Raw genomic sequence first — 102476 nt, 5'->3', positions numbered from 1 at the left:
CCCGGGACAGCGCGCGGTGCATGATGCCATGCACAAGGACGCTTGCAAGCATCCCCTCCGCGGATCAGGTGCGGATCAGGTGCTGTCAAGTTGCCGATGAAACGGCCTCGGGCACTTGGCCACGCTGTCGGTGCGCGGGGATGGCGGCTACGCACTGGCCTGTTCGCGCTGCTCGGCCGCGGACCGACATGCGAGGTCTCCGCATCCCGTACAGGCTGCGTGCAAGGCGAACCAAACCGGCAGTCTTGCAAGTAGAAACCGAGGACGCTACAGCGGGCGACGCACCGGCCGGCACCGGATCACGCAGAGGCGGACGGAAACCGGATCAACCACGCACGCAGTTGCGATCGTCGGCCTTGGCCCGGTACAGCGCCTCGTCGGCCGCCCCGCTCCAGTCCTCGATCGTGTCCATGCCCGGTTGCAGCTCGGCGACGCCGATGCTCAGGGTGACCGGGACGCCGCCGACGGCGACCCGGTCGGCCACGGCCTGGCGCAGGCGCTCGGCCATCTCCAGCGCGGCCTGGTGGTCGGTGCCGGGCAGCAGCACGCCGAACTCGTCGCCACCATAGCGGCCGGCCGAGTCCACCCCGCGCAGGCTGGCATGCAGCAGCGCGGAGACCTCGCGGATCACCTGGTCGCCGGCCAGGTGGCCATGGGTGTCGTTGATCCGCTTGAACTCGTCGATGTCGATCATCAGCAGCGAGGACACCGCGCCGTAGCGGCGGAAGCGCTGCAGTTGCGAGGCCACCTGCGCCAGCCACTGCGGGCGCGTGGCCAGGCCGGTCTCCGCGTCGATCCGCGAGACGTGCTCGAGCGTGCGCTTTTGCGCGCGCACCTTCTCGGCGAACGTCCGCGCGGCCACGCCGATGGCCAGCAGGTACAGCACCAGGAACGGCAGGCACCACAGCATCGTGGCGAAGCGGGTATGCGGCTGGAAGGCGAAGCCGTTGAGCGCCGACGTCGCAACGGCCACGCCCGCCATCGCCCCCATCGAACGCCGCGCCAGCTTCCAGCCGCCGGCGACGGTGCGGTCCATCGCCATCACCGCGACCAGCAGCGCGGTGGGCAGCAGGTCGAACTGCGCCATCGCCACCCAGAAGCCGGCCAGCGCGGTGTCGACGGTGAGGTTGCGGAATTCGGCCCGCAACGGATCGGCCGATGCGGCCGACAGCCGCCACGCCAGCAGCGGCCATGTCAGGCAACTGAGCACGAGCAGCAACAGCCAGACCGCAGAGGCGCCCTGGCCGTGCATCGCCGAGGCCACGCCCAGCAGGCCGGTGCAGAATCCCAGCGCGCGCATGGCGCAGGTGTAGCGCACGAAGAGCGCGACCCCTGAGTGGTGCATGCTGGGATGATCGGACATGATCGGCAGTCGCGGGATCGAAGACGGTCCGGATGCAGGAATCATGCCACGGCGCAGCACGCGGATACGAAAAAGCCCGGCGCGCGGCCGGGCTTTTTCGTGGAGATGGCAGCCCCGGATGGATTCGAACCACCGAATGCCTGAGTCAGAGTCAGGTGCCTTACCGCTTGGCGACGGGGCTGTAGGGTGCGGATTATAGGCTCGCACGCCGGCGAATGCACGCCGACGGCAGCGGCAGAAGCGGACCTGCCGGCCCGCCTCGCGCAGGCCACCCCCGCGCAGGGGGGCGGCCCATCCAGCGCATCAGCGCTTGGAGAACTGCGTGGCGCGGCGAGCCTTGTGCAGGCCGACCTTCTTGCGCTCGACCTCGCGGGCGTCGCGGGTGACGAAGCCGGCCTTGCGCAGGTCGCTCTTGAGCGTCTCGTCGTACTCGACTAGGGCGCGGGCGATGCCCAGGCGGATCGCACCGGCCTGGCCGGTGGTGCCGCCGCCGATGGCGGTGACGACGACGTCGAACTTGTCGGTGCTCTGGGTCAGTTCCAGCGGCTGGCGCACGATCATGCGCGCGGTCTCGCGGCCGAAGAACTCGTCCAGCGGACGACCGTTGACGGTGATGTTGCCGCTGCCCTTGCGCAGGAACACGCGGGCGGTGGCGGACTTGCGACGGCCAGTGCCGTAGTTTTGCGTGGTAGCCATCGTATGTGCCTTAGATGTCCAGCGGCTTCGGCTGCTGCGCCGCGTGCGGGTGTTCGGAACCGGAATAGACCTTGAGCTTGCGATACATCGCGCGGCCCAGCGGCCCCTTGGGCAGCATGCCCTTGACCGCGGTCTCGATGACGCGCTCCGGGTGGCGCTCCAGCGCCTGGGCCAGGGTCTCGCTCTTCAGGTTGCCGATGTAGCCGGTGAAGCGGTGGTACATCTTGTCCTGCAGCTTGTTGCCGGTCACCGTGATCTTCTCGGCATTGACCACGACGAGGTAGTCGCCGGTATCCACGTGCGGGGTGTAGACGGGCTTGTGCTTGCCGCGGAGGCGGTGGGCAAGCTCGGCGGCCAGGCGGCCGAGGGTCTTGCCGGAGGCGTCGACGAGATACCAGTCGCGCTGGACGGTCTCGGACTTGGCGGTAAAGGTCTTCATGTGAACTCGGGTCGTTGGTCGGGCGGATTCCGCAGCCGGGTTGCCCGGGCGGAACTTTGCCTCGCGTTGTGAAAGATGCAGCAAAGAGGCGGAATGATAGCCGTGCCGCCCAGGCACTGCAAGCCGGCCCGTTCCCTCCGGGACCTGCCCTTGGCAGGGCGCCGGCCGTGGGCGGAGAATCGATGCGGGCCGCCGGACCCGGCCGATACCAGGAGCCGCCATGTCCGCCGTCCGCCACCTGTCCCTGCTCGACCGTGCCCTGGTCGAGGCCCAGCGCGCCCTGGAAACCACCCTGGGCGACCCGCCGGCCCTGCGCCCCTGTCCCGCGCGGGCGGCCGACCCGGTACTGCCGAAGCCGGCGCGGCGCCACGCCGCCGGGCTGATGCGGATCAACCACGTCGGCGAGGTCTGCGCCCAGGGCCTGTATTTCGGCCAGGCCGCGGTCGCCCGCGACCCGGCCACCCGCGCGCACCTGCTGGATGCCGCGCAGGAGGAAACCGACCACCTGGCCTGGTGCGCCCAGCGCCTGCGCGAACTGGACAGCCGCCCCAGCGTGTTCAACCCGCTGTGGTACGCCGGCAGCTACGCCATCGGCACCCTGGCCGGGCTGCGCGGCGACGGCTGGAACCTGGGCTTCGTGGTGGAGACCGAGCGCCAGGTCGAGGCGCACCTGGACGAACACCTCCAGTCGCTGCCGGCCCAGGACCTGCGCAGCCGCGAGATCATCCGGGTGATGAAGGAAGACGAGGCCCGCCATGCCGACCACGCCGAGCAGGCCGGCGCCCGGGCGCTGCCGCCACCGATCCCGCAGGCGATGGCGCTGGCCTCGAAGCTGATGAAGCTGGTGGCCTACCGGCTCTGAGGGCCGCGCCGGGACGCACGACGGGCTCTGCGCGCCATGCGCCTCTGCAGGGGCCGTCCCGCCGGCCCTGCGGGCGCACGGCCATGAACCGGCCCGCTCAACCCGGCGAGGCCAGCTTCAGCCCCACCACGCCGGCCACGATCAGGCCGACGCAGGCCAGCCGCACCGGCGAGGCGCTCTCCCCCAGCAGCACGACCCCTATCAGGGCCACGCCGCAGGCGCCGATGCCGGTCCACACGGCATACGCGGTGCCCACCGGGATCGTGCGCAGGGCCTGGGTCAGCAGGTACAGGCTGACCGCGGCCGCGGCGGCCGTGCCCAGGCTGGGCCACAGCCGGGTGAAGCCGTCGGTGTGTTTCAAGCCCAGGGCAAAGCCGATCTCGAACAGGCCGGCCAGCATCAGGTAGATCCAGGACATCGTCTTCCTCCTTTGGCTCCCGCCCGGTGCGTCCGCACCGGACACGGATAAAAAAAAAACGGTCCGGAGCCAATGCTCCGGACCGCCGTCGGTCTTCGTCTGCGGCCGGGGGCCGCACGCGGGTCGTCCCGCGCATTCGTGGACCATCCTGCCGCTGCCGGGCTGAATCCCGGCGCACCAGGCGGAAGGGAGCCCCCCTCACTCCACCAGGTTGCGCCCGTGGAACAGCTCCTCGATCTCGCGCTTGAGCAGCGCCTCGATGCGCATGCGCTCCTTGAACGAGAGGTTGCGCGCCTTCTCCTCGAACAGGTAGGTGTCCAGGTCGAACTCCTTCAGGTGCATCTTGGTGTGGAAGATGTTCTCCTGGTACACATTGACGTCGATCATCTCGTAGCGCGAGCGGATGTTCTTGGCCAGGTAGTCCTGGATCGAGTTGATCTTGTGGTCGATGTAGTGCTTCTTGCCCTTGATGTCGCGGGTGAAGCCGCGCACCCGGTAGTCCATCACCACGATGTCCGACTCGAAGCTCTCGATCAGGTAGTTCAGCGCCTTCAGCGGCGAGATCACCCCGCAGGTGGCCACGTCGATGTCCGCGCGGAAGGTGGCGATGCCGTTCTGCGGGTGCGTCTCCGGGTAGGTGTGCACCGTGATGTGGCTCTTGTCCAGGTGCGCGACCACCGCGTCGGAGATCACCTCCTTGCCGGCCTGCTTCTTGTCGATCACCGGCTCCTCGGAAATGAGGATGGTCACCGACGCACCCTGCGGGTCGTAGTCCTGGCGGGCCACGTTGAGGATGTTGGCGCCGATGATCTGGGCCACGTCGGTCAGGATCTGGGTCAGGCGGTCGGCGTTGTACGCCTCATCGATGTACTCGATGTAGCGCTGGCGCTCGTCCTCGGAGACCGCGTAGCAGACGTCGTAGATGTTGAAGCTCAGCGCCTTGGTGAGGTTGTTGAAACCTTGCAGCCTCAGGCGCGGCAGGGGTTTGACCACGGCGGTCATGTCTCTGGGCGGGTGGGAAACGCGGCATTATGGGGCAAACCGGATGACGGGGGTATGCCCCCGCCCGGCGGCCGTTTGCCCGGCGGGCCGCATGCGGATACCCTTCGCCATCGCATCTAGATATTCATGAACGCCAGGAAACCCGCCATCGTGTCCCCCGTGCGTTTCGCCAGTAGTCCGCTATCGCTGGACCAGGCCGCCACTGAGCGTTTCCTGGCCCATTGCCAGCGTCGGCGCTATCCCAACCGCACCGACGTGTTCCGCCCGGGCGATCCGGCCGGCACGCTCTATTACGTCGTCAACGGCTCGGTCAGCATCATCGCCGAGGAGGAGGACGGCCGCGAACTGGTGCTTGGCTACTACGGCGCCGGCGAGTTCGTGGGCGAGATGGGCCTGTTCATCGAGTCCGACAGCCGCGAGGTCATCCTGCGCACGCGCACCGCCTGCGAACTGGCCGAGATCAGCTACGAGCGGCTGCAGCAGTTGATGCTGGGCCCGCTGGCCGCGGATGCGCCGCGCCTGCTGTATTCCATCGGCGTGCAGCTCTCGCGCCGCCTGCTGACCACCAGCCGCAAGGCCAGCCGCCTGGCCTTCCTGGACGTCACCGACCGGATCGTGCGCACCCTGCACGACCTGTCCCACGAACCCGAGGCCCTGAGCCACCCGCAGGGCACCCAGTTGCGCGTCTCGCGCCAGGAGCTGGCGCGCCTGGTCGGCTGCTCGCGCGAGATGGCCGGCCGGGTGCTGAAGAAGCTGCAGGCCGACGGCCAGTTGCACGCGCGCGGCAAGACCGTGGTCGTCTACGGCACCCGATGAACGTCGCGGGCTGATGCATCCCCGCTTTTCTGTCCACGTCCGTCGTCCGCCGGGCGGCATGACCCTGCCCCGGATATTCGGCTGATGGATTTTGGTGAAACCTTTTTCTGGTTCGTGCTGATCGGCCTGTGCGCCCAGCTCGTCGATGGTGCGCTGGGCATGGCCTACGGCCTGGTCTCCTCCTCGGTATTGCTGGGCATGGGCCTGCCGCCGGCCCAGGTCAGCGCCAGCATCCACGCTGCCGAGGTCTTCACCACCGGCGCCTCCGGCGTGTCCCACCTGGCGCTGGGCAACGTCGACAAGCGCCTGTTCCTGCGCCTGGCCATCCCCGGGATGATCGGCGGCATCATCGGCGCCTACGTGCTGACCCGGATACCCGGCGATGTGATCCGGCCGTTCGTCTACGCCTACCTGCTGGTGCTGGCGGTGCTGATCCTGGTCCGCGCCAGCGGGCGGATGGTGCCGCGGCGCGAGGTGCGCCGGGTGCCGGTCCTGGGCTTCTTCGCCGGCATGCTGGACGCCAGCGGCGGCGGCGGCTGGGGCCCGCTGGCCACCTCGACCCTGCTGGCCGGCGGCGGCCAGGCCCGCACCGTGATCGGCTCGGTCAACGCCGCCGAGTTCGTGGTCACCCTGGCGGTGTCGGTCACCTTCTTCCTGTCCATCGGCCTGCAGCACCTGCAGATCGTGCTGGGCCTGCTGGTGGGCGGCATGATCGCCGCGCCGGTGGCCGCGGTGCTGGTCAAGCGCGTGCGCGAGCAGTGGGTGCTGGTGGCCGTGGGCTCGCTGGTGCTGTGCATCAGCCTCTACCAGATCGGCCACGCCCTGCTGAGCCTGTAGGCGCCGGGCCGCGCCGGCGCGCCGGTGCCTAGAGGAGCGCATCCCCGTCGGGATCGCCGCCGCGGTCGCGGCAGCCCCAGTTGAGGATCGGGGTGCCGGGCGGCAACGCCTGGCGGAAGAACGCCACCCGCCCGCGCTTGGGGTTGACCACCACCGGCCGTCGCGCGGCGCGCAGCAGCGGCAGGTCGGCGGTGCTGTCGGAGTAGGCCACGTCGATGTCGCCATGCCCGCGTTCGCGCAGCATGCGCATCTTCTCCTCGCTGTGGCAGTGGCGGGTGGCCACCACCGCGCCCAGGCGCACGCCCACCGCGGTGCCGATCACCGTCACGTCCTCGTGGGCGACGAAGCCCAGGATGGCGCGCGCCAGTTCCGGCGGCGCCCCGGTGGCCACCACCACCCGGTCGCCACGTGCCCGGTGCCGCGCCAGCACGTCCAGCGCGACCGGCAGCAGGCGTTGCGCGATCTCCTCACGGTGGGTGGCCACGTAGCGGTCGATCACCCGGTCGAACTCGCGCACCCTGTGCAGCCCGAAGCTGCCGATCCACGCATAGCCGGAGATGCCCCAGCGCCGCGTCGGCAGCAGCGCGACCATCGGCCCGAGCACCGGCGTGGCCAGCAGCGCGGCCAGCACCCGCAGCGGGTTGCGCCGGATCAGCCAGGCGAACAGATGGCTGCCGGAATCGCCGTCGTAAAGCGTATGGTCGAAGTCGAACACCACCAGCGGCGCATCGGCGCGCGGCTGCGGGTACGGCCCGGCGTTCATGCCTCGAAGAACAACTGCCGCAGCGACTCGCCCGGTTCCGGCGCGCGCATGAAGGTCTCGCCCACCAGGAACGCGTGCACGCCGGCCTGGCGCATCCGCGCCACGTCCTCCTGGCCGAGGATGCCGCTCTCGGTCACCAGCAGGCGGTCGCGCGGCACCGCGTCCTTCATGCCCAGGGTGGTCTCCAGCGAGACCTCGAAGGTGCGCAGGTTGCGGTTGTTGATGCCCACCAGCGGCACCGGCACCTGGATGGCGCGCTCCAGCTCGTCGATGTCGTGGACCTCCACCAGCACGTCCATGCCCAGCTCCAGCGCCCGTCCGGACAGCTCGGCCAGTTGCACGTCGTCCAGCGCGGCCACGATCAGCAGGATGCAGTCGGCACCCAGCACGCGCGCCTCGTACACCTGGTAGGGGTCGATGGTGAAGTCCTTGCGCAACACCGGCAGGGTGCAGGCGGCGCGCGCCTGGCGCAGGAAGTCGTCGCTGCCCTGGAAGAAATCCACGTCGGTCAGCACCGACAGGCACGAGGCGCCACCGAACTCGTAGCTCACCGCGATCTCGGCCGGACGGAAGTCCGGGCGGATCACGCCCTTGGAAGGGCTGGCCTTCTTCACCTCGGCGATCACCGCCGGGTCGCCGCTGGCGATGGCCGCCTGCAGCGCGGCGGCGAACCCGCGTACCGGACCGGCATCGCGCGCGCGCGCGCGCATCTCTGCCAGCGGGATGCGCGCGCTGCGCTCGGCGATCTCTTCGGCCTTGCGGGCCAGGATGGTCTGCAGGATGTCGCTCATGGCAATCAAGGGCTGACGCGGCGGACCGGCATTCTCGCATGAGCCGGCCGGGGGCCGGGCACGCGCACCGGGGTACCTCTTCTCTCTACAGGAACCGGCTTGCCGGCGACGGCCATGGGAAACCTCCTGCGAGCGATCCGCCGGCCATCGCGGCGTCGGCAGGCAGACTCCTATGGGGCGGTGGCAGAGCCGGCGGCGACATGGCCGTTGCACCTGGAACCGGGGCTCGCCGCGTGGTACGGCGGTTCCGGCAGCGCGGTAAAGCCTTCGGCACTCATGCCGCGCCGGCCCCGGCCAGCTCCCGGGTAAGCGCCACGAACGCCTGCATCCGTTCGCGCGCCGCGCCACTGTCGATCGCCGCGCGCGCACGCACGATGCCCTCGTCGATGGCCTCGACCACACCGGCCACGTACAGCGCCGCGGCCGCGTTGAGCACGACGATCTCGCGCGCCGGGCCGGGCGCACCGTCCAGCACGCCCAGCAGCATGCCGCGCGATTGCGCCGCGTCGGCCACCTTGAGGTTGCGGCTGGCGGCCATGGCGATGCCGAAGTCCTCCGGGTGGATCTCGTACTCGCGCACCCGTCCGTCGCGCAGCTCGCCGACCAGGGTGGCCGCGCCCAGCGACACCTCGTCCATGCCGTCGCGGCCCCAGACCACCAGCGCGCGCTGCGCGCCCAGCTCCTGCAGCACGCGCGCCTGGATGCCCACCAGGTCGGGGTGGAACACGCCCATCAGGATGTTCGGCGCGCCGGCGGGATTGGTCAGCGGCCCGAGGATGTTGAAGATGGTGCGCACGCCCATCTCCCGCCGCACCGGCGCCACTGCTTTCATCGCCGGGTGGTGGATGGGCGCGAACATGAAGCCGATGCCGGTGCATGCGATCGACTGCGCCACCTGCTCGGGCTGCAGCTCGATGGACGCGCCCAGCGCCTCCAGCACGTCGGCGCTGCCGGACTTGGACGAGACGCTGCGGTTGCCGTGCTTGGCCACCCGCGCGCCGGCCGCGGCGGCCACGAACATCGAGCAGGTGGAGATGTTGAAGGTGTGCGAGCCATCGCCACCGGTGCCGACGATGTCGACCAGGCCGGCGCGGTCAGCCACCTCCACGGTGCGCGAGAACTCGCGCATCACCCTGGCCGCGCCGGCGATCTCGCCGACCGTTTCCTTCTTCACCCGCAGGCCGGTCAGGATCGCGGCGCTCATCACCGGCGACACCTCGCCACGCATGATCTGGCGCATCAGCCCGACCATCTCGTCGTGGAAGATCTCGCGGTGCTCGATCGTGCGCTGGAGGGCTTCCTGGGGAGTGATGGTCATCTCGGCGGCTCGCGGGAAACCCGGTGAGTCTAGCGAATGCCGGCTTGCTCTGGATCGCCGCTTCCGATCCGTGGCCCGCGTCCGTGGTCCCGGTGCAGGCCGGAAGCCGGCGAGTCGGGACGCCTGACTGCGGGCGTCCCGCTTCGGGCATGGCCGGCCTTTCGGTGAAAGCCACGGCGCTACGACGGATGTTCCCGCACAAACGCAAACGCCGGCCCTGAGGCCGGCGTTCGGGGAAGCACGCTCCGGCCGCGGCCGGAGCGACTCAGTGCTTGAGGTTGCGGCGCAGGCGCTCCAGCGCCTGCAACTGGGCGGTGACCTCGGCCAGGCGCTGCTGCGCCTCGGCCACTTCCATCGCCTCGCTGCGGTTGGCCAGCACCCGCTCGGCCTCTTCCTTGGCCTTGCGCACCGCCGCCTCGTCGATGTCCTCGGCGCGGATGGCGGTGTCGGCCAGCACGGTGACCACCTGCGGCTGCACTTCCAGGATGCCGCCGGAGATGGCGAAGTCCAGGCGCGTGCCGTCGGGCAGGGTCACCACCACCTTGCCGGGCCGGAGGCGGGTGATCAGCGGCGCGTGGCGCGGCGCGATGCCCAGCTCGCCCAGCTCGCCGGTGGCCACGACCAGGGTAGCTTCGCCGTGGAAGATCTCCTGCTCGGCGCTGACGATGTCGCAACGGATGGTGCTCATGGTGCCTCGCTGTGCTCGTTCCCGGAGACCGCCGTCAGGCGATCTTCTTCGCCTTCTCGACCGCTTCCTCGATGGTGCCGACCATGTAGAAGGCCTGCTCCGGAAGGTGGTCGTACTCGCCGTCGCAGATGCCCTTGAAGCCGCGGATGGTGTCCTTCAGGGACACGTACTTGCCGGGCGAGCCGGTGAACACCTCGGCCACGTGGAACGGCTGGCTGAAGAAGCGCTCGATCTTGCGCGCGCGCGACACGGCCTGCTTGTCCTCTTCGGACAGCTCGTCCATGCCCAGGATCGCGATGATGTCCTTCAGCTCCTTGTACTTCTGCAAGGTGGCCTGGACGCGGCGTGCGGTGTCGTAGTGCTCGTGGCCGATGACGTTCGGGTCGAGCTGGCGGCTGGTCGAATCCAGCGGGTCCACGGCCGGGTAGATGCCCAGCGCGGCGATGTTTCGCGACAGCACCACGGTGGCGTCCAGGTGGGCGAAGGTGGTCGCCGGCGACGGGTCGGTCAGGTCGTCCGCGGGCACGTACACGGCCTGGATCGAGGTGATCGAGCCGGTCTTGGTCGAGGTGATGCGCTCCTGCAGCACGCCCATTTCCTCGGCCAGGGTCGGCTGGTAGCCCACCGCCGACGGCATGCGGCCCAGCAGCGCCGAGACCTCGGTGCCGGCCAGGGTGTAGCGATAGATGTTGTCCACGAACAGCAGCACATCCTTGCCCTTGCCGCTGGCGTCCTTCTCGTCGCGGAAGTACTCGGCCATGGTCAGGCCGGTCAGCGCGACGCGCAGGCGGTTGCCCGGCGGCTCGTTCATCTGGCCGTAGACCATCGCCACCTTGTCCAGAACGTTGGAGTCCTTCATCTCGTGGTAGAAGTCGTTGCCCTCGCGGGTACGCTCGCCCACGCCGGCGAACACCGACAGACCCGAGTGCGCCTTGGCGATGTTGTTGATCAGCTCCATCATGTTGACGGTCTTGCCGACGCCGGCGCCGCCGAACAGGCCGACCTTGCCGCCCTTGGCGAACGGGCACATCAGGTCGATGACCTTGATGCCGGTCTCCAGCAGCTCGTTGGTCGAGGACTGGTCCTCGTACGAGGGGGCGGCGCGGTGGATCTCCCAGTGGTCGGTGGCCTGCACTTCGCCGGCCTCGTCGATCGGGCGGCCCAGCACGTCCATGATCCGGCCCAGGGTGCCCGCGCCGACCGGCACCGAGATGGCACGGCCGGTGTTGCTGGCCACCAGGTTGCGGCGCAGGCCGTCGGTGGAGCCCAGGGCGATGGTGCGCACGACGCCGTCGCCGAGCTGCTGCTGGACTTCCAGGGTGATGGCGGTGTTGTCGACCTTCAGGGCGTCGTACACCTTCGGCACTTCCGCGCGCGGAAACTCGACGTCGACCACGGCGCCGATGATCTGGACGATCTTGCCTTGAGCTTGAGTATGGGTGGCATTCATGTCGCTACTCGCTTGTCCCGAAGTTCGGATGTTATGGAAAACCGCCGGGCTTTCCGCAACACCCGCGGATGTCCTGCGGGCCCGAAGGCCCGCGGGACCGATTCAACCGCTTACTCGCACTTGAGCATGGCGGCGGTCTGCGCGAACTGGTCGTTCGCGGCGGTGCACGCGGTCGCCAGCCCGGACTTGTCGGCCAGCGCATCCCACTGCGCCCTGGCCTGGTCCACGCCCTGCTGGAACGCAGCGGCCGTGGCGCCGCCGCCGGTCTTGGCGAAGCAGGCCTGGGCGCGGGCCAGGTAGTCCTCGCACGCCTGCGGCAGGCCCGAGACCACCGGCGCCTCGACGGCCGCATCGGCGGCGTCTACGGCATCCGCAGCGTCGGCGTCGACAGCGGCGGCGGCTTCGACGGCAGCGGCATCGGCCGGGGCGGCGGCATCGGCCGGCGCATCGGCCTGCTTGGCGCAGGCGGTCATCAACACTGCGAGCAGCGCGACAGTCATCAGCTTGTTCATCGTCATTCCTTGGCTCCAGTTGAAAACGGATACTTCGCACGCAGTGATGTTCGTCCCCAAGAAGCACCGACCGCGCGGCGACGCCTCCCCCCTTTCCCGCGATCACACGGCGGCGGCACCGCCCACGATCTCGGAGATTTCCTGGGTGATGGCCGCCTGGCGGGCCTTGTTGTAGACCAGGTTCAGGGTGCCGATCAGCTTGGTCGCGTTGTCGCTGGCCGCCTTCATCGCCACCATGCGCGCGGCGTGCTCGGACGCCACGTTCTCCAGCACGGCCTGGTACACCAGCGATTCGACGTAGCGGGTCAGCACGTGCTCCAGCACGGAGCCGGCGTCGGGCTCGTAGAGATAGTCCCAGTCGTGGCTGGGCACGCCCTCGCCCACCGCCGGCAGCGGCAGCAACTGGTCGAAGGTGGCCTGCTGGCTCATGGTGTTGACGAAATGGTTGTAGACCACGAACACGCGGTCCACCTTGCCCTCGGTATAGGCGTCGAGCATGACCTTGATCACGCCGACCAACTGGTCCAGGCGCGGCACGTCGCCCAGGTGGGAGACGGTACCGACCATGTTCACCTTGATCCGGCGGAAGAAGGCCTGCGCCTTCTGGCCGATGGTGACCATGTCCACTTCCACGCCCTGCTCGTTCCACTGCCGGATCTCGCCGAGCAGCTTGCGGAACAGGTTGTTGTTCAGGCCGCCGGCCAGGCCGCGGTCGGAGGAGACCACCACGTAGCCGACCCGCTTGACCTGCTCGCGCTCGACCAGGAACGGGTGCGGGTAGTCGGTATTGGCCTGGGCCAGGTGGCCGATCACCTGCTTCATCGCGCTCGCATAGGGGCGCGAGGTGCGCATGCGCTCCTGCGCCTTGCGGATCTTGGAGGCCGACACCATCTCCAGCGCGCGGGTCACCTTGCGGGTGTTCTGCACGCTCTTGATCTTGGTTTTGATTTCCCTGCCGCCTGCCATTGCTCGCTCCGCTGGCCGGGGTTCGAAACGGGGACCCGAGGAATCGCAAAAGCCGATCCTGTCCCGCCCGAAGCCCTTCTTCTACGAATTCCTAGTTCCGGGTATCAATCGCGCGGGCTCAGAACGAGCCCGTCGCCTTGAAATCCTCGATGCCCTTCTTGAAAGCGGCCTCGATCTCGTCGTTCCAGCCGCCGGTCTTGTTGACCTGCTCGACCAGCGCGCCGTTGGTGTTGGCGAAGTGGGCGTGCAGGCCCTCCTCGAAGGCGCCGATCTTGGCCACCGGCACGTCGTCCAGGTAGCCCTCGTTGACCGCGTAGATGGACAGCGCCTGGTCGGCGATGGACATCGGCTGGTACTGCTTCTGCTTCATCAGCTCGGTGACGCGCTGGCCGCGCTCGAGCTGCTTGCGGGTGGCCTCGTCCAGGTCGGAGGCGAACTGCGCGAACGCGGCCAGCTCGCGGTACTGGGCAAGCGCGATGCGGATGCCGCCGGACAGCTTCTTGATGATCTTGGTCTGGGCGGCGCCGCCCACGCGCGACACCGAGATGCCGGCGTTCACGGCCGGGCGGATGCCGGCGTTGAACAGGTCGGTCTCCAGGAAGATCTGGCCGTCGGTGATCGAGATCACGTTGGTGGGCACGAACGCGGACACGTCGCCGGCCTGGGTCTCGATGATCGGCAGCGCGGTCAGCGAGCCGGTCCTGCCCTTCACCTCGCCGTGGGTGAACTTCTCCACGTACTCCTCGGACACGCGCGCGGCGCGCTCGAGCAGGCGGCTGTGCAGGTAGAACACGTCGCCCGGGTAGGCTTCGCGGCCCGGCGGGCGGCGCAGCAGCAGCGAGATCTGGCGGTAGGCCACGGCCTGCTTGGACAGGTCGTCGTAGACGATCAGCGCGTCTTCGCCGCGGTCCATGAAGTACTCGCCCATGGTGCAGCCGGAGTAGGCGCTGATGTACTGCATCGCGGCCGACTCCGACGCCGTGGCGGCCACGACGATGGTGTGGGCCAGCGCGCCGTTCTCTTCCAGCTTGCGCACGATGTTGGCCACCGTCGACGCCTTCTGGCCGATGGCCACGTACACGCACTTGATGCCGGTGTCCTTCTGGTTGATCACCGCGTCGATGGCCAGCGCGGTCTTGCCGGTCTGGCGGTCGCCGATGACCAGCTCTCGCTGGCCGCGGCCGATCGGGATCATCGCGTCGACGGTCTTGTAGCCGGTCTGCACCGGCTGGTCGACCGACTTGCGCCAGATCACGCCCGGGGCCACGCGCTCCACCGGCGCGGTCTGCGCCGCGGCGATCGGGCCCTTGCCGTCGATCGGCTCGCCCAGCGCGTTGACGACGCGACCCATCAGCTCGGGGCCGACCGGCACTTCGAGGATGCGGCCGGTGGTCTTGGCCACGTCGCCCTCGCGCAGGTGCTCGTAGTCGCCCAGGACCACGGCGCCGACCGAGTCGCGCTCCAGGTTCAGCGCCAGGGCGTACGTGGACTGTCCGTCGGCGGCCGTCGGCAGCTCGATCATTTCGCCCTGCATCACGTCGGCCAGGCCGAAGATGCGCACGATGCCGTCGGACACGCTGGTCACGGTGCCCTCGTTGCGGGCCTCGGCGGACAGCTTCACCTGTTCGATGCGGGTCTTGATCAGGTCGCTGATTTCGGAAGGGTTGAGCGTGGTAGCCATGTTGGTTTTCCTTGGAGTCGCGCGCCCGGCGGGCTGGCAACCTGAAAAGTGAACTGTCGGGTGGCGGCGTCCGGTCAGCCGGCCAGCACGGTCTGCAGGCGCGCCAGCTTGCCCTTGAGCGAGCCATCGATCACCACGTCGCCGGCGTCGATCACCGCGCCGCCAATCAGGCTGGCATCCACCGCCGTGCCCAGCTCGACCTCGCGGCCGAAGCGGCGCTTGAGCGCGTCGCGCAGCGTGTCCAGTTCCTGCGGCGACAGCATGGCGGCGGAGGTGACGGTGGCCCGCACCACGCGCTGGTCCTCGGCGCGCAGTTGCTCGAACAACCCGGCGATCGCCACCAGCAGCGGCAGGCGCCCCGCCTGCGCCAGCAGGCCGAGGAAACGGAGGAACGAAGCCTCCGCGTCCGGCGGCGCCAGCAACGCGACCGCATCGCCGTCGGCCAGTTCGGGGTTGAGCAGCAATCCGGACACGCGCGGGTCGGCGGCGACCTGGGCGGCGAAGCCCAGCGCCTGGGACCACGCATCCACGCGGCCTTCGTCGCGGGCGACCGCGTGGGCGGCCCGGGCGTAGGGACGGGCGAGGGTGAGGGCCTGGCTCATTCTGTTACCTCGGCGGCAACCGATGCGCGCACCGATGCCGGCCCTCGACCACAGGGGCGGCGCAGCGCGGTGATGGCGGACATGACGGTCATGGTCAGAGTTGCGCGGCCAGTTCGTCGAGCAGCGACTTGTGCGTGCCGGCGTCGATCTCGCGGTGCAGCAGCTTCTCCGCGCCGCTCACTGCCAGCGCGGACACCTGCCTGCGCAATTCCTCGCGCGCGCGGTTGGCCGAGACGTCGATCTCGGCCAGGGCCGAGGCCTTCTGCCGGCCGGCCTCGGCGACGGCTTCCTCGCGTGCGGCATCGACGATCTGGTTGGCGCGGGCGTGGGCCTGGTCGATGATCTCGTTGGCCTTTGCGCGCGCTTCCTTCAGCAGTTCGTTGACCTTGTCCTGCGCCTGGGCCAGATCCTTCTGGCTGCGGTCGGCCGCGGCAAGGCCCTCGGCGATCTTCTGCTGGCGCTCCTCGAGCGCCTTGAGCAACGGCGGCCAGATCTTGCTGGCGATCAGCCAGATCAGGCTGGCGAAGGCCAGCGCCTGGGCGATTAGGGTCAGATTGAGATTCATGGGTGCGCTCTGCCTGTACTCGGGGAGCCCGCGGCGCGGGCCGCGGGCTTCCTACGTGCCGCCGCCGGCACCCGCGTCGCGGACCGGCGGCAGACCTGCGGGGTCTTCGGCCCGGCAGTTACGGGGCCAGGCCGCCGACCAGGAACGGGCTGGCGAAGGCGAACAGCAGGCCCACGGCGACACTGATGATGAACGCGGCGTCGATCAGGCCGGCGGTGATGAACATGCGCACCTGCAGCACCGGGATCAGCTCCGGCTGGCGCGCGGCCGACTCCAGGAACTTGCCGGACATGATGGCCAGGCCCAGGCCTGCGCCCAGCGCGGCCAGGCCGATCATGATGCCGACGGCCAGAACGGTCGAGGCCTGGACGGAAGCGAGGGCGGTCAGTGCGGTTTCCATGGTTTTCTCCGGGACGGATGGCTTAAGGGTGAAGGGGGATGAAGGGTGAAGCGAATCTTGGATTCGAGAACCGTGATCAGTGGCTATCTTCGGCCAGGCTGAGATAGACGATCGACAGCATCATGAAGATGAACGCCTGCAGCGGGATGACCAGCAGGTGGAAGACCATCCAGCCGAAGCCGAACACCGCGCCGCCGAGCAGGCCCAGCAGGCCGGCGCCGCCGAGCACCCAGATCAGCAGGAACACGATTTCGCCGCCGAACATGTTGCCGAACAGTCGCATCGCCAGCGAGATGGGCTTGCTCAGCCATTCGACGGTGTTGAGGACGAGGTTGAACGGCATCATCCACTTGCCGAACGGCGCGGTCAGGAACTCCAGGGTGAAGTGGCCCAGGCCCTTGGCGCGCAGTGCGAAGAACAGGGTCAGGAAGAACACGCTGATCGACAGGCCCAGAGTGGCGTTGACGTCGGCGGTGGGCACCGGCTTCCAGTAATGGACGCCCACCCACTCCAGCGGCTTGGCGATGAAGTCGGCCGGGATCATCTTCATCGTGTTCATCAGCAGGATCCAGAAGAACAGGGTGATCGCGATCGGCGTCACCAGCTTGCTGGTCCCCTGGTAGGTGTCGCGCGCCTGGCGGTCGACGAACTCCAGGCAGATCTCGACGAAGGCCTGCCACTTGCCCGGCACCCCGGCGGTGGCCTTGCGCGTGGCCAGCCAGAACAGGAACACCATCAGCGCGCCCGTCAGCACCGAGGTGATCAGCGTGTCCAGGTGCAGCGTCATGAACCCGCCGCCTTCGCCGACCTGTGCGGTCAGGTTGTGCAGGTGATGCTGGATGTAGCTGGTAGGGGTCAGTTCCGCCTCGCCCGCCATAGGTCCGATTTCCTGTTCTCAACGCACCGATGTTGTTCTGTTGCCGGCCCGCGGGCGCCGTTAGCGGCCCAGTGCCAGGGCCGATACCTGCGCCACCAGCGCGGCCACGGCCGCGGCCAGCATCGGCGGCGGCGGCAGCCCGAAACCGATCATGCCCAGCGCCAGCGCCGCGACCACGACCAGCCACTTGGCCAGCACTCCCGCCAGCAGCCGCGCCACCGCCGGTCCGGCGCCGCCGACCCCGCCTCCCAGCGCGATCCACGCCGCCAGTCCGCCCGCCAGCATCACCGCCGCACCGCCGGCCAGCGCCGCCACCGGCCAGAGGCCGCCTCGCCAGAGGCATGGCAGCACGACCAGCAGCGTCGCCGCTGCCTGCCAGGCAATCGCACGCCGGGCCTGTCGCCGGCCTGCGGCAACGGAATTCAGCACGTGACGGATACCTGCGGAGGAAGCGAAGGCCGGCTGCATGGAGATGCGCCTCGCCGAGCCGCCGAAGTATAGCAGCGGGGCATTTTAGGGGACAACCGCCACAGGTTGCCCGCAGGCGCCGGAACTTTGCCCCGCTGCGTCGGTCGCATTCCCTGCCGGAACGGAAAACCTCGTCGGCCCAGCCCGGCATCACGGCCCCGGTTCCCACCGGGGCCTTTTTCTTGCGGGGGGTCGCGGTGGCGCAGGCCGTCCGGCACGTAAAGCGTTCACGCCCGCCACGAAAAAGGATGGCCCGGTCGCCCGGGCCATCCTCGTCGCACGCCATGCCGCGAAAGCGGCGCCGGCCAGCCTAGGCGGCCAGCAGCGCCCGCATCTTCTTCATGGCGTTGGCCTCGATCTGGCGGATGCGCTCGGCCGATACGCCGTATTCGTCCGCCAGCTCCTGCAGGGTGACCTTGCTGTCGGCGTCCAGCCAGCGCCGGGCGACGATGTCGCGCGAGCGCGCATCCAGGCTGGCCAGGCTGGCGCGCAGGGACTGCAACTGGTGGTCCTCGCTGTCGGCCCGCTCGTAGGCCTGCGACGGGTCCTCGTCGTGCGCGACCAGATAGGCGGCCGGCGCCGGCGGGGCGTGGTCGTCGTCCTCGTCGGCCGGAGCGTCGAAGCCGATGTCGCGGCCGGACAGGCGCGACTCCATCTCCAGCACCTCGCGCTCGGAGACGTTGAGGTCGCGGGCCACGGCGCTGACCTCGGCCGCGTTCATCCAGCCCAGGCGGGTCTTGGCCTTGCGCAGGTTGAAGAACAGCTTGCGCTGGGCCTTGGTCGTGGCGACCTTGACGATGCGCCAGTTCTTGAGGATGAACTCGTGCATCTCGGCGCGGATCCAGTGCACCGCGAAGCTGACCAGGCGCACGCCCAGTTCCGGGTCGAAGCGCTTGACCGCCTTCATCAGGCCGATGTTGCCTTCCTGGATCAGGTCGCCCAACTGCAGGCCATAGCCGCTGTAGCCGCGGGCCACGTGCACGACGAAGCGCAGGTGCGAATGCACCAGCTCGCGGGCGGCATCCAGGTCCTCCTGGTCGCGGAAGCGGCGGGCCAGCGCCTGCTCCTCTTCCACGCTCAGCACCGGGATCCGGTGCACCGCGCCGATATAGGCCTCCAGCGAACCCAGCGGGCTGGGGATCGGGAGGTTGTTGGCGACGAGTTGGGTCGAACGGATGGTCTGGGTCATGGCGGTCATCTTAGCAATCGGGGGATTGGACTGCTAACGCACCGATAGGTTCCCGGCATTGCAGCAGTGGAACGATCCTTGCCCTCGGGTTCCTTCGCGAATCAAGGGTTTGCGCGCGGGCGCACGAAGCGGAACGGCTTGGCTCGGGCAGTATGCCCGCCGCGGCGCAACACGATGTGAGCCTCCCTGCCGGGACGCGGCGCGCGGCGGCCTCCATCAATCGCCGGCCGGCGGCAGGTCGAACACCAGCACCTCGGCGGCCTGGCCGGCTTCCACCTCCACCTGCGGCTCGTCGCGGTACAGCAACGCGTCGCCCGCGGCCAGCGGGTGGCCGTTGACCGTGGCCCGGCCGCGCACCAGGTGCAGGTAGGCCAGCCGGCCCGGGGCGATGGCCAGCGCCGCCGATTCGGCTCCGTCGAACAAGCCGGCGTACATCCGCGCGTCCTGGTGGATGCGCAGCGAACCCTCGGCGCCTTCCGGGCTCACCACCAGCCGCAGCCGGCCGCGCTTGTCGGCGGCGTCGAAGCGCTTCTGCTCGTATCCGGGGGCGATGCCGGTGCGATCGGGCAGGATCCATATCTGCAGGAAATGGGTGGTGCCGGCGCTGTCGTAGTTGAACTCGGAGTGGGTCACGCCGGTACCGGCGCTCATCCGCTGCACCTCGCCGGGGACGATGGTCGCCACGTTGCCCATCGAGTCCTTGTGCGCCAGCGCGCCTTCCAGCACGTAGCTGATGATCTCCATGTCGCGGTGGCCATGGGTGCCGAAGCCCTGGCCGGCGGCCACCCGGTCCTCGTTGATCACCCGCAGCGGACCCCATTGCACGTGCGCGGGGTCCACGTAGTCGGCGAAGGAGAAGCTGTGCCGGGAATCCAGCCAGCCATGGTTGGCGTGGCCGCGCTCGGCGGCCGGGCGCAGGGTGATCACGAGGCACCTCCAGCAGGGTGGGGCCGGGACGTTCCCGGCGGATGGCGCCCATCATGATCGCCCCTCCCCCTGGGATAAACCCATGAATAGAGCCCTTATTGTTCTATTTTTGTTGAATTAATACAGGGTAACGAGGCCTCGCCGCGGCCAGCCGCCGGCAATCAACCCCCTGCAAGCATCGCCTCGACCTCGGCCCGCGGCGGCAGCGACCAATCCACCGGCGCCTGGCCGTGACGGGACAGGTACTCGTTGGCCGCGGCGAAATGGCCGCAGCCCATGAAGCCGCGGTGCGCCGACAGCGGGGACGGGTGCGGCGCCTTGAGCACCCGGTGCCGGCGCGGGTCGATCACCTTGCCCTTGGCCTGGGCGTAGCTGCCCCACAGCATGAAGACCAAGTTCTCGCGCTCGCGCGCCAGGACCTCGATGGCGTGGTCGGTGAAGCCCTCCCAGCCCTTGCCCTGGTGGGCGCCGGCCCGGCCCTGCTCCACCGTCAGCACCGCGTTGAGCAGCAGCACGCCGCGCCTGGCCCAGGGCAGCAGACAGCCGTGGTCCGGCCGCGGCAGGCCCAGTTCGGCGCCGATCTCCTTGAAGATGTTGTCCAGCGACGGCGGCACCGGCACGCCCGGCAGTACCGAGAAGCACAGCCCGTGCGCCTGGCCCGGGCCGTGGTAGGGGTCCTGGCCGAGGATCACCACCTTGACCGCATCGAACGGGGTGGCGTCGAAGGCGGCGAAGATGCGCGGCCCGGGCGGATACACCCGCGCGCCGGCGGCCTTGCGCTGGCGCAGGAACGCGGCCAGCTCGCGCATCCGCGGGCTCAGCAGCCAGTCGCCGATGCGCGCCTTCCACGATGGCTCCAGGCGGATGCGTTCCTCGTCTTCGCTCATGCGTGTTCGCTCATGGCCGGCACTGGGTCACTCCGGCCTGGCGCCACCGCCGTCCAGCCGCGCCAGGCGCAGTTGGAACAGCACCTTGGTCACCAGCAGCCGCTCCTCGATGGGCTTCTGCACCAGGTCGTTGGCGCCGGCGTGCAGCAGTTCGGACTGGTTGCGGCGGTTGGCGTCGCCGGTCATCACCAGCACCGGCAGGTGGCGCTTGCCGTAGCCGAAGTCGATGCGGATGCGCTCGACCACGTCGCGCCCGCTCAGCTCGCCCTTCAAGGTCACGTCGGTGAGCACCAGGTCGATCCGGCGCTCGGTGCGGCCCAGCGACTCGGCGGTGAGCAGGCCGAAGGCCTCCTCGGCGGTGAGCACGTGGATCACGTCGAGCTGCTGGCGTTCGAGCATGCGCTTGGTCGCCTCGGCGACCACCCGGCTGTCCTCGATGTAGAGCACGACCGCGCCGGGGATCGCCTGCGGCTGCACGTAGCCGCGGATGAACTCGGCCAGGGCCTCGTGGCCCAGCGACTTGTCGAAGTAGTCGGTGACGTACTCGGTGAAGCGGCGCTCCACCAGGTGCTGCTGGGCGTCGCCGGACACCACGATCACCGGCACGTAGGCCTGGCCGGCGGCCTCGCGCACGCTGCGCGCCAGCTCCAGGCCATCGCCGTCGGGCAGCGACAGCGCGGTGGTGACCAGGTCCACCGCTCCGGCCTCCAGCGCCGCGCGCGCCTCGGCGATGCTGGAGCAGCCGACCACCTGCACGCCCGGCAGCTCGCGCTTGAGCACGTCGACGATCAGCTTGCGCACCAGCTTGGAACCGTCGGCCACCATCACCCGCGGCGCATCGCTGATCAGGTGCTTGAGCTCGTGCGAGGCCATCAGGTCTCCGTGGGGCGGGTCTGGCGCAGGAAGTGGCCGGTGACCGCCCAGGCGCCCAGCCATCCCAGCAGAATGGTCCCCACCAATACCATTCCCGAGTGCAGGGCATCCAGTCCCTTCAACGCGAACTGGCTGCCGTAGCTGGCGCTGAGCGCGGCCAGCGGCTCGCGCAGGGCCAGGCCGGCGGCGGCGATCAGGCCCAGCGCCAGCAGCCCGGCCCCGAGCCCGTACCACACGCCCAGGTAGAGGAACGGACGGCGGATGAAGCCGTCGCTGGCGCCCAGCAACTGCAGCACGCCGATCTCCTCGCGCCGCGACTGGATGTCCAGGCGCACCGTGTTGCCGACCACCAGCAGCGCGCCCAGGCCCAGCAGTACCGACAGCACCTGGACCGCGCGCTGGCCGAAGCCCAGCCAGGCATCCAGGCGCCTGCGCCAGACCGCATCGTGCTGGACCAGGTCGGCCTGCGGCAGCGCCGCCAGCGCCCGGGCTAGGCCCGCGTCGTCGTCGCCCCGCGGCGCGACCACCAGCAGCGTCGGCAGCGGGTTCTGGCCCAGCGCGTCGATCGCCTCGCCCAGGCCGCTGCCGTCGCGGAACTCATCCAGCGCCTGTTCCGGCGTACGCACTTCCACCGCGGCCACGTCCGCGCGCGCGCCCAGGGAGCGGGCCAGTTCCGCTGCCGCCCGCGCGTCCACGTCCATCTTCAGGAACACGCCGATCTCGCGCGATTGCTGCACGCTGCCGGTGAAGTGATGCAGGTTGTCCATCACGATCGACAGGCCCAGCGGCAGCGCCAGGGCCAGCCCCATCACCGCCACCGTCAGCAGCGTGGCCCATGGCTTGCGCGCCGCCCGGCCCAGGCTGAAGGCCAGGCTGTGCAGGTGCTGGTCCAGCCACACGCGCGGCCGCGACGGCGCCCGCGCGGCGGGTGCGGCCTTGGCGTTGGCCTTGCCCGTCCTCATTCCGCCAGGTCCTGCGGGCTGATGTCGTCGACCAGGCGGCCGTGGTCCAGCACCAGCACGCGCCGGCGCATGCGCCGCAGCAGGGGCAGGTCGTGGCTGACCACCAGCACGCTGGTGCCGCGCTCGGGCAGGCCGGCGAACAGCTCCATGATCTCGGCGGCCAGCGCCGGGTCGAGGTTGCCGGTGGGCTCGTCGGCCACCAGCAGCGGCGGCTCGGCGACGATCGCCCGGGCGATGCCCACGCGCTGCTGCTCGCCGGCCGACAACTGCCAGGGCAGCGCCTTCTCGCGATGGCCCAGGCCCATGCGCTCGAGCACCGAGCGCACCCGCTTGCCGATCTCCGCGCGCCGGGTGCCGCGCAGGATCAGCGGCAGGGCCACGTTCTCGCCGATGCTGCGGTCGGTCAGCAGGCGATGGTCCTGGTAGACCACGCCGACCGCACGCCGGTGCAGGGCGACCTTGCCGCCGCGCACGCGCTGCAGGTTGCGCTCGCCGAACAGCACGGTGCCGCGGGTGGGCCGCTCGGACAGGTGGATCAGGCGCAGCAGGGTGCTCTTGCCGGCGCCCGAGTGGCCGGTGACGAACAGCATCTCGCCCTGGGCGACCTCGAAGCTCACGTCCACCAGCGCCGGATGGCCGCCGGGATACTGCTTGCTGACGCTCTCGAATCGCAGGACGCTCATGCGCCGATTATGCAGGGGCGTCCCGCGCGGTGCGACCGCCTCCACGCGCATCCGCCGCCTCCTGGCGCCGGATGCGCATGGCCGGGCCGCGGCCGCGGATCAGCCTCCGGGGATCAGCGAACGCAGCCTGCGGCCGATGCGGGTGATCAAGGAGTCGCCACCGCCGGCCGGCGACGGTTGCGCCGAGGCCGAACGCGCCGGCGACGGCTTCGCCGACCCCGACGCGCCCTGGCTGTTCTCGGCCGCCAGGCCCTCCACCGGCTTGCCGCGACGCCGGCGCCGGCGCTTGCGCGGGGCGCGCTCGCCCTCGCCCGCCGCATCGGCCGGCGCGGGCCGGCCTTCCGCCGGCACCGGCGGGACCGGCTGCGGGGCGCGTTCCGGCGCGGCGGCCTCGCCGGCGGCGACCGGGGCGGCCTCGCCTTCGGCCCTGGGCTTGCGCCGCGGCCGGCGCTCGCCGTCGCGACGCTCGCCGCTACCGCTGCTGCTTCGCCCGCCGCCGCGCCCATCGCGCGCGCGGCCGCCGCCGCGGCGTTCCTCGTCTGCGGCGCGCTGCTCGCGGGCCTCGCGGAATATCTCGCCGATGCTCTCGTTCTCCTCGCCCTCGTCCTGCCCGCCCTCCGGCCGCGGGCGCGGCGTACGCGGCAGCGCGGTCAGCAGGTCGGCGGTCACCGGCTCGGCGGGGATCTTCTGCTCGATATAGGCCTCGATGTCCGGCAGGCCCATGGCGTAGCGCTCGCAGGCGAAGCTGATCGCGTCGCCCTCCGCGCCCAGGCGGGCGGTGCGGCCGATGCGGTGGACGTAGTCCTCCGCGTCGAACGGCAGGTCGTAGTTGTAGACGTAGCTGACGCCGTCGATGTGCAGCCCGCGCGCGGCCACGTCGGTGGCCACCAGGATCTCGAGCTGGCCCTTCTGGAAGCGGTTGAGCAGGCTCTCGCGCTTCTTCTGCGGCACGTCGCCGGAGAGCACGCCGACCCGGTAGCCGGCCCGCTCCAGCGCGCGCGCCACGCGCTCGACGAAGGCCTTGGTGTTGACGAACACCATGGTGCGCGCGCCCTCGCTGCGCGAGAGCAGGCCCAGCAGCAGCGGCAGCTTCTCCTCGTCGGAGGGGAAGTACATGCGCTGGCGCACGCGCGCGGCGGTGATGGACTCGGTCTCCGCGACGAGCTTCTCGGGCTCGTTCATGTGCTCGTAGGCCAGCTCCAGCACCCGGTGGCTCAGGGTGGCCGAGAACAGCAGGGTCTGGCGCTCGGTGCGGATCGGCATGCGCCGCAGCAGGAACCGGATGTCCTTGATGAAGCCCAGGTCGAACATGCGGTCGGCCTCGTCCAGCACGCAGACCTCGCAGGCGTGCAGGGAGACCACCTTGTGCTGCTTGACGTAGTCGATCAGCCGGCCCGGGGTGGCGATGATCACGTCCACGCCCTTCTGCAGCAGCTCGCGCTGCTTGTCGTAGTCCACCCCGCCGTAGACCAGGGCGAAGCGCAGGCCCAGCTCGGAGCCGAACTTGACCGCGTCCTTGTGGATCTGGATCGCCAGCTCGCGGGTGGGCGCCAGGATCAGCGCGCGCGGGTCCTCCGGCTTGCGCTCGGCCAGCGCCGGGCGGGTCAGCAGGCGGTTCATCACCGTCACCAGGAAGGCCAGGGTCTTGCCGGTGCCGGTCTGGGCCTGGCCGGCGACATCGCGGCCCGGCAGGGCGATCGGCAGGGTCAGCGCCTGGATCGGGGTGCAGCGGGTGAAGCCAGCCGACTCGAGCCCGGCAAGCAGCGCCGGGTGCAGGTCGAACGAGGAAAAAGCTACGTCGGTCAGCGGTTTGTCGCTCATCATCCATTCTTCGTGAGGCCCGCTGCGGCATGGCGCGGGCGGCGGTCTTGCATCGGATTCCCGGTCGCCGCACACTGCGCGCGGCCCCGGGTTGCGCGGCCGTCGTGGGGACGACGGCCCCTTGACAACTCTACGGAACGCCCCAGTTTAACCCAATGCGCCGGGCCCGCCCGCTGGCCCGTCCGCAGGCAATCCCCACGGAGACCCCCCAAGTGAACGATAAGGTGATGCATATCGGCGACGCCGATTTCGACAGCGCCGTGCTGCAGTCCCAGGAACCGGTCCTGGTCGATTTCTGGGCCGAATGGTGCGGTCCGTGCAAGATGATCTCGCCGATCGTCGACGAACTGGCGCAGGCCTACGACGGCCGGATGAAGGTGGCCAAGGTCAACATCGACCAGAACCGCGCCACCGCGATCAAGTACCACGTGCGCTCGATCCCGATGCTGCTGCTGTTCAAGGGCGGCCAGGTCCAGGCCACCCAGGTCGGCGCGGTCGGCAAGGGCCAGCTCACCCAGATGATCGACAAGACCCTGGGCGCGGCAGCCTGACTCTGCCGCCCGGCGCGGCGGGACGGCCCGGGGAACGCCGTCCTGCCCGCGCCTGAACCGGGGCCTCGACCCGCTTGCCGCGGCCCCGGGAGCAGTGCTAGTGTCGTTTCATCCGGCCGGTTTCCGCGGCCGCACCTCCGACGGGAAACGGAAATCCGTACGCCCCGGCGCACCCCACCCACGAGTCCATCCGCCCGCCCAGGGCGCTCGCACCTTCCAGCGAGGAATCGCAGTCTTGTCCGACAACACCCTGCCTGAAGCGCCCGGGAGCGATGACGCACCCGCCGAGAAGCGCGCGCGCAAGCGCACCCCCAAGCCGGTGAGCGCCGGCGCGGGCGAACCTTCGCCTTCGCCCGCCGCCGAGGCGCCTGCCGCCCCTGCCCCCACCCCGCCTGTCCAGCCGGCGCTCCCGATCCAGCCGCCGGCCGCATCCTCCGGCTCCGAGGCCGCGCCCGCCCAGAACGCCGGCAGCGGCGACGACGACGGCGGCGGCAACCCGCCGCAAGACGGCGAGGCGCGCGGCGGCGACGGCCGCCACAACAACAACCGCCGCGAGCGCTTCCGCAACCGCCGCGACCGCCAGCGCGACCGCTTCCGCGACGACGGCGGCATGCAGGACGACAACGGCAACAACCAGGCGCCGCCCTCGCGGCCGCACCCGAGCGTGCCGGAAGGCTTCCCGCAGTATTCGCTCAGCGACCTCAAGCGCATGCCCGCGCACAAGCTGCTGGAGATCGCCGAGCAGTTGCAGATCCAGGAGGGCGTGGCCCGCGCCCGCAAGCAGGACGTGATCTTCGCCCTGCTCAAGGTGCTGACCCGCCATGGCGAGGGCGTGGCCGCCGACGGCGTGCTGGAGATCCTGCCGGACGGCTTCGGCTTCCTGCGCGCGGCCGAGGCCAGCTACCTGGCCGGCCCGGACGACACCTACATCTCGCCCAGCCAGATCCGCCGCTTCAACCTGCGCACCGGCGACCACCTGTCCGGCCGTATCCGCTGGCCCAAGGACGGCGAGCGCTACTTCGCCCTGGCCGTGGTCGACACGATCAACGGCGAGCCGCTGGAAGCCAGCCGCGGCAAGGTCCTGTTCGAGAACCTGACCCCGCTGTTCCCGCGCAAGCGCTTCCGCCTGGAGCGCGGCGACGGCTCCACCGAGGACATCACCGGCCGCATCCTCGACCTGATGGCGCCGCAGGGCAAGGGCCAGCGCGCATTGATCGTCTCCCAGCCCAAGGCGGGCAAGACGATGATGATGCAGCAGGTCGCCACCGCCATCACCACCAACCACCCGGACGTGCACCTGATCGTGCTGCTGATCGACGAGCGCCCGGAGGAAGTGACCGAGATGCAGCGCACCGTGCGCGGCGAGGTCATCAGTTCCACCTTCGACGAGCCGGCCGCGCGCCACGTGCAGGTCGCCGAGATGGTGATCGAGCGGGCCAAGCGCCTGGTCGAGCACAAGAAGGACGTGGTGATCCTGCTCGACTCGATCACCCGCCTGGCGCGCGCCTACAACAACGTCGTGCCCAGCTCCGGCAAGGTCCTGACCGGCGGCGTGGACGCCAACGCCCTGCACCGGCCCAAGCGCTTCTTCGGCGCCGCGCGCAACGTCGAGGAAGGCGGTTCGCTGACCATCATCGCCACCGCGCTGATCGACACCGGCAGCAAGATGGACGAGGTGATCTACGAAGAGTTCAAGGGCACCGGCAACTCCGAGGTGCACCTGTCCCGCCGCATCTCCGAGAAGCGCGTGTTCCCGGCCATCGACATCAACCGCTCCGGCACCCGCCGCGAGGACCTGCTGATCGAGCCGGAGCTGCTGCAGAAGATCTGGATCCTGCGCAAGCTGCTGCACCCGATGGACGAGATCGGGGCGATGGAGTTCATGCTCGACAAGATGAAGAACACCAAGTCCAACGACGAGTTCTTCAGCTCGATGAAGCGCTGAGCGCACCCTCCGCTTCACGCGAAAAGCCCCGCCTTGGCGGGGTTTTTCGTTGGTCCCGATGTCCCGGCCGGAGGTCGGCTGCGGGGCGCCCGGCTTCAGGCCCTGGGCACCCCGGCACCCCCTATTGTTCCATGCCCATGCCTTCCGGTCCGCCCGCTGCCGCCTCCAGCTCCGGAAGCACCGGAGGAGACAGGGCGACGGCGGGCGTCATGGCGTCCGCTGGCGGCATTTCCGGGGCCTCCGGTGCCTCCTGCGTCGCCAGCCACGCTTCCAACTGGCCGGCCGCCAGTTCCGTGCACTGGCGTGCGTAGTCGGCCGCCACCTCATGCACCCTGGCGTAACCGTCGTCCTGCCATTTGGCCAGGGTCATGGTCTGCGGCTCGGGCCGGCACTCCAGCCTCGGCACCAGCGACGGCGGCGGGGCACTGGCGACGGTTGCGTCCCGAGCCACGATGACCGCCTGGTAGCGCAGTTCATAGGGCGTGTCGGAGCGCCCCAGTTCCTGGTAGATCAATGTCCAGACACCAGGCCTGGCCTCGATGCGCAGCGGCGGCGGCGATACCGGTCCGGACCGGGACAGCACCAGTTCCTCGATGCGCTGTTGCAGCATCGGCACCATCAGCGGGCCGGTGGGATCGGGGAGCGAATCGACCCATTTGCCCTTCAGTTGTTCCTTGCTGAACGTACCGGTGGTGGTGCCTCCGGCGAACGCACTCAGCAATGCGCCCGCCACCTTGGCCGTGGTCGCCTTGGCGGTATCCCCGCGGGTCACCAGGCGCAGTACCGGCTCCTGCTCGGAGCGGAGCTGCCAGGAATTATCGAGCACCACGGTCACCGCCGGCGGGGATGGAACCGGCTCGGCTTCGCCGGCTTCCTGCCCGGAAGCGGCGGCGGGGATCGGGTCCGGCATCGCTTCCGGCGCGGCTTCGGCCGATACCGCGCCACTGCCGTCATCGGCGCGCGCATCGATGCCAGCCAGGGCCAAGCATAGCACCAACAGGGCCAAGCGCTGGGAATTCCATTTCATACAGCCTCCTCGGTTGTCGTCGAATCAGGGCACGGGACGCAAGCCCGGCGGAACGCCCTGCCGCTGCCCGTTCCCGGGATAGGTCAGTCTGTGGATCCGCAGGCCTTTGCACCCTGCAACGGTTGATGGACGCGATGCCAGGCCTGCGTCCCGGGCATCCTGACCAGACGCGCACCTTCGATCTGGCAGGTGTCGGAGCCCCACGCCGCCTCCATCTCGTAAGACTCCCCCGCAACCGGCACCAGCGTCGCCATCGATTGGCAGACACTGGACTGGCGATGGCCCGGGGCACCGGTCCCGGCGATGCCGACGGAATGGGACTCGCGGTAATAGTTGAAACTCACCGTGATCGGCTGCCCCGCACGCACTGCGATCTCGACATAGTGTTCGGGCAGGCCGGGACGCTTGGGCATTCCGATATCGCGCGTGCGCTGCCCCCCCATCTGCGGGCCGGCCGGATAGCCGCCACCCGGGACGGATACGCCGGCACAGACGCTGTCCGGATATACCTTGACGTTGCGGGAACCGATGAGCCGCAGGTGGGCCACGTCCCCTTCCGTCGGCTCCGCGTAGGCCGACAACTCGCTCTTGAGGGTCTGCCCCACCCACCCGCATGCGGTGAGATGCAGGGCCAATACCGATGCGATCGCCAGGCGCCACGGCGCCTTCCTTCCCCATTCCATTGCTTGACGCTCCCTGAAAAATCCCTTGCCGTCCCACGCTTCCGGATCCGTCCGGTACCACCTCCCCCGATGGAGCGGAAACGCATCTCTTGTTTCGATCATGCCATGGAAGCGACGGGCGGGCGCAATCCGGTTTCCCCCTTGAATCCCCCCCCCTGAAATCGGACGCGCCTGGGTGACGCCGTGCCGGCCGAAGGCGGGCGAATGCGTGAAAAGGCCATGAACGCCCTGGCAACCGCCGCAAGCCCGCCGCAACGGCACAGGACGGCAAGCGCATAATCCGGGGGAACGGATGGACGCCACGCTCCCCGCCAGCCTCAGCCTCGAACTCGCCCTGGTGCTGCTGGCGGCGACCATCGTCGCCGTGCCGCTGTTCCGCCGTTTCGGCCTGGTCGCGGTAATGGCCTACCTGGCCACCGGCGTGGCGCTGGGGCCGGACGGAATGGGCGTGGTCCGCGACCCGGACCGGATCCTGTCCGCGTCGGAAATCGGCGTGGTGATGCTGCTGTTCGTGATCGGCCTGGAGCTGTCGCCGGCGCGGCTGGCGCTGATGCGGCGGCCGGTGTTCGGGGCCGGCGGGGCGCAGGTGACCGCCTCGGCGCTGCTGCTGGGCGGCGCACTGCTGTTGTACGGCATGCACTGGAAGAGCGCGCTGGTGGCCGGCCTGGGGCTGGCCCTGTCCTCGACCGCGGTGGGCCTGCAACTGCTGGCCGAACGCCGGCAACTGGGCAGCGACTACGGACGGCTGGCGTTCTCGATCCTGCTGTTCCAGGACCTGATCGCGATCCCGCTGCTGGCGGCGATCCCGCTGCTGGGCGGAGCCAAGAACCAGACCCTGACCTGGGCGGTGGCCGCCCACGCGCTGGGTGCGCTGGCCCTGGTGTATTTCGGCGGGCGCCTGCTGATGCGCCGCACCTTGCGCGTGGTGGCGCGGCAGACCCGCACGCCGGAAGTGTTCACCGCCACCGCGCTGCTGGCGGTGCTGGGCAGCGCCTGGATCATGCAGCAGGCCGGCCTGAGCCCGGGCCTGGGCGCGTTCATCGCCGGCGTGCTACTGGCCGACTCGGAGTACCGGCACGAACTGGAATCGCGGATCGAACCGTTCAAAGGCCTGCTGCTGGGCCTGTTCTTCATCGCCGTGGGCATGACCATCGACCTGGACCGCATCGCCGCCGAGCCGTGGCTGGTGGCCGGCGGCGTGGGCCTGCTGCTGGTAGCCAAGTTCGCCGTGCTCTGCGGCGTGGGACGGCTGGCGCGGCTGGCGCCCGGGCATGCGCTGATGCTGGGCGGCACCCTGTGGCTGGGCGGCGAATTCGCCTTCGTGGTGTTCCACGAGGCGCTGCGCGTGCGCCTGCTGTCCTCGGCCGACCACGACCGGCTGGTGGCCATCGTCGGCGTATCCATGGCACTGATGCCGCTGCTGATGCTGGCGTTGGAGCGCCTGCTGCGCGAGCGCGAGGCGCGGCGCGTCCCGTCGGCGCCGCCACCGTCCGAACACCCGCCCGAACCGGCGCTGCGCAAGCCGCAGGTGCTGGTGGCCGGCGTCGGCCGCTTCGGCCAGATCGTGGCCCGGCTGCTGGCCGCCCAAGGCATTCCCTACGTGGCCCTGGACAGCAGCGCCGAGCGGGTGGAGGGCCTGCGCCGCAGCGGCAGCCGCGTCTTCTACGGCGACCCGACCCGCTCGGACCTGCTGCGCGCGGCCGGTGCCGAGCACGTGAAGGTGTTCGTGATCTGCACCGACGACCCCGACAGCAACCTGCACGCGGTGCGCCTGATCCGGCGCCTGTACCCGCAGGCGAAGATCCTGGCCCGCGCACGCGACCGCCAGCACGCCTGGCGGCTGATGGACCTGGGCACCGAACCGTTCCGCGAGCTGCTGGGCAGCAGCCTGGAAGCCGGCGAACGCGTGCTGCTGGAGCTGGGCGTGCCGGCCGAGGTGGCCGCCGACCACGTCCACCGCTTCCGCCGCCACGACGAGGCCTTGCTGTACGAGCAGTACCTGATCCACGACGACGACGCGGCGGTGGCGCTGCGATCGCGACAGGCGCGCGCGGACCTGGTGCGGCTGTTCGAGGCCGATGCGGACGACGCGCAGGCACGGGACGCGGCGACCCGGCCCATCCAGCCGCCACAGTGAGCCACAACCCGCGCCGGCGCCCATGCCTGCGGCCCATCCCGTCATCCGCGGCGGCGCCGCGGGCGCGGACGCGATTGCTCAGCCGCGCGGTTCGCGCAGGAAGCGGGCCATCGACACGCCCGGCTGCGCCGGGGCGAACTCGGCGGCCACGTCGACGAAGCCACGCATCACCGCGATCTCGCGCGGGGGGCGGTTGAGGGTATCGCGCAGGTCGGGGTCGGCGCCGGCGCGCAGCAGGCGCTGGACCACGCCGCCCAGGCCGTGCAGCGCGGCCAGGTGCAGCGGGCCGAAGCCGCGCGGCTCCTGCGCCTCCAGCGACACGCCTTCCTCCAGCAACCGCTCCATGCCGGCCAGGACCACGCCCTCGTCGCAGGCGCTGCCCGGTTCGGCGCGTGCGCCCAGCAGCAGCAGCAGCGGGGTGACGCCGCCGGCGGCCGGCTGGTCGGGCTCGGCGCCGGCCAGCAGCAGGGTATCGAGCAGGGCCAGCAGGCGCGGCCGGTCGCGGCCGGTGAAGCCGTACAGCGCGGCGCAGTGCAGCGGTGCCAGGCCCTGGCTGTCGCTGGCCTGGATGTCGGCGCCGGCGGTGAGCAGGCGCGCGGCGATGTCGGCCAGGCCCAGCGCCGAGGCCAGCATCAGCACGGTGACGCCGCCGGGCAGGCGGTATTCGATGTCGGCACCCGCGTCGAGCAGCGCGGCGACGATGGCGGTCTGGCGCATGCTCACCGCCGCCGACAGCGGGGTGGCGCCGCTGTGCGCCGGATGCTGCGGGTCCGCGCCGCGCGCCAGCAGCAGGTCCACCGCCGCGGCATGGCCGCCGCCGGCGGCGCGCAGCAGGCCGGTGCAGCCCTGCGCATCGGTGGCGTCGACCGGGAAGCCCAGTTCGAGCAGGCGATGCACCGCGTCGGCGTCGCCGGCCATGGCCGCCGCGACCACGTCGGAGGCGCGCAGCGGCCGCCTGGGCAGCGCCCAGCCGCGCCAGTCCAGCCAGTCGGCGAGGTCGCGGCGGCCGCTGGCCAGGGCCACGCCCAGGGGGGTCTGGCCATCGGCGGCGCGGGCCTCGGGCGAGGCGCCCTGCGCCACCAGCCGGCGCAGCGCGGACTCGCGGCCCAGCGCCGCGGCCAGGTGCAGCGCGGTCATGCCATGACTGTCGCGGGCCTCGCGATCCGCGCCCGATTCGAGCAGCGCATCGAGCAACTGCAGCCAGCCCAGGCGCACCGCCAGGGACAGCGGGGGATCACCGGCCGGCGACGGCGCGAAGAGGTCCGCGCCTTGCCCCAGCAGCTCCAGCGCCAGCGGCTCGTGCGCGCGTCCCGCCTCGGCCTGGTCGCGCTGCGCGCAAGCGGCCAGGAAGCGCGCCAGCCCCCCGGCGCCGGCGGGCGAGACGCCGCGCGACAGCAGCAGTTGCAGGGATGCGGCGGCCTCGCCGCCCTGGTCCAGCAGCGCGGTCAGGGCGGTTTCGCCCTCCACCGACAGTTCCGCGTCGGCACCTTGGTCCAGCAGCCAGGCCAGCATCGACGGCTGCGTGCGCAGCACCGGATCGTGCAGCAGCGTGCCCAGTTCCCCCGGGGTACACAGCCGGGCCAGCGCCGGCAGGCCTTCCAGTTGGCCCGATTGCAGGCCATCGCGCAGCAGCGCCAGCGGCGGGCGCTCGTCGACCTGCGCCGGCGCGGCGGCCACCGCCTCGGCCACCGCCGCCGGCAACGGGTAGTCCGGATCGAGCGCGGCGGCCACGGCCCAGCGCCCGGCCTCGGCGGCCACGTCCACCGGACGGCGCCCGGCATGGTCGGCCTGCGCCGGGTCGACCCCGGCTTCGAGCAGGCGCCGGACCAGCGCCGGCGAGGCGCGTTCGGCAGCGGCCGCCAGCGCCAGCGCGTTGCGGCCTTCCTCGTCCACGGCGGCCACGTCGACGCCGGCGGCCAGCAGGTGCTCCAGCACGCCGCCGCGCAGCGCGCGCGCCGCTTCCAGCCACGGCGTGCGCCCGGCCACGTCGCGCACGTGCGGGTCGGCGCCGGCGGCCAGCAGCGCGGCCACGATGTCGGCGTGGCCCGCCAGGGCCGCCTCGTGCAAGGCGGTGCGGCCGTCGCGGCCGGCCGTGCCGACCTTGGCCTTGAACTTGAGCAGCAACTGCACGCCGGCCGCGTCGTCCTCCTCGGCGGCGGCGGCGGCCAGCAGCGCGGGCTGCCCGTCCGCCGGTTCGGGCCGCGCGCCGCGCTCCAGCAGGAACCGGGCCAGGCGCCAGTTGCCGGCGGCACAGGCCACGCCCAGCGGCGAGAAGCCCTCGTGGTTGAGCGCGTCGATCTCGGCGGCCGCGTCGCGCAGCAGCGCCGCCACGCCGGGATCGGTGCTGCGTGCGGCGTGGTGCAGCGGGGTGTTGCCCTCGGCATCGGCCGCGCGCGGGTCGGCGCCATTGGCCAGCAAGGTCATCACCGCCTCGGGGCGGCCATGCCAACTGTCGCGGGTGGCGGCCAGCAGCGGGCTCATCGCGCCGATGCCGGGATTGAGCTCGATGCCGCGCCCGATCAGCGCGCGCAACAGGCGCAGGTCGGGCAGGACCGCGGCCAGCGCCGCCAGACTGCGCCGGTCGCGCCCGTCCGGCGGCGACGACGCCAGCGGATCGGCCCCCGCCTCCAGCAACTGCAGCGCGAGATCGACCCGGCCGCTGCGCGCGGCGGCGTACAACTCGGTGGACAACGCCTTGGCGTCGACCGGGAGGGCGGCCGGCCGCAATGGCGCGGCCGATGCCGCATCGATCAGGAAGTCCAGCGGCGAGGCGACCGCGGCGGCCGGCGCGGTCCGCTGCAGCCACAGGTGCAGCGCCGGCAGCACCGCGGCATACAGCACGGCCAGCGGCCAGTGCGCCAGTGCGGGCAGCAGTGCCGGCCAGCCCGCCAGGAGCACCCCGGCCAGCGCCACCGCCACCGCGAAGGCCGCACCCAGCCCGGACCAGTTGCCGGCCTCCTGCTGCGGCAGGCGCCGCCACAGCGCAGGCAGCGCGCCGCCTTCCGATTCCAGCGCGCGCCATAGCGGCCAGGTCCGCCACAGCGCCAGCAGCACCGTCGCGGCCATCGCACTCACGCCCAATGCCGCGCCCAGGCTGCCGCTCTGGCGCAGCGCGCCCAGCGGCCAGGCCAGCAGCATTCCCGCCAGCAACAGGCCGCCGCCCCACAGCGCCAGCAGCGCCAGCAGCGCCTGCGCCAGCACGCGCCAGGCCACCGGCATGGGGCGCGTCCGCCGTGCCCAGGAAACGGCCAGCGCCAGCGCCGGCTGCGCCAGCAGTCCGGCCGCCAGCGCCACCGCGCCGCCAAAGCCGACGCACAGCGCCAGGGCGGAACCGGCAATGCCCGCGCCCCACGCCGCGCGCGGCCATCCGCGGATGCCGGCCTCAGGCATCGGCATGCACCCCCGTGTCCGGCAGCGGCGGGAACTGCACGTGGAAGCCCTGGGCGGCCAGGTTGGCGCGGACCACCGCCGCATCGGCCCGGGCCAGGCGCCGGTCTGGCGTCAACGCCACTTCCAGCACGAAGGCCAGCCCGCCCAACTGCACGCGCAGCGGTTCGGGCACGCACGCGAAATCGTCGCGCGCGGCGAGGAAGACGTAGGTGTCGGCCTTGCGATGGCTCTTGTAGACGTAGGCTTGCATGCGCGCGCGCCGCGCCCACCCTCGGGGGAAAGGGGAATCCAAGGATTGTGTCGGAAATGCGGCAGGCACGGAAGCGCATCGCCGGGCACGTTCAGCTTGCCCGGCGCCGGCATCGAAGAACCGTGCTGCCGCTGTGGCTATACTCGCGCGCCAGCCGACGCCCGCCTCGCACTTGACCGCCGCCATCGACATTCCGCACATCGCGCCCTTGGCGGTCACCGCCTGCACCGCGACCACCGCGCTGGGCGCCGGGCTGGCGGCACAGCGCGATGCCCTGCACGAACGCCGCGGCGGATTGCGCCGCAACGACCTGCCGGGCCTGTCGCTGGAGTGCTGGATAGGCCGCGTCGAAGGGCTGGAAGAGGCCGTGCTGCCCCCGGCCTTGGGCGCCTGGGAATCGCGCAACCATCGCCTGGCCTGGAAGGCGCTGCACCAGGACGGCTTCGCCGAGGCCGCCGCCGAGGCGGTGGCGCGCCACGGCGCCGACCGCGTGGCCGTGGTCGTCGGCACGTCCACGTCCAGCATCGGCGAGACCGAGCACGCCTATGCGCGGATGGACGACGGCCGCTTCCCGCCGGCGATGGCGGCGCTGCGCGTGCACAACCCGCACGCACTGAGCGACTTCGTGCGCCTGGCCTCCGGCGCGCGGGGTCCATGCATGACCATCGCCACGGCCTGTTCGTCCAGCGCCAAGGTGTTCGCGCACGCCGCGCGGCTGCTGCAGGCGGGCGCCGCCGAGGCGGCGATCGTCGGCGGCGTGGACACGCTGTGCGGAAGCGTGCTGTTCGGCTTCAACGCGCTGCAACTCGTCTCGGCGACGCCGTGCCGGCCATTCGATGCACGGCGCGATGGCCTGTCCTTGGGCGAGGGCGGTGGCTTCGCCCTGCTCGAGCGCGAGGACGCCGCGCCGCGTGCGCTGGCGTGGCTGGCCGGCTACGGCGAGTCCAGCGATGCACACCACATGTCCACGCCGCATCCGCAGGGCCTGGGCGCGCGCCTGGCGATGCAGGCCGCGCTGGCGCGCGCGGGCCTGGCACCGTCGCGGATCGGCTACCTCAACATGCACGGCACCGCCACGCCGGCCAACGACGCGGTCGAGGCACAGGCGGTGGCGGCGCTGTTCCCGCGCGAGTTGCACGCCGGCTCCACCAAGGGTTGGACCGGGCATACGCTCGGCGCCGCCGGCATCGTCGAATCGGCGTTCGCGCTGCTGGCGCTGCGCGAGGGTGAGCTGCCGGGCATCCTCAACAGCCAGGTGCCCGACCCGGCCTGCGGGCCGCAGGTGAACTTCGACAATGCACGGCGCAGCATCGACTACGCGATGAACAACGCCTTCGGCTTCGGCGGCAACAACTGCTCGCTGGTGTTCGGCCGCGCATGAACACCCGGATGCTGACCGCCGCCATCGAAGGCATCGGCCTGTGGGCACCGGGCCTTCCCTCGTGGGACGCCTTCCTCGCCCATCGGCGCGGGCGGGTGGCCGCCGCCGGCGCCGCCACGCGGCCGGCCCCGACGCTGCTGCCGCCGAACGAACGCCGGCGCGCACCGGATACGGTGCTGGTCGCGCTGCACGCCGCACAGGCCGCGTGCGAGGCCGCCGGCCGCGACCCGACCACGCTGCCCTCGATATTCGCCTCGACCTACGGCGACCTGGCCATCAGCGATCACCTTTGCCAGACCCTGGCTCGCGCACCGGCGGAAGTCTCGCCGACCCGCTTCCACAACTCGGTGCACAACGCCGCCGCCGGCTACTGGACCATCGGCACCGGCGCGATGCAGCCGGCCACCGCGCTCAGCGCCGGCCAGGGCAGCTTCGCCATGGGCCTGCTGGAGGCGCTGGCGCAACTGGCCACCGGCACCGAGGCGGTGCTGCTGGTCGGCTACGACGGCGCGTCCACCGGGCCGCTGCGCCAGGTGCTGCACAGCGACGGCCTGCTCGGCGGCGCCCTGGTGCTGGCTCGCGACGGCATCTGCGCGAGCCGGCGCCTGTCGGTGGAGTGGGCGGGCGGCGTCCCGGCCACGCCGCCGCCCGCGGACGCGGCCCCGGGCAACGCGATGGCGCCGATGCTGGCGTTGCTGGCCGCGCTGGCCGACGGCGGGCCCGAGGCGGTGCTGCCGGCCGGCGGGGATCGCGTGCTGCGGGTGAGGCTGGAACATGCTTGAGCCGCACGCCGTGGTGATCCCGGCGCTCAACGAAGCGCTGCGGATCCGCGAGGTGGTCGAGCAGACCCTGCGCCACTGCCCGTGGGTGATCGTGGTCGACGATGGCTCCGAGGACGGCACCGCGCAGTGCCTGCAGGACCTGCCGGTCACGGTGCTGCGCCATCCGTACCGGCGCGGCAAGGGCGCGGCGCTGCGCACCGGCTTCGCCGAGGCGCATGCGCGCGGCGCGTACGGCGTGATCACCCTGGACGGCGATGGCCAGCACGACCCGTCCGACCTGCCGCGCCTGCTTGCCGCCGCCGCGCGCCACCCGGACCGGATCGTGATCGGCGCGCGCCTGCGCCATCGCGCCGCCGCGCCGACCCACCGGCGCCTGGCCAATGCCTTCGGCGACTGGGGCGTGGCCTGGGCGGCCGGCCATCGCATCGCCGATACCCAGAGCGGGCAGCGCTACTACCCGGCCGCGGTTCTGGCGCTGGAGGACGTGCCCGGCGAGGATTTCGTGTTCGAGGCGCAACTGCTGATCTCCGCCGCGCGCCGACTGGGCGTGCGCTGCGTGTCGATCCCGGTGGAGACGCGCTATCGCGGCGCCGACTATCCGATGCGGCGCAGCCACTTCCGGCCGCTGCACGACCTGTACCGGATCACCTCGCACGTGGTGCGTCAGGTGGTGGCCCACGGGGACGTGTGGAACGAATACCGGCGCGTGCGCGCGCAGGCGCCGGTCATCGACGCCGAGGCCTGATCGCGGGCGGGGCGCAGGTGCCGATGCGGGCCGGCGACGATGACTGCGCTGTCACCGGCTATCCGGGGCTGGTATAAAAGTACGGTTTTCCTGGGGGAGGAAGCCGCGTCATGGCGGGGCTGTTGCTGTTTCAGATCGCGGTGATCCTGGTCGCCGCACGGCTGTGCGGCCTGTTGCTGGCGCGCTTCGGGCAGCCGCGGGTGATCGGCGAAATGGCCGCGGGCATCCTGCTGGGGCCGATCGTCTTCGGCGCCGCCCTGCCCGATCTGCATGCAGCCCTGTTCCCGGCCGAATCGCTGCCGGGGCTGTCGGCGCTGTCGACCCTGGGGCTGGTGTTGTTCATGTTCGTGATCGGCGCCGAGTTGCGTGCGCCCGAAGGCGCGCGCGCGCAGGTGCTGGCGGCGGCGCGGGTGGCCGGCCTGTCGGCCTTGCTGCCGTTCGGCCTGGCCTTGGCGGTGGCGCCGCTGCTGCACGGGGCGTTGGTGCCGGAGGGCGTGGGTTTCTGGCCGTTCGCCATGTACCTGGCGGTCGCGCTGTCGGTCACCGCGTTTCCGGTGCTGGCGCGGATCCTCAAGGACCGCGAGCTGCAGCAGACCCGGATCGGCCGCCTGTCGCTGTCGGCCGCGGCGCTGCTCGACGTGGCCGCCTGGGTGGCGCTGGCGCTGCTGGTGGCGCTGACCGGCGACGGCGGCTACGCCGGCCTGATGCGGACCCTGGTCGGGCTGGCGCTGCTGCTGGTGGTGATATTCGCCGGCCTCAAGCCGCTGTTCGCCTGGCTACTGCACCGCCATGCCGCCGACGGCAAGCCATCGGGCACCGTGCTGGCCGCGCTGCTGGTGGGGCTGTTCGCCTGCGCGGCGGCCACCGAGTGGCTGCACGTGCATGCGGTGTTCGGTGCGTTCCTGTTCGGGGCCTGCCTGCCGCGCGACGCGCGCCTGATGCAGAGCCTGGTGGAACGCATCGAGCACCTGGCGCTGGTGCTGCTGATGCCGGTGTTCTTCGCCCTGGCCGGGCTGGACACCACCGCCGACGCCTTCACCGGCGCCGGCGTGGGCGCATTGCTGCTGATCCTGGCGGTGGCGGTGGTGGGCAAGCTCGCCGGCGGCGGGCTCGGCGCCCGGCTGTCGGGCTACAGCGCCCGCGACAGCGTGGCGGTGGGCTCGCTGATGAATGCGCGCGGCATGATCGAATTGATCGTGATGAAGGTCGGGCTGGACGCCGGGTTGATCGGCCCGGAGATGTTCACCCTGCTGCTGCTGGTGGCCCTGACGACCACGTTGATGACCGGGCCGCTGTTGACGTTGAGCGGCTGGCGCACCGACGGACGGGCCACCGCTCCGGATGGCACGCGTACGGTCGAGTAATCAAGACGGCATTGCCGCCGGGAGCGACGAATCCCGGCGGTGCGAGAACCGATGGCCATGCCTCGCGACGCGCGATGGCGCGCATCCCTTGCCCGGATGGTGGGTGGCCGCTATCGCCACCCGCGCGGCCGTCGGCAAGACGTTCAGGCCATTCCGCCGTTGATGCCGATCACCTGGCCGTTGACGTAACCGGCCGCCTCCGAGCACAGGAACGCCACCAGCGCGGCCACCTCCTCGGGGCGGCCCGGCCGGGCCGCCGGAACCATCTGCTTCAGCGCCTCGGGCGGAAAGCGCCCGGCCGTCATCGCGCCTTCGATTACCCCCGGCGCGACGACATTGACGGTGATCCCGCGGCTGGCCATCTCCCGCGCCAGCGACCGGGAAGCACCATGCAGCCCTGCCTTGGCCGCGGCGTAGTTGGCCTGGCCGCGGTTGCCCAGCACCGCGGCCACCGAGGACAGGCTGACGATGCGGCCCCAGCGCGCGCGCGCCATCGGCAGCAACAGCGGGCGGGTGACATGGAAGAAGCCATGCAGCGATACGTCGACCACACGCTGCCACTGCGCGTCGCTCATCCCGGCCATCGGTGCGTCGTCGTGGACGCCGGCATTGTTGACCAGGACGTCGATGCGGCCCTGCTCCAGCAACACGGCGACCGCCGCCGCGACGGCGCCGCCGTCGGCCACGTCGAAAGCCGTCGCCTGCGCGCGCCCGCCGCGCGCGCGGATCGACCCGGCCACTTCCTCGGCGCGGGCCAGGTTGCCATGCGCATGCACGATCACCTCCAGGCCGGCATCGGCCAGGGCGCCGCAGATCGCGCCGCCGATGTCGCCGCTGCCGCCGGTGACCAGGGCGCGTCGGGTAGGAATACGGGTCTGGCTCATCGGCCCATTGTGCCAGCGTGCCGGCGCTTCGCCGGCATGCGTGCGGCCAGGCGTCCTTTGCGATGCCGGTGGACCGGACGCCATCGCATCCGCCGATGCGCCTTACCCGCCAGTATCGAGGCCGGTGGCATCGAGCATCGCCGCGGCGCGGCCGCTCGCCAGCAGGCGGCCACGGTGGCGAATGCGGAACGCGTACTGCTGGCTGCCTGGCCCGGCCGCGAGCAGTTCGGCCTCGCCCTCCAGCGCGCCCGCCAGGTCGTCGATGCGGGCCACCGCCAGGTCCACTTCGCGCAGCGCCACCAGCACTCCCGCGGCGGCGCGGCCGCCGTGTTCCCGCGTCAGCAGGCCGCCATGCACCGCCATCGCCTGGGCTCCGTATTCGCACAGCGCCAGTGCCGGCAGCCGGCCTCGCGCGCGCAGCGGATGGGTGGGCGCGACGTGGTTCCGGGCACGCAGGCCAATGCGCTGCGCGTCCCACTCGACGACTTCGTCCCACAGGCACATCGCGCCCTGGTGCGGCACCAGGGCGAGGATGCCGGCGCGGTCCAGGAGCACCGTGCTCATGCCATGCGCTCCGCCGCGGGCGCGCGCGCCACCAGCAGGGCCAGGACGAAGTTGAAGAACACGCCCAGCGCCACGGTGCTGCCGATGGCGCGCAGCACCGGGATCGAGGACAGCGCCAGCAGGCTGAACACCAGCAGCGTGGTGAGGCTGCACACGATCACCGCGTGCAGCGTGCGCAACTGCGCGGCCCGGTCGTCGCCGGCGTGGTCGAAGAACAGCGCGTAGTCCAGGCCCAGGCCGGCGGCCAGGATCAGCGAGACCAGGTGGAACAGGTTCAGCTCCGCGCCGCAGCCGCGCAGCACCGCCAGGATCAGCAGCGTGCTCAGCACCATCGGCGCCAGCACCCGCAGCACCCGCCGCGGCGCGCGCAGCGCCAGCCACACGATGCCGGCCAGCAGCAGCGCCGCCACCGCCAGCGCACCGAGCAGGCGCGATCGCCACTCCTCGACCAGCGATTCGGACGCCTGCTTCAGGTCCAGCAATTGCGCGCCGTACGGCGCGATGGCCGCCGCCAGCGCCTCCGGGTCGCGCAGCCCGGACAGCGAGACCAGCGCGGTGGCGTGGTCCGGGCCGCGCAGCAGCAGGCCGGCCACGGCCAGTTCCAGCGGGGTGCCCGCCAGATCGTCCATGCCCAGCGGCGGCGCGGCGCGCGCGGTGGCGACGTCCTCCAGGAAAGGAGCGAAGGCATCGCCGCGGAACGGCGCGTCCGCCAGCGCCGCGTCCAGCGCATACCGCAGCGATACCGCGTCAGGCAGCCGCGCCTGGCGCGCGCGCTGGGTGGTCGCGCTGGGCAGGTAGCGCGCGGCCAGGTCGTAGCCGTCGAGCACGCCCTGGCCCTGCAGCCGACGCAGCACCGGCAGCAGACGCTCGGATGCCTGCAGCGCGGCCTCGGCGTCGGCCGCGGTCAGGGCGGCCATGTAGCGTACGTCCGGCGCACCCAGTTCGGCGCGCAGTTGCGCATCGCGCTGCAGGTCCGCCGGCGGCACCGGGGTCAGCCGCGCCAGGTCGTTCTGCCAGAACGCGCCCGGGGCGAACGCGACCACGCCACCGGCCGCGATCGCCAGCCCGGCCAACGCTGCGCGCGGGCGCGGCAATCGCTCGATCGCTCGCCACGCCCGTTCCAGGCGTGGCGAGCGCGCCGGGTCGTGGCGCGCGGGCGTGACCAGTACCGGAAGCAGCCAGCGGGTGGAAGCGGCGGCCACGACCAGGCCGGCGATGGTGAGCACCGCCAACTGCTTCAGCCCGTCCACGCCGGAAAGCAGGAAGGTGGCATAGGCGATGCAGGTGGCGGCCACGCCCGTCACCAGCGTGGGCCACAGCGCGCGCGCGCTGGCGTGCGGTTCCACGCCCGGGCGCAGGTGGCTGAAGAAGTGGATCGGGTAGTCCTGGGCCACGCCTATCAAGGTGAAGCCAAACGCCAGGGTGATGCCATGCACGCCGTCGAACAGGAGCGCCACCGCCCCCAGCCCGGCCAGCCCGCCGCTGGCCAGCGGCAGCGCGCCGAACAGCGGCATGCTCCAGCGCCGGTAGGCCACGGCCAACAGCAGCAGCAGGCCCAGCGTGTCGGCGGTGCCGATCCAGCGCATCTCCGCTTCGGTGCGCTCGCGGATGGCCACGGCGAAGGCGCCGGGGCCGGAGATCTCCAGCCGCGCGGCCTCGGCCTCCGGAGGCATGCCGCCCTCGCCCCCGGAAACCTCATGCGCCCCTTGTGCGAAGGCCTCCTCGATGGCCGCGACGGCCTCTTGCTGCGCGGCGCCGTCGAAGCCGGCGGCCCGGGTCTGCGCCAGCAGCAGCGCCTGTTCCCCGGCACGGTCGAACCACACGCCATACCGGCGCTGCGGTGCCTGCGAGGGTTGCCAGGCCTCGGCCAGGCGCAGCGTCTCCAGGGTGGGATCGGACGGCAGCAATGGCTCGACCAGGTCGGCCGCCGGGGAACCCAGGTCCTGCAGCCGCTGTTGCAGTTCGCCGTGCAGGTAGGCCGAATCCAGTGGCTGCGAATCCAGAGTGGGCGACAGCAGGTAGCGGTAGGGGCGCAGGCGTTCGGGCACCGCCTCCAGGCCGCCATCGTCGCCGTTGCCGGCCAGGGCGATCTCCGGCCGCGCGGCCAAGGCCGCGCGCAGCGCCTGCGAGCGCGCCGCCAGCGCCTGCGGCGGCGCCCCGGAGAGGGCCAGCAGCAGCAGGCGCGACCCCGGCCCTTCGCCCAGTTCGTCCACCAGCAGGACCTGCGCCGGGGTGCGCGGCGTGGGCAGGAAGCTGCGCAGGTCCTCTTCCATGCGCAGGCCGCCGCTCAACAGCATGCCGCCCACCGCCAGCACCGCCAGCCAGCCCAGCAGCAGCGCGATGCGCACGCCGGCGCGCGGGGCGGCGGTGGCGCCAGCCCCCATCAAGGCGCTTCTTCGCCGTCGTGGCATAGCGCCGCCAGCGCGGAGGCGTCGTCCACGCCGGTCGCGGCAGCCGCGGCGCCGGCCATCAACGTGCGCTGCGGCTCGCCCTTGGCCGGGTGGCTCTCCACGCAACGCAGCTCCACGCCGCGCCCACGCAGGTCGATGCGCGCCAGCGAGGCGGCCAGGCGCGGGTCGCGCGGCACCAGCCGCAGCGTCCAGCGCTCGCGCACCCCCTGCGCCTGCACCGCATAGGTCTCCTGCAGCAACTCCCGGTCGCCGGCCAGCAAGGCACCGAAACCGGCCTGCACCGCGGCCAGTTCCGGCGCCTGACGCAGGGCGATGCGCCGTGGCGCGCGCCCGGCGCGCTCGATCACCGCTTCGCCGGCGGTCAGCGTGGTGGTCTCCAGGTAGGGCGACTCCACTCGCCGTACCAGGCGTCCGTCCTGCTCGCGCCGGTACTCGCCCTGCAGGCGCAGGGGCTGCTTCAACAAGGGCGAGTCGCGCAGCTCGACGAACGGGGTCCGGCTGGGCGCCGGGCGCGCCACCGCCTCCAGCACCCAGTCGACATCGAGGTCCGGCGCCTTCTCAGCCACGGCGCACGGCAGCGCCAGCACGCATGCCAGCAGCGGTGCGATCGTGCGGAGGGGCCGCCATGGGGTCTTGGCCATCGTCGTTCCAGAAGTCGTAGAAGTTGAACCAGTTGCAGGGGGCCTGGCGCGCATGGTGTTCCAGCCGCGCGGCGTAGCCGGCCACGCGATCGCGCATCCATTGCGCGCGCGCGCCGCGCGCAGGCGGCCCACCTTCGACCGCCGGATCGCAGAACGGTTCGAAGTGCAGGTCGTAGCGCTTGCCGCCGCGGTACAGGCCGAAGCACAGCAGCACCGGCGCGCGCAGGGCCGCCGCCAGCCCCCAGGGCGTGAGCGGGAACCGGGCCGGCCGTCCCAGGAAGGGCACCGCGGCCGTGGCTTCGTGCGGCAGCGCGCGATCGACCAGCAGCGCCACCAGCGACCCCGCCTCCAGCGCATCCCTGATCTCCAGGGCGATGGCCGCGCCGGGCTGGCCACCGTCGATCACGCCCGCGGCCAGGGAGGGGTCGAGCGATTCGAAGATTTCCGTCAGCACCGGATTGTGGGCGCGATCGAGCACCACACGCACCGTCAGCCCCGGCCGCTGCCGCGCCAGCACCCGCAGGGCGTCGAAGCTGCCCAGGTGCGAGCCGAACAGCAACGCGCCGCGGCCCGCGTCCACCAGCGCGTGCAGCGGCGACAGCCCATGCACGCGGATGTCGAAGCGGTCCGCACTGCCGCCGATGAGGTACACCCGGTCGAGGATGGTCGCGGCGAAGGTATGGATGTGCCGCGCCGCCGCCCACACGCCCGCGCGCCGCCCGCGCACCTGCGACAGCCATGCGCGCGAGGCCCGCCGCTCCGGTCCGCGCATGACCAGGAAATACAGCGTGATCGGGTACAGGCACAGCCGCGCCAGCCATCGCCCGCCATGCCGGGCGATGGCCACGATCAACGCCAGCGAGCCACGGCTCCCGCCTTCGGGCCGGTGCTTCCAGGACGAGCGCGCATCCTCTTCCCGCTCAATCATGCCCACCGATCCGTATCTCCCCGCGCGCCAGCGGGCCCACGGCGCCGCGGACCTCGAAGCGCCAGCGCGGCGCGGTCCCGGCCAGCACCACCTCCGCTTCCTGGCCCGGCAGCAGCGGCCGCAGGAACTTCACCTGCGGCAGGCACAGCGCGCCCACCCGGCCGCATTCGGCCTCGATGGCCTCCAGCACGCGCTCCAGCACCACCACGCCGGGCACCAGTGGGCACCCGGGGAAGTGCCCGGCCAGGCAGGGATGGTCGTGGGGAACGGCGAAGCGCATGGCCCAAGCATAATCGCCCGATCACGGCGGCGCGCTCAGCGCAGCAGGTCGCGCCAGAACGCCGGGCCCAGGCCGGCCATCTGGCGTACGAACTGCGCCGCATTGCGGTAGGGCCGCTGCGGGAAGCGGCGCTTGCGATAGAGGAATTCGCCGGCCATGAAGCCGCCGACCACGCCGTAGTTGAGCAGGTTGGCGAACCACGACCAGGCCGTGTGCGATACCGCCACCCACGGCACGCGACCGAGCGCATGCAGCGCCCCGCCCGGCACGGCGCACAGGGCCAGCGCCGCATTGGCCAGGGTCAGGAAGGCCAGCAGCGCGGCCCAGGCCGCGGTCAGGCTGCGCGCATAGGCCAGCAGCGGCGGCGACGTCGCCCAGCCCGCGCGCGCGTACAGCGCGGCCACGATTCGGGATACCAGCGGCGTGCGCCCCTCGCGCAGGCTGCGCGCGAACCACCACGCCAGCCAGCCGGTGAACAGCACCGGCGGCGCGAGCAGCAGCAAGTCCGGCCAGGACGTGCCGACCAGCCATGCCAGCCCCGCCAGCAGCGCCACCAACAACGCCAGCGCCCACGCCCGCCGATGCAGCAGAGGTCCGGCCAGCACCAACAGCACCAGGTCGGCCAGCGCCAGCGCCGCCCAGCCGCTGCCCTGGATGGCGGCGGCGTGGGCGAGGAACGGGTAGGCCACGCCCAGCGCCGCCTGCGCAGGCAGCACCAGCGCCTCGGCCGGGTCGCGCAGCGACGGCGCGGGACCCACCGCCGCGGCCGGCGTTTCAGCCGGCGCGTTGCGACTGGACATGGGCCGACAACGCGCGCAGCGACCCGAAGATGCGGCGGTCGTCCTCGCCTTCCGAACGCAATTGCACGCCGTAGCGCTTGCCGATGGCCAGCGACAACTCCAGCGCATCGATCGAATCCAGGCCCAGGCCCTCGTTGAACAACGGCGCCTCCGGATCGATCCCGTGCGGGTCCATGCCCTCCAGGTTCAGGCTTTCCACCAGGAGTTCGGCCAGCTCGCGCTCGGCGTCGGTCTGCTGCGGCATTGCGGTTTCCCTTCCGAAGACATTGCAGGCCGGCAACGATCCGGCATCGGCCGCTGCCGCGCAAGCCCGAACGCGGCCGGCGTGGGGCCGAGTTATCATCCCGGACCCGCCCTCGCACCCCGGTTTCCGCCGAATGACCCGCACCGCATCGACGAATCCAGCGCCCGCATCGACGGCGGGCGCGGCAGTCGAGGGCGAGGGCCCGGGCGGGCGGGCACCGCCGTTGGCGGGAAACCGCAGCACCTCCCTGCCGCATCTGCAGGTCTTCTATGCGCCCGCGGACACGCTGCCGCGGCAACTGGCCGACGAACGCGTGCTGGCGGTGTTCGGCTTCGGCCAGGACGCACCAGACGCGGGCGACGACCCGCGCTGGCTGAGGGTGCCGCTGGAACCCCTGCCGGGGACGCCGCCCTGGATCGAGGTCTGGCGCACCCGGTCGCCGGTGGCCGCCGGCCGCCGCGACGGCGTGGCCTGGTCCAGCGACGGGGACCTGCTGTTCGCCGCGCTGGAGATCGAAGAGCCGGATGCCGGCATCGGCGCCGCGGCCAGCCAGGCCTATGCGCGCATGATCGCTTCGCTGGCCGAGTGCGGCATGCCGCACCTGCTGCGCGTGTGGAACTACATGGACGCCATCACCCTGGGCGAAAGCGACGAGGAACGCTACCGGCAATTCTGCGTGGGCCGCGCCGCCGGCCTGGGCGAGATGGATGCGGCGCGGTTGCCGGCGGCCACCGCCATCGGCCGTTGCGACGGCCGGCGTCGACTGCAGGTGTATTGGCTGGCATCGCGCACGCCGGGCACGCCGGTGGAGAATCCGCGCCAGGTCAGCGCCTACCGCTACCCGCGCCAGTACGGGCCGCAGCCGCCCAGCTTCGCCCGCGCGATGCTGCCGCCCGATGGCGCGGCCATGCCGCTGCTGCTGTCGGGTACGGCCGCCATCGTCGGCCATGCCTCGCTCCATTCCGGCTCGGCGGCGGCGCAGGCGGACGAGACGCTGGCCAATCTCCACAGCCTGATCGCCGCCGCCCGGCACCAATCGCCCGACCTGCCGGCCACCCTCGGCGCCGGCAGCCTGCTCAAGGTCTACGTCCGCGACCGCGGCGACGTCGGCGACGTCGCCGCGCGGCTGGAATCCCGCCTGGACCCGTCGGTGCAGCGCCTGCTGCTGCATGCCCAGGTATGCCGCAGCGAACTGCTGGTGGAGATCGACGGCGTGCACGGGCCGGCCCCCGGCGAGCCGTAGCCGGCCGGTCCGGCGACGGATCGCGCTGGCCCCGGGCCGGCTTGGCCATCGTACGATCGGATGCTCGCAACACGCGCCTCGTGGATGCCACAGGACAGGCCGACGCGGCGGCCAGGCGGACCCAGGCCCCAGGTCTCATCGGCAACCATTGCCGCCGGTCGCACCGCGCGCTGCCATACTGCGGCCAGCTCCCCGCCGCCACCGCGCCGCGATGCGCGCGCCCGGCCGCCGAGCACGAATCCGAGAGGGGAATACGATGATCCATCCGCGCCTGACCGCTTTGCTGTCCGTCCTGATCCTCGCCGCGGCGTCGTTGCCGGCCACGGCCCTCCCGCCGGATGGTTCCGGTGCCGCCGACGTGGCGCGCATCGAGCCACAACGCATCGACGAGGCCCTGGGCGGGCTGGTGGACGCCGGCAGCCTGGTCGGCGTTTCCGCACTGGTCTGGCAGGACGGGCGCGAGGCCTACTTCGGCAGCTTCGGCCTGGCCGACCGCGAGGCCGGCCGGCCGATAGCGCGCGACACCATCGTGCAGATCTTCTCCATGACCAAGCCGGTCACCGGCGTGGCGCTGATGCAGTTGTACGAGCAGGGCAAGTTCCAGCTCGACGACCCGCTGGCCAAGTACCTGCCGGAGTTCGCCGACGTGCGCGTCCACGCCGGCACCGACGTCAAGGGCCAGCCGCTGCTGGTGGCGCCGCCGCGGCCGATCCTGGTCCGCGACCTGCTGCGCCATACCGCCGGCTTCGTCGGCGGCAACGGCGATTCCGGCCCGGTGGGCCTGCTGTACCGCCAGGCCGACCCGGAGAACTTCGGCAACACCCTGGAGGAGATGAGCCGCCGCCTGGCCACCGTGCCGCTGCTGTACGCGCCGGGCACGCGCTGGCTCTATTCGCCGGCGGTGGACGTGCAGGCGCGGCTGGTGGAAGTGCTGTCCGGGCAGCCGTTCGACCGCTACCTGCAGCGCCGGGTGTTCGATCCGCTGAAGATGAAGGACACCCGCTACACCATCCGCGCCGGCGACTGGCCGCGCGTGGCCGCGCTGTACCTGCGCAGCGACGACGGGGTGATGACCCGCATCCCCGACGCGGAGGCCTACAAGCTCAACGCCCGCGAGACCGCGCTCAAGCCCGGAAGCTGGGGGCTGACCTCCACCCTCGACGACTACATGCGCTTCGCCCGGATGCTGGGCAACGGCGGCGAGCTGGACGGCGCTCGCCTGCTGAAGCCGGCCACCGTACGGCTGATGGCCAGCGATGCGCTGCCCGCCGCGGCCACCGACACCTCCTGGCTGCCGGGCAAGGGCCAGGTGGGCTTCGGCATCGACTTCGCGGTGCGCATCGCGCCGCCGAAGAACGCGGCCGAGGCATCCGGCGAGGTGGGCGAGTTCTTCTGGGACGGCGCGGCGAACACGCTGTTCTGGGTGGACCCGACCAACGACATCGCCGCGGTGCTGTTCGCGCAGTGGCTGCCATTCGGCAAGGTGCCGCTGCACAAGGCCTTCCGCGACGCGGTGTACTACCACGACACCTCGGCGGCCGCGCCGCGGGAGTGAGGCGCCGGCCACGCCGGCAGGGTGGCGGCCTCCTCGACCCGCAGGCCGTGATTGATCACCCGCTCGACAAGCAGGGCTCGACCGCGAGGCGTAAGACGGGCATGTTTATGCAGGTTCATCCGGGGCTCCTGGGGGGCTGGTTGGGTCGCACCTCCAGTCTTCCGGGATCACCCCGGATGAACAACCTACTGAGAGATCACAGCTAGCGCGACGCCGCGCAGGTACCGTCCTTGCGCCGGAACGGGTTCCAGCGCGAGCCGTCCTCGTCGCATGCCGGCGCCTCGGCGGCCGCGCGCTGCGCCGCCATGCGCGCCTGTTGTTCGCGCGCCTGCCGAAGGCGCTGCGCCTGCAGCGTTTCCAGCCCCGCGCGGATCTGCGGCAGCGCCGCCAGCGCGGCCTTCTCGCCTTCCAGGATCGCCTGGTTGCGGCGGCTGAAATCGGCCGAGCCGAACTCCAGCACCTTCGGCCGGATCACCGCGTCGGCGCGCGCCAGCTCCTGCTCGCCCAGGCGCTGGCCCATGATCGCGATGGACTGGTTGACGATGCCGAGCATGCCGTCCGGGCGGCGGCCGCCGGCCTTGTTGGAGATGTCCACGGCGATGACGAAGTCCGCGCCGAGCTGGCGCGCCGCGTCCACCGGCACCGGGCTGACCACGCCGCCGTCCACGTACTGGTAATCGCCGATGGTCACCGGCTCGAACACGCCCGGCACGCTGCTGGAGGCGCGCACCGCCTGGCCGGTGTTGCCGCGCACGAACACCGTGCGCTCGCCGGTCTCCAGGCGCGTGGCCACCGCCGCGAAGGGCTTGCGCAGGCGCTCGATCGGGCGCTTGCCGACCTGGTCGTTCACGTATTCCTGCAGCTTCAGGCCCTGCACCAGGCCGCCGGAGAACAGACGCACGTCGCGGATGCTGGCCTCGTCCAGCGCCACCGCGCGCTCCTGCAGCAGGAACGGGTCCATGCCGCCGGCGTACAGCGCGCCGACCACGCTGCCGGCGCTGGTCCCGGCCACCACGTCGGGGCGCAGGCCGTTGGCCTCCAGCATCTTGATCACGCCGACATGGGCGAAGCCCTTGGCCGCGCCGCCACCCAGCGCCAGGCCGATCTTCAGCGGCGGCAGCACCGGATCGGCTTGCGCGGCGGGCGGCGCCGCCGGTGCCGGCGGCGGCCCGGGCCGGGGACCGCCGCAGGCGGCCAGCATCAGGCCGGCGAGAAACGGCAGTGCGGCGCGGCGCACAAGGCGCACCGGCGGAGACGGCGGCTGGGAGACGTTCACGGGATCGGCGGGGCCTGGCGCCACGGGATGCGGCCCTGCGATTCTAGGCCGCGCCGCCGCCGCCATCCGCGATGGAGGATGAATGCGGTGCCGGCGCGTCGTTCAGCAGGTCCAGCAACGCATCGCGACGCAGCTTGCCGGTGGCGTTGCGCGGCAACGCCGGCAGCAGGCGCATCCGGCGCGGCAGGAACACCGGGTCGACCGAGCCGCGCAGGGCGGCGACGATGTCCGCGGCCGACAGCCCCGGCGCCACCGCCAGCGCGGCGATGCGGCCGACATCGCCGTCCCGCTCCGCGTCCAGTTGCACGACCACGCCGTCCTCCACCCCGGACACGGCCAGCAGGCGCCGGGTCAGGTCGCCGAGCGAGGCGCGCTTGCCGGCGATCTCCAGCAGGTCGGCCTGCCGCCCGCACAGGCGGAAGCGGCCGTCCTCGTGCATCTCGACCAGGTCGGCCAGGGCCACCGGCGCGGGCAGGTGCGGCGCCTGCACCTGGGTGCCATCGGGCTGCGGCCACAGGCGCACGCCGGGCATCGGCCTCCACAGCGATTCCAGCGCCGTGCGGCGGCAGGCGAAGACGCAGGTCTCGGTGGAACCGAACATTTCGCGCACCTGGCCGCCGTAGCGCGCCTCGGCCTGCGCGGCCAGTTCCGGCGACAGCGGTGCGGTGGCCGAGACGAGGCCGGCCAACGGCGGCAGTGCCACTCCGGAACGCAGCAGCGCAGACAAGTGCACCGGCGTGGTGACCAGCAGCCGCGGGCCGCGGGCCTCGCCCAGGGCGCGGGCCACGTCCGCCGGCAGCAGCGGCCGGCCGGCATGGACCGCCGCGCCTCCCAGCAGCGGCAGCAGCACCGACAGCTCCATGCCGTACATGTGCTGGGGCGGCACCGTGGCCACGATCTGCGGCTGCGCATCGCCCCACAGGTCGGCCAGCGCCAGCCGGTTCTGCGCGGTCCCGGTGGCGAAAGCGGCCCAGGTCTTGGCGTGCGCCTGCGGCCGCCCAGTGCTGCCGGAGGTGTAGCCGATCGCGGCCAGCGCGGCGGCCTCGACCTGCGGCACCCCATTACAGGGCGCAGCCTGCCCCAGGTCGGGCAAAGGGACGTGCCGGGCCGGCGGTTCCAGTGGCGTCCCGCCCAGGCCGTACGCGCCCGCGGCGGCATGGGTCCGCAGGATCTCGGCCACCGTGCCGGGCGCGCCCGAGGGCGGCAGCAGCAATGACTGCCCGCGCAGCGCAGCGGCGCAGAACGCCAGCAGGAAACGGTGGCGGTCCTCGACCAGGGGGACCATGTGGCGTCCCTCGGGCAGGCGCGCGGCCAGGGCGTGCGCCTGCGCCAGGAAGCCGCCCAGCCGTACCGGCGCGGCACCGCCGCCGAAGACCAGGACGCGGTCGGGATCGCCGCTGGCCAGCGGCAGGCGGCCGGTGGCCTGGGCGTGAATCTGGATGACGGCTGACATCGGCGGTTTGCCCGCTCCCCCTGCGGCAGGCGCGGCGCCTGCCTGTGTTGCCGGTTAGCTTGGCGGCACGGGGCGGCGCAGGCAAGCCGCCCGCCGGGATACCCGCTCCCGTGCCGGCCCGGCACAATGCCGCGCACGTCCCCATGCCCGTGCAGGATCGCCCATGACCGTCCCGCCTCCGCTGCCGCGCGCCGGCTTCGTCACCGTGATGGCCAAGATCTCGCTGCTGCTGGGCGCGCTGGGCGTGGCCGGCTCGGCGGCGCAGGCGTTGCTGGCGCTGCTGATGCCGGATGCGGCGGTGGCCACGCTGGCGCAGCGGCCGGAGGTGCCGGCCGGGGTGGTCTGGGTGCTGGAATGGCGCCTGGCGCTCTCTCTGCTGTGCCTGCTGCTGTCGGCGCTGTTCCTGGCCGCCTCCTGGGGCCTGCTGAGGCGCCGGGAATGGGCACGCTGGACCTTCATCGCCTTCCTGGTCGGCGGTGCGGTGCTCAATTTCGCCGGCCTGGCCGCCATCGGCCACGTGTTCGACACCCTGCAGGCGATGTTCCCCGCGGACATGATCGACACTCCGGAGGGCCGCGAATTCCTGGCCCAGATGCAGGCCAGCCGCTATCTCTCCTACGTCACCGGCCTGGTCGGCGCGGTGGCCTTCGCGGTGCTGCACGGCTGGATCGCCTGGAAGCTGTGCACGGCGCCGGCGCGCGACGAATTCCGCCGCCCGGCCGCTTGATCGCGATCAAGGGAGGCTGCGGGGGCCCGGCTAGAATGCCGGCATGAACCCGAACTTCGACGCCGTACGCGACTATCTGACCGGCCTGCAGGATCGCATCTGCGCGGCCATCGAGGCGGCCGACGGCCAGGCCCGCTTCGCCGAGGACGCCTGGACCCGCACCCCGGACGGCGGCGGCGGGCATGCCGGCGGCGGGCGCACCCGGGTGCTGCGCGAGGGCGCGGTGTTCGAGCAGGCCGGCATCGGGTTCTCCGACGTGTCCGGCAGCCGCCTGCCACCCTCGGCCAGCGCGGCACGGCCGGAGCTGGCCGGCGCGTCCTGGCGCGCGGCCGGGGTGTCGCTGGTGTTCCATCCGCGCAATCCCTACCTGCCCACCACCCATGCCAACGTCCGCCACTTCCGCGCCGAGCGCGAGGGGGAAACGGTGGCCTGGTGGTTCGGCGGCGGCTTCGACCTGACCCCGTTCTACCCCTTCGACGAGGACGTGGCCCACTGGCACCGCACCGCGTCCGGCCTGTGCGCGCCCTACGGCCCGCAGCGCTACGCCGAGCACAAGCGCTGGTGCGACGACTACTTCTTCCTCAGGCACCGCAACGAGACCCGCGGCGTGGGCGGGCTGTTCTTCGACGACCTGCACGAGGACTTCGGGCGCGACTTCGCCTACCTGCGCGCGGTCGGCGACGGCTTCCTCGATGCCTATCTGCCCATCGTCGAGCGACGCCGGGACACGCCCTACGGCGAGCGCGAGCGCGAGTTCCAGCTCTACCGGCGCGGCCGCTACGTCGAGTTCAACCTGGTCTACGACCGCGGCACCCTGTTCGGCCTGCAGAGCGGCGGGCGCGCCGAATCCATCCTGATGAGCCTGCCACCGCGGGTGCGCTGGGAATACGGCTACCAACCGGGAGCGGGCAGCGCCGAGGCGCGGCTGCAGGACTACCTGGTCCCGCGCGACTGGCTGGCCGAATAGCGGCCGGGGCGGTCTGCATCCGCTCCTTTCACGACCTGCGGGTCCGCAATCCCTTTTGTAGGGGCCGGCTTCAGCCGGGACACGGCGAGTAACGCGAGTAACGGATGGCCGGCATGCTGGCATGGCGGTCGTCGGCTGAAGCCGGCCCTACAAGTCCCGGCCCCGGCGCGGCGGACGGCCACGTGAGCTTCGGCGCCGGCGAGGCCGACCCTGCTTTCCAGGGCAGCCGGCGGCGGAGCACAAATAAAAAAGCCCCGCCGACCAGGGGGAGGTCGACGGGGCCAGGGAACGGCGACTTGGGGAGGAGCCCCCGTTCCATAGATCCACTCCAGGGGAAGGGAGAAGATCCACGACAGGCATTGCACCTGTCGCGAGCTATATGACCACTCGGAGCATTGATGGTTCGTGAAGAAACCGGTCGGAAAACGGGAAGATTTAGGATGGGTTCATTCGCCTGTCACCCTCACGATTTCCGTACTGTGACGGCCATCGCGAAAAAACGCGCAAACGCTTGATTCCAGGCTCAATGCGCCTCGTCCCAGTTGTCGCCCACACCGCTGTCCACCACCAGTGGGACAGTCAGTCTTGCGGCCGATACCATGCGTTCGCCCACTCCCTCCAGCAGGGCCGGCACGAAGGCCTCGTCGGCCTCGAACACCAGTTCGTCGTGCACCTGCAGGATCATCAGCGCCGGACTCCGGCCCGAGGCGTCGCGCTGGCCGGCCAGCCAGCCGTCCACCTCCACCATCGCCCGCTTGATGATGTCCGCCGCCGTGCCCTGCATCGGCGCGTTGATCGCCGCGCGCTCGGCGCCGGCGCGCTGGGCCTGGGTGCCGCCGCGGATGTACTCCAGGTACAGGCGCCGGCCGGATACCGTCTCCACGTAGCCGTGCTCGCGCGCCTGCTCGCGGGTGCGCTCCATGTAGTCGCGCACGCCCGGGTAGCGGCTGAAGTACAGGGCGATGTAGTCCTGAGCCTGGCCGCGGCCGATGCCCAGTTGCCGGGCCAGGCCGAAGGCGCCCATGCCGTACATCAGGCCGAAGTTGATCGCCTTGGCCGCGCGCCGCTCGTTGGCCGTCACCTCCTCCAGCGGCCGGCCGAACACCTCGGCGGCGGTGGCGCGGTGGATGTCGGCGCCGGATTCGAAGGCGCGCAGCAGGCCGGCATCCTGCGAGAGGTGGGCCATGATCCGCAGCTCGATCTGCGAATAGTCGCAGGCCACCAGCTTGCGCCCGGGCGGGGCGACGAAGGCGCGGCGGATGCGGCGGCCGTCCTCGGTGCGGATGGGGATGTTCTGCAGGTTCGGGTCGGACGAGGAAAGCCGCCCGGTGGCCGCGCCGGCCTGGTGGTAGCTGGTGTGGACCCGGCCGGTGTCCGGGTCGACCATCTCCGGCAGCTTGTCGGTGTAGGTGCCGCGCAGCTTGGCCAGGCCGCGGTATTCCAGGATCACCCGCGGCAGCTCGTGCTGGTCGGCGATGGCCTCCAGCGCCTCCTCGTTGGTCGAGGGCTGGCCCTTGGGGGTCTTCACCAGCGCCGGCAGCTTCAGCTCCTCGAACAGCAGCGCGCACAGTTGCTTGGGCGAATCCAGGTTGAAGGCGCGGCCGGCCAGCTCGGTGGCGCGCTGCTGGGCGGCGAGCATGCGCCGGGACAGGTCCGCGCTCTGCCGGCGCAGTTCGTCCACGTCCACCTTCACGCCGTTGGCCTCGATGCGCTCCAGCACCGGCACCAGCGGCATCTCGATGTCGCGGTACACCGCCTCCAGCGCCGGCTCGGCGGCCAGGCGCGGGGCCAGCACGCGGTGCAGGCGCAGGGTGATGTCCGCATCCTCGGCCGCGTAGAAGGTGGCGTCCTCGACCGACACCTGGGAGAACGGGATCTGCTTGGCGCCCTTGCCGGCCACCTCCTCGTACTTCTTGGTCTCGTAGCCCAGGTGGCGCCGGGCCAGGCTGTCCATGTCGTGGCGGGCATTGCCCGACTCCAGCACGAAGCTCTCCAGCAGGGTGTCGTCGGCGTAGCCGGCCAGGGCCACGCCGTGGCGGCGCATCACGTGCAGGTCGTACTTGCCGTGCTGGCCCAGCTTTGCCACCGAGGCGTCCTCCAGCAGCGGGCGCAGCAGGTCCAGCGCGCGGGCGCGGTCCAGTTGCGGCGGCGCGCCGGGGTAGTCGTGGCCCAGCGGCACGTAGGCGGCGCGGCCCGGTTCGGCGGCGAAGCTCAGGCCCACCAGGTTGGCGCGCATCGGGTCCAGGCTGTCGGTCTCGGTGTCGAAGGCGAAGCGGCCTGCATTGCGCAGCACGGCGATCCAGGCTTCCAGGTGCCCGGCCTCGGTCACCGCCTCGTACCGGCCGGGCGTGGCCAGGGCCGGATCGAGCCCTTCCGGCACGGCCACCTGGGCGGCGACGAACCCGCTGCTGCGCGCGCGTCCCGGTTCCTTCTCCGCCACCGCGGCGATCCCGGCGCCCGCGGCCACCGAGCCGGCCTCCAGTTCCTTCAGCGCCTGGTTGAAGCCGTAGCGCGTGTACAGCGCGCGCAGGTCGTCCACGTGCGGCTCGCGCAGGCGCAGCGATTGGGGCGTGCACTCCAGGGCCACGTCGGTCTTGATCGTCACCAGGGTGCGGTTGAGCGGCAGCCGTTCCAGCGCCGCGCGCAGGTTCTCGCCGATCTTGCCCTTGATCGCGGCGGCGTTGCCCATCACCCCGTCCAGCGAGCCGTACTGGCCCAGCCACTTGGCCGCGGTCTTGGGCCCGCACTTGTCCACGCCGGGCACGTTGTCCACGGCATCGCCCATCAGCGCCAGCAGGTCGACGATGCGCGCGGCCGGCACGCCGAACTTCTCCGCCACCGCCGCGTCCGAGTCCATCCGGCTGCCGCTCATGGTGTTGACCAGCGCCACCGAGCCACCGCCCACGCCGGGCTCGCGCACCAGTTGGGCGAAGTCCTTGTCGCTGGTGGAGATGGTCACCTCCATGCCGGCATCGGCCGCGCGCACCGCCAGGGTGCCGATCACGTCGTCGGCCTCCACGCCCTCCACCCGCAGGATGTCGATGCCCAGCGCGTGCACGATCTCGCACATCGGCTGCACCTGCGCGCGCAGCTCGTCGGGCATCGGCGGGCGGTTGGCCTTGTACTGCGGGTACAGGTCGTCGCGGAAGGTCTTGCCGGGCGCGTCGACGACGAAGGCGATGTGGTCGGGCCGCTCCTTCAGCGTGGCACGCAGCATGTTGACCACGCCGAACAGCGCGCCGGTCGGCTCGCCGGCCGAGTTGGTCAGCGGCGGCAAGGCGTGGAAGGCGCGGTAGAGGTAGCTGGAACCGTCGATCAGTACGAGGCGCGTCATCCCGGCATTCTAGCGGCGCGGGCCCGGGCCGCGGCGGAAGCGGCCGTGCACCGCCGCCGACCGCGGCGACGGCCGCCGACGCCGCCCGCCCGCCTCCGCATCCGCTGGCCTGCCCGGGCGGTGCCTGCCGCATAATGCCCGCATCCCCCACGGAGGCACCGCCATGCGCATGTCGATCCTGTCCACCGCGGCGCTGGCCGCGCTCCTGTCCCTGGGCGGCTGCGCCACGACCGGCGATGCGCCGGTGGACGTACGCGGGGCCGAGGTCGCCGCCCGCACCCTGGACAACGGCGACGTGCTGGAGGAATACCGCGTCGGCAGCCAGTTGCGCATGGTGAAGATCACCCCGCTGCGCGGCCCGGCCTACTACCTGTACGACCGCGACGGCGACGGCACGCTGGATGCCGACGACCGCGAGCGGTTGCCGCAGGTCTACTGGAAGCTGTTCCAGTGGTGAGCGATCCGGCCCATCGCCGCCGCCAGCGCGGCGCGGCCGCGCCAGGTAGCGCTCCGTCGCCGTGAAGACGGCCGGCCCCGCGGCCCCTCTGCCGAAGAAGCGCCGCGGCCCCCGCCGCTCCCGCCAGCGACACGGTTGCCCGGCCGCGCCGCCCGGTGCCCCGGCCGCAACCCCATCCCACCATGAACCGGCCCGAGCGGCCCCACGATCGACCCATGGACACGAACGCCTCCCCCGCGCCGCGCAATACCCGCCGCCGCGCCCTGTTCGGCTGGTTCGAGCGCCGCATCGACCCGTACCCGCCCGCGCCGGTGACCCAGCCGCCGCGCGCGCTGTACGCGTTCTGCCGCCACTACACCCGCGGCACCGAGCCGTGGCTGGCGCTGATGGCGGTGCTGACCACGGCCATCGCCATCACCGAAGTGTCGCTGTACGCGTTCACCGGCTCGATCGTCGACCGCCTCTCCAGCCACACCCCGGCCACCTTCCTGGCCGAGGAGGGCTGGAAGTTCGTGCTGATGGCGCTGGTGGTGCTGGTGGCGATGCCGGTGCTGAACCTGCTCAGCGCGCTGGTCATCCACCAGACCCTGCTGGGCAACTTCCCGATGCGGATCCGCTGGCGGGTGCATCGCTACCTGCTGCGGCAGTCGATGGGCTACTTCCAGGACGAGTTCGCCGGGCGCATCGCCACCAAGCTGATGCAGACCTCCCTCGCCGTGCGCGAGACGGTGATCAAGCTGCTGGACGTGGGCAACTACGTGGTCGTGTACTTCGGCGGCGCGCTGCTGGTGGCCGCCGCCGCCGACTGGCGCCTGATGCTGCCGTTCGCGGGCTGGCTGGTCGCCTACGCGGCGCTGCTGCGCTACGCGATCCCGCGCCTCAACCGCATCGCCCAGTCCCAGGCCGACGCGCGCTCGACCATGACCGGGCGCATCGTGGACAGCTACACCAACATCGCCACGGTCAAGCTGTTCTCGCATTCGCGCCGCGAGGAATCCTACGCGCGCGACTCGATGGAGCACTTCCTGGGCACGGTGCACCGGCAGATGCGCCTGGTCACCTTCGTCAACGTCAGCAACGACGCGCTGAACATGCTGCTGCTGTTCGCGGTGGCGGCCACCGGCATCGGCCTGTGGATGCAGGATGCGGCCAGCGTGGGCGCCATCGCCGTGGCCATCGCTTTCGTGCTGCGGCTGATGGGCATGTCGCAGTGGATCATGTGGGAGATGTCGGCGCTGTTCGAGAACATCGGCACGGTGCAGGACGGGATCAACTCCATCGCCCTGCCGGCCACGGTGGACGACGCGCCGGATGCCCGGCCGCTGGCGGCGCACGGCCCGGTGCGCGGCGACATCCGCTTCGACCGCGTGACCTTCCACTACGGCAAGCAGGGCGGGGTGATCGAGGGCCTGGACCTGCACGTGCGCCCGGGCGAGAAGGTCGGCCTGGTGGGCCGCTCCGGCGCGGGCAAGTCGACCCTGGTCAACCTGCTGCTGCGCTTCTACGACCGCGAGGGCGGCGCCATCCGGATCGACGGCACCGACATCGCCACGGTCACCCAGGACTCGCTGCGCGCGGCGATAGGCGTGGTCACCCAGGACACCTCGCTGCTGCACCGCTCGGTGCGCGAGAACATCCTCTACGGCCGCCCGGACGCCAGCGACGCGGAGATGGTCGAGGCCGCGCGCCAGGCCAACGCGCACGAGTTCGTCCAGGAACTGGCCGACGCCCACGGCCGGCGCGGCTACGACGCCCAGGTGGGCGAACGCGGGGTCAAGCTGTCCGGCGGCCAGCGCCAGCGCATCGCCATCGCCCGGGTATTGCTGAAGAACGCGCCGATCCTGGTGCTGGACGAGGCCACCTCGGCGCTGGACTCGGAAGTGGAGGCGGTGATCCAGGAGAACCTGTATCGGCTGATGCAGGGCAAGACCGTGATCGCCATCGCCCACCGCCTGTCGACCATCGCGGCGATGGACCGGCTGGTGGTGATGGACCAGGGCCGCATCGTCGAGCAGGGCACGCACGAGGAACTGCTGTCGCACGGCGGCCTGTACGCGCAGTTGTGGCAGCGCCAATCGGGCGGCTTCCTGAAGCTGGAGGCCGAGCCGCGGGAGGAATGACCGTTCGCCTGCGGGACCGGAGGGCGAACGGCCGGCACCCTCCGGCGACTGTCGCCGGCTGAAGCCGGCGCCTACGGGGTGGCGGGCGCGGGGGCCTCGCGGCGGCGCTGCGCGCCGAGCGCCAGGCCGGTGCCGGCCCAGGCCAAGGCGATGCCGGCGCCGATGACCCTCGCCACCACGAACACCGCGAACACCGGCGCGGCCGCCAGCCACAGGAAGCCGGCGGCCGCACCAGCACCGCGCTGAGCAGCGGCCCCGGCGAGCCCGCCGGCGCACGCGCGCATCGCCGGGCCGGGCGCGGTGGCGTTCATCGGCCGGCCTCAGCCGGCGAACCGCCGCATCAGTTCCTGCTGTTGGGCCTGGCTGAGCAGTGGCCCGGTGCCGGCCTTGAGCTGGTCGGTCTGGCGCTCGGGCTTGCCGGTGGCCGGGATCACCACGGTCACCGCCGGGTGGCTGATGGCGAACTTCAGGAACATCTGCGCCCACGAGCCCACCCCGGCCTCGGTGGCCCAGGCCGGCAGCGGCGCGTCCTTCACCTGGGCGAACAGGCGGCCGTCGTCGAATGCGCGGTTGACGATCACCGCCACGCCCTTGTCGCGGGCCAGCGGCAGCACCGTCTTCGCCGCGCCGGGCGAATTGACCGAATAGTGGATCTGGACGAAGTCCAGCTTCTCGCTGCGCAGCACGCGCTCCAGTTCCGGCAGGCCGGCATCGGTGTAGTGGGTCACGCCCACGTACTTCGTGCCGCCCTGTGCCTGCAGCTCGCGCGCATACGGCAGTTGCCGCCGCCAGTGGCGCAGGTTGTGGACCTGCAGCAGTTCCACCCGATCGGTGCGCAGCCGACGCAGGGACTGCGCCCATTGCGCCTGGGCGTCCTGCACGCTGTCGGCGGCAATCTTGGTGGCCAGGAAGCAGCGTTCGCGCCAGTCGCCATCGGCCAGCAGCCGGCCCAGCACCACGTCGGAACGGCCGTAGTTGGGCGCGGTGTCGATGAGCCTGCCGCCGCCGTCGAAGAACCGCTTCACCACTTCCTGCAGTTGCGCGTATTCGGGCGTGTCCCATTCCACGTCGTAGCTGCCGGAAGTGCCGGCGCCGATCACCGCCAGGCGTTGCCCACTGGACGGGATGGGCCGGGTGAGCAGCGGCGCGGCGGCGGGCGTGGCGGCGAACAGCAGGCGCGCCGGCCCCCCGGCCAGGCCGAGGCCGGCGGCGGAGGCGGCGAATGCGGAACCGAGAAGAAACCGGCGGCGCGGGTGCGAGTGCATGGTCTGACTCCCTGGGCTGGCGGCACGGAGCGGCCGGGACGATCCTAGCGCCCAGGGCCGGACAGGGAGCGTGCACGGCCGGCGGATTCCCGCCCGCGCCGGCCCGCGTCGCGTATTCAGGGACTGGAGGCACGTGCTATCCTGCGCAGCCCCTTGGGGAGTAGCCTGCCGCGCGCATCCACGCGCAGCGTCCGCGTCAACATGCTCGGCCCTGTGCGGCCGTGGTGCGGACACCCGCCGGGTTGGCGAGACCAACGGTCTGTCGGTGCGTCCTTGGCTGGGCGCCGGCAGACCGCGTCTATGCCCGGCCCGGTAGTCCCCATGACCCCGCTCTCCATTCTGCTCATCGGCCTGGCCATGTCCACGGATGCCTTCGCCGCCGCCGTGGGCAAGGGCGTGGCCATGCGCCGACCGCGCCTTTCCGAGGCCCTGCGCGCCGGCCTGATCTTCGGTGCGATCGAAGCGGTCACCCCCCTCATCGGCTGGCTGCTGGGCACGGCGGCCGCGCGCTACATCACCGCCTGGGACCATTGGATCGCCTTCACCGTGCTGGCCTTGCTCGGCCTGCACATGCTGTGGAACGGCCTGCGGCCCGACAGCGCGGACGACCGCGCTCCACGCCACCACGGCTTCTGGAGCCTGGCCGCCACCGGCCTGGGCACCAGCATCGATGCGATGGCGGTGGGCGTGAGCCTGGCCTTCCTCGATGCGCCCATCGTGCTGGTGGCCGCGGTCATCGGCCTGTGCACGCTGGCCATGGTCACCACCGGGGTGATGCTGGGCCGCGTGCTGGGCACCCTGGCGGGCAAGCGCGCCGAGATCGCCGGCGGCGCGATCATGATCGCGGTCGGCGCGGCGATCCTGTACGAGCACCTGTCCGGCGCGGCGTAGCGGGCGGTCGAACCCCGCCGCCGGATATGGCCTTGCAGGAGCCGGCTTCAGTCGGCGGCCCCGTCCCGCCACTCGGCGCTTCCGCCACGCTCAGCGCACCACCAGCACCGGCACGCTCGAATGCGACAGCACCGCCTGGGTCTGGCTGCCCAGCAGCGCCCGGCCCAGCCCGCGGCGGCCGTGCGAGGCCATCACCACCAGCCCGGCGCCGTGCTCGACCGCGGCCTCGACGATGACGTCGGACGGCCAGCCATCGGGGACGTGCACGGCCTCGCAGGCCACCCCCGCCGCCGCGGCCCGGGCCTGCGCATCGCCGAGGATGCGCTGCGCGGCGTCCGCGCAGCCGCGCCGGTATTCCTGCCTCAGCCCCGCATCGGCGGTCAGCGCCAGCGCGTCGTCGAAGGCGGGCATCCACGGCTCGGTCACGGTCAGCGCCACCACCGGCGCGCCCAACGCGGCGGCCAGGCGCAGGCCATGGGCCAGGCCCTTGCCGGCCAGCTCCGAACCATCGGTGGCGATCAGGATGCGGTCGTACATGGCGGGCTCCACGGCGGGCGTGGACCCATTGCACACCCGCCGGCGCCGGCAGGCAACGGCGGAACCTTTGGCTTGGAGAAGGCGGTGCCCGGTGCCCGGGCATGGCGGTCGCCGGCTGAAGCCGGCGTCTGGAAGGGGATGCGGGAGCCGGCCGCCATGCCGCGCATCGGCCGCACGTGGCTTCGGAACGGTACGCAGGGCGCAGCGCCCGCATTGGACCCGAACGCGCGGCGGCGGCGCTAACGCCGAACGCGCGCCATCACAGCGGCTGCAGCCTGGCGAAGGCCAGCACCAGCCACTTGCTGCCGGCCTCGTCGAAGTTCACCTGCACCCGCGCATGCGCGCCGCTGCCCTCGTAGTCGGTGACCACGCCGCGGCCGAAGCTGGCATGCATCACGCCCTGGCCCAGCTTCAGCACCGGCACCTCCAGCGCCGGATGGGACACGCGCGGCGGCGCGGCCATCGGCCGGGCCACCTGCACCCGCGGCCGCACCTCGTTGAGCAGGTGGCCGGGGATCTCGCGCAGGAAGCGCGAGGGCATGCCGTACATGTCCATGCCATGGATGCGCCGGCTCTCCGCATACGCCAGCACCAGCTTCTGCCGGGCGCGGGTGATGCCGACGTAGGCCAGGCGGCGCTCCTCCTCCAGGCGGCCGTCCTCCTCCAGCGACTTGGAGCTGGGGAACACGCCCTCTTCCACGCCCACCAGGAACACCAGCGGGAACTCCAGGCCCTTGGCCGAGTGCAGGGTCATCAACTGCACCCCGTCCTCGTCGGCCTGGGCCTGGCCCTCGCCGGCCTCCAGCGCCGCATAGGAAAGGAAGGCGACCAGCTCGCTCATGCTTTCCTGGTCGTCGTCCAGCTCGGCGCGGGAGAAGCGCGAGGCCACCGAGACCAGTTCGTCCAGGTTCTCCAGGCGCGACTCGGCGTCGAGCTGGCCGCGCGCCTCGCTGGACCAGTGCTCGCGCAGGCCGGAGCGGCCGAGCACGTGGTCCACGCGGTCCTTCAGGTCCAGGTCGGTGGTCTCCGCGTCCAGCGCCTCGATCAGGCCGAGGAAGCCGGCCACCGCGTTGCGCGCGCGCGCGGCCAAGGCGTTCTCGGACACCAGCGAGGCGGCGGCCTGCCACAGCGAGACTTCCGCCGCGCGCGCGCGCCGGCGCACCTCGTCCAGGGTGCGGTCGCCGATGCCGCGCGCCGGGGTGTTGACCGCGCGCTCGAACGCCGCGTCGTCGGCGCGGCTGGCGACCAGGCGCAGGTAGGCCAGGGTGTCCTTGACCTCGGCACGCTCGAAGAAGCGCATGCCGCCGTACACCCGGTACGGCACCTGCTCGGCCAGCAGCACCTCCTCCAGCGCGCGCGACTGCGCGTTGCTGCGGTAGAGCACCGCCGCCTCGCGCCAGCTCCCGCCGTCGCGCACCCACTGGCGGATGCGCTCGACCACGAAGCGGGCCTCGTCCATCTCGTTGTAGGCCGCGTACACGTCCACCGGCTCGCCCTCGCCGCTGTCGGTCCACAACTGCTTGCCGATGCGGCCGGGGTTGTGCGCGATCACCGCGTTGGCCGCGCCCAGGATGTTGGCGGAGGAGCGGTAGTTCTGCTCCAGGCGGATGGTCTTCGCGCCGGGGAAGTCCTTGAGGAACTGCTGCACGTTCTCCACCTTGGCCCCGCGCCAGCCGTAGATGGCCTGGTCGTCGTCGCCGACCACGAACACCCGGCCACCGCTCCCATCAGCAGCGGGGCCGGCCAGCACGCGGATGAAGGCGTACTGGATCGCGTTGGTGTCCTGGAACTCGTCCACCAGCAGGTCGCCGAAGCGGGTGCGGTAGTGGGCCAGCAGCGCCGGGGTGTCGCGCAGCAGCTCGTGCGCGCGCAGCAGCAGCTCGGCGAAGTCGACCAGGCCGGCGCGGTCGCAGCGCTCCTGGTACAGCGCGTAGGCGCGGCGCAGGGCATCGGTCCAGGGGTCTTCGCCGGGCTGGATGTGGTGCGGGCGCCGGCCCTCGTCCTTCTGCGCGTTGATCCACCAAGCGATCTGGCGCGGCGGGAAGCGACCGTCGTCCAGCTCCAGTTGCTGGGCCACGCGCTTGACCAGGCGCAACTGGTCGTCGCTGTCGAGCACCTGGAACGACTCGGGCAGGCGCGCCTCGTTCCAGTGCAGGCGCAGCAGGCGGTGGGCGATGCCGTGGAAGGTGCCGATCCACATCCCGCGCGCGCCATGACGCAACTGCGCGTCGGCGCGCGCGCGCATCTCGCCGGCGGCCTTGTTGGTGAAGGTGACGGCGAGGATGCCGTGCGCCGGCACGCCCTGGACCTCGTTGAGCCAGGCGATGCGATGGGTCAGGACCCGGGTCTTGCCGGAACCGGCGCCGGCCAGCACCAGGTAGTGCCCCGGCGGGGCGGACACGGCCTCGCGCTGGGCGACGTTGAGGTCATCGAGCAGGTGGGAGACATCCATGCGCACCATTCTACCGGCGGTGCGCCGCGGTCCCCGCAAAAAAACCGCGGCCGCCTGTCGCGCAGGAGCACTATTGGGCGCGATGCCCAGGCGCCCAGGGAAGGGCCTCGCGCGCCCAAGGGCGCCCCTGCGAAGCGATGGCTCAGTGCACGGCCTGCTCGCGCTTGGCGCTGGTGTGGGTCATCAGCTTGTCGGTCCAGGCGATGCCCAGCGCCGAGAGGATGAACACGATGTGGATCACCGTCTGCCACAGCACGCCGTCGGTGGTCAGCGCGGTGCAGCGCGCCGCGCCCACGTTGGAGGCGGCGGTGGCCACCAGTTCCGGCGGGCAGAACGGCAGGCCGTTGAGCGTGCCGGCGGCGATGAAGGTCTTGAGCAGGTGGATCGAGGAGATGCCGATGATGGCCATCGCCAACTTCACCTTCAGCACCGAGGCGTTGACGTGGCTCAGCCATTCCGGCTGGTCCGGGTGCCCCTCCAGGCGCAGGCGCGAGACGAAGGTCTCGTAGCCGCCGACGATCACCATCACCAGCAGGTTGGAGATCATCACCACGTCGATCAGCCCCAGCACGAGCAGCATGATCTGCTGCTCGCCCATCGCCGGCGCGTCGTGGATCAGGTGCCACAGCTCCTTGCCGAACAGAAACACGTACACGCACTGGGCCACGATCAGCCCCAGGTACAGCGGCAACTGCAGCCAGCGCGAGGCAAAGATCAGGGTGGACAGCGGGCTCAGGCGGTGGGTGCCGGCGACAGAGGTCGGGACGGAGGGCTGAGACATGGGACGCTGCGTTGCGAAAAAGACGGCGCAGGTTAACGACCGGCGCCGCGGCTGCCAAGCGCGGCCGCTCTAAACTGGCCGTTCCCCCGACGCAGGAGCCGCCCCCATGATCGACCTGTACTACTGGCCCACCCCCAACGGCCACAAGATCACCCTGTTCCTCGAAGAAGCCGGCCTGCCCTACACCCTCAAGCCGGTGGACATCGGCAAGGGCGACCAGTTCCAGGCGGACTTCCTGGCGTTCTCGCCCAACAACAAGATGCCGGCGATCGTCGACCGCGCCCCGGCCGATGGCGGCGCCCCGCTGAGCGTGTTCGAATCCGGCGCGATCCTGCTGTACCTGGCCGACAAGACCGGCCGCTTCTTCGGCGCCGACGTGCGCCAGAAAGTGGAGGTCGACCAATGGCTGATGTGGCAGATGGCCGGCCTGGGCCCGATGACCGGCCAGTACGGCCACTTCACCACCTACGCCCCGGAGAGGATCGACTACGCCGTCGACCGCTACACCCGCGAGGTGCAGCGCCTGCTGGGCGTGCTGGACCGGCGCCTGGCCGGCCGCGCCTTCATCGCCGGCGACGACTACACCATCGCCGACATGGCCGCCTACCCGTGGATCAATCCCTACCCCACCCCGCTGGACCTGGAGCCGTACCCGGAAGTGCGCCGCTGGCATGCCGCCATCGCCGCACGGCCGGCGACCGTGCGCGCCTACGCCTTGGCCAAGCAGGTGAACCCGGACGCGGGCAAGCCACTCACGGAGGAGCAGCGCAAGCAGTTGTTCGGGCGGTGAGCACCGGGCGTGGATAACGCCGCTTCTGGCAGAACACCTGCGAAGCCACGAGGCGAACCGTGGAGTCAAGCCGCGCCGCGAGGCGGCGTCGGCTTGGACGGTTCTCGCGAAGACTCGCCGCAGGGGGAGATCTCAACGCGCACGCAAGCCCGGGGCCGGCCACCGCGACTGCGACGTACTTGCTCACCTAGCCGCACAAGCTGATCCGCATGGACGTAGAGGACGGTGCGGCCGCACCCATTCATCGGACCCGCCGCCGCTGGCGGACGACCTTCGCGCCTCATGCCTGCGCCTCCATCCGGCGCTTCTTCCGCCCCGGCCTACAATGCCCGCATGATCTCTTCCCGGATGCCCGCATGCGCCTTTCACTGCTCTCTCCGGCCCTCTGCCCGCTGCTGCTCGCCCTCGCCGTGACCCTGCCCGCCGCCCCTGTCGTGCACGCCGCACCCGAGAAACTCACCCTCGAAGCGATCACCGGCAACGCGCCGCTGTCCGGCCCGACCCTGATGAAGCCGCGGGTCGCCCCCGACGGCAGTCGCGTGACCTTCCTGCGCGGCAAGGACAGCGACCGCACCCGCCTCGACCTGTGGGAGTACCACGTCGCCAGCGGCCAGACCCGCCTGCTGGTGGATTCGACCGTGGTCCTGCCCGGCGCCGAGACCCTCAGCGATGCCGAGAAGGCTCGCCGCGAGCGCCAGCGCATCGCCGCCTACTCGGGCATCGTCGACTACCAGTGGGCGCCGGATGCGCGATCGCTGCTGTTCCCGCTGGGCGGCGAACTGTACCTGTACGACCTGGACAAATCCGGCGCCGAAGCCGTGCGCCGGCTCACCGCCGGTGGCGGCTTCGCCACCGACCCCAAACTCTCGCCCCGGGGCGGCTTCGCCAGCTTCGTGCGCGAACGCGACCTGTGGGCGATCGACCTGGCCACCGGCAAGGAGAGCCGCCTCACCCGCGACGGCGGCGACGCCATCGGCAACGGCGTGGCCGAGTTCGTCGCCGACGAGGAGATGGACCGCCATACCGGCTACTGGTGGGCGCCGGACGACTCGGCCATCGCCTTCGCCCGGATCGACGAATCGCCGGTGCCGGCGCGCAAGCGCTACGAGGTCTACCCGGACCGCACCGACGTGATCGAACAGCGCTACCCCGCCGCCGGCGAGCCCAACGTGCGGGTGAGACTGGGCGTGATCGCGCCCAGGGCCGGGGCGAAGCCGCGCTGGGTCGACCTCGGCCCCGAGCAGGACATCTACCTGGCCCGGGTGGACTGGCGCGACCCGCAGCGGCTCACCTTCCAGCGCCAGTCGCGCGACCAGAAGACCCTGGAACTGGTCGAGGCCACCCTGCCCGGCGGCGCCCAGCGCATCCTGGCCACCGAGACCTCGGCCACCTGGGTGCCGCTGCACAACAGCCTGCGTTTCCTGCCCGACGGCCGCTTCCTGTGGTCGTCCGAGCGCAGCGGCCACCAGCACCTGTACCTGGCCACGGAGGACGGCGCCGCGCTCGCCCCGCTGACCGCCGGCGACTGGGACGTGGACGAACTGCTGGGAGTGGACGCCGGCGCCGGCTTCGCCTGGTTCTCCGCGACCCGCGACTCGCCGCTGGAAAAGCACGTCTACCGCGTCCCGCTGGCCGGCGGCGCGGTGCAGCGGCTGTCGCAGGCGCCGGGCACGCACGCGGCCAGCTTCGCGCGCAACGCCAGCGTCTACGTCGATGCCTGGTCCAACGAAACCACCCCGCCGCAAATCGAACTGCTGCGCAACGACGGCACCCGCCTGGCCACGCTGCTGCGCAACGAACTGTCCGACCCGGACCATCCGTACGCGCGCTACCGCGACGCGCAGCGCCCGGTGGAGTACGGCACGCTGGTCGCCGCCGACGGCGCCACCCCGCTGCACTACAGCCTCATCACCCCGGCCGGCTTCGACCCGGCGAAACGATACCCGGTGGTGGTCTACGTCTATGGCGGCCCGGCCGCGCAAACCGTCACCCGCGCCTGGCCGGGGCGCAGCGACGCGCTGTTCAACCAGTACCTGGCCCAGCACGGCTACGCGGTGTTCTCGCTGGACAACCGCGGCACCCCGCGCCGCGGCCACGACTTCGGCGGCGCCCTGTACGGCCGGCAGGGCACGGTGGAGGTGGACGACCAACTGCGCGGGATCGAGTGGCTGGAGTCGCAACCCTGGGTGGACCCGGCGCGCATCGGCGTGCACGGCTGGTCCAACGGCGGCTACATGACCCTGATGCTGCTGGCCCGCACCGACGCCTACGCCTGCGGCGCGGCCGGCGCGCCGGTGAGCGACTGGGCGCTGTACGACACCCACTACACCGAGCGCTACATGGGCCTGCCGGCCGCCAACCCCGACGGCTACCGCGGCGCGCGCGTGCTGGCCCACGTGGACGGCCTGGTCGGCGCGGACGCGCCGAAGCTGCTGCTGGTCCACGGCATGGCCGACGACAACGTGCTGTTCACCAACACCACCGCGGTGATGGGCGCGCTGCAGCAGCGCGGCCAGCCGTTCGAGCTGATGGCCTACCCCGGCGCCAAGCACGGCCTGACCGGCAAGGATGCGCTGCACCGCTACCGCATCACCGAGGCGTTCTTCGCCCGCTGCCTGCGGCGCTGACGCGGCGGTCCGAAGGCGGGCGCCTGCGCCTTTCGACCCTTCGGCGCATCGCCATCGCCCCCGCGCGAAGGCGATGGGTGTCCCCGAAGGCCGCGAGGCCCGGCGCTAGTCCTGCGGTTGCGGTGACGGCACCGGCTGCAACGGCGGCGCGACCGCGCCCGGCGGCACCCAGATGGCCACCCCGGCCGCCTTCTTCTGCGTCGTGGGAATGCCCACGCTGAGCCCGCCGGCGCTGTGGCGGCCGTAGCTTCCGGCGCCCACCGACATGCCCACCGGCGAGCCGGACGAGCCCACGCCCATCAGCACCACGCCGTTGGCGCCCAGCGCCGCGGCCTCGCGCTTGAGCCGCGCCACCGCCGCGTCGGTCTGGCCCTGGGTGCCGAAGCCGACCGCGCTGGAGGCCTCCAGTTGGGCGATGTCCTGCGACCCGGGCGGCGGCACCGAGTAGACCTGCACCTGCGACGGGTCCACCGGCGCGCGGGCCGGGCCGAGCATGACCTTGGAGATGCCGGCGCAACCGGCCAGGGCCAGCACGGCGGCAAGTACGAGAATGGGACGAAGCATGGCGGACCCCGGGCACGGTGGCGACGGCGCCATCATCGGCCGCGGCCGGTGAATCGGCCGCGAACCGCCATTCCGGCGACGCCGCCTTCACAGGCCGCATCGGCCGGCGGCGCGGGCGTGGCTCCGGCTCGCGCGGGCACCGGCGGTATCATGTTCCACCCGCAAGGAGTCCGGCATGGCCTACCCCTACCAGCGTCCGCGGCGCATGCGCCGCGACGCGTTCTCGCGCCGCCTGATGCGCGAGCACGCGCTCACGACCGACGACCTGATCTACCCGGTCTTCGTGCACGAGGAACAAGGCCGCGTGCCGGTGCCCTCGATGCCGGGCGTGGAGCGGCTGTCGATCGACGAGCTGCTGCGCGTGGCCGAGCAGGCGCTGGAACTGGGCGTGCCGGCGATCGACCTGTTCGGCGTGCCCGACCCGTCGGCCAAGACCGCCGACGGCCGCATCGCCTGGGACGAGGACGGCATCGTCCCGCGCGCGATCCGCGCGCTGAAGGCGCGCTTCCCCGAACTGGGGGTGATGAGCGACCAGGCCCTGGACCCGTACACCACCCACGGCCAGGACGGGCTGATCGACGCGCACGGCTACATCCTCAACGACGCCACCATCGAGGCGCTGGTCAAGCAGTCGCTGGCCCACGCCGCCGCCGGCGCGGACATCCTCTCGCCGTCCGACATGATGGACGGGCGCATCGGCGCGATCCGCCAGGCGCTTGAGGACGCCGGCTTCGTCAACACCCGGATCATGTCCTACGCGGCCAAGTACGCCAGCGCGTTCTACGGCCCGTTCCGCAGCGCGGTGGGCAGCGCGGCCAGCCTGGGCAAGGGCGGCAAGTTCACCTACCAGATGGACCCGGCCAATTCCGACGAGGCCCTGGTGGAGGTGGAGCTGGACATCGCCGAGGGCGCGGACATGGTGATGGTCAAGCCGGGCCTGCCCTACCTGGACGTGATCCGCCGGGTGAAGGACGCCTTCGGCGTGCCGACCTTCGCCTACCAGGTCAGCGGCGAGTACGCGATGCTCAAGGCCGCCGCCGCCAACGGCTGGCTGGACGAGAAAGCCTGCACGCTGGAGGCGCTGCTGGCGTTCAAGCGCGCCGGCGCCGACGGCGTGCTGACCTATTTCGCCCTGGACGCGGCGCGCTGGCTGCGCGAAGGCTGAGCCGCAAGTGCGGGGCGCGGAGTAGACTGCGGACGAACGCCGCGCACAGGCGCCGCACCGTGCACGCTCCGGTTCAACCGACCCCTGGGGATCCATCGCAAGCATGCCAACGCCCACCTCCCGATACGCCGTCTTCGGCCATCCGATCTCCCACTCGCTTTCCCCGCGCATCCACGCCGCCTTCGCCGCGCAGACCGGCATCGCCCTGGACTACGCCGCCATCGACGCGCCGCCGGAACGGTTCGCGGCCATATTGGAGGCGTTCGCCGCCGCCGGCGGGCGCGGCGGCAACGTCACCCTGCCGCTGAAGGAGGCCGCCTTCGCCCTGTGCACGCAGGTCAGCGAACGCGCGCGCCTGGCCGGCGCGGTCAACACCCTGGTCCGCAACGATGGCCAGTGGCACGGCGACAACACCGACGGCGCCGGCCTGGTGCGCGACCTCACCGGCCGCCGCGGCCTGGACCTGCGCGGCCGCCGCGCGCTGCTGCTGGGCGCCGGCGGGGCCGCGCGCGGGGTGGCGCCGGCGCTGCTGGACGCCGGCATCCTGGAGCTGGTGGTGGTCAACCGCACGCCCGAGCGCGCCGATGCGCTGGTCGACGCGCTGGGCCAGCCCAAGCGCGCGCATTCGCGCTACTGGAACGACCTGTCCAACCAGGGCGACTTCGAGCTGATCGTCAACGCCACCTCGGCCGGGCGCAACGGCAGCGCCGGCTTCAGCGCGCCCTTCACCCTGGTCAACAGCCGCACCCTGGCGGTGGACGTCAACTACGGCCAGGTGGCGGTCCCGTTCCTGGCCTGGGCGCGGGCCGGCGGCTGCCGCACCGTGGTCGACGGCCTGGGCATGCTGGTCGAGCAGGCCGCCGAGAGCTTCAAGCTGTGGCACGGCGTGCGTCCGGACACCGGCCCGGTGTACGAGGCGCTGCGCGCGCGCGGCGACAACCTGGTCACCGCCGAGTGACCCCCTGCGGCGCCGCGGGCGCCGCGCCCCGACGAGGTCCTGCCTCATGGAAGACGCACTGCCGCACCTGTTGAGCCTCATCGTCCACCAGTCTCCCTGGCTGCTGGCCTGCGCCGCCGGCCTGGCGCTGCTGTGGCCGCGCACCGCCCATCCGGCGCCGGGCCAGACCTTGGCGCTGTCCGGCATCGGCCTGCTGCTGGGCGCCACCCTGCTGCGCCTGGTCGGAACCTCCATCCACGGCTGGCTGCTCGCCCGCGCCGTGGACGAAGGCCGGCCCTTCAGTGACCACGGCATGCTGGTGTCCGCGATGCAGGTCAGCTTCGTGCTGCTGGCCATCGCCAGTGCCGTGGGCCTGTTCCTGCTGGCGCTGGGCGCGAGCCGGGCGATGCGCGCGCCGCCGCGCGGGTGAGCGCATCGCCGCGGTGCAGCCAGCGGCCGCGACGGGCTAGCATGGCCGCATGAAACGCTTCCTGCTCGCCTGCCTGCTGCTGGCCGCCACGCTGGCCGTTCCCGCCTTCGCCCAGGGCCAGTTCAAGGTGCTGGTGGTCGCCATCCCCAACCGCTACCACCACGACTACGCGGTGGTGGCCAAGCCGCAGTTCGAGCGGATGGCGCAACGGCACGCCTTCGACCTGGACTGGTCGTGGAATACCGCGCCGTTCGACGCGGACCTGTCGGCGTACGCGGCCATCGTCCTGCTCAACACCCCCGGCGACGCGCTCAAGGGCAAGCAACGCGATGCCCTGGAAACCTACGTGCGCGGCGGCGGCGGCGTGGTCGCCGTGCACCGGGCGATGATCTTCGGCCCGCCCGGCGACTGGCCCTGGTTCGAGAAGCTGGTCGGCCGCGCCTTCCGCATCCACCCGATGGTGCAGACCGCCACCGTGCGGGTGGTGGACGCCGCCTTCCCCGCTACCTTCGGCCTGCCCGCGCGCTGGGTCTGGACCGACGAGTGGTACGAGTTCGACGCGCCGCTGGTCGAGGGCCTGCGTACCGTGCTGAGCGTGGACGAGCGCAGCTACGACCCCACCCGCATCTGGCCCGGCCAGACCGCGCGCGGCATGGGCGCCGAGCACCCGGTGGCCTGGTACCACGCCTACGACGGCGGCCGCGTGTTCGCCACCGCGCTGGGGCATACCCCGGCGCTGTACGACGACCCGCTGTACCTGGAGCACCTGTACGGGGGCCTCTGGTGGGCGGCGACGGGCAAGGGGGTCGAGCCGGCATCGCCCGCGCGCTCGGCCGATTGAACGCAACGGCCGGTATCGGGGAGATGCCCGATGCCGGCCGCCAGGGCCCGCCCCTTCAGCCCACCGGGCGCCGATAGACCGCCGCGCTGATGCACGACAGCACGCTGACCACGAACCAGCCGAACGGAAACAGCGACAGCGTCAGCACCCAGGTCAGCGCGCCGGCCGCGCAGGCGGCCAGGAACCAGAACACGGCCGACAGTACCCGGCCCTGCACCAGTTGCCCCAGCCCGGGCACGAAGAAGCTGCAGATGGCGGCGATGACGTTGCCGGTCGAACCCTGTCCGCTGCTCATGTTTCCACCTCCTTCCGGTCGTATGGCCCTATCCTCGCCGGAACCGGGGCGGGCGCCAGTGAAGGAGGTCACGCGTGCGCTCTTCCTGCGGGGCGAAGGTCACAGCAACCCGTCGCGCTTGACCGCCAGGTAGCGCTCGACCAGGGCCGCCGGCAGCTCGGCGGCGGCCACGTCCAGGGTCATCACCCGCTGCCGGCGCAGCGCATCGTGCGCCTGCGCGCGCTGCGCCAGGTAGCGCGCCGTGGCCCCGGCGGCGATCGCGCCTGGCAGGTCGTCCACCTCGCGCGCCAGCGCTTCGTCGAGTTCGCGCTCGCGCAGGCTGGCCACGCACACCAGGTGGCGGCGCTGGAGCAGGCGCACGGCGGCCAGCAGATCGTCGGCGTCCTCGTCGCGCACGTTGGTGGCCAGCATCACCAGCGCGCGGCGGCGCTGGCGCAGCGACAGTTCCTCGGCCATGGCCAGGTAGTCGGTGGCCACCGGCCGCGGCTGCAGGTCGTAGCTGTCTCGCAGCAGGCCCTGCAGTGCGGCCGGGCCGCGCCGCGGCCGCACCCAGCGCGGGTCTGCGCCGGTGGCCATCAGGCCCACCGCGTCGCCCTGGCGCAGGGCCAGCCAGGCCACCACCAGCGCGGCATTGAGCGCATGGTCGAAGTGCGACAGCCCGCCCTCGCTGGCGAGCATGCGCCGGCCGGTGTCCACCACCAGCAGCAACTGCTGGTTGCGCTCGTCCTGGTACTCGCGCGAGATCAGCTTGCGCGCGCGGGCGGTGGCCTTCCAGTCCACCTGGCGCAGGCTGTCGCCGACGCGGTACTCGCGCATCTGCCGGAAGTCGGTGCCCTCGCCGCGGCGCCGGCGCAGGTGCGCGCCGACCAGCAGCGAGGCCTGTTCGGCGCTGAACAGCGCCAGCCTGGCCAGCGGCGCGAAGTCCGGGTAGACGCGCACTTCCTGCGCGGTGCCGGCGGTGCGCAGGCCGGTCCACAATCGCCATGGCGAATGCAGGCGCAGGTGCGCGCCCTCGAACACGAAGCGGCCGCGCGCGGCGGGCAGCAGCCGGTAGCGGAACCGGGTGAGGCTGGCCGCCGGAAGCCGCAGACGGCGCGGCAGGCCGTCGGCCTGCCAGTCGGGCGGGTGCAGGTCGAACGCGTCCACGCGCAGGCGGCGGCGCGATTCCAATGCGATCTCGACCTCGCGCGCCACGCCCACGGCCAGCGCGTCGGGCAGCATGCGCACCACCGCCGGCGTCGGCGACCGCACCAGGCGCAAGCCATCGACGGCGGCCAGCAGCGCGATCGCCGCCACCAGCGCCCACCACGCCGGCACCGGCACCAGGCCGAGCGCCGGCATCAGCCCGGCCAGGCCGCACAGGCCCAGCAACGCCAGCAGCGGCGGCGCGGGCCTCATGCGGCGTGCGCCGTCGGCATCCGCGGCCTGCCTTGCGCAGCGGCCATCGCCCGCGATCCGCTCACTGCCGCGGCGCCTCCACCCGGGCCAGCAGCGCGCGCAGCACGTCGTCCGGCGACTGCCCGTCGATCTGCAGTTCCGGCGCCAGCGCGATGCGGTGGCGCAATGCCGGCAACGCGACCGTGCGCACGTCGTCCGGGGTGGCGAAGTCGCGCCCGCCCAGCACCGCCTGCGCGCGCGCGGCGCGGACCAGGGCGATGCTGCCGCGCGGCCCCGCCCCCAGGGCGATGCCCGGCCAGCGCCGGGTCGCGGTGGCGATGCGCACCGCGTAGTCGACCACCGCCGGGTCCACCGCGACCTGGGCCACGCCGCGCTGCATCGCCGCCAGCTCGGGCGCGCCCAGCACGCGCCGCACCTGCGACAGTTCGAAATCGCCGCCGCCGCGGCCGCCGGTGATCTGCGCGACCATGCGCGCCTCGTCCTCCGGCCTCGGGTAGCCGATCAGCACCTTCAGCAGGAAACGGTCCAGTTGCGCTTCCGGCAGCGGGTAGGTGCCCTCCTGCTCGACCGGGTTCTGGGTGGCCAGGGCCATGAACGGCGGCGGCAGGACAAAGGCCCGGCCCTCGATGGTCACCTGCCCCTCCTGCATCACTTCCAGCAGCGCCGACTGGGTCTTGGCCGGGGCGCGGTTGATCTCGTCGGCCAGCAGCAGGTGGGTGAACACCGGGCCGCGGCGGATCTTGAAGCTCTCGGTCTTCGGGTCGTACACGGCGTGGCCGCTGATGTCGCTGGGCATCAGGTCCGGGGTGAACTGGACGCGCGCGTACTCCAGTTCCAGCGCCTGTCCCAGCGCCCGCACCAGCAAGGTCTTGCCCAGCCCGGGCACGCCCTCGATCAGCACGTGTCCGCCGGCCAGCAGGGCGATCAGGATCTGGTCGAGCACCTCCTCCTGGCCGATGAACGCCTTGGCCACTTCGTTGCGGACGGCGGCGGCGCGTTCGGCCAGGCGGTCGCCGGCGATCGGCGGCAGGGGGGCAGCGGTATCGGTCATAGCCGGTTCCTCATCTGGATCAGGGTGCGCACGCGGGCGAAGAAGGCGTGGCGGTCGCGGGGTTCGGGCGCGGCGAGCGCATCGCGCACGGTCATGTGCGGCAGTTGCAGGCGCGTGGCGATGGCGGCCACGCGGGCATCGCCGGCCAGCGCGGCGGCGGCGGGCGCGCGGCGCTGCAGGCGCGCCAGGAACGCGTCGCGCACGGCCGCGTGCAGCAGCGGCGCCTGGCCATAGCGATGCAGCAGTTCGCCGCTGGCACGCACGTGCTCCAGCAGCGAGCGGCGCCCGGGCGCCGGGGAGGGCAGCCACGGGCCGAAGCGCTGGCCGCGGCGCCACAGCCAGGCCGCCAGCAGCAGCGCCAGCGGCCCCCAGGCCGGCCAGGCCCGCCGGGCCAGGTCGCGCCAGAACGACACCGGCCGCCCGCCATGCACCAGGTGCACGCGGCCGCGGCCGTAGTTGGGGGCCAGCACCTGGCGCGCCAGGGCCTGGTGCGGCACCTCGCCCAGCGACTCGTTGTCGAGGAAATCGAAGTCGGCCAGCAGGTCCACCGTGCCGCGGCCGCGGACCAGCCGCGCATAGGCGTAGCCGCGCTTCCCGTCGCCCCAGCGCAGGCGCGCGGCCGCGTGCCCGGCCAGCTCGAAGCGGCGGCCGCGACAGAATTCGACGTGGCTGGGCTGGCCCTGGACCTGCAGCGGCTCGCAGCCGCTGCCCAGCAGCTTGCCCCCGACGCCCAGGCGGCGCAGCATCGGCGGCGGCGCATCGGACCCGTCCAGCCGCGCCGGCGGGGTGCGCAGCAGCAGGTGCCCGCCGCGCGCCACCCAGGCCAGCAGCGCCTCGACCTGGTCCGGCGTCAGCAGCGAAGGGTCGCCGTGCAGCAGCACGGTATCGCCGGGCGCATCGGCGAACGTCTCCGGCTGCAGGCGCAGCCGCGAGTGCGCATCGATGCCGTCGGCGCGCAGGGTCTGGCGCAATGCGTACAGCGGGTTGCCCACCGCCTCGCCGCGCGGCGGCAGCGGCACTTCGCGCTCCATCCGCTCGTGCGTGCGCACGAACCCGGCGACCATCGCCGCGACCGCGCCGGCCAGCACCGCCACGGCCACGCCCACCAGCAGCCAGCGCCGCGCCGCGCTCATGACGCCCATCCCCATTGCGCCTGCGACTGCGCCAGCAGCGCCTCGAAGCCGGCCTCGTCCGGCAGGCGCCCGGCATAGGCCGCGTACTGCCACACCCGCACCGTCCGCGAGAACAGGGTGCACGCCGCCTCGTCCTGCAGTTGCCGCGAAACGCGCAGGCAGTGCGCTTCGGTCGCGCCCGGCGGCAGCGTGGCCCGGACCCGCGCGGCCATCGCCTCGACGCTGGCGCGGTACAGCAGGGCCAGCGCCGGGCGCTGCCGGCCCTGGCGCCAGAGCCGGCGCACGGTCGCGGCGATGTCGTCGGGCAAGGTCTGCGGCAGGGCCAGCGCCTGGCTGTCCGGGTCGGGCGCGGCCGCGCGGCGCGGGCGGCGCACGCCGCCGCGAAACCATGGCAGCCACCGCGGCGCGGTCAGCGCGATCACCAGCAGCAGCACGGCAAGCAACAGCCACAGGCCCCATTCGGCCACCCGCGCGGCCCGCCTGGCCGCCGCTTCCAGCCAGGCCGGCAGGTCGCGGCCCTTCTGCGCCGACGGCACCTTCGGCCGCCACTCCACCAGGGTGCGGCGGCCGCCGATCAGCGGGTCCTCGTAGGCACGGGCGGCGGCGGCGCGGAACCGCGCATCGTCCTGCAGCGACTGGCCGAACACGGCCGGCAGGGTGGCGTTCCCCGCATCGCCCGGGACGGCGGCGGCGGGCGCCTGCTTGCCGTCCTCGCCGGCGGGCGCCGCACCCGGCGCCGGTGCCTGCTGCGCGGCGGCCGGGGCCGGCGCCAACAGCGGCAGGCCGGCCGCCAGCGCCAGCAGCAGGGGAGCGGCACGCGCCAGCAGCCGCTCGCGCAGGCGCCGGAACGCCAGTTCCACGTCCCAGGCCTCGCTCTGGCTGCGGCGGTTGAGGTACAGGCCGAAACCGGCCGCCACGTAGAACGGGCCGATCGCCATGGCCGCCACCCACGCGGCCGCGTTCGCCGCCACCCCCACCCAGGTCGGCGGCCCCGCGCGCAGCACGTCCCATGAGGCGTGCAGCGCGCCGGACAGATGCTCGGCCGGGACGAACAGGTACACGGCCGCCACGCAGCCCAGCAGCAGCGCCAGCTCGAAATTCGCGCACACCAGGGTCAGCACCGAGGCCTGCGCATAGGCCGGGCCGCCCAGCACCGCGCGGCGTGCGCGGCGTTTCGCCCGCGCATTGCCTTCCAGCAGGTCCACCGGCATCAGCAGCGAGCGTGCGGGTCCCAGGCGCCGCCAGGTCAGGTAGGCCGGCAGCATCCCGGCGCCGAAGCGCCACTGCGCGCGCAGCGCCTCGCCGGTGCCCGGCGCCCGGCCGAACACCGCGCGCGAGAGCACGTACAGCACGATGCGTTCGAATGCCGGCTTCAGCCACCACAGCAGCAGGCCCGCCAGCCACGGCTGGCCCAGCCGCCACGCGGCGGCGTTGGCCAGCGCGAAGGCGGCCAGGGTCGCCAGCAGCCATGGCCGCCAGACCGCACCGGCATGCCGCCGCAGCAGCGCCGCGCCCAGTTCCATCGCCTCCCACGACGAACGCGGGCGCAGGTTGACCTGCAGGTCCTCAGGCCGCATCGCCGTCCTCCACCGCGCCATGCCCGCCGCGCCACAGCCAGCCCAGCACCAGCGCCCACAGCACGCCCGAGACGGTGAACTTGATCCACGCCGGGATCGACTGGGTCGAGGACCAGAACGCCTCGACGAAGGCGGCCAGCAGCAGCATCGCCGCCACTCCCAGGCACAGCCGCGCGCCGATCCGGCCGGCGTCCACCAGCGCATCGCGGCGGCGGCGGTTGCCCGGGGCGACCAGGTCCAGGCCCAGGCGCAGGCCGGCGCCGCCGGCGATGACGATCGCGGTCAGCTCCAGCGGCGCATGCCCGGCGACGAAGCGCCAGAACGGATCGCCGTGGCCCACTGCCTGCAGATGCCCGGCCACCGCGCCGATGCTCACGCCGTTGGCGATCAGCACCGCGATCGTGCCCACTCCCGCCAGCAGGCCGCCGGCGAACGTGCGCAGGCCGATGCTGATGTTGTTCATCACGTAGTGGCCGAACATCTGCCAGTCGCCGCCGCTCTCGCGGCCCAGCGTCTGCCGTGGGTCGGCCGGGTCGTACATGCGCTCGAACTGCGCGACCTGGGCCGGGTCCAGCATGTGGTGGATCAGTTCCGGCCGCCATTGCAGCGCCAGGAACACGCCCGCCAGCGGCAGCGCGAACAGCGCCGCCGAGGCCCACATCACCCTGCCCTGGCGGCGCACGAGCAGCGGGAAGCCGGCGACCAGGAAGTCCAGCATGCGCCGCCAGCGCGGCGGCGGCGCACGGTAGAGCGCCGCGTGGCCGCCGTGCATCAGTTGCTGCAGGCGCTCCAGCAGCGGCGGGCTGTAGCCGCGGCGGCGGGCCAGCGCCAGTTGCTGGCACAGGCGGCGATAGCGCGCGGGGATTTCATCGTCGGGCACCGCGCCGGTGGCGGCGGTGCGCGTGCGCGACGGGCCGTCGCCTCGGCGCTGCAGCCATTGCTCGAATGCGTCCCACTCGGCCCGGTGGCGGGCGATGAACTGTTCCTGCCTCATCGCCGCCCCAGCAATGCGTTGGCGATGCCCAGCAGGCGGCGCACGCCTTCCACGCCGGTGGCGCCGGTGAGCGGCTGCAACAGGTCGGCCAGCTCCGCCTGGCGCGGCGGCGCCAGCAGGGCGGCACGCTCGCCGAAGGCGACGATGGCCGCCTGCTCGACGGCCTGCAGCGGCTGCCCCGGCGCCAGCGGCGGCACCCCGGGCACCGGCGCGTGCGCGACCCGCGGCGATACGTGCACCACCACCGTATCGGCAACCCGGTCGCCCAGGCGGCGGCTGTCGCGGTCGCACAGGCAGGCCACCAGGCCGGCGGCGTAGCCGAACGGCAGCATGTCCACGCTGCGCAGCAGGTTGCGCACGATCGCCGGCAACCAGCCCACCGGCGCGCCATCGCCGGCGACCACCCGCAGGCCGAGCGCGCGCTTGCCCGGCGTCTGCCCCCGCCACAGCACCTCGAAGACGATGGGATAGCCCCATACCACCAGGAACATCCCGACCAGATACAGGCCCTGGCCCAGCCCGCCGAGCATGCCCAGGACCATCGACAGCACCAGCAGCACCGCCATGCGCACGAACAGGTCGACGCCCCATGCCAGCGCCCGCGGCACCGGCCCGGCGGCGGGCAGGTGCAGGGCCACGCCCTCGGGCGTGACCACTTCGCGGTAGGTGTCGAGCATGGCCGGCGTGGCGGCGCGCGACGGCGCCGCCATGGCGGTGGCGGACATCGGCCGGCGCTCCTGCCGGCTGGCTGCCTGTGGCGGCATGCGTTCCCCGTTGCGTACCTGCGCGCGACTGTAGCCGCCGCCGCGGCGATTGCCCAGCGCGGCGCGGCGCCAGCCCCTACACTGCGCCGGGTGGACATCTCCCCTTCCGGCCGCGACCCGGCCTGCCGGCCCGGCTGCGCGGCCTGCTGCACGGCGCCGTCGATCGCCTCGCCGATTCCCGGCATGCCGCAGGGCAAGCCCGCCGGCGTGCCGTGCCTGCAACTGGACCCGTCGCTGCGCTGCCGCCTGTTCGGCCGGCCCGAACGGCCCGCGTTCTGCGCCTCGCTGCGGCCCGGCCCGGAGATGTGCGGCGCCAGCCGCGCCGAGGCGATGTCCATCCTGGCCGCGCTGGAGGCGGCGACCGCGCCCTGACCGCCCCGCGCGGCGGTCCCGCCCGGTGAGCGCGCGCCCCCCTCGCAACATCCACGCAACTGGCCTACCATCGCCATGGCCTCACTCATGGACGAGGCGCACCACCACTTGAGGAGATCATGGAATGATCGTCTGGGGATCGGGCGGGGACGTCGTGCAGCTCGGCGCGGCCGGCACGCACGACTGCGGCACCTGCCAGGCGCCGCGCGAGTACCGGCACCTGCTCAACTACCGCTACGCGCACATCTGGTACCTGTTTGCCTGGGTCACCGAAAAGAACTACTTCACCGCCTGTGCCGTGTGCGGACGCGGCCGGCGCCACGACAGCGGATCGTTCGAACGCCAGTTGGGGCGCGTGCCGATCCCGATCCATCGCCGCTTCGGCGGCCTGGCGCTGCTGGGCGTGGCCGCCATCGTGGCGGTGGCCGCGCTGGCCGGCACCCGGTTTTCCGGCCACCGCGACGCGCAGATGCTGCTCAGCCCGCACGTGGGCGACGTCTACACGGTCGACCTGCAGGCGCTGGTGCCGGACGGGTTCGGGCGGCACGCCTGGGGCCTGATGCGGGTGACGGCGGTCGATGGGGACGACGTCACCCTGCAGGTACCCAGCGTGGGCTACAGCCGGTTGGAGGGCGCCCGCCGCAACCTCGGCCGGCAGGCCAGCGACGCGGGCTACTACTCCACCGACAGCCTGCAGTATTCCACCGCACAGTTGCAGCGGTTCCGCGACGGCGGCCGGATCACCAACGTGCACCGGCGCTAGCGGCGCCGTCAGGTTCCGCCTGGCACCGGCGCCTGCAGGTAGCGGTCCTTGAGCCGCACGTACTGCGCGGCCGAGTAATGCAGGCTCTCGATCTCCCGGTCGGTCAGCCGGCGCGCGAAGCGGGCCGGGCTGCCCAGCCACAGCTCGGCCTCGCCGACGGTCTTGCCCGGCCCGACCACCGCGCCGGCGCCGACGAACCCGTACCTGCGCACCGTCGCGCCATCGAGGATGCGCGCGCCCATGCCGATCAGGCACAGGTCCTCGATGGTGCAGGCGTGGACGATGGCGCCGTGGCCGACGGTCACGTCCGCGCCGATCAGCGTGGGGTATCCGGCCGCGTTGTACGGGCTGTGGTGGCTGACGTGGACGATGCTGCCGTCCTGGATGTTGGTGCGCGCGCCGACACGGATGAAATTGACGTCGCCGCGCAGCACGCAGGCCGGCCACACCGAGGCGTCCTCGCCCAGCTCGACGTCGCCGATGACGGTGGCGGCCGGGTCCACGTACACGCGCTCGCCCAGTGCGGGAAGCTTGTCCAGGTAAGGACGCAGGGAAAGGTTCATGGCGCGATTGTACCGATGCGGCGGCCGCAGACCCGGCACGCGCGGCGCGTGCGGCCACGCCGACGCCGGTTCCCGCACCGGCCCGCGCATCCGCGCCGCGGCACGGGCCGGCGGCTATGCTAGCGGCCCGCACCGCAGCGCTTCCGTCCATGAAAATCGCAAGCTGGAACGTCAATTCGCTCAACGTGCGCCTGCCGCACCTGGAACAGTGGCTGCGCGGCTTCGCCCCGGACGTGGTCGGCCTGCAGGAGACCAAGCTGGAGGACCACCGCTTCCCCGACGACGCGCTGGCCGCGCTGGGCTACCGCAGCGTGTTCTCCGGGCAGAAGACCTACAACGGGGTGGCGATCCTGGCGCGCGAGGAGCCGCGCGACGTGGTGGTCGGCGTGCCCGGCTTCGAGCACGAGCACCGGCGCGCGATCAGCGCCACGGTGGGCGATGTGCGCATCGTCAACCTGTACGTGGTCAACGGCCAGGACGTGGGCACCGACAAGTACGCGCTGAAGCTGGAGTGGCTGGCCGCGGTGCACCGCTGGCTGGCCGAGGAAGCCCGCGCGCACCCGAGGCTGGTGGTGATGGGCGACTTCAACATCGCCCCGGACGAGCGCGACGTGCACGACCCGGCGGTGTGGCACGAGGGCCACATCCTGACCTCGGCCGCCGAGCGCACCGCGCTGCGCGGCCTGCTCGGCCTGGGCCTGCACGACGGCTACCGCCTGCTGCATGCCGACGGCGGCGTGTTCAGTTGGTGGGACTACCGCCAGGCCGCGTTCCGCCGCAACCTGGGCCTGCGCATCGACCTGACCCTGGTATCGGAGGCCCTGCGCCCGCAGGTGGCGGCCGCCGGCATCGACCGCGAGCCGCGGACCTGGGACCGCCCCAGCGACCATGCCCCGGCCTGGGTGGAACTGGCCCGCTGACGGCCCCGAAAACGCGAAGGCCCGGCATGGCCGGGCCTTCGTTGCCTCTACCGTGGCGGTCGGTCCTCAGCGCACCTTGCCGCGGGTGAACAGGTTCACGATCGCCAGCAAAATGATCGCGCCGATCAACGAGAACAGGAAGGTACGTATGGTGATGGCCTCGTTGATGCCGCCGCCGAACAGCCAGCCGGCCAGCAGCGCCCCCACGATGCCCACCACGATGTTGAGCAGGATGCCCTGCTGCCCGTCGCGCTTCATGACCAGGCTGGCAAGCCAGCCGACGATACCGCCTACGATCAACCAGATGATGATGCCCATGCCGTGCGCCTCCTCAGGTCAACGGAATCCGCTCCGACTCCCGGAGCGTACGCAGCCATCAAACCCGTGCCCGCGTGAAGGAGCCGTGTTCCCGCGATACGGGCGCCGCGGAGGACGCCGATGAGCGACGTTCAAGCGCCCGGCGCCTGGCGTTTCGGCCCGGTGCGGGTCCAGGCCCTGCCGCACGTGCCCGGCCGCCGCGGCGAACCGCAGGCGCGCGGCGTGCTCGCCGGCTGGCTGGGCCAGGACGCCGACGCGCTGCCGCTGGTGCGCGACGACCACGGCCGGCCGCATCTGCGCGCGCCGTTCGACGACCGCGATGCCGGCTGGAGCCACAGCGGCGAGCGCCTGCTGCTGGCCCTGGGCCGCGGCGTCACCCTGGGCGTGGACCTGGAACGCCTGCGCCCGCGCCCGCGCGCCCTGGAACTGGCCGAGCGCTTCTTCGCCCCGGCCGAGGCCGAACGCCTCCAGGCCCTGGCCCCGGAACGCCGCGAACCGGCCTTCCTGCGCCTGTGGTGCGCCAAGGAAGCGCTGCTGAAGGCGCACGGCCGCGGCCTGGCCTTCGGCCTGCACCGGCTGGAGTTCGGCAACACGGACGATCGCGACCACGCGCCGCTGCGCCTGCTGGCCTGCGACCCGGAACTGGGCGATCCCGCGCACTGGCAGTTGCGCGAATGGATTCCCCAGCCCGGCTACCTCGCCGCCCTGGCCTGGCGCCCGCGCTGACTCCGCGGCGGCCGCAGGCGGGCGCCAAGCTGGAGCCGGTCCCTGGAGAAGGGATGGCCCCGGCATGTGCCGGCACTTGTAGATGCCGGGTGTAGCCGGCGACCGCGACGCGGCCCTGTCGCCGACTGCAGCCGGCGCCGGCAAGGAAGCGAAAAGTTGGCCTGTGGGAATGTCCTCGGCGCGATGCCTTCCACCGTGCCGCGGTTTCGCCGTGCACGCCATCGCGTTCGAGCGGCATTTCCAAGCCACGGCCTCCACGCACGACGAGCGCCCCGGTTCCCGCATCGGCGATACTGCCCGCATGGATGCCCCCGCCTTTTCCGACGCCCTGCGCCAGCGCCTGGACGATGGCCTGGACGCGCTGGGCCTGGACCGCGCCCTGGCCGCGCCGCTGCTCGACTACCTGGCCCTGCTGCTGCGCTGGAACCGCACCTACAACCTCACCGCCATCCGCGACCCGGACGAGATGGTCACCCGCCACCTGCTCGACTCGCTGGCCATGCATCCCCATGTCCGGCCGGGCCGCCTGGCCGACCTGGGCACCGGCCCCGGCCTGCCCGGCATCCCGCTGGCGATCGCGCGCCCGGACCTGCAGGTCTCCCTGGTGGAGAGCAACGGCAAGAAGGCCCGCTTCCTGCGCGAGGCGGTGCGCCAGCTCCGGCTCGGCAACGCGCGGGTGGCCGAGTCGCGCGCCGAGGCGCTGGACGAACCCGGCGCCTACGCCCAGGTCACCGCCCGCGCCCTGGACACCCTGGCCGGCATCGTCGCGGTCGGCGGCCACCTGCTCGCGCCCGGCGGGCGCCTGCTGGCGATGAAGGGCGTGCACCCGGCCGCGGAGATCGCGGCCCTGCCCACCGGCTGGGCCGCGCTGGCCGTGCATCCGCTGTCCGTGCCCGGCCTGGAGGCCGAGCGCCACCTGGTCGAGGTGGGCCGGGCGGCGTGAAACCCGCATAATGGCCCGTCCCGGACCCCCGCGCGTCCCCGTCCCAAGGCATTCCGCATGGCCCGCATCATCGCCATCGCCAACCAGAAAGGCGGCGTAGGCAAGACCACCACGGCCGTCAACCTGGCCGCCGCGCTGGCCCGCGCGCCCAAGCGCGTGCTGCTGGTGGACCTGGACGCCCAGGGCAACGCGACCATGGGCAGCGGCGTGGACAAGCGCGAGCTGGAGGCCTCGGCCTGCGACGTGCTGCTGGGCGAGCGCGACGCGCGCTCCACCGTGGTCTCCACCGCCGAGGACTTCGACCTGCTGCCGGGCAACACCGACCTGACCGCCGCCGAGATCCAACTGATGGAGGTCGACGGCCGCGAGCGGAAGCTCAAGGACGCGCTGGAGCCTTTGCGCGGCGACTACGACTTCATCATCGTCGACTGCCCGCCCGCGCTGTCGCTGCTGACCCTCAACGCGCTGACCGCCGCCGACTCGGTGATCGTGCCCATGCAGTGCGAGTACTACGCGCTGGAAGGGCTGAGCGCGCTGATGGAGACCATCGACGCCCTGCGCCAGCACCTGAACCCGGCGCTGGAGATCGAAGGGGTGCTGCGGACCATGTTCGACGTGCGCAACAACCTGGCCAACGCGGTCTCGGCCGAGCTGACCGAGCACTTCGGCGAGCGCGTGTTCCGCACCATCGTGCCGCGCAACGTGCGCCTGGCCGAGGCGCCCAGCCACGGCCAGAGCATCGTCGGCTACGACCGCGCCTCGCGCGGCGGCGTGGCCTACCTGGGCCTGGCCGGCGAGGTCATCCGCCGCCAGCACGAGCGCCAGCGCGCGCCGCGCCCGGTGGAGGCGGTCCGATGAGCGCGGCCAAGAAGCGCGGCCTGGGCAGGGGCCTGGAGGCCCTGCTCGGCCCCAAGGGCATGGCCGGCGCCGCGGCGCCGGCCGCGGTGGAGCAGCCGCAGCCGGGCGACGTCATGCGCACCCTGCCGGTGGAGCGGCTGCAGCCGGGCAAGTACCAGCCGCGCCGCGACATGGACCCGGGCAAGCTGGACGAGCTGTCGGCCTCGATCCAGGCCCAGGGCGTGATCCAGCCGATCGTGGTGCGCCAGATCGGCAAGGACCGCTACGAGATCGTGGCCGGCGAGCGCCGCTGGCGCGCCTCCAAGCTGGCCGGCCTGTCCGAGGTGCCGGTGGTCCTGCGCGAGCTGGACGACCGCACGGTCATCGCCATGGCGCTGATCGAAAACATCCAGCGCGAGGACCTCAACCCGCTGGAAGAGGCCCAGGCGCTGCAGCGGCTGATCGACGAATTCTCCCTGACCCACGCCGAGGCCGCCGCCGCGGTGGGCCGTTCGCGCGCGGCGGTGTCCAACCTGCTGCGCCTGCTCGACCTGCCGCCGGCGATCCGCGCCCTGGTCGAGGCGCGCCGGCTGGAGATGGGCCACGCCCGCGCCCTGCTCACCCTGTCCCCGGAGCTGGCCGGCAAGCTGGCCCACGAAGCCGCCGAGAACGGCTGGTCGGTACGCGAGGTCGAGCATCGCGCCCAGCAGTTCGCCGCCGGCAAGGTGCCGGCCGGCAACGGCGCGCGCAAGGCCAGGGCCGCGCGCCCGCAGCAGCCGGACATCGCCTCGCTGGAGACCGAACTGTCCGAGAGCCTGGGCGCGAAGGTGGCCATCGCCCACGCCCGCAGCGGCAAGGGCCGGCTGGTGATCCACTACACCGACCTGGACACCCTGGACGGCGTGCTGGAACGCCTGCGCAACCGCCAGGGCTGAGCGGCGGGAGCGGCGGCGCCCGCCCGCCGACCATCTACTGCGCCCAGGCCAGTCGCCCGCGGAAGGCTCCCGGCCCCCGGGAGGCATCGCCACACCCGGTCCCCACCCACACGCATCGCCCGGCGCGGGGGATTCCGACATTTCGCCGACCAGGGCGGTCCTAGACTCGTGTCCCGTGCCCGCACCGGGCGCACCGCGGCCGGCGGCGCCCCGATGCGGCCTCGTCCGAGCGCCGCGTGCGATGCTTTATCGGGCAATCACCTTTATCGGGCAATCACCCGGCCGCGCGAGAATGCACGGCGCCCTCCACTTCCGTCCCTCCCTCATGAACCAACCGCAGTTGTCCGTCGTCGTCCCGGTCTTCAACGAGCGCGACAACGTCGCCCCGCTGGTCGGCGAGATCCTCGCCGCCCTGCGCGGCCGGCTGGCGTTCGAGATCGTCTGCGTCGACGACCATTCGCGCGACGACTCACTGCCGGTGCTGGCGGCGCTGAAGGCGCAAGTGCCGGAGCTGCGGGTGCTGCACCATGCGATCCGGAGCGGGCAGAGCACCGCCGTGCGCAACGGGGTCAAGGCCGCGCGCGCGCCCTGGGTCGCCACCCTGGACGGCGACGGCCAGAACGACCCGGCCGACATCCCCAAACTGCTGGCCGCCCGCGACGCCGCCGCGCCGCAGGTCAAGCTGCTGGCCGGCTGGCGGGTGGAGCGGCGGGACTCCGGCTCCAAGCGCCGGGCCAGCCGCTGGGCCAACCGCATCCGCGCGCGCCTGCTGGGCGACGACACCCCCGACACCGGCTGCGGGATCAAGCTGTTCGAACGCGCCGTGTTCCTCGACCTGCCCTATTTCGACCACATGCACCGTTACCTGCCGGCACTGGTCCAGCGCGCGGGCTGGACGACCCTGAGCGTGCCGGTGAACCACCGCCAGCGCACCGCGGGCGTGTCCAAGTACACCAACCTGGGCCGCGCCCTGGTCGGCGTGCGCGACCTGCTGGGCGTGTCCTGGCTGATCGCCCGCAGCCGCCGCACGGACGTGGAGGAGCGCTGATGGACCTGGAACTGCACTGGCTCGACCAGCCGATCCGCTGGCTGTTCTGGACCGGCCTGCACGTCACCGGCTGGAAGCTGATCGGCTACACGGGCGCGCTGATGTTCGGCGGCCGCTGGCTGGTGCAGTTCGTCGCCTCGCGCCGGGCCGGCAAGCCGGTGATCCCGCGCCTGTTCTGGTACATGAGCGTGCTCGGCAGCCTGATGACCCTGAGCTACTTCCTGTTCTCGGCCAAGCAGGACTCGGTGGGCGTGCTGCAGAACCTGTTCCCGGCCTTCACCGCGATCTACAGCCTGCACCTGGACATCCGCCACCGCGGCTGGCGGCGGGACAAGGCCGCCTTGTAGGAACCGGGCATGGCCGGCGACCCGGCGCCGAAGCCCGGGATGGCCAGGCATGCAGGCGCCGGCCACGCCCGCCTCCTGCATGGGCCGGCACCCGCGCGCGGCCCCGAATCCGGTTGCAATCAGTCACTTGGGGCCGCATAATGCGCGGCTCGCTGCGTCCGGTCGTTTCCGGATCCTGCGGCCCGGGAACGCGATCCGGGGCCGCGACCGCGGTCGATCCCTTCCTGCATCGCGTGCGCCGCGTCCCTTCCCGGGCACGGTCGCGGGGCCGCCGTCTCCCGGGCTATGGGCGACAACCAGACCTTTCGAGGTGCGTATGTCCCGAGTTTGCCAAGTCACCGGCAAGGGCGTGCAGACCGGCAACAACGTCTCGCACGCCAACAACAAGACCCGCCGCCGTTTCCTCCCCAACCTGCACGAGCGCCGCTTCTGGGTGGCCTCGGAGAACCGTTGGGTGAAACTGCGCGTTTCCGCCGCCGCCCTGCGCACCATCGACAAGAACGGCATCGACACCGTCCTGGCCGAGCTGCGTGCACGCGGCGAGAAGATCTGAGGAGTAAGCGACCATGGCATCCAAGCGCGACAAGATCCGCCTGACCTCCTCGGCCGGCACCGGCCACTTCTACACGACCGACAAGAACAAGAAGAACACGCCGAACAAGATCGAGATCAAGAAGTACGATCCGGTCGTTCGCAAGCACGTGATCTACAAGGAAGGCAAGATCAAGTGACGCAGCGGCGCGTTCGCCTGCGAACGCCCGTGCCGCCGCGCCATCCCCGGGGCTTCCGGTCTTGCGGGAAGGGCCGTCCGGCCGCCGAACGGCCAATCGTCCAATGCCTTGGGAAAGCCCGCCACCCGGCGGGCTTTCTTTTTCCGCGGATGCCGTTCGGCGGCCCCCGCCCCGGTGGGACCCCCGGTGCCCGCCGGGCCGCCACCCCGCATCGAGGCACATCGCCCGGCGTGGCGCGATACGAAGCACCCGGCGGCCCGCGTGGCCGCGCCGCAGTCCGCCCGCCCGGCTTTGCGCCCGGCATCGGCTGCCCGCAGAATCCGCCCATCCTCCGCCTCCATCCGCCCCACCCATGACGGATTGGTCGTTCGGCACCGCGCTGCTCGTCCTGGACTGGCTGATCCGGCTGGCCGCGCTGTGGTGGATCCCCAGCCGCACCACCCCGGCGGCCGCGCGCAGTTGGCTGCTGCTGGTCGGCTTCGTGCCGCTGCTGGGCCTGCCGCTGTACCTGCTGTTCGGCCATCCGTGGCTGTCGCGGCAGCGCATCCTGCGCCAGGCGCAGGCCTCGCAGGCCGTGCGCACGGGCCAGGTGCCGCAGCAGGCGCTGCGCTGGCACCCGCCGGCCACCGGCCCGGCGGCCGAGGCGGTGCCCCTGGTCGAGCGCCTGGGCGACTTCATGCCGGTGCGCGGCAACGCGGTGGACCTGCTGGACGACTACGACGCCTCGCTGGCCGCGCTGGTGGCCGACATCGACGCCGCCCGCGAGCGCGTGCACCTGCTGTACTACCTGATGTTCGACGACGGCGCCGGCGCGCGGGTCGCCGACGCGCTGGCCCGTGCCGCCGCGCGCGGGGTGCGCTGCCGGCTGCTGCTGGACGCGGTGGGCGCCAAGCGCGGCTACCGGCGCTTCGCCGGGCCGCTGCGCGCCGCCGGGGTGGAGGTGGAGCAGATGCTGCCCGGCGGCCTGCGCTGGCGCCGCAGCGGGCGCATGGACCTGCGCAACCACCGCAAGGTCGCGGTCATCGACGACCACGTCGGCTACATCGGCTCGCAGAACCTGGCCGACGACGCCTTCGTGCCCGGCCACCCCAACCGCGAGCTGGTCGCCCGCGTGCGCGGCCCGGTGGTCTCGCACCTGGAGGCGGTGTTCGCCAGCGACTGGTACCTGGAGACCGGCCAGGCGCTGGAGGTCTCGCCGCAGCGGCCGGTGCACGCGCAGGACGTGGCCGCGCAACTGCTGCCCAGCGGCCCGGCCTATCCGTTCGGCAACGCCCGCGACACGGTCAACGCGCTGATCCACCTGGCCCAGCACCGGCTGGTGCTGGTCACGCCCTACTTCGTGCCCGACGACGCCACCGTCGGTTCGCTGCGCATCGCCGCGCTGTCCGGGGTGGAGGTGCAACTGGTGCTGTCGGCCAGCAACAACCAGCGGCTCACCGCCTGGGCGCAGCACTCCTACTACGAGGAACTGCTGCAGGCCGGCGTGCGCATCGCCCTGTACCACCCGCGCTTCCTCCACGCCAAGCACCTGAGCGTGGACGATTCGATCGCCCTGATCGGCTCGATCAACCTGGACATCCGCTCGTTCGCGCTCAACGCCGAGGTCGGCATGGTCTGCTACGACCGCGGCGTGGTCGCGCGGATGCGCACGATCGAGGACGAATACCTGGCCGATGCCGAGCAGGTCGACCTGTCCGCCTGGCGCGCGCGCCCTCCCTGGAGGCGCAGCCTGGAAGGGCTGGCGCGCCTGGCCGACTCCTTCATGTGAGGCGCGTCCTACGGGGGAGCGGCCACGGCGGCCAGCGCGCGCTGCAACTGTTCCTCGGGCGACAGCGCGGCCGCCAGCTCGACCACGTCCGCCTCGCCCACCGGCTCCTCCAGGGTGGCGAACTGGCTGTCCAGCAGCGTCACCGGCATGTAGTGGCCGCTGCGCGCGCGCATGCGCGCGGCGATCAGCCCCGCGTCCCCGTGCAGGAACAGGAAGCGCAGCGGCAACCCGGCTGCGCGCAGCATGTCGCGGTGCCCGCGGCGCAGGCCGGAGAAGGCCAGGGTGACCCGCTCGCCGGCGGCCACCCGGCGCGACAGGTCGGCGGCGATGCGTTCCACCCAGGGCCGGCGCATGGCGTCGGTCAGCGGCTGGCCGCTGGCCATGCGCGCCTTGGCTTCGTCGCTGTGAAAGTCGTCCGCATCGAGGAAGGTGGCGTCCCAGGCCGCGGCCAGCGCGCGCGCCAGGGTGGTCTTGCCGCTGCCGGACACGCCCATCGCCACCGCCACGCGCACCGCGCTCCCCCCGCCTGCGTTCATGCGCCCGCGCCCGCGGCGATGGCCGCATCCGGCGCAGGCGCCCGCGGCAGCTCCACCCGCACCTGGTAGCGGCGGCCGGGCGCGATGGCGGTAAGGACCTGCCCGTCCAGCCATTGCCCGTCCACGCGCACCCGCGGTTGCGCCAGGCCGTCCACGCGCTCGATCTCCACCTCGAACTCGGCGCCGCGGAAGCGCCGCCAGGCCCGTGCGCGCGGCCAGTGCGAGGGCAGTTGCGGGGCGATGCGCAGGCCCTCGCCTTCCCCGCGCAGGCCGAACAGCGCCTCCACCAGGCAGCGGTACATCCAGGCCGCGGTGCCGGTGTTGAACAACTGGCTGGAGCGGCCGGCGGTGCGCGGATGCAGGCGCCAGGCGCCGCGGTAGTAGTTGGGCACGAACACCGGCAACTGGCCGCGGCGCACGCAGTCGTCCAGGTCCGGGCCGGACAGCATCGCCCGCAGCACGCCCCAGGCGCGGTCCGATTCGCCGGCCTGGTAGAGGCCGTGCAGGTAGAAGGCGGCGGCGTGGTTGTACACCGCGCCGTTCTCGGCCGAGCCGGGGAATTTCTGGGTCAGCCGGCCCACGTCCTCGCGCATGCCGGTATAGGGCGGGTCGAGCATGGCCACGCCGCTGGGCGAGACCAGTTGCGCGTCCACCGCGGCCAGCAGGCGCTCCCGGCGCGGCGCGTCGGCCGCGCCGCTGAGCATGGCCCAGCTCTGCGGGTTGAGGTAGATGCGGCCCTCGGGGTCGGCGCTCACGCCGAAGGCCACGCCGTCGTCGGTGATGCCGCGGCCGTACCAGTCGCCGTCCCACAGGTGCGCGTTGACCGCCGCGTTGAAGGCCTCCGCGCCCTCGCGGAAGGCTTGCGCGCGGTCGCCGCGCCCGTGTCGCTCGCAGATGCCGGCCCACAGGTTCAGGGCGTGGGCGCTGGCCAGCGACAGCCACCCGGACACGCCGCGCCCCTTCCAGCCGACCATGTTCATCGGGTCGCACCAGTCGCCCTGGGCGATGTAGCTGAGCCCGCGCTCGTCGCGCTGGGCCAGCAGCCAGCGCATGGCCCGGTCGATGCGCTCGGCGACGCTGGCGGCGCTGCCTTCGCGGTCGGTCACCGGCGCATCCAGCAACGCGTCGTCGCCGGTCTCGTCCAGGTAGGCCTGCAGGCACACCGGCAGCCACACGCAGTGGTCGGTGTGCGGCACCTGGTTGATGTACTTCAGCTCGGCGCCTTCCACCAGCAGGATGCCGTCGGGCATGGCGCCGCTGGGCTCCTGCTGCGACAGCGCATGCAGGAAGGCCGCGCGCGCCGTGTCCGGCCGCAGGTAGGCCATGCCCATGTGATCCTGCAGGTAGTTGCGGGTCTGCGGGTCGGTGGTCAGGCGGTTGGAGTCGCCGTGGTAGTAGACCTGGCGCGGCAGCCAGTGGTTGGCGAAATCGTCCAGCCACGGGTCGGGCGTTTCGATGCGCAGGCAGCCGCGGGCGCCCTCCAGGTATCGGGCGTAGGCCGCGGACGCATCGGCGAAGCCGGACGCGGACAGGTGGCGCTCGCGCAGGGCGGCGACCTGGGCGTCGTCGCGGGCCGGGCCGAACAGGAAGCGGTATTCCTCCTGCGCATCCGCCGCCAGGCGCATGCGGTACTGCAGCGCGGCGGTCGGCGTCTCGTACAGCGCGTCGCCGCCGGCCAGTTGCTCGACGCCGGCGATGGAGGAGGGCGCGTGCAGGCCGCCCGCGCCCTCGAACGCGGCCTGGTTGGCCTCCCACGCGTCGGGCGCGCGCTCGTGCAACAGCACGGTACGGTCCATGAAGTCGCGCTGGCGGAACCAGTCGGCCACCTTCTGGTACGGGGCCACGCTGGCGCAGACGATGCCGCCCAGGTCGGGCCGGTAGACGCCGGACTGGTTCATCCACGACATGTAGCCGACCGGGAAGTACGGGTACAGGCTGATCCGCCGCGGCCGACCGGAGCGGTTGCGCACGCGCACGGTCCACAGCTCGGCCACCTCGTCCAGCGGCAGGGCCACGGCCATCTCCACCTCGATGCCGTTGTTGCTCACCGTCCAGGCCACCTGGCCCAGGCCGACGGAGAAGGCGAACGCATCCGCTTCCCGGTTCACCGGCGCGTGCGGCACGGAGAACAGCAGGCCGCTGTCCTCGTCCTTGACGTAGCAGAAGCGCCCGGGGTGGTGCGCGTAGTACGGCTGCTCCGGCTGCATGAAGGTCTTGGCCTCCAGCATCGGCGCGTGCGCGTACTTGGCCGGCTCGGGCTGCATGAACTGCGCGGTGGTGTAGCCGCGGCAGTTGAGCTGCAGCAGCATGCGCCGGTTCCACAGGAAGGTGGACGCCTGCGGCATGGCGGTGGGGCTGGCCAGGACGAAGCGCCGGCCCTGCTCGACGAAGCCGTAGGGCGCCGGAGCATGTGGACCGGCGTTCATGCCGCCGCCTCGCGCCGCGCGCGCAGCTCGTCCTGCACCCGCGCCAGCGCCGCGTCGTCCAGCGGGTAGGCGCGCATCACCCAGGCCGCCAGCAGCGCCACCACGCCGGGGATCACGGTCAGCAGCAGGACGATGCCCAGGCGCGAGGCGTCGGACTGGGCCTGGTTGGCCACGTAGCCCATCGCCGCCAGCATCCAGGCGATGGCGGCCGAGGCCACCGCGCCGCCCAGCTTCTGCGAGAACGTGGCCGCGGCGAAGGTCATCGCGGTGGCGCGGCGGCCGGTCTTCCACTCGGTGTAGTCGGCGCAGTCGGCGTACATGGAGAAGGCCAGCGGCGACTTCGGCCCCAGCAGCAGGCCCACCAGGGTGTTGAGCGCCAGCATCGTCCAGATCTGCTCCTTGGGCAGGAAGTACATCGCGCAACTGATCAGGCCCACGCCGACCATCAGCCAGATCATCGCGCTGCGCTTGTCGACGAAGCGGGTCAGCACCGGGGTCAGCGCCGCGCCGGCGGCCAGGGCCAGCGAGTAGCAGCCCAGGAACAGGCCGGTCAGCTCGGGCCGGTCGACGTGGTACTTGAGGTAGTACACCAGCGTGCCGCTGCGCATCACGATGGTGACCATGATCACCAGCGCCAGCACGAACAGCACCCGCCACGGCTTGTTGCGCAGCAGGTCGGCGATGTCCTGGCGCACGGCGCTGCGCTGCTGCGGCGGCGGCTCGATCCGCTCGCGCGTGGTCGCGAACACCACCAAGAACACGACCGCGGCCACCGCCCCGTACAGGCCCAGGGTCAGTTGCCAGCCCAGCGGCTCGTCGCCCCGGCCCAGCCAGCGCACCAGATCCAGGGTCAGCCAGTTGACCAGGGTGGTGCCGGCGAAGGCGGCGATGAAGCGGAAGCTGATCAGGGTGGTGCGCTGCTGGCTGTCGGCGGTCATGACCCCCGACAGCGCCGAGTACGGCATGCTCAGCACGGTGTAGGCCAGCATCATCAGGGTGAAGGTGGCATAGGCCCACAGCAGCCGGCCGCCGCCGTCCAGGTCCGGCACGGTCCAGGTCAACACGCCGGTCAGCGCCAGCGGCAGCGCGCCATAGAGCATGTACGGCCGGAACCGGCCGAAGCGGGTGCGGGTGCGGTCGGCGATCGCGCCCATCAGCGGGTCGGTCACCGCGTCGACCAGCTTGGTGACCAGCATCATGGTGCCCACCGCGGCGGCGGCCAGGCCCATCACGTCGGTGTAGAAGATCAGCAGGAAGGCCGAGATGTTGGCCCAGTACAGGTTGAAGCCGAAATCGCCCACGCCGTAGCCGATCTTCTCGCGCAGCGGCAGGCGCTCGGCGGCCGCGCGCGGATGTGCGGCCGTGGCCACGTTCTGGTTTTGCTGCATGCCCCTCGCCCCGGAAACCGGCATGCCGGCGCACCATGCGCGCATGCTACGGCACTGTCTGACAGCGCTGTCGAGCTTGCCGGTATTGCGCCGCGCAGGCAAGCGGCCGGCGAATGCCGCCCATGCGGGCAGTACACTCGCCCGGTCAAGTGACGGAGAGCGGCCTTGGTCCCGAGCTGGATCCTGCTGCTGGTGTCGGTCGGCTACGCCGCGCTGCTGTTCACGGTGGCCTGGTTCGGCGACCGCCGTCCGATGTACCCGGATCGCCCGTGGCTGCGCCCGGTGGTCTACAGCCTGGCGCTGGCGGTGTACTGCTCGTCGTGGACGTTCTACGGCGCGGTCGGCAGCGCGGTGCGCAACGGCATCGGCTACCTGCCCATCTACCTGGGTCCGCTGCTGCTGCTGCTGTTCGGCTGGCGCATCATCGAGCGCCTGGCGCTGATCGCGCGCAGCCAGAACACCGTCTCCATCGCCGACTTCATCTCCGTGCGCTACGGCCGTTCGCGGCGGCTGGCCACGCTGGTGGCGGTGATCGCGCTGATCGGCGTGGTGCCCTACGTGGCCCTGCAGTACAAGGCGGTGGCGATGAGCCTGTCGGTGCTGTCGGGCCAGGAACCTGGCCAGGCGGGCATGGTGGCCGACCCGGCGCTGTACGTGGCCTTGCTGATGGCGCTGTTCGCCGCGCTGTTCGGCACCCGCCAGGTCGACGCCACCGAGCACCACCACGGCATGATGCTGGCCATCGCCCTGGAGTCGCTGGTCAAGCTGGTGGCGATGGTGGCGGTGGGCGTGTTCGCCTGGATGTGGCTGGACGGGAACGGGCTGCGCATCGCCGACTCGGCGCACACCCTGTTCCAGCAGGCGCCGCCGGTGGGCTTCGTCTCCCAGACCCTGCTCGGCTTCCTGGCCATCGTCTGCCTGCCGCGCCAGTTCCAGGTGGCGGTGGTGGAATGCGGCGACGTGGCCGACATCCGCAAGGCGCGCTGGATGTTCGGCGGCTACCTGCTGCTGATATCGGTGATGGTGGTGCCCATCGCCGCCGCCGGCGTGGCCCTGTTCGGCAGCGGCGGCGAGGTCGCCAGCGATACCTTCGTGCTGGCCCTGCCCCTGGCCGGCGGCCGCGACGCGCTGGCCCTGGTCGCCTACGTGGGCGGCTTCTCCGCCGCCACCGGCATGGTGATCGTGGCCAGCATCGCCTTGGCGACCATGGTCAGCAACGACCTGGTGATGCCGGTGCTGCTGCGCCGCGGCTGGGGCGAACGCCACGCCGCGGCCGACGTGGCCTCGCTGGTGCTGTGGGTGCGGCGGGCCTCGATCCTGCTGCTGTCGCTGTGCGCGTACGGGTACTACCGCTGGATCGGCGGCGACACCACCCTGGCCGCCTACGGGGTGATGGCCTTCGCCGCGGTGGCCCAGTTCGCCCCGGGCCTGATCGGCGGCCTGTACTGGCGCGGCGCCAGCCGGCGCGGGGTGGAGTTCGGCCTGCTGGTGGGCTTCGCCACCTGGCTCTACACCCTGCTGCTGCCGGCGCTGTCGGACTCGGGCCTGTTCCAGGCGCGGTGGATGCACGAGGGCCCGTTCGGCCTGGGCTGGCTGCGGCCGCAGCAGTTGTTCGGCCTCAGCGGCTGGGACGCGCTGACCCATGGCACGTTCTGGTCGCTGCTGCTCAACAGCGCGGTGCTGATGGTGGTGTCGGTGCGCGGCCGCCCGGGCGTGGACGAGCGCCTGCGCATCGCCCCGTTCCTGGACCCGTACGCCGAGCGCCAGACCCTGGCCCAGGGCGAATGGACCGGCAACGTCAGCATCGGCGACCTGCAGGCGCTGGCGGTGCGCATCGTCGGCGAGCGCCACGCCCGGCGCGCGTTCTCCGAGCAGGCCGTCGCGCTGGGCCGCGACCTGCACGCGGCCGCGGCGGCCGACCGGGCGTGGATCCAGTTCACCGAGCGCCTGCTGGCGGCCTCCATCGGCGCGGCCTCCGCGCGCCTGGTGCTGACCAGCGCGCTGCGCGGCTCGGGCATGGAGCTGGGCGAGGTGGTGGCGCTGCTGGACGAGGCCGGGCAGGAGCTGCGCTTCAACCGCCAGATCCTCTCCACCACGCTGGAGAACATCAGCGCCGGGGTCAGCGTGGTCGACCCGGAGATGCGCCTGGTGGCCTGGAACCGCCGCTACCAGCAGATGTTCGGCTACCCGGCCGGGATGCTCTACGTCGGCCGCCCGGTCGCCGACCTGATCCGCTACAACGCCCAGCGCGGCGACCTGGGCGATGGCGCGGTGGAGGAGCACGTGCACAAGCGCATCGAGCACATGCGTGCCGGCAACGCCCACGTGTACGAGCGCGTGCGCGCGGACGGCAGCGTGATCGAGATGCGCGGCCAGGCCCTGCCAGGCGGCGGCTATGTCACCAGCTACAACGACATCACCGCGTTCAAGCATGCCGAGCAGGCCCTGCGCGAGGCCAACGAGACCCTGGAGCAGCGCGTGGCCGCGCGCACCCGCGAGGCCGAGGACGCGCAGTTGTCGCGCACCCGGTTCCTGGCCGCGATCAGCCACGACGTGCTGCAGCCGCTCAACGCCGCGCGCCTGTTCGCCTCGGCCCTGCGCGACGGCGGCCAGCCGCCCGAGGAGCAGCGGCACCTGGCCGAGCGCGTGGACGCCTCACTGCGCGCGGCCGAGGAACTGCTCGACGGCCTGCTCGACGTCTCCCGCCTGGACACCGGTGCGCTGCAGGCCGACCCGACCGTGTTCGACGCCGGCGAACTGCTGCACGAGCTGGCCGCCCAGTACGCCCCGGTGGCCGCCGGCCGCGGCCTGGACCTGCGCGTGCGCGCGCGCACCTGCACGGTGCGCAGCGACCGCCGCCTGCTGCGCCGCGTGCTGCAGAACTTCCTCGCCAACGCCCTGCGCTACACCCGCCAGGGCCGCATCGTGCTGGGCATGCGCACGCGCGGCGGCGACGTGGTGCTGCAGGTCTGGGACAGCGGCCCGGGCATCCCCGGCCAGCACATGCGCCAGATCTACGACGAGTTCCATCGCTACCAGCAGCCGTTCGACTGGGGCGAGCGCGGGCTGGGCCTGGGCCTGTCGATCTGCCAGCGCATCTCGCGCCTGCTCGGCCACGCGCTGGACGCGCGCAGCGAAGTGGGGCGCGGCAGCATGTTCTCCATCGCCGTACCGCAGGCGGCCGCCGAGCCGGCCGCGCCGCCGCCGCCGGTCCTGCCCACGCCGGGCACGCTGGGCGGCCTGCGGGTGCTGTGCGTGGACAACGACAGGGAGATCCTCGACGGCATGCGCGTGCTGCTCGCGCGCTGGGAGGCGACGGCGATCACCGCCAGCACGGTGGACGAGGCGCTGGCGCGGATGGCCGACAGCGCCCCGCAGGCGATGCTGGTGGACTACCACCTGCACGACCGCCTCGACGGCCTGGAGACGCTGGACGCGCTGCGCCAGGCCGGCGGCGCCCTGCCCGGCGCGCTGCTCACCGCCGACGGCCGCGACGAACTCAAGCGCCAGGTGCGCCTGCGCGGGTACCAGTTGCTGACCAAGCCGGTGAAGCCGGCCTCGCTGCGCGCCTGGCTGGCCGCGCAGGTGCCGGCCGCCGAGCGCACCGAGGCCTGAGCCGGACGCTGGGCGAGCGCGCCGCGGCGACGCAGCGGACCGGCCGCCCGGCGCTTGACCTTGATGCGGCTCCAGGGTGTGCAATGGCGGCCGCCGTTTCCGCCCCCGACCTTTACCCCGACCATCGGCACCGGCGCATGCAGGCCCGCGCGATCCGCTGGAATCCCCATGACCGAAAACTTCCCGCCTTCCCCGCCCCCCTCGCTGCCGCGCCGCCGCTTCGTCCAGGGCCTGGCCCTGGCCGGCCTGGCCGGCGGCGCCGGGCTGCTGCGCATCCCCGCGCACGCCGGCGGCACCGCCATTCCGGAAACCCTGCACGGCACCGATTTCGACCTGGCCATCGGCGCCAGCGAGGTGAACATCACCGGCCGGCCGCGGCAGGCGATCACCGTCAACGGCCGCCTGCCCGCGCCGACCCTGCGCTGGCGCGAGGGCGATACCGTGAGCGTGCGCGCAAGCAACCGCCTGGCCGCCGCGCCGACCTCGATCCATTGGCACGGCATCCTGCTGCCGGCCAACATGGACGGCGTGCCGGGCATGAGCTTCGACGGCATCGCCCCGGGCGAGAGCTGGCTGTACCGGTTCACGCTCAGGCAGTCGGGCACCTACTGGTACCACGGCCACTCCATGTTCCAGGAACAGGCCGGCCTGTACGGCGCGATCGTGGTCGACCCGCTGCAGCCGCCGCCGTACCGCTACGACCGCGAGCACGTGCTGCTGCTCTCCGACTGGACCGACCTGGCGCCGGACGCACTGTTCCGCCGCCTGAAGAAGGCGCCCTCCTACGACAACCACTACAAGCGCACCGCCGGCGACTTCCTCCGCGATGCGCGCCAGGACGGCCTGCGCGCCACCCTGGCCGACCGCGGCGCATGGGGCCGGATGCGGATGACGCCCAGCGACCTGTCCGACGTCAACGGCCACACCTATACCTACCTGCTCAACGGCATCGCCCCGGCCGGCAACTGGACCGGCCTGTTCCGGCCCGGCGAGAAGGTGCTGCTGCGCCTGATCAACGCCGGCGCGATGACCTACTTCGACGTGCGCATCCCCGGCCTGAAGATGACCGTGGTCGCCGCCGACGGCCAGTACGTGCACCCGGTGACGGTGGACGAGCTGCGCATCGCCGCCGCCGAGACCTACGACGTGATCGTCGAGCCTTCCGGCCAGGACGCCTACACCCTCTTCGCCCAGGACATGGGCCGCACCGGCTTCGCCCGCGGCACCCTGGCCGTACGCCATGGGCTGGCCGCGCCGGTGCCCGTGCCCGACCCGCGCCCGCTGCTGACCATGGAGGACATGGGCCATGGCGCGCATGCCGGCCACGACGGCGAAGCGGCCGGGCACGGCTCCGGCGGCCACGGGGCGGCCATGCACGGCGGCCATGGGCCCGCCGCGCACGGCGATGGCGGCACGCACGCCGGCCACGCCGCCGCGGCCATGCATCCGGCCAGCGAGCGCGGCAACCCACGGGTGGACATGCAGTCCGCGCCCACCGGCCCGCGCCTGGACGACCCGGGCATCGGCCTGCGCGGCAACGGCCGCCGCGTGCTGGCCTACGCCGACCTGCGCAGCCTGTTCGACGACCCCGACGGGCGCGATCCCGGCCGCGAGATCGAGCTGCACCTGACCGGGCACATGGAGAAGTTCGCCTGGTCGTTCGACGGCATCCCGTTCTCCGGCGCCGAGCCGCTGCGCCTGAACTACGGCGAGCGCCTGCGCATCGTCCTGGTCAACGACACCATGATGCAGCACCCGATCCACCTGCACGGCCTGTGGAGCGACGTGGAGGACGTGCAGGGCGGCTTCCAGGTGCGCAAGCACACCGTCGACATGCCGCCGGGCACGCGCCGCAGCTACCGCGTGCGCGCCGACGCGCTCGGCCGCTGGGCCTACCACTGCCACCTGCTCTACCACATGGAAGCGGGGATGATGCGCGAGGTGCGGGTGGAGGAGCGGGCATGAGCGCGCTCGCACCACGGCCTGCGCGGGTCGCGCTGGCCGGCGCCGTCCTCCTGGCCTGCACCCCGGCGTGGTCGCACGCGCAGGCCGGCGATGCGGGGCGGCCCGTACCGGCACCGCAAGACCCGGCGACTCGCCCCGACCCGCATGCACACTCCCTGCACGACGTCGCCGCCGACCCGCACGCCGGCCATCGGCACGGTGCCGCGCACGACTCGTCCGGCAACCGCCGGGACGAGCCCGTGCCGGGCGTATCCGCTGCGACGGACCCGGCAACCCGCGCCGGTCTTCATGCCGGCCACCGGCAGCCCGCCCAGGACGACGCGCGCGCCACGCATGCGCACCATCCCGCCGTGCAGGGACCCTCGGCGCGCACCGCAGCCGTGGCGGTACCGGCCATGACGCCGCATGCGCCCGTCCCGCCGCCGACCGAGGCCGACCGCGCGGCCGCCTTCCCGCCACTGCACCATGCCCACGCCCCCCATGGCGAGGGCATCCACAGCCTGGTCCGCTTCGATCGCTTCGAGGCCTGGGACGCCACGTCCGGTCGCGGCCAGGCCTGGGAAGGCAGCGCCTGGATCGGCGGCGACGTCCGCCGCCTATGGCTGCGCAGCGAGGGCGAGCGCGAACATGGCCGCACCGATTCGGCCCACCTGGAAGCGCTCTACGGCCACGCCATCGGCCCGTGGTGGGACCTGGTGGCCGGCGCGCGCCACGACTTCGCACCGGGTCCGTCGCGGACCCGGGCCGCCATCGGCGTGCAAGGGCTGGCGCCGTACAAGTTCGAAATGTCGGCCATGGCCTACCTCGGCGACGGCGGCCGGGCGGGCTTCAGCGTCGAGGCCGGGTACGAACTGCTGCTGACCCATCGCCTCATCCTGCAGCCGACGCTGGAGGCGGAACTGAACGCCGGGAGCGATCCCCGGCGCGGCATCGGCTCGGGCCTGTCCTCCGTGGAAGCCGGCCTGCGCCTGCGCTACGAGATCACCCGCCGCTTCGCCCCCTACATCGGCCTGGCCCACGAACGCGGCTTCGGCGGCACCGCCGACCATCGCCGCGACGAAGGCGGGCCGGCGGGCCGGACGCGCTGGGTGGCCGGCGTGCGCGGGTGGTTCTGAGCCAGCGACGCCGCCTCGCGCTTGCATCTCCCGAAAAGGGCGATGTCTCTAGCGCACCCGCAGGTTGGGCGCCGGATGCGGGGCGTACCGCTGCATGTGCTTGGGAGCCTTGATCCGGCGAGAGAGCACGTAGCCGTCCCGGCGGTCCAGCAGCACCTCCACCTTCATGCCTTGCGCGTCGAACCCCTTCGCCTTCAGCAGCAGGTCGCGGACCTCAAGCTCGGTCACGTGCGCCATCTCGCCGGCCGCGATGCGCTCGAGCTGCTCGAAGGGCAGCACCGCCGCGGTCGGCTGGACCACGCCCTCGTGGTATGCGGGCCCGGGCTGCCCGGTTTGCGCGGCTGCCCCGTGGACGAACAGTCCCGAGGCGGCCGCCGACAGGAGTGCGATGGATACGTACTTGAACCATGCAGTCATGACGTGACTCCAGATCATCTGCCGCAATTCGGCCGATCCTGTATACCCATGTGCACCTGACAGCCGCCGCATCCATGCTGTCAGGTCGGCGTCAGCTTCCCGGCCATCCCTAGTACTTGTACTCCAGCACGACCTTGTAGGAGACCTGCTCTTCTCCGCGCCTGTTGGTGAGCGTGCTTCCGACAAGCCCCTGCACCTCGAACGCCGCGGTGGGCCTCCACTTGGCGGCCACGTTGGACCGGACGTGGTAGCGGCTTGCGCGATCCACCGGCGTATCGGCGAACACATCCACCCCGAGCACCCATGCCGGGCCGGGCACATGCTCGACCAGCCCTCCCACGCCCCAGAGCCGCTGGCCGTGGTCGCCGCCCAGCACGTGGGTGTAGCGCACCTCGCCGGTATAGGTCGTCGCATCGACCGTCCGGCTCGCTCGAAGCGGAAGCTCGACGGCATGCCTGCCGCGCCCGATTCCCTTGCGGTCGTCGCCCACCGGCACGCCGAGCTTGGGCTCGACGAGCCATGCGAGCCCGGTCGGGGACTCCCGGGCCAACTGGTACTTCAACTTGACGTCCAGGTCGCGCGCGCCGGATGCGCGGTACCCGGGGCGATCGATCACGCCATAGCCGTGGGACACCTCGAACGACATCCTCTCGTTGACGGGATGCGCATAGCCCAGCACGGGGCGTGCCCATACCCGGGCGCCGGAACTATCGCGCAGCGCCACCTCCGCCTTGACCTTCCTCTTGCTGTCCACGCCCGTCCCCCCGACTTCCCAAGGGCCCGCGTTCGCTTCCTGCAGCAGGGCCGAGCCCGCGAGGACGATGACCAACAGCCCCATCCCGCGCCCGGTTTTCACTTTTTGCATCACATCCGATCCCTCTCGACGACGTTCCTTCCATGTGTAGCGTCATCGACCTGATATCCCACTGATGCGAGGCGTCAGCCAGGCTGCGGATCGCGGGGAACAGGGGCCGTCCATGACGCGTCGCCGGGCTTGCCCGGCACGCGCAGGCGATGCCGGCACGCTTCGACCGGACGACGATGCCGGGACGAAAGGCGGCGCGGCGTATCGCTATTTCTTCGCGCGCACCGTGCTCTCGAAACGGCTCTGGTAGCGGCGAGCGGCGGCCTTCTTGGTTTCCTCTCGCTCCAGTTCTTCACGCTGCCGGATCTGCGCGTCGACGGCGGCGATGGCGGTCATGTTGAGGATGCGGCGCGGGCTGGCGCTGGTGGTGAGGATGTGCACCGGCTTGCCG

General features: G+C 72.1%; 100 protein-coding genes and 1 tRNA gene. 38 read left to right on the top strand and 63 right to left on the bottom strand.

The annotated features are described in order from the left end of the window. Window positions 1-325 precede the first annotated feature (325 nt). From HNR76_RS13300 to rplM, 4 genes are all read right to left on the bottom strand, one after another. Window positions 326-1363 carry a sensor domain-containing diguanylate cyclase gene (locus tag HNR76_RS13300; protein ID WP_162311584.1) on the bottom strand — a complete coding sequence of 346 codons (1038 nt, stop codon included), beginning with the start codon at window positions 1361-1363 and terminating at the stop codon, window positions 326-328. Between the two features lie 106 nt (window positions 1364-1469). After that, window positions 1470-1544 (bottom strand) — tRNA-Gln (locus tag HNR76_RS13295). A 122-nt stretch (window positions 1545-1666) separates the two neighbouring features. Further along, on the bottom strand, window positions 1667-2059 hold the full coding sequence (gene rpsI / locus HNR76_RS13290) for a 30S ribosomal protein S9 (RefSeq protein ID WP_162311583.1): 393 nt from the start codon (window positions 2057-2059) through the stop codon (window positions 1667-1669). 10 nt (window positions 2060-2069) lie between these two features. Continuing rightward, window positions 2070-2498 carry a 50S ribosomal protein L13 gene (rplM, locus tag HNR76_RS13285; RefSeq protein WP_162311582.1) on the bottom strand — a complete coding sequence of 143 codons (429 nt, stop codon included), beginning with the start codon at window positions 2496-2498 and terminating at the stop codon, window positions 2070-2072. Between the two features lie 220 nt (window positions 2499-2718). Here rplM and coq7 point away from each other — a divergent pair, with 220 nt between their 5' ends. Continuing rightward, the gene (gene coq7, locus HNR76_RS13280; RefSeq protein ID WP_162311581.1) at window positions 2719-3360 is read left to right on the top strand and encodes a 2-polyprenyl-3-methyl-6-methoxy-1,4-benzoquinone monooxygenase; all 642 of its coding nucleotides are present in this window, start codon (window positions 2719-2721) and stop codon (window positions 3358-3360) included. 97 nt (window positions 3361-3457) lie between these two features. Here coq7 and sugE read toward each other — a convergent pair whose 3' ends face one another. Together sugE and speD are read right to left on the bottom strand one after the other, a co-directional pair. After that, on the bottom strand, window positions 3458-3778 hold the full coding sequence (gene sugE / locus HNR76_RS13275) for a quaternary ammonium compound efflux SMR transporter SugE (protein ID WP_162311580.1): 321 nt from the start codon (window positions 3776-3778) through the stop codon (window positions 3458-3460). Between the two features lie 198 nt (window positions 3779-3976). After that, window positions 3977-4771 carry an adenosylmethionine decarboxylase gene (speD, locus tag HNR76_RS13270; protein ID WP_162311579.1) on the bottom strand — a complete coding sequence of 265 codons (795 nt, stop codon included), beginning with the start codon at window positions 4769-4771 and terminating at the stop codon, window positions 3977-3979. 135 nt (window positions 4772-4906) lie between these two features. On the opposite strand from speD, the gene crp reads away from it, so the two are divergent. Together crp and HNR76_RS13260 are read left to right on the top strand one after the other, a co-directional pair. Then, the gene (gene crp, locus HNR76_RS13265; RefSeq protein ID WP_162311578.1) at window positions 4907-5596 is read left to right on the top strand and encodes a cAMP-activated global transcriptional regulator CRP; all 690 of its coding nucleotides are present in this window, start codon (window positions 4907-4909) and stop codon (window positions 5594-5596) included. Window positions 5597-5680: 84 nt separating this feature from the next. Beyond that, complete coding sequence (locus tag HNR76_RS13260) at window positions 5681-6433, top strand: sulfite exporter TauE/SafE family protein (protein WP_162311577.1); 753 nt, start codon at window positions 5681-5683, stop codon at window positions 6431-6433. A gap of 28 nt (window positions 6434-6461) precedes the next feature. Here HNR76_RS13260 and HNR76_RS13255 read toward each other — a convergent pair whose 3' ends face one another. The 20 genes from HNR76_RS13255 to rhlB form a co-directional block, all read right to left on the bottom strand. Beyond that, window positions 6462-7196 (bottom strand): haloacid dehalogenase-like hydrolase, encoded by a 735-nt coding sequence (locus HNR76_RS13255; protein ID WP_162311576.1) that lies wholly within the window; start codon window positions 7194-7196, stop codon window positions 6462-6464. Then, window positions 7193-7987 carry an indole-3-glycerol phosphate synthase TrpC gene (gene trpC, locus HNR76_RS13250; protein ID WP_162311575.1) on the bottom strand — a complete coding sequence of 265 codons (795 nt, stop codon included), beginning with the start codon at window positions 7985-7987 and terminating at the stop codon, window positions 7193-7195. Before trpC ends, HNR76_RS13255 begins: the two co-directional genes overlap by 4 nt. A gap of 274 nt (window positions 7988-8261) precedes the next feature. Beyond that, window positions 8262-9305: an anthranilate phosphoribosyltransferase gene (gene trpD / locus HNR76_RS13245; RefSeq protein WP_162311574.1), complete on the bottom strand. Its 1044-nt coding sequence runs from the start codon at window positions 9303-9305 to the stop codon at window positions 8262-8264. A gap of 265 nt (window positions 9306-9570) precedes the next feature. Beyond that, a complete protein-coding gene (locus HNR76_RS13240; RefSeq protein ID WP_162311573.1) occupies window positions 9571-9993 on the bottom strand; it encodes a F0F1 ATP synthase subunit epsilon in 423 nt (140 codons plus the stop codon). 34 nt (window positions 9994-10027) lie between these two features. Beyond that, window positions 10028-11443, bottom strand: coding sequence for a F0F1 ATP synthase subunit beta (atpD, locus tag HNR76_RS13235; protein ID WP_162311572.1), 1416 nt, complete (start codon window positions 11441-11443; stop codon window positions 10028-10030). Window positions 11444-11553: 110 nt separating this feature from the next. Beyond that, the gene (locus HNR76_RS13230) at window positions 11554-11955 is read right to left on the bottom strand and encodes a hypothetical protein (protein ID WP_183982289.1); all 402 of its coding nucleotides are present in this window, start codon (window positions 11953-11955) and stop codon (window positions 11554-11556) included. Window positions 11956-12057: 102 nt separating this feature from the next. Beyond that, on the bottom strand, window positions 12058-12921 hold the full coding sequence (gene atpG, locus HNR76_RS13225) for a F0F1 ATP synthase subunit gamma (protein WP_162311570.1): 864 nt from the start codon (window positions 12919-12921) through the stop codon (window positions 12058-12060). 118 nt (window positions 12922-13039) lie between these two features. Beyond that, a complete protein-coding gene (atpA, locus tag HNR76_RS13220) occupies window positions 13040-14602 on the bottom strand; it encodes a F0F1 ATP synthase subunit alpha (RefSeq protein ID WP_162311569.1) in 1563 nt (520 codons plus the stop codon). 74 nt (window positions 14603-14676) lie between these two features. Further along, window positions 14677-15204 (bottom strand): F0F1 ATP synthase subunit delta, encoded by a 528-nt coding sequence (locus HNR76_RS13215; RefSeq protein ID WP_162311568.1) that lies wholly within the window; start codon window positions 15202-15204, stop codon window positions 14677-14679. A gap of 94 nt (window positions 15205-15298) precedes the next feature. Continuing rightward, on the bottom strand, window positions 15299-15769 hold the full coding sequence (locus HNR76_RS13210; protein ID WP_162311567.1) for a F0F1 ATP synthase subunit B: 471 nt from the start codon (window positions 15767-15769) through the stop codon (window positions 15299-15301). Between the two features lie 118 nt (window positions 15770-15887). Next, window positions 15888-16169, bottom strand: coding sequence for a F0F1 ATP synthase subunit C (gene atpE / locus HNR76_RS13205; protein ID WP_162311566.1), 282 nt, complete (start codon window positions 16167-16169; stop codon window positions 15888-15890). Window positions 16170-16245: 76 nt separating this feature from the next. Continuing rightward, window positions 16246-17046, bottom strand: coding sequence for a F0F1 ATP synthase subunit A (gene atpB, locus HNR76_RS13200; RefSeq protein ID WP_162311565.1), 801 nt, complete (start codon window positions 17044-17046; stop codon window positions 16246-16248). Window positions 17047-17106: 60 nt separating this feature from the next. Further along, window positions 17107-17475, bottom strand: a complete 369-nt coding sequence (locus tag HNR76_RS13195) for a hypothetical protein (RefSeq protein ID WP_162311564.1) — start codon at window positions 17473-17475, stop codon at window positions 17107-17109. A gap of 349 nt (window positions 17476-17824) precedes the next feature. Then, window positions 17825-18703, bottom strand: a complete 879-nt coding sequence (gene rpoH / locus HNR76_RS13190) for an RNA polymerase sigma factor RpoH (protein ID WP_162311563.1) — start codon at window positions 18701-18703, stop codon at window positions 17825-17827. A 216-nt stretch (window positions 18704-18919) separates the two neighbouring features. Next, window positions 18920-19630, bottom strand: a complete 711-nt coding sequence (locus tag HNR76_RS13185) for a pirin family protein (RefSeq protein WP_162311562.1) — start codon at window positions 19628-19630, stop codon at window positions 18920-18922. Window positions 19631-19791: 161 nt separating this feature from the next. Then, window positions 19792-20517: a uracil-DNA glycosylase gene (gene ung, locus HNR76_RS13180; protein ID WP_162311561.1), complete on the bottom strand. Its 726-nt coding sequence runs from the start codon at window positions 20515-20517 to the stop codon at window positions 19792-19794. Between the two features lie 27 nt (window positions 20518-20544). Beyond that, the gene (locus HNR76_RS13175; protein ID WP_162311560.1) at window positions 20545-21390 is read right to left on the bottom strand and encodes a response regulator; all 846 of its coding nucleotides are present in this window, start codon (window positions 21388-21390) and stop codon (window positions 20545-20547) included. Continuing rightward, window positions 21390-22352 (bottom strand): permease-like cell division protein FtsX, encoded by a 963-nt coding sequence (ftsX, locus tag HNR76_RS13170; RefSeq protein ID WP_162311559.1) that lies wholly within the window; start codon window positions 22350-22352, stop codon window positions 21390-21392. The genes HNR76_RS13175 and ftsX overlap by 1 nt, the downstream gene beginning before the upstream one ends. Further along, window positions 22349-23035, bottom strand: coding sequence for a cell division ATP-binding protein FtsE (gene ftsE / locus HNR76_RS13165; protein WP_162311558.1), 687 nt, complete (start codon window positions 23033-23035; stop codon window positions 22349-22351). The genes ftsX and ftsE overlap by 4 nt, the downstream gene beginning before the upstream one ends. A 99-nt stretch (window positions 23036-23134) precedes the next feature. Further along, on the bottom strand, window positions 23135-24856 hold the full coding sequence (gene rhlB, locus HNR76_RS13160; RefSeq protein WP_162311557.1) for an ATP-dependent RNA helicase RhlB: 1722 nt from the start codon (window positions 24854-24856) through the stop codon (window positions 23135-23137). Window positions 24857-25068: 212 nt separating this feature from the next. On the opposite strand from rhlB, the gene trxA reads away from it, so the two are divergent. Together trxA and rho are read left to right on the top strand one after the other, a co-directional pair. Continuing rightward, a complete protein-coding gene (gene trxA / locus HNR76_RS13155; protein ID WP_162311556.1) occupies window positions 25069-25407 on the top strand; it encodes a thioredoxin TrxA in 339 nt (112 codons plus the stop codon). A 235-nt stretch (window positions 25408-25642) separates the two neighbouring features. Next, complete coding sequence (rho, locus tag HNR76_RS13150) at window positions 25643-27352, top strand: transcription termination factor Rho (RefSeq protein ID WP_162311555.1); 1710 nt, start codon at window positions 25643-25645, stop codon at window positions 27350-27352. Between the two features lie 121 nt (window positions 27353-27473). Here rho and HNR76_RS13145 read toward each other — a convergent pair whose 3' ends face one another. Together HNR76_RS13145 and HNR76_RS13140 are read right to left on the bottom strand one after the other, a co-directional pair. Further along, window positions 27474-28379: a hypothetical protein gene (locus tag HNR76_RS13145; protein ID WP_183982287.1), complete on the bottom strand. Its 906-nt coding sequence runs from the start codon at window positions 28377-28379 to the stop codon at window positions 27474-27476. An 83-nt stretch (window positions 28380-28462) separates the two neighbouring features. Beyond that, the gene (locus tag HNR76_RS13140) at window positions 28463-29062 is read right to left on the bottom strand and encodes a hypothetical protein (protein ID WP_162311553.1); all 600 of its coding nucleotides are present in this window, start codon (window positions 29060-29062) and stop codon (window positions 28463-28465) included. A 292-nt stretch (window positions 29063-29354) separates the two neighbouring features. Here HNR76_RS13140 and HNR76_RS13135 point away from each other — a divergent pair, with 292 nt between their 5' ends. After that, entirely contained in the window at window positions 29355-31199 is a 1845-nt protein-coding gene (locus HNR76_RS13135; RefSeq protein WP_162311552.1) for a monovalent cation:proton antiporter-2 (CPA2) family protein, read from the top strand. A 78-nt stretch (window positions 31200-31277) separates the two neighbouring features. Here the strand turns inward: HNR76_RS13135 and HNR76_RS13130 are convergent, their stop codons facing one another. Beyond that, window positions 31278-34595, bottom strand: coding sequence for an ankyrin repeat domain-containing protein (locus tag HNR76_RS13130; protein WP_425501811.1), 3318 nt, complete (start codon window positions 34593-34595; stop codon window positions 31278-31280). Next, complete coding sequence (locus tag HNR76_RS13125; protein WP_162311551.1) at window positions 34582-34839, bottom strand: YcgL domain-containing protein; 258 nt, start codon at window positions 34837-34839, stop codon at window positions 34582-34584. Before HNR76_RS13125 ends, HNR76_RS13130 begins: the two co-directional genes overlap by 14 nt. Before the next feature lie 199 nt (window positions 34840-35038). Between HNR76_RS13125 and HNR76_RS13120 the strand changes: the two genes are divergently transcribed. The 4 genes from HNR76_RS13120 to HNR76_RS13105 all read left to right on the top strand — a co-directional run bounded on the left by HNR76_RS13120 (window position 35039) and on the right by HNR76_RS13105 (window position 39111). Then, window positions 35039-36220: a beta-ketoacyl-[acyl-carrier-protein] synthase family protein gene (locus tag HNR76_RS13120; RefSeq protein WP_162311592.1), complete on the top strand. Its 1182-nt coding sequence runs from the start codon at window positions 35039-35041 to the stop codon at window positions 36218-36220. An 8-nt stretch (window positions 36221-36228) separates the two neighbouring features. Further along, a complete protein-coding gene (locus HNR76_RS13115) occupies window positions 36229-37002 on the top strand; it encodes a beta-ketoacyl synthase chain length factor (protein WP_162311591.1) in 774 nt (257 codons plus the stop codon). Further along, window positions 36995-37747, top strand: a complete 753-nt coding sequence (locus tag HNR76_RS13110; RefSeq protein WP_162311550.1) for a glycosyltransferase family 2 protein — start codon at window positions 36995-36997, stop codon at window positions 37745-37747. The genes HNR76_RS13115 and HNR76_RS13110 overlap by 8 nt, the downstream gene beginning before the upstream one ends. A gap of 110 nt (window positions 37748-37857) precedes the next feature. After that, a complete protein-coding gene (locus tag HNR76_RS13105) occupies window positions 37858-39111 on the top strand; it encodes a cation:proton antiporter domain-containing protein (protein WP_162311549.1) in 1254 nt (417 codons plus the stop codon). Window positions 39112-39254: 143 nt separating this feature from the next. Here HNR76_RS13105 and fabG read toward each other — a convergent pair whose 3' ends face one another. The 8 genes from fabG to HNR76_RS13065 all read right to left on the bottom strand — a co-directional run bounded on the left by fabG (window position 39255) and on the right by HNR76_RS13065 (window position 45863). Next, window positions 39255-39995 carry a 3-oxoacyl-ACP reductase FabG gene (gene fabG, locus HNR76_RS13100; RefSeq protein WP_162311548.1) on the bottom strand — a complete coding sequence of 247 codons (741 nt, stop codon included), beginning with the start codon at window positions 39993-39995 and terminating at the stop codon, window positions 39255-39257. Between the two features lie 102 nt (window positions 39996-40097). After that, window positions 40098-40559, bottom strand: a complete 462-nt coding sequence (locus HNR76_RS13095; protein WP_162311547.1) for a hotdog family protein — start codon at window positions 40557-40559, stop codon at window positions 40098-40100. Then, window positions 40556-42943, bottom strand: coding sequence for an MMPL family transporter (locus HNR76_RS13090; protein ID WP_162311546.1), 2388 nt, complete (start codon window positions 42941-42943; stop codon window positions 40556-40558). The genes HNR76_RS13095 and HNR76_RS13090 overlap by 4 nt, the downstream gene beginning before the upstream one ends. Continuing rightward, on the bottom strand, window positions 42943-43611 hold the full coding sequence (locus HNR76_RS13085; RefSeq protein ID WP_221301489.1) for a LolA-related protein: 669 nt from the start codon (window positions 43609-43611) through the stop codon (window positions 42943-42945). The genes HNR76_RS13090 and HNR76_RS13085 overlap by 1 nt, the downstream gene beginning before the upstream one ends. Then, window positions 43529-44539 (bottom strand): lysophospholipid acyltransferase family protein, encoded by a 1011-nt coding sequence (locus HNR76_RS13080; protein WP_162311545.1) that lies wholly within the window; start codon window positions 44537-44539, stop codon window positions 43529-43531. The genes HNR76_RS13085 and HNR76_RS13080 overlap by 83 nt, the downstream gene beginning before the upstream one ends. Further along, a complete protein-coding gene (locus tag HNR76_RS13075; protein ID WP_162311544.1) occupies window positions 44532-44819 on the bottom strand; it encodes an ApeI family dehydratase in 288 nt (95 codons plus the stop codon). Before HNR76_RS13075 ends, HNR76_RS13080 begins: the two co-directional genes overlap by 8 nt. 35 nt (window positions 44820-44854) lie before the next feature. Next, on the bottom strand, window positions 44855-45535 hold the full coding sequence (locus HNR76_RS13070; RefSeq protein WP_162311589.1) for a COG4648 family protein: 681 nt from the start codon (window positions 45533-45535) through the stop codon (window positions 44855-44857). A gap of 58 nt (window positions 45536-45593) precedes the next feature. After that, the gene (locus HNR76_RS13065; protein ID WP_162311543.1) at window positions 45594-45863 is read right to left on the bottom strand and encodes a phosphopantetheine-binding protein; all 270 of its coding nucleotides are present in this window, start codon (window positions 45861-45863) and stop codon (window positions 45594-45596) included. Window positions 45864-46086: 223 nt separating this feature from the next. On the opposite strand from HNR76_RS13065, the gene HNR76_RS13060 reads away from it, so the two are divergent. Then, window positions 46087-47106, top strand: a complete 1020-nt coding sequence (locus tag HNR76_RS13060; protein ID WP_162311542.1) for a chorismate transformation FkbO/Hyg5 family protein — start codon at window positions 46087-46089, stop codon at window positions 47104-47106. 256 nt (window positions 47107-47362) lie between these two features. Then, window positions 47363-48661: a serine hydrolase domain-containing protein gene (locus HNR76_RS13055; protein WP_162311541.1), complete on the top strand. Its 1299-nt coding sequence runs from the start codon at window positions 47363-47365 to the stop codon at window positions 48659-48661. Here the strand turns inward: HNR76_RS13055 and HNR76_RS15770 are convergent. The 3 genes from HNR76_RS15770 to HNR76_RS13040 all read right to left on the bottom strand — a co-directional run bounded on the left by HNR76_RS15770 (window position 48625) and on the right by HNR76_RS13040 (window position 51390). Next, window positions 48625-48780: a leucine zipper domain-containing protein gene (locus tag HNR76_RS15770; protein ID WP_211373182.1), complete on the bottom strand. Its 156-nt coding sequence runs from the start codon at window positions 48778-48780 to the stop codon at window positions 48625-48627. The two genes, HNR76_RS13055 and HNR76_RS15770, sit on opposite strands and share 37 nt — an antisense overlap. A gap of 83 nt (window positions 48781-48863) precedes the next feature. Next, a complete protein-coding gene (locus HNR76_RS13045; protein WP_246429144.1) occupies window positions 48864-49862 on the bottom strand; it encodes a patatin-like phospholipase family protein in 999 nt (332 codons plus the stop codon). 118 nt (window positions 49863-49980) lie between these two features. Next, a complete protein-coding gene (locus HNR76_RS13040; protein WP_162311539.1) occupies window positions 49981-51390 on the bottom strand; it encodes an AMP-binding protein in 1410 nt (469 codons plus the stop codon). A 163-nt stretch (window positions 51391-51553) separates the two neighbouring features. On the opposite strand from HNR76_RS13040, the gene HNR76_RS13035 reads away from it, so the two are divergent. Together HNR76_RS13035 and hemF are read left to right on the top strand one after the other, a co-directional pair. Next, window positions 51554-52117 carry a hypothetical protein gene (locus HNR76_RS13035; protein WP_162311538.1) on the top strand — a complete coding sequence of 188 codons (564 nt, stop codon included), beginning with the start codon at window positions 51554-51556 and terminating at the stop codon, window positions 52115-52117. Between the two features lie 43 nt (window positions 52118-52160). After that, entirely contained in the window at window positions 52161-53084 is a 924-nt protein-coding gene (gene hemF / locus HNR76_RS13030; protein WP_162311537.1) for an oxygen-dependent coproporphyrinogen oxidase, read from the top strand. Between the two features lie 523 nt (window positions 53085-53607). Here the strand turns inward: hemF and polA are convergent. Further along, a complete protein-coding gene (polA, locus tag HNR76_RS13025; RefSeq protein ID WP_162311536.1) occupies window positions 53608-56418 on the bottom strand; it encodes a DNA polymerase I in 2811 nt (936 codons plus the stop codon). Between the two features lie 163 nt (window positions 56419-56581). Between polA and HNR76_RS13020 the strand changes: the two genes are divergently transcribed. Both HNR76_RS13020 and HNR76_RS13015 read left to right on the top strand, forming a co-directional pair. Then, a complete protein-coding gene (locus HNR76_RS13020; protein ID WP_162311535.1) occupies window positions 56582-56875 on the top strand; it encodes a DUF2782 domain-containing protein in 294 nt (97 codons plus the stop codon). A 263-nt stretch (window positions 56876-57138) separates the two neighbouring features. Further along, complete coding sequence (locus tag HNR76_RS13015; RefSeq protein WP_183982293.1) at window positions 57139-58995, top strand: ATP-binding cassette domain-containing protein; 1857 nt, start codon at window positions 57139-57141, stop codon at window positions 58993-58995. Between the two features lie 71 nt (window positions 58996-59066). Here HNR76_RS13015 and HNR76_RS13010 read toward each other — a convergent pair whose 3' ends face one another. Continuing rightward, on the bottom strand, window positions 59067-59306 hold the full coding sequence (locus HNR76_RS13010) for a hypothetical protein (protein ID WP_162311493.1): 240 nt from the start codon (window positions 59304-59306) through the stop codon (window positions 59067-59069). Window positions 59307-59315: 9 nt separating this feature from the next. Then, on the bottom strand, window positions 59316-60260 hold the full coding sequence (locus HNR76_RS13005) for an aldo/keto reductase (RefSeq protein WP_162311533.1): 945 nt from the start codon (window positions 60258-60260) through the stop codon (window positions 59316-59318). 321 nt (window positions 60261-60581) lie between these two features. On the opposite strand from HNR76_RS13005, the gene HNR76_RS13000 reads away from it, so the two are divergent. Further along, on the top strand, window positions 60582-61151 hold the full coding sequence (locus HNR76_RS13000; protein ID WP_162311532.1) for a manganese efflux pump MntP: 570 nt from the start codon (window positions 60582-60584) through the stop codon (window positions 61149-61151). Window positions 61152-61241: 90 nt separating this feature from the next. On the opposite strand, the gene HNR76_RS12995 is transcribed toward HNR76_RS13000, so the two are convergent. The 3 genes from HNR76_RS12995 to HNR76_RS12985 form a co-directional block, all read right to left on the bottom strand. Further along, complete coding sequence (locus HNR76_RS12995; RefSeq protein ID WP_162311531.1) at window positions 61242-61688, bottom strand: universal stress protein; 447 nt, start codon at window positions 61686-61688, stop codon at window positions 61242-61244. 259 nt (window positions 61689-61947) lie between these two features. Continuing rightward, window positions 61948-64140, bottom strand: coding sequence for a DNA helicase II (gene uvrD, locus HNR76_RS12990; protein ID WP_162311530.1), 2193 nt, complete (start codon window positions 64138-64140; stop codon window positions 61948-61950). Window positions 64141-64282: 142 nt separating this feature from the next. Then, window positions 64283-64921, bottom strand: coding sequence for a TIGR00645 family protein (locus tag HNR76_RS12985; protein ID WP_162311529.1), 639 nt, complete (start codon window positions 64919-64921; stop codon window positions 64283-64285). A gap of 106 nt (window positions 64922-65027) precedes the next feature. On the opposite strand from HNR76_RS12985, the gene HNR76_RS12980 reads away from it, so the two are divergent. Both HNR76_RS12980 and HNR76_RS12975 read left to right on the top strand, forming a co-directional pair. Next, a complete protein-coding gene (locus HNR76_RS12980) occupies window positions 65028-65711 on the top strand; it encodes a glutathione binding-like protein (RefSeq protein ID WP_162311528.1) in 684 nt (227 codons plus the stop codon). Window positions 65712-66067: 356 nt separating this feature from the next. After that, window positions 66068-68338, top strand: coding sequence for a S9 family peptidase (locus tag HNR76_RS12975; RefSeq protein ID WP_162311527.1), 2271 nt, complete (start codon window positions 66068-66070; stop codon window positions 68336-68338). Window positions 68339-68443: 105 nt separating this feature from the next. On the opposite strand, the gene HNR76_RS12970 is transcribed toward HNR76_RS12975, so the two are convergent. Further along, complete coding sequence (locus HNR76_RS12970; RefSeq protein ID WP_162311526.1) at window positions 68444-68902, bottom strand: YbjQ family protein; 459 nt, start codon at window positions 68900-68902, stop codon at window positions 68444-68446. A 175-nt stretch (window positions 68903-69077) separates the two neighbouring features. Between HNR76_RS12970 and hemB the strand changes: the two genes are divergently transcribed. From hemB to HNR76_RS12950, 4 genes are all read left to right on the top strand, one after another. Next, window positions 69078-70067: a porphobilinogen synthase gene (gene hemB, locus HNR76_RS12965; protein ID WP_162311525.1), complete on the top strand. Its 990-nt coding sequence runs from the start codon at window positions 69078-69080 to the stop codon at window positions 70065-70067. Window positions 70068-70170: 103 nt separating this feature from the next. Continuing rightward, complete coding sequence (gene aroE, locus HNR76_RS12960) at window positions 70171-71025, top strand: shikimate dehydrogenase (protein WP_162311524.1); 855 nt, start codon at window positions 70171-70173, stop codon at window positions 71023-71025. Window positions 71026-71071: 46 nt separating this feature from the next. After that, complete coding sequence (locus HNR76_RS12955) at window positions 71072-71434, top strand: hypothetical protein (RefSeq protein ID WP_162311523.1); 363 nt, start codon at window positions 71072-71074, stop codon at window positions 71432-71434. A gap of 49 nt (window positions 71435-71483) precedes the next feature. Beyond that, the gene (locus HNR76_RS12950) at window positions 71484-72275 is read left to right on the top strand and encodes a ThuA domain-containing protein (protein ID WP_162311522.1); all 792 of its coding nucleotides are present in this window, start codon (window positions 71484-71486) and stop codon (window positions 72273-72275) included. Window positions 72276-72330: 55 nt separating this feature from the next. On the opposite strand, the gene HNR76_RS12945 is transcribed toward HNR76_RS12950, so the two are convergent. The 7 genes from HNR76_RS12945 to HNR76_RS12915 form a co-directional block, all read right to left on the bottom strand. Then, window positions 72331-72570 (bottom strand): hypothetical protein, encoded by a 240-nt coding sequence (locus HNR76_RS12945; protein WP_162311521.1) that lies wholly within the window; start codon window positions 72568-72570, stop codon window positions 72331-72333. Window positions 72571-72669: 99 nt separating this feature from the next. Beyond that, window positions 72670-73968 (bottom strand): DUF58 domain-containing protein, encoded by a 1299-nt coding sequence (locus tag HNR76_RS12940; protein ID WP_162311520.1) that lies wholly within the window; start codon window positions 73966-73968, stop codon window positions 72670-72672. 61 nt (window positions 73969-74029) lie between these two features. Further along, a complete protein-coding gene (locus HNR76_RS12935; protein ID WP_162311519.1) occupies window positions 74030-75019 on the bottom strand; it encodes an AAA family ATPase in 990 nt (329 codons plus the stop codon). Further along, window positions 75016-76152 (bottom strand): DUF4350 domain-containing protein, encoded by a 1137-nt coding sequence (locus HNR76_RS12930; RefSeq protein ID WP_162311518.1) that lies wholly within the window; start codon window positions 76150-76152, stop codon window positions 75016-75018. The genes HNR76_RS12935 and HNR76_RS12930 overlap by 4 nt, the downstream gene beginning before the upstream one ends. Continuing rightward, the gene (locus HNR76_RS12925) at window positions 76149-77729 is read right to left on the bottom strand and encodes a DUF4129 domain-containing protein (protein WP_162311517.1); all 1581 of its coding nucleotides are present in this window, start codon (window positions 77727-77729) and stop codon (window positions 76149-76151) included. The genes HNR76_RS12930 and HNR76_RS12925 overlap by 4 nt, the downstream gene beginning before the upstream one ends. After that, on the bottom strand, window positions 77719-78723 hold the full coding sequence (locus HNR76_RS12920; protein ID WP_162311516.1) for a stage II sporulation protein M: 1005 nt from the start codon (window positions 78721-78723) through the stop codon (window positions 77719-77721). The genes HNR76_RS12925 and HNR76_RS12920 overlap by 11 nt, the downstream gene beginning before the upstream one ends. Beyond that, the gene (locus HNR76_RS12915) at window positions 78720-79433 is read right to left on the bottom strand and encodes an RDD family protein (RefSeq protein ID WP_425501812.1); all 714 of its coding nucleotides are present in this window, start codon (window positions 79431-79433) and stop codon (window positions 78720-78722) included. Before HNR76_RS12915 ends, HNR76_RS12920 begins: the two co-directional genes overlap by 4 nt. Window positions 79434-79577: 144 nt before the next feature. Here HNR76_RS12915 and HNR76_RS12910 point away from each other — a divergent pair, with 144 nt between their 5' ends. Both HNR76_RS12910 and HNR76_RS12905 read left to right on the top strand, forming a co-directional pair. Beyond that, entirely contained in the window at window positions 79578-79859 is a 282-nt protein-coding gene (locus HNR76_RS12910) for a YkgJ family cysteine cluster protein (RefSeq protein ID WP_249065683.1), read from the top strand. A 124-nt stretch (window positions 79860-79983) separates the two neighbouring features. Beyond that, a complete protein-coding gene (locus tag HNR76_RS12905) occupies window positions 79984-80622 on the top strand; it encodes a hypothetical protein (RefSeq protein WP_162311514.1) in 639 nt (212 codons plus the stop codon). A gap of 8 nt (window positions 80623-80630) precedes the next feature. Here the strand turns inward: HNR76_RS12905 and HNR76_RS12900 are convergent, their stop codons facing one another. Beyond that, window positions 80631-81185: a gamma carbonic anhydrase family protein gene (locus tag HNR76_RS12900; RefSeq protein ID WP_162311513.1), complete on the bottom strand. Its 555-nt coding sequence runs from the start codon at window positions 81183-81185 to the stop codon at window positions 80631-80633. A gap of 149 nt (window positions 81186-81334) precedes the next feature. Here HNR76_RS12900 and xth point away from each other — a divergent pair, with 149 nt between their 5' ends. Further along, window positions 81335-82105: an exodeoxyribonuclease III gene (gene xth / locus HNR76_RS12895; protein WP_162311512.1), complete on the top strand. Its 771-nt coding sequence runs from the start codon at window positions 81335-81337 to the stop codon at window positions 82103-82105. Between the two features lie 66 nt (window positions 82106-82171). Here the strand turns inward: xth and HNR76_RS12890 are convergent, their stop codons facing one another. Next, on the bottom strand, window positions 82172-82423 hold the full coding sequence (locus HNR76_RS12890) for a GlsB/YeaQ/YmgE family stress response membrane protein (RefSeq protein WP_162311511.1): 252 nt from the start codon (window positions 82421-82423) through the stop codon (window positions 82172-82174). A gap of 120 nt (window positions 82424-82543) precedes the next feature. On the opposite strand from HNR76_RS12890, the gene HNR76_RS12885 reads away from it, so the two are divergent. The 9 genes from HNR76_RS12885 (at window position 82544) to cls (ending at window position 89758) form a co-directional block, all read left to right on the top strand. Beyond that, a complete protein-coding gene (locus HNR76_RS12885; protein WP_162311510.1) occupies window positions 82544-83149 on the top strand; it encodes a 4'-phosphopantetheinyl transferase family protein in 606 nt (201 codons plus the stop codon). Window positions 83150-83450: 301 nt separating this feature from the next. Continuing rightward, a complete protein-coding gene (rsmG, locus tag HNR76_RS12880; RefSeq protein WP_162311509.1) occupies window positions 83451-84092 on the top strand; it encodes a 16S rRNA (guanine(527)-N(7))-methyltransferase RsmG in 642 nt (213 codons plus the stop codon). A gap of 57 nt (window positions 84093-84149) precedes the next feature. Next, window positions 84150-84950 carry a ParA family protein gene (locus tag HNR76_RS12875; RefSeq protein WP_162311508.1) on the top strand — a complete coding sequence of 267 codons (801 nt, stop codon included), beginning with the start codon at window positions 84150-84152 and terminating at the stop codon, window positions 84948-84950. After that, complete coding sequence (locus HNR76_RS12870; RefSeq protein ID WP_162311507.1) at window positions 84947-85864, top strand: ParB/RepB/Spo0J family partition protein; 918 nt, start codon at window positions 84947-84949, stop codon at window positions 85862-85864. Before HNR76_RS12875 ends, HNR76_RS12870 begins: the two co-directional genes overlap by 4 nt. Window positions 85865-86189: 325 nt before the next feature. Next, complete coding sequence (locus HNR76_RS12865; RefSeq protein WP_162311506.1) at window positions 86190-86912, top strand: glycosyltransferase family 2 protein; 723 nt, start codon at window positions 86190-86192, stop codon at window positions 86910-86912. After that, on the top strand, window positions 86912-87259 hold the full coding sequence (locus HNR76_RS12860) for a lipid-A-disaccharide synthase N-terminal domain-containing protein (protein WP_162311505.1): 348 nt from the start codon (window positions 86912-86914) through the stop codon (window positions 87257-87259). Before HNR76_RS12865 ends, HNR76_RS12860 begins: the two co-directional genes overlap by 1 nt. Window positions 87260-87575: 316 nt before the next feature. Further along, the gene (gene rpmB / locus HNR76_RS12855) at window positions 87576-87812 is read left to right on the top strand and encodes a 50S ribosomal protein L28 (RefSeq protein WP_162311504.1); all 237 of its coding nucleotides are present in this window, start codon (window positions 87576-87578) and stop codon (window positions 87810-87812) included. Window positions 87813-87825: 13 nt separating this feature from the next. After that, the gene (gene rpmG, locus HNR76_RS12850; RefSeq protein ID WP_162311503.1) at window positions 87826-87990 is read left to right on the top strand and encodes a 50S ribosomal protein L33; all 165 of its coding nucleotides are present in this window, start codon (window positions 87826-87828) and stop codon (window positions 87988-87990) included. Between the two features lie 352 nt (window positions 87991-88342). Continuing rightward, entirely contained in the window at window positions 88343-89758 is a 1416-nt protein-coding gene (cls, locus tag HNR76_RS12845) for a cardiolipin synthase (RefSeq protein WP_162311502.1), read from the top strand. 8 nt (window positions 89759-89766) lie between these two features. Here the strand turns inward: cls and HNR76_RS12840 are convergent, their stop codons facing one another. From HNR76_RS12840 to HNR76_RS12830, 3 genes are read right to left on the bottom strand one after another with little or no spacing between them, the layout of a single operon-like run. Further along, entirely contained in the window at window positions 89767-90294 is a 528-nt protein-coding gene (locus HNR76_RS12840) for a gluconokinase (RefSeq protein WP_246429140.1), read from the bottom strand. Next, window positions 90291-92720 carry a GH36-type glycosyl hydrolase domain-containing protein gene (locus HNR76_RS12835; protein ID WP_162311501.1) on the bottom strand — a complete coding sequence of 810 codons (2430 nt, stop codon included), beginning with the start codon at window positions 92718-92720 and terminating at the stop codon, window positions 90291-90293. Before HNR76_RS12835 ends, HNR76_RS12840 begins: the two co-directional genes overlap by 4 nt. Beyond that, the gene (locus HNR76_RS12830; protein ID WP_162311500.1) at window positions 92717-94108 is read right to left on the bottom strand and encodes an MFS transporter; all 1392 of its coding nucleotides are present in this window, start codon (window positions 94106-94108) and stop codon (window positions 92717-92719) included. Before HNR76_RS12830 ends, HNR76_RS12835 begins: the two co-directional genes overlap by 4 nt. A 165-nt stretch (window positions 94109-94273) precedes the next feature. On the opposite strand from HNR76_RS12830, the gene HNR76_RS12825 reads away from it, so the two are divergent. From HNR76_RS12825 to HNR76_RS12815, 3 genes are all read left to right on the top strand, one after another. Beyond that, entirely contained in the window at window positions 94274-97723 is a 3450-nt protein-coding gene (locus HNR76_RS12825) for a hybrid sensor histidine kinase/response regulator (protein WP_162311499.1), read from the top strand. Window positions 97724-97891: 168 nt separating this feature from the next. Next, window positions 97892-99688 carry a copper resistance system multicopper oxidase gene (locus tag HNR76_RS12820; protein WP_162311498.1) on the top strand — a complete coding sequence of 599 codons (1797 nt, stop codon included), beginning with the start codon at window positions 97892-97894 and terminating at the stop codon, window positions 99686-99688. Next, window positions 99685-100803, top strand: coding sequence for a copper resistance protein B (locus HNR76_RS12815; protein ID WP_162311497.1), 1119 nt, complete (start codon window positions 99685-99687; stop codon window positions 100801-100803). The genes HNR76_RS12820 and HNR76_RS12815 overlap by 4 nt, the downstream gene beginning before the upstream one ends. A 48-nt stretch (window positions 100804-100851) precedes the next feature. On the opposite strand, the gene HNR76_RS12810 is transcribed toward HNR76_RS12815, so the two are convergent. From HNR76_RS12810 to HNR76_RS12800, 3 genes are all read right to left on the bottom strand, one after another. Next, the gene (locus tag HNR76_RS12810; protein ID WP_162311496.1) at window positions 100852-101220 is read right to left on the bottom strand and encodes a hypothetical protein; all 369 of its coding nucleotides are present in this window, start codon (window positions 101218-101220) and stop codon (window positions 100852-100854) included. A gap of 109 nt (window positions 101221-101329) precedes the next feature. Beyond that, a complete protein-coding gene (locus tag HNR76_RS12805) occupies window positions 101330-102085 on the bottom strand; it encodes a hypothetical protein (protein ID WP_162311495.1) in 756 nt (251 codons plus the stop codon). Window positions 102086-102292: 207 nt separating this feature from the next. Next, a partial coding sequence (locus tag HNR76_RS12800; RefSeq protein ID WP_221301496.1) for a hypothetical protein occupies window positions 102293-102476 on the bottom strand: 184 nt, incomplete at its 5' end.

The sequence above is a fragment of the Pseudoxanthomonas broegbernensis genome (assembly GCF_014202435.1).
In the GTDB taxonomy this organism is placed as follows: Bacteria; Pseudomonadota; Gammaproteobacteria; order Xanthomonadales; family Xanthomonadaceae; genus Pseudoxanthomonas; species Pseudoxanthomonas broegbernensis.
The sequence above is the reverse complement of the archived record's forward strand: the minus strand, read 5'-3'. Positions and strand labels throughout refer to the sequence as shown.

Coding starts and splice junctions, on each gene's coding strand:
- hemB (WP_162311525.1), top strand. CDS start 69,078: ATGGCCTACCCCTACCAGCGTCCGCGGCGCATGCGCCGCGACGCGTTC.
- HNR76_RS12945 (WP_162311521.1), bottom strand. CDS start 72,570: ATGAGCAGCGGACAGGGTTCGACCGGCAACGTCATCGCCGCCATCTGC.
- coq7 (WP_162311581.1), top strand. CDS start 2,719: ATGTCCGCCGTCCGCCACCTGTCCCTGCTCGACCGTGCCCTGGTCGAG.
- HNR76_RS13105 (WP_162311549.1), top strand. CDS start 37,858: ATGGCGGGGCTGTTGCTGTTTCAGATCGCGGTGATCCTGGTCGCCGCA.
- rpmB (WP_162311504.1), top strand. CDS start 87,576: ATGTCCCGAGTTTGCCAAGTCACCGGCAAGGGCGTGCAGACCGGCAAC.
- rpsI (WP_162311583.1), bottom strand. CDS start 2,059: ATGGCTACCACGCAAAACTACGGCACTGGCCGTCGCAAGTCCGCCACC.
- atpE (WP_162311566.1), bottom strand. CDS start 16,169: ATGGAAACCGCACTGACCGCCCTCGCTTCCGTCCAGGCCTCGACCGTT.
- HNR76_RS13215 (WP_162311568.1), bottom strand. CDS start 15,204: ATGAGCCAGGCCCTCACCCTCGCCCGTCCCTACGCCCGGGCCGCCCAC.
- HNR76_RS12820 (WP_162311498.1), top strand. CDS start 97,892: ATGACCGAAAACTTCCCGCCTTCCCCGCCCCCCTCGCTGCCGCGCCGC.
- rpmG (WP_162311503.1), top strand. CDS start 87,826: ATGGCATCCAAGCGCGACAAGATCCGCCTGACCTCCTCGGCCGGCACC.
- HNR76_RS12975 (WP_162311527.1), top strand. CDS start 66,068: ATGCGCCTTTCACTGCTCTCTCCGGCCCTCTGCCCGCTGCTGCTCGCC.
- crp (WP_162311578.1), top strand. CDS start 4,907: ATGAACGCCAGGAAACCCGCCATCGTGTCCCCCGTGCGTTTCGCCAGT.
- HNR76_RS12865 (WP_162311506.1), top strand. CDS start 86,190: ATGAACCAACCGCAGTTGTCCGTCGTCGTCCCGGTCTTCAACGAGCGC.
- HNR76_RS12940 (WP_162311520.1), bottom strand. CDS start 73,968: ATGAGGCCCGCGCCGCCGCTGCTGGCGTTGCTGGGCCTGTGCGGCCTG.
- HNR76_RS13000 (WP_162311532.1), top strand. CDS start 60,582: ATGACCCCGCTCTCCATTCTGCTCATCGGCCTGGCCATGTCCACGGAT.
- HNR76_RS12920 (WP_162311516.1), bottom strand. CDS start 78,723: ATGAGGCAGGAACAGTTCATCGCCCGCCACCGGGCCGAGTGGGACGCA.
- HNR76_RS12900 (WP_162311513.1), bottom strand. CDS start 81,185: ATGAACCTTTCCCTGCGTCCTTACCTGGACAAGCTTCCCGCACTGGGC.
- polA (WP_162311536.1), bottom strand. CDS start 56,418: ATGACGCGCCTCGTACTGATCGACGGTTCCAGCTACCTCTACCGCGCC.
- HNR76_RS12985 (WP_162311529.1), bottom strand. CDS start 64,921: ATGTCTCAGCCCTCCGTCCCGACCTCTGTCGCCGGCACCCACCGCCTG.
- HNR76_RS13125 (WP_162311551.1), bottom strand. CDS start 34,839: ATGCAAGCCTACGTCTACAAGAGCCATCGCAAGGCCGACACCTACGTC.
- atpG (WP_162311570.1), bottom strand. CDS start 12,921: ATGGCAGGCGGCAGGGAAATCAAAACCAAGATCAAGAGCGTGCAGAAC.
- trpC (WP_162311575.1), bottom strand. CDS start 7,987: ATGAGCGACATCCTGCAGACCATCCTGGCCCGCAAGGCCGAAGAGATC.
- HNR76_RS12905 (WP_162311514.1), top strand. CDS start 79,984: ATGATCGTCTGGGGATCGGGCGGGGACGTCGTGCAGCTCGGCGCGGCC.
- HNR76_RS13020 (WP_162311535.1), top strand. CDS start 56,582: ATGCGCATGTCGATCCTGTCCACCGCGGCGCTGGCCGCGCTCCTGTCC.
- aroE (WP_162311524.1), top strand. CDS start 70,171: ATGCCAACGCCCACCTCCCGATACGCCGTCTTCGGCCATCCGATCTCC.
- ftsX (WP_162311559.1), bottom strand. CDS start 22,352: ATGAGGACGGGCAAGGCCAACGCCAAGGCCGCACCCGCCGCGCGGGCG.
- HNR76_RS12925 (WP_162311517.1), bottom strand. CDS start 77,729: ATGCGGCCTGAGGACCTGCAGGTCAACCTGCGCCCGCGTTCGTCGTGG.
- HNR76_RS13300 (WP_162311584.1), bottom strand. CDS start 1,363: ATGTCCGATCATCCCAGCATGCACCACTCAGGGGTCGCGCTCTTCGTG.
- sugE (WP_162311580.1), bottom strand. CDS start 3,778: ATGTCCTGGATCTACCTGATGCTGGCCGGCCTGTTCGAGATCGGCTTT.
- HNR76_RS13035 (WP_162311538.1), top strand. CDS start 51,554: ATGACCGTCCCGCCTCCGCTGCCGCGCGCCGGCTTCGTCACCGTGATG.
- HNR76_RS13145 (WP_183982287.1), bottom strand. CDS start 28,379: ATGAAATGGAATTCCCAGCGCTTGGCCCTGTTGGTGCTATGCTTGGCC.
- rhlB (WP_162311557.1), bottom strand. CDS start 24,856: ATGAGCGACAAACCGCTGACCGACGTAGCTTTTTCCTCGTTCGACCTG.
- HNR76_RS13095 (WP_162311547.1), bottom strand. CDS start 40,559: ATGAGCACGGTGCTCCTGGACCGCGCCGGCATCCTCGCCCTGGTGCCG.
- HNR76_RS12970 (WP_162311526.1), bottom strand. CDS start 68,902: ATGCTTCGTCCCATTCTCGTACTTGCCGCCGTGCTGGCCCTGGCCGGT.
- HNR76_RS13055 (WP_162311541.1), top strand. CDS start 47,363: ATGATCCATCCGCGCCTGACCGCTTTGCTGTCCGTCCTGATCCTCGCC.
- HNR76_RS12980 (WP_162311528.1), top strand. CDS start 65,028: ATGATCGACCTGTACTACTGGCCCACCCCCAACGGCCACAAGATCACC.
- uvrD (WP_162311530.1), bottom strand. CDS start 64,140: ATGGATGTCTCCCACCTGCTCGATGACCTCAACGTCGCCCAGCGCGAG.
- HNR76_RS13005 (WP_162311533.1), bottom strand. CDS start 60,260: ATGCACTCGCACCCGCGCCGCCGGTTTCTTCTCGGTTCCGCATTCGCC.
- HNR76_RS13210 (WP_162311567.1), bottom strand. CDS start 15,769: ATGAATCTCAATCTGACCCTAATCGCCCAGGCGCTGGCCTTCGCCAGC.
- HNR76_RS12955 (WP_162311523.1), top strand. CDS start 71,072: ATGGAAGACGCACTGCCGCACCTGTTGAGCCTCATCGTCCACCAGTCT.
- HNR76_RS12860 (WP_162311505.1), top strand. CDS start 86,912: ATGGACCTGGAACTGCACTGGCTCGACCAGCCGATCCGCTGGCTGTTC.
- HNR76_RS13175 (WP_162311560.1), bottom strand. CDS start 21,390: ATGGCCTCGCACGAGCTCAAGCACCTGATCAGCGATGCGCCGCGGGTG.
- HNR76_RS13080 (WP_162311545.1), bottom strand. CDS start 44,539: ATGATTGAGCGGGAAGAGGATGCGCGCTCGTCCTGGAAGCACCGGCCC.
- HNR76_RS12950 (WP_162311522.1), top strand. CDS start 71,484: ATGAAACGCTTCCTGCTCGCCTGCCTGCTGCTGGCCGCCACGCTGGCC.
- HNR76_RS13065 (WP_162311543.1), bottom strand. CDS start 45,863: ATGCCGCAGCAGACCGACGCCGAGCGCGAGCTGGCCGAACTCCTGGTG.
- atpA (WP_162311569.1), bottom strand. CDS start 14,602: ATGGCTACCACGCTCAACCCTTCCGAAATCAGCGACCTGATCAAGACC.
- HNR76_RS12930 (WP_162311518.1), bottom strand. CDS start 76,152: ATGAGCGCGGCGCGGCGCTGGCTGCTGGTGGGCGTGGCCGTGGCGGTG.
- HNR76_RS13260 (WP_162311577.1), top strand. CDS start 5,681: ATGGATTTTGGTGAAACCTTTTTCTGGTTCGTGCTGATCGGCCTGTGC.
- xth (WP_162311512.1), top strand. CDS start 81,335: ATGAAAATCGCAAGCTGGAACGTCAATTCGCTCAACGTGCGCCTGCCG.
- HNR76_RS12870 (WP_162311507.1), top strand. CDS start 84,947: ATGAGCGCGGCCAAGAAGCGCGGCCTGGGCAGGGGCCTGGAGGCCCTG.
- atpB (WP_162311565.1), bottom strand. CDS start 17,046: ATGGCGGGCGAGGCGGAACTGACCCCTACCAGCTACATCCAGCATCAC.
- HNR76_RS12830 (WP_162311500.1), bottom strand. CDS start 94,108: ATGCAGCAAAACCAGAACGTGGCCACGGCCGCACATCCGCGCGCGGCC.
- HNR76_RS13075 (WP_162311544.1), bottom strand. CDS start 44,819: ATGCGCTTCGCCGTTCCCCACGACCATCCCTGCCTGGCCGGGCACTTC.
- ftsE (WP_162311558.1), bottom strand. CDS start 23,035: ATGAGCGTCCTGCGATTCGAGAGCGTCAGCAAGCAGTATCCCGGCGGC.
- HNR76_RS13135 (WP_162311552.1), top strand. CDS start 29,355: ATGGACGCCACGCTCCCCGCCAGCCTCAGCCTCGAACTCGCCCTGGTG.
- HNR76_RS12885 (WP_162311510.1), top strand. CDS start 82,544: ATGAGCGACGTTCAAGCGCCCGGCGCCTGGCGTTTCGGCCCGGTGCGG.
- atpD (WP_162311572.1), bottom strand. CDS start 11,443: ATGAATGCCACCCATACTCAAGCTCAAGGCAAGATCGTCCAGATCATC.
- hemF (WP_162311537.1), top strand. CDS start 52,161: ATGAACCCGAACTTCGACGCCGTACGCGACTATCTGACCGGCCTGCAG.
- HNR76_RS15770 (WP_211373182.1), bottom strand. CDS start 48,780: ATGAACCTGCATAAACATGCCCGTCTTACGCCTCGCGGTCGAGCCCTG.
- HNR76_RS13045 (WP_246429144.1), bottom strand. CDS start 49,862: ATGCTGGCCGCCTGCGGCGGTCCCCGGCCCGGGCCGCCGCCGGCACCG.
- HNR76_RS13130 (WP_425501811.1), bottom strand. CDS start 34,595: ATGCCGATGCCTGAGGCCGGCATCCGCGGATGGCCGCGCGCGGCGTGG.
- HNR76_RS13040 (WP_162311539.1), bottom strand. CDS start 51,390: ATGTCAGCCGTCATCCAGATTCACGCCCAGGCCACCGGCCGCCTGCCG.
- HNR76_RS13110 (WP_162311550.1), top strand. CDS start 36,995: ATGCTTGAGCCGCACGCCGTGGTGATCCCGGCGCTCAACGAAGCGCTG.
- cls (WP_162311502.1), top strand. CDS start 88,343: ATGACGGATTGGTCGTTCGGCACCGCGCTGCTCGTCCTGGACTGGCTG.
- rplM (WP_162311582.1), bottom strand. CDS start 2,498: ATGAAGACCTTTACCGCCAAGTCCGAGACCGTCCAGCGCGACTGGTAT.
- rpoH (WP_162311563.1), bottom strand. CDS start 18,703: ATGACCCAGACCATCCGTTCGACCCAACTCGTCGCCAACAACCTCCCG.
- HNR76_RS12890 (WP_162311511.1), bottom strand. CDS start 82,423: ATGGGCATCATCATCTGGTTGATCGTAGGCGGTATCGTCGGCTGGCTT.
- rsmG (WP_162311509.1), top strand. CDS start 83,451: ATGGATGCCCCCGCCTTTTCCGACGCCCTGCGCCAGCGCCTGGACGAT.
- trpD (WP_162311574.1), bottom strand. CDS start 9,305: ATGACCATCACTCCCCAGGAAGCCCTCCAGCGCACGATCGAGCACCGC.
- HNR76_RS12815 (WP_162311497.1), top strand. CDS start 99,685: ATGAGCGCGCTCGCACCACGGCCTGCGCGGGTCGCGCTGGCCGGCGCC.
- HNR76_RS13115 (WP_162311591.1), top strand. CDS start 36,229: ATGCTGACCGCCGCCATCGAAGGCATCGGCCTGTGGGCACCGGGCCTT.
- HNR76_RS13085 (WP_221301489.1), bottom strand. CDS start 43,611: ATGGCCAAGACCCCATGGCGGCCCCTCCGCACGATCGCACCGCTGCTG.
- HNR76_RS12805 (WP_162311495.1), bottom strand. CDS start 102,085: ATGCAAAAAGTGAAAACCGGGCGCGGGATGGGGCTGTTGGTCATCGTC.
- HNR76_RS13090 (WP_162311546.1), bottom strand. CDS start 42,943: ATGGGGGCTGGCGCCACCGCCGCCCCGCGCGCCGGCGTGCGCATCGCG.
- ung (WP_162311561.1), bottom strand. CDS start 20,517: ATGAGCGAAGACGAGGAACGCATCCGCCTGGAGCCATCGTGGAAGGCG.
- HNR76_RS12835 (WP_162311501.1), bottom strand. CDS start 92,720: ATGAACGCCGGTCCACATGCTCCGGCGCCCTACGGCTTCGTCGAGCAG.
- HNR76_RS12840 (WP_246429140.1), bottom strand. CDS start 90,294: ATGAACGCAGGCGGGGGGAGCGCGGTGCGCGTGGCGGTGGCGATGGGC.
- HNR76_RS12935 (WP_162311519.1), bottom strand. CDS start 75,019: ATGACCGATACCGCTGCCCCCCTGCCGCCGATCGCCGGCGACCGCCTG.
- HNR76_RS12915 (WP_425501812.1), bottom strand. CDS start 79,433: ATGGCGGCGCCGTCGCGCGCCGCCACGCCGGCCATGCTCGACACCTAC.
- HNR76_RS13230 (WP_183982289.1), bottom strand. CDS start 11,955: ATGAACAAGCTGATGACTGTCGCGCTGCTCGCAGTGTTGATGACCGCC.
- HNR76_RS13240 (WP_162311573.1), bottom strand. CDS start 9,993: ATGAGCACCATCCGTTGCGACATCGTCAGCGCCGAGCAGGAGATCTTC.
- HNR76_RS13255 (WP_162311576.1), bottom strand. CDS start 7,196: ATGAACGCCGGGCCGTACCCGCAGCCGCGCGCCGATGCGCCGCTGGTG.
- HNR76_RS12875 (WP_162311508.1), top strand. CDS start 84,150: ATGGCCCGCATCATCGCCATCGCCAACCAGAAAGGCGGCGTAGGCAAG.
- HNR76_RS12995 (WP_162311531.1), bottom strand. CDS start 61,688: ATGTACGACCGCATCCTGATCGCCACCGATGGTTCGGAGCTGGCCGGC.
- HNR76_RS12810 (WP_162311496.1), bottom strand. CDS start 101,220: ATGACTGCATGGTTCAAGTACGTATCCATCGCACTCCTGTCGGCGGCC.
- HNR76_RS13140 (WP_162311553.1), bottom strand. CDS start 29,062: ATGGAATGGGGAAGGAAGGCGCCGTGGCGCCTGGCGATCGCATCGGTA.
- fabG (WP_162311548.1), bottom strand. CDS start 39,995: ATGAGCCAGACCCGTATTCCTACCCGACGCGCCCTGGTCACCGGCGGC.
- HNR76_RS13010 (WP_162311493.1), bottom strand. CDS start 59,306: ATGAACGCCACCGCGCCCGGCCCGGCGATGCGCGCGTGCGCCGGCGGG.